99 protein-coding genes, 3 tRNA genes, 5 pseudogenes and 1 riboswitch are annotated in these 115,343 nt (G+C 46.8%); of the genes and pseudogenes, 67 read left to right on the top strand and 40 right to left on the bottom strand.

Translation table 11 applies throughout. The annotated features are described in order from the left end of the window. Positions 1-26: 26 nt before the first annotated feature. Together AC5JR3_RS07215 and AC5JR3_RS07210 are read left to right on the top strand one after the other, a co-directional pair. Positions 27-1,298, top strand: a complete 1,272-nt coding sequence (locus tag AC5JR3_RS07215) for a DUF262 domain-containing protein (protein WP_495844431.1) — start codon at positions 27-29, stop codon at positions 1,296-1,298. Next, the gene (locus AC5JR3_RS07210) at positions 1,298-1,576 is read left to right on the top strand and encodes an HNH endonuclease (RefSeq protein WP_495844430.1); all 279 of its coding nucleotides are present in this window, start codon (positions 1,298-1,300) and stop codon (positions 1,574-1,576) included. Before AC5JR3_RS07215 ends, AC5JR3_RS07210 begins: the two co-directional genes overlap by 1 nt. A 159-nt stretch (positions 1,577-1,735) precedes the next feature. Here the strand turns inward: AC5JR3_RS07210 and AC5JR3_RS07205 are convergent, their stop codons facing one another. Next, positions 1,736-2,725, bottom strand: coding sequence for a PRC-barrel domain-containing protein (locus AC5JR3_RS07205; RefSeq protein WP_495844428.1), 990 nt, complete (start codon positions 2,723-2,725; stop codon positions 1,736-1,738). Positions 2,726-2,802: 77 nt separating this feature from the next. Then, positions 2,803-6,525, bottom strand: a complete 3,723-nt coding sequence (gene smc, locus AC5JR3_RS07200; protein WP_495844426.1) for a chromosome segregation protein SMC — start codon at positions 6,523-6,525, stop codon at positions 2,803-2,805. Between the two features lie 195 nt (positions 6,526-6,720). Between smc and AC5JR3_RS07195 the strand changes: the two genes are divergently transcribed. Next, complete coding sequence (locus AC5JR3_RS07195) at positions 6,721-8,943, top strand: NACHT domain-containing protein (RefSeq protein ID WP_495844425.1); 2,223 nt, start codon at positions 6,721-6,723, stop codon at positions 8,941-8,943. Between the two features lie 67 nt (positions 8,944-9,010). On the opposite strand, the gene AC5JR3_RS07190 is transcribed toward AC5JR3_RS07195, so the two are convergent. Next, positions 9,011-9,829 (bottom strand): tetratricopeptide repeat protein, encoded by an 819-nt coding sequence (locus tag AC5JR3_RS07190; RefSeq protein ID WP_495844423.1) that lies wholly within the window; start codon positions 9,827-9,829, stop codon positions 9,011-9,013. Positions 9,830-10,048: 219 nt separating this feature from the next. Further along, complete coding sequence (ruvB, locus tag AC5JR3_RS07185; RefSeq protein ID WP_495844421.1) at positions 10,049-11,149, bottom strand: Holliday junction branch migration DNA helicase RuvB; 1,101 nt, start codon at positions 11,147-11,149, stop codon at positions 10,049-10,051. A 107-nt stretch (positions 11,150-11,256) separates the two neighbouring features. On the opposite strand from ruvB, the gene hisF reads away from it, so the two are divergent. From hisF to AC5JR3_RS07165, 4 genes are all read left to right on the top strand, one after another. Next, positions 11,257-12,027: an imidazole glycerol phosphate synthase subunit HisF gene (gene hisF, locus AC5JR3_RS07180; RefSeq protein ID WP_495844419.1), complete on the top strand. Its 771-nt coding sequence runs from the start codon at positions 11,257-11,259 to the stop codon at positions 12,025-12,027. Positions 12,028-12,144: 117 nt separating this feature from the next. After that, positions 12,145-12,339, top strand: coding sequence for a hypothetical protein (locus tag AC5JR3_RS07175; RefSeq protein ID WP_495844417.1), 195 nt, complete (start codon positions 12,145-12,147; stop codon positions 12,337-12,339). An 88-nt stretch (positions 12,340-12,427) separates the two neighbouring features. Next, a tRNA-Ala gene (locus tag AC5JR3_RS07170) sits at positions 12,428-12,500 on the top strand. Between the two features lie 50 nt (positions 12,501-12,550). Beyond that, positions 12,551-12,757 (top strand): hypothetical protein, encoded by a 207-nt coding sequence (locus tag AC5JR3_RS07165; RefSeq protein ID WP_495844415.1) that lies wholly within the window; start codon positions 12,551-12,553, stop codon positions 12,755-12,757. A 40-nt stretch (positions 12,758-12,797) separates the two neighbouring features. Here AC5JR3_RS07165 and AC5JR3_RS07160 read toward each other — a convergent pair whose 3' ends face one another. Beyond that, the gene (locus tag AC5JR3_RS07160; protein ID WP_495844413.1) at positions 12,798-13,541 is read right to left on the bottom strand and encodes a PEP-CTERM sorting domain-containing protein; all 744 of its coding nucleotides are present in this window, start codon (positions 13,539-13,541) and stop codon (positions 12,798-12,800) included. Positions 13,542-14,123: 582 nt separating this feature from the next. Between AC5JR3_RS07160 and AC5JR3_RS07155 the strand changes: the two genes are divergently transcribed. From AC5JR3_RS07155 to AC5JR3_RS07140, 4 genes are all read left to right on the top strand, one after another. Further along, positions 14,124-15,239, top strand: coding sequence for an App1 family protein phosphatidate phosphatase (locus AC5JR3_RS07155; protein ID WP_495844411.1), 1,116 nt, complete (start codon positions 14,124-14,126; stop codon positions 15,237-15,239). A 207-nt stretch (positions 15,240-15,446) separates the two neighbouring features. Beyond that, complete coding sequence (locus AC5JR3_RS07150) at positions 15,447-15,911, top strand: XisH family protein (RefSeq protein WP_495844409.1); 465 nt, start codon at positions 15,447-15,449, stop codon at positions 15,909-15,911. Next, positions 15,878-16,201 (top strand): XisI protein, encoded by a 324-nt coding sequence (locus AC5JR3_RS07145; protein WP_495844407.1) that lies wholly within the window; start codon positions 15,878-15,880, stop codon positions 16,199-16,201. Before AC5JR3_RS07150 ends, AC5JR3_RS07145 begins: the two co-directional genes overlap by 34 nt. Positions 16,202-16,410: 209 nt before the next feature. Next, complete coding sequence (locus tag AC5JR3_RS07140; RefSeq protein WP_495844405.1) at positions 16,411-18,009, top strand: GIY-YIG nuclease family protein; 1,599 nt, start codon at positions 16,411-16,413, stop codon at positions 18,007-18,009. Between the two features lie 106 nt (positions 18,010-18,115). On the opposite strand, the gene AC5JR3_RS07135 is transcribed toward AC5JR3_RS07140, so the two are convergent. Beyond that, positions 18,116-18,736, bottom strand: coding sequence for a DNA-3-methyladenine glycosylase family protein (locus AC5JR3_RS07135; protein WP_495844756.1), 621 nt, complete (start codon positions 18,734-18,736; stop codon positions 18,116-18,118). Positions 18,737-18,818: 82 nt separating this feature from the next. Between AC5JR3_RS07135 and AC5JR3_RS07130 the strand changes: the two genes are divergently transcribed. From AC5JR3_RS07130 to AC5JR3_RS07120, 3 genes are read left to right on the top strand one after another with little or no spacing between them, the layout of a single operon-like run. Then, positions 18,819-18,947 carry a hypothetical protein gene (locus AC5JR3_RS07130; RefSeq protein WP_495844403.1) on the top strand — a complete coding sequence of 43 codons (129 nt, stop codon included), beginning with the start codon at positions 18,819-18,821 and terminating at the stop codon, positions 18,945-18,947. 4 nt (positions 18,948-18,951) lie between these two features. Further along, positions 18,952-19,215, top strand: a complete 264-nt coding sequence (locus AC5JR3_RS07125; protein ID WP_495844401.1) for a DUF4258 domain-containing protein — start codon at positions 18,952-18,954, stop codon at positions 19,213-19,215. Beyond that, positions 19,202-19,399, top strand: coding sequence for a DUF2283 domain-containing protein (locus AC5JR3_RS07120; RefSeq protein ID WP_495844400.1), 198 nt, complete (start codon positions 19,202-19,204; stop codon positions 19,397-19,399). Before AC5JR3_RS07125 ends, AC5JR3_RS07120 begins: the two co-directional genes overlap by 14 nt. A gap of 122 nt (positions 19,400-19,521) precedes the next feature. On the opposite strand, the gene AC5JR3_RS07115 is transcribed toward AC5JR3_RS07120, so the two are convergent. The 4 genes from AC5JR3_RS07115 to AC5JR3_RS07100 all read right to left on the bottom strand — a co-directional run bounded on the left by AC5JR3_RS07115 (position 19,522) and on the right by AC5JR3_RS07100 (position 26,523). Further along, the gene (locus AC5JR3_RS07115; RefSeq protein WP_495844399.1) at positions 19,522-20,070 is read right to left on the bottom strand and encodes an SRPBCC family protein; all 549 of its coding nucleotides are present in this window, start codon (positions 20,068-20,070) and stop codon (positions 19,522-19,524) included. A 317-nt stretch (positions 20,071-20,387) separates the two neighbouring features. After that, complete coding sequence (locus AC5JR3_RS07110) at positions 20,388-22,037, bottom strand: ABC1 kinase family protein (protein ID WP_495844398.1); 1,650 nt, start codon at positions 22,035-22,037, stop codon at positions 20,388-20,390. 306 nt (positions 22,038-22,343) lie between these two features. After that, a complete protein-coding gene (gene leuA / locus AC5JR3_RS07105) occupies positions 22,344-24,035 on the bottom strand; it encodes a 2-isopropylmalate synthase (protein WP_495844396.1) in 1,692 nt (563 codons plus the stop codon). A gap of 640 nt (positions 24,036-24,675) precedes the next feature. After that, entirely contained in the window at positions 24,676-26,523 is a 1,848-nt protein-coding gene (locus AC5JR3_RS07100) for a CASTOR/POLLUX-related putative ion channel (RefSeq protein ID WP_495844395.1), read from the bottom strand. Positions 26,524-26,830: 307 nt separating this feature from the next. Between AC5JR3_RS07100 and AC5JR3_RS07095 the strand changes: the two genes are divergently transcribed. After that, positions 26,831-28,699, top strand: coding sequence for an RluA family pseudouridine synthase (locus tag AC5JR3_RS07095; RefSeq protein ID WP_495844393.1), 1,869 nt, complete (start codon positions 26,831-26,833; stop codon positions 28,697-28,699). A gap of 271 nt (positions 28,700-28,970) precedes the next feature. Further along, the gene (locus AC5JR3_RS07090) at positions 28,971-30,065 is read left to right on the top strand and encodes a glutathione S-transferase family protein (protein ID WP_495844391.1); all 1,095 of its coding nucleotides are present in this window, start codon (positions 28,971-28,973) and stop codon (positions 30,063-30,065) included. Between the two features lie 10 nt (positions 30,066-30,075). Here the strand turns inward: AC5JR3_RS07090 and hisC are convergent, their stop codons facing one another. After that, positions 30,076-31,125 carry a histidinol-phosphate transaminase gene (gene hisC / locus AC5JR3_RS07085; RefSeq protein WP_495844389.1) on the bottom strand — a complete coding sequence of 350 codons (1,050 nt, stop codon included), beginning with the start codon at positions 31,123-31,125 and terminating at the stop codon, positions 30,076-30,078. A 114-nt stretch (positions 31,126-31,239) separates the two neighbouring features. Here hisC and AC5JR3_RS07080 point away from each other — a divergent pair. From AC5JR3_RS07080 to AC5JR3_RS07065, 4 genes and pseudogenes are all read left to right on the top strand, one after another. Continuing rightward, positions 31,240-31,437: pseudogene (locus AC5JR3_RS07080) on the top strand (hypothetical protein); the annotation flags it as partial. 61 nt (positions 31,438-31,498) lie between these two features. After that, positions 31,499-31,702, top strand: coding sequence for a DUF2281 domain-containing protein (locus AC5JR3_RS07075; protein ID WP_495844387.1), 204 nt, complete (start codon positions 31,499-31,501; stop codon positions 31,700-31,702). Then, complete coding sequence (locus tag AC5JR3_RS07070; RefSeq protein ID WP_495844385.1) at positions 31,687-31,944, top strand: type II toxin-antitoxin system PemK/MazF family toxin; 258 nt, start codon at positions 31,687-31,689, stop codon at positions 31,942-31,944. The genes AC5JR3_RS07075 and AC5JR3_RS07070 overlap by 16 nt, the downstream gene beginning before the upstream one ends. 176 nt (positions 31,945-32,120) lie before the next feature. Beyond that, positions 32,121-32,984 carry a DUF72 domain-containing protein gene (locus AC5JR3_RS07065; protein ID WP_495844383.1) on the top strand — a complete coding sequence of 288 codons (864 nt, stop codon included), beginning with the start codon at positions 32,121-32,123 and terminating at the stop codon, positions 32,982-32,984. A gap of 106 nt (positions 32,985-33,090) precedes the next feature. Here the strand turns inward: AC5JR3_RS07065 and AC5JR3_RS07060 are convergent, their stop codons facing one another. Both AC5JR3_RS07060 and hflX read right to left on the bottom strand, forming a co-directional pair. Next, entirely contained in the window at positions 33,091-33,888 is a 798-nt protein-coding gene (locus tag AC5JR3_RS07060) for a cistern family PEP-CTERM protein (protein WP_495844381.1), read from the bottom strand. 350 nt (positions 33,889-34,238) lie between these two features. Beyond that, positions 34,239-35,969 carry a GTPase HflX gene (gene hflX, locus AC5JR3_RS07055; protein WP_495844755.1) on the bottom strand — a complete coding sequence of 577 codons (1,731 nt, stop codon included), beginning with the start codon at positions 35,967-35,969 and terminating at the stop codon, positions 34,239-34,241. Positions 35,970-36,077: 108 nt separating this feature from the next. Here hflX and AC5JR3_RS07050 point away from each other — a divergent pair, with 108 nt between their 5' ends. The 3 genes from AC5JR3_RS07050 to AC5JR3_RS07040 all read left to right on the top strand — a co-directional run bounded on the left by AC5JR3_RS07050 (position 36,078) and on the right by AC5JR3_RS07040 (position 37,745). Then, entirely contained in the window at positions 36,078-36,482 is a 405-nt protein-coding gene (locus tag AC5JR3_RS07050; RefSeq protein WP_495844380.1) for a PPC domain-containing DNA-binding protein, read from the top strand. 209 nt (positions 36,483-36,691) lie between these two features. Next, on the top strand, positions 36,692-37,063 hold the full coding sequence (locus AC5JR3_RS07045; RefSeq protein ID WP_495844378.1) for a hypothetical protein: 372 nt from the start codon (positions 36,692-36,694) through the stop codon (positions 37,061-37,063). A gap of 208 nt (positions 37,064-37,271) precedes the next feature. Then, complete coding sequence (locus AC5JR3_RS07040; RefSeq protein ID WP_495844377.1) at positions 37,272-37,745, top strand: peptidoglycan-binding domain-containing protein; 474 nt, start codon at positions 37,272-37,274, stop codon at positions 37,743-37,745. Positions 37,746-37,786: 41 nt separating this feature from the next. Here AC5JR3_RS07040 and mazG read toward each other — a convergent pair whose 3' ends face one another. Beyond that, positions 37,787-38,626 carry a nucleoside triphosphate pyrophosphohydrolase gene (mazG, locus tag AC5JR3_RS07035; RefSeq protein ID WP_495844375.1) on the bottom strand — a complete coding sequence of 280 codons (840 nt, stop codon included), beginning with the start codon at positions 38,624-38,626 and terminating at the stop codon, positions 37,787-37,789. Positions 38,627-38,694: 68 nt separating this feature from the next. Beyond that, positions 38,695-39,306, bottom strand: a complete 612-nt coding sequence (locus tag AC5JR3_RS07030) for a metal-binding protein (protein WP_495844373.1) — start codon at positions 39,304-39,306, stop codon at positions 38,695-38,697. A 43-nt stretch (positions 39,307-39,349) separates the two neighbouring features. Here AC5JR3_RS07030 and AC5JR3_RS07025 point away from each other — a divergent pair. The 5 genes from AC5JR3_RS07025 to hsdR all read left to right on the top strand — a co-directional run bounded on the left by AC5JR3_RS07025 (position 39,350) and on the right by hsdR (position 46,699). Continuing rightward, a tRNA-Val gene (locus AC5JR3_RS07025) sits at positions 39,350-39,421 on the top strand. Positions 39,422-39,970: 549 nt separating this feature from the next. Then, positions 39,971-41,536, top strand: coding sequence for a class I SAM-dependent DNA methyltransferase (locus AC5JR3_RS07020; protein WP_495844371.1), 1,566 nt, complete (start codon positions 39,971-39,973; stop codon positions 41,534-41,536). A 2-nt stretch (positions 41,537-41,538) separates the two neighbouring features. Next, positions 41,539-42,771, top strand: coding sequence for a restriction endonuclease subunit S (locus AC5JR3_RS07015; RefSeq protein WP_495844369.1), 1,233 nt, complete (start codon positions 41,539-41,541; stop codon positions 42,769-42,771). After that, on the top strand, positions 42,768-44,192 hold the full coding sequence (locus tag AC5JR3_RS07010) for an ATP-binding protein (protein WP_495844367.1): 1,425 nt from the start codon (positions 42,768-42,770) through the stop codon (positions 44,190-44,192). The genes AC5JR3_RS07015 and AC5JR3_RS07010 overlap by 4 nt, the downstream gene beginning before the upstream one ends. A 173-nt stretch (positions 44,193-44,365) precedes the next feature. Further along, entirely contained in the window at positions 44,366-46,699 is a 2,334-nt protein-coding gene (hsdR, locus tag AC5JR3_RS07005) for an EcoAI/FtnUII family type I restriction enzme subunit R (protein ID WP_495844365.1), read from the top strand. A 233-nt stretch (positions 46,700-46,932) separates the two neighbouring features. On the opposite strand, the gene smpB is transcribed toward hsdR, so the two are convergent. Further along, complete coding sequence (gene smpB / locus AC5JR3_RS07000) at positions 46,933-47,400, bottom strand: SsrA-binding protein SmpB (RefSeq protein WP_495844363.1); 468 nt, start codon at positions 47,398-47,400, stop codon at positions 46,933-46,935. A gap of 194 nt (positions 47,401-47,594) precedes the next feature. Next, positions 47,595-47,682, top strand: a riboswitch (Glutamine riboswitch). Positions 47,683-47,717: 35 nt separating this feature from the next. Between smpB and AC5JR3_RS06995 the strand changes: the two genes are divergently transcribed. Continuing rightward, a complete protein-coding gene (locus tag AC5JR3_RS06995; protein ID WP_495844362.1) occupies positions 47,718-48,026 on the top strand; it encodes a DUF4278 domain-containing protein in 309 nt (102 codons plus the stop codon). A gap of 114 nt (positions 48,027-48,140) precedes the next feature. On the opposite strand, the gene AC5JR3_RS06990 is transcribed toward AC5JR3_RS06995, so the two are convergent. Together AC5JR3_RS06990 and AC5JR3_RS06985 are read right to left on the bottom strand one after the other, a co-directional pair. Beyond that, positions 48,141-50,675, bottom strand: a complete 2,535-nt coding sequence (locus AC5JR3_RS06990; protein ID WP_495844360.1) for a CPBP family glutamic-type intramembrane protease — start codon at positions 50,673-50,675, stop codon at positions 48,141-48,143. A 174-nt stretch (positions 50,676-50,849) separates the two neighbouring features. Further along, entirely contained in the window at positions 50,850-52,901 is a 2,052-nt protein-coding gene (locus tag AC5JR3_RS06985) for a thioredoxin domain-containing protein (protein ID WP_495844358.1), read from the bottom strand. Between the two features lie 74 nt (positions 52,902-52,975). On the opposite strand from AC5JR3_RS06985, the gene AC5JR3_RS06980 reads away from it, so the two are divergent. From AC5JR3_RS06980 to AC5JR3_RS06970, 3 genes and pseudogenes are all read left to right on the top strand, one after another. Beyond that, positions 52,976-53,209, top strand: a complete 234-nt coding sequence (locus tag AC5JR3_RS06980) for a hypothetical protein (protein WP_495844356.1) — start codon at positions 52,976-52,978, stop codon at positions 53,207-53,209. Between the two features lie 121 nt (positions 53,210-53,330). Next, on the top strand, positions 53,331-53,966 hold the full coding sequence (locus AC5JR3_RS06975; RefSeq protein ID WP_495844753.1) for a Uma2 family endonuclease: 636 nt from the start codon (positions 53,331-53,333) through the stop codon (positions 53,964-53,966). Between the two features lie 35 nt (positions 53,967-54,001). After that, positions 54,002-54,127: pseudogene (locus tag AC5JR3_RS06970) on the top strand (nucleotidyltransferase family protein); the annotation flags it as partial. 188 nt (positions 54,128-54,315) lie between these two features. Here the strand turns inward: AC5JR3_RS06970 and AC5JR3_RS06965 are convergent. Both AC5JR3_RS06965 and AC5JR3_RS06960 read right to left on the bottom strand, forming a co-directional pair. After that, entirely contained in the window at positions 54,316-55,515 is a 1,200-nt protein-coding gene (locus AC5JR3_RS06965; protein WP_495844354.1) for a hypothetical protein, read from the bottom strand. A gap of 5 nt (positions 55,516-55,520) precedes the next feature. Next, positions 55,521-55,886 carry a helix-turn-helix domain-containing protein gene (locus AC5JR3_RS06960; protein WP_495844351.1) on the bottom strand — a complete coding sequence of 122 codons (366 nt, stop codon included), beginning with the start codon at positions 55,884-55,886 and terminating at the stop codon, positions 55,521-55,523. A gap of 304 nt (positions 55,887-56,190) precedes the next feature. On the opposite strand from AC5JR3_RS06960, the gene AC5JR3_RS06955 reads away from it, so the two are divergent. From AC5JR3_RS06955 to AC5JR3_RS06940, 4 genes are all read left to right on the top strand, one after another. Next, entirely contained in the window at positions 56,191-56,988 is a 798-nt protein-coding gene (locus AC5JR3_RS06955) for a pentapeptide repeat-containing protein (protein WP_495844348.1), read from the top strand. Next, positions 56,985-57,197 carry a hypothetical protein gene (locus AC5JR3_RS06950; RefSeq protein WP_495844346.1) on the top strand — a complete coding sequence of 71 codons (213 nt, stop codon included), beginning with the start codon at positions 56,985-56,987 and terminating at the stop codon, positions 57,195-57,197. The genes AC5JR3_RS06955 and AC5JR3_RS06950 overlap by 4 nt, the downstream gene beginning before the upstream one ends. Before the next feature lie 293 nt (positions 57,198-57,490). Beyond that, a complete protein-coding gene (locus AC5JR3_RS06945) occupies positions 57,491-58,294 on the top strand; it encodes an SDR family NAD(P)-dependent oxidoreductase (RefSeq protein ID WP_495844344.1) in 804 nt (267 codons plus the stop codon). Positions 58,295-58,428: 134 nt separating this feature from the next. Beyond that, positions 58,429-59,289, top strand: a complete 861-nt coding sequence (locus AC5JR3_RS06940; RefSeq protein WP_495844342.1) for an MBL fold metallo-hydrolase — start codon at positions 58,429-58,431, stop codon at positions 59,287-59,289. 152 nt (positions 59,290-59,441) lie between these two features. On the opposite strand, the pseudogene AC5JR3_RS06935 reads toward AC5JR3_RS06940, so the two are convergent. From AC5JR3_RS06935 to AC5JR3_RS06915, 5 genes and pseudogenes are all read right to left on the bottom strand, one after another. Continuing rightward, positions 59,442-59,711: pseudogene (locus AC5JR3_RS06935) on the bottom strand (type II toxin-antitoxin system HicB family antitoxin). Beyond that, complete coding sequence (locus tag AC5JR3_RS06930) at positions 59,708-60,316, bottom strand: hypothetical protein (RefSeq protein WP_495844341.1); 609 nt, start codon at positions 60,314-60,316, stop codon at positions 59,708-59,710. Before AC5JR3_RS06930 ends, AC5JR3_RS06935 begins: the two are co-directional and overlap by 4 nt. Beyond that, entirely contained in the window at positions 60,306-61,451 is a 1,146-nt protein-coding gene (locus tag AC5JR3_RS06925; protein ID WP_495844339.1) for an ImmA/IrrE family metallo-endopeptidase, read from the bottom strand. Before AC5JR3_RS06925 ends, AC5JR3_RS06930 begins: the two co-directional genes overlap by 11 nt. A 395-nt stretch (positions 61,452-61,846) precedes the next feature. Beyond that, positions 61,847-62,071, bottom strand: a complete 225-nt coding sequence (locus tag AC5JR3_RS06920; RefSeq protein WP_495844338.1) for a DUF6887 family protein — start codon at positions 62,069-62,071, stop codon at positions 61,847-61,849. Then, positions 62,068-62,244 carry a DUF6888 family protein gene (locus AC5JR3_RS06915; RefSeq protein WP_495844751.1) on the bottom strand — a complete coding sequence of 59 codons (177 nt, stop codon included), beginning with the start codon at positions 62,242-62,244 and terminating at the stop codon, positions 62,068-62,070. Before AC5JR3_RS06915 ends, AC5JR3_RS06920 begins: the two co-directional genes overlap by 4 nt. 298 nt (positions 62,245-62,542) lie before the next feature. On the opposite strand from AC5JR3_RS06915, the pseudogene AC5JR3_RS06910 reads away from it, so the two are divergent. Beyond that, a pseudogene (locus tag AC5JR3_RS06910) lies at positions 62,543-62,734 on the top strand (winged helix-turn-helix domain-containing protein); the annotation flags it as partial. 338 nt (positions 62,735-63,072) lie between these two features. Here AC5JR3_RS06910 and AC5JR3_RS06905 read toward each other — a convergent pair. Next, positions 63,073-63,288 (bottom strand): hypothetical protein, encoded by a 216-nt coding sequence (locus tag AC5JR3_RS06905; protein ID WP_495844335.1) that lies wholly within the window; start codon positions 63,286-63,288, stop codon positions 63,073-63,075. A gap of 121 nt (positions 63,289-63,409) precedes the next feature. On the opposite strand from AC5JR3_RS06905, the gene AC5JR3_RS06900 reads away from it, so the two are divergent. After that, positions 63,410-63,988 carry an HD domain-containing protein gene (locus tag AC5JR3_RS06900; protein WP_495844749.1) on the top strand — a complete coding sequence of 193 codons (579 nt, stop codon included), beginning with the start codon at positions 63,410-63,412 and terminating at the stop codon, positions 63,986-63,988. Positions 63,989-64,336: 348 nt separating this feature from the next. Here the strand turns inward: AC5JR3_RS06900 and AC5JR3_RS06895 are convergent, their stop codons facing one another. Further along, the gene (locus AC5JR3_RS06895) at positions 64,337-64,813 is read right to left on the bottom strand and encodes an orange carotenoid protein N-terminal domain-containing protein (protein ID WP_495844334.1); all 477 of its coding nucleotides are present in this window, start codon (positions 64,811-64,813) and stop codon (positions 64,337-64,339) included. 266 nt (positions 64,814-65,079) lie between these two features. Between AC5JR3_RS06895 and AC5JR3_RS06890 the strand changes: the two genes are divergently transcribed. The 6 genes from AC5JR3_RS06890 (at position 65,080) to AC5JR3_RS06865 (ending at position 69,621) form a co-directional block, all read left to right on the top strand. Continuing rightward, a complete protein-coding gene (locus AC5JR3_RS06890) occupies positions 65,080-65,955 on the top strand; it encodes an SDR family NAD(P)-dependent oxidoreductase (protein ID WP_495844332.1) in 876 nt (291 codons plus the stop codon). A 300-nt stretch (positions 65,956-66,255) separates the two neighbouring features. Next, positions 66,256-66,957 (top strand): SRPBCC family protein, encoded by a 702-nt coding sequence (locus AC5JR3_RS06885; RefSeq protein WP_495844331.1) that lies wholly within the window; start codon positions 66,256-66,258, stop codon positions 66,955-66,957. A 95-nt stretch (positions 66,958-67,052) separates the two neighbouring features. Next, positions 67,053-67,481: a hypothetical protein gene (locus AC5JR3_RS06880; RefSeq protein ID WP_495844329.1), complete on the top strand. Its 429-nt coding sequence runs from the start codon at positions 67,053-67,055 to the stop codon at positions 67,479-67,481. A gap of 82 nt (positions 67,482-67,563) precedes the next feature. Further along, a complete protein-coding gene (locus tag AC5JR3_RS06875; RefSeq protein WP_495844327.1) occupies positions 67,564-67,947 on the top strand; it encodes a hypothetical protein in 384 nt (127 codons plus the stop codon). Between the two features lie 153 nt (positions 67,948-68,100). Further along, positions 68,101-68,442 carry a cupin domain-containing protein gene (locus tag AC5JR3_RS06870; protein WP_495844325.1) on the top strand — a complete coding sequence of 114 codons (342 nt, stop codon included), beginning with the start codon at positions 68,101-68,103 and terminating at the stop codon, positions 68,440-68,442. A 318-nt stretch (positions 68,443-68,760) separates the two neighbouring features. Next, positions 68,761-69,621 carry a manganese catalase gene (locus tag AC5JR3_RS06865; RefSeq protein WP_495844323.1) on the top strand — a complete coding sequence of 287 codons (861 nt, stop codon included), beginning with the start codon at positions 68,761-68,763 and terminating at the stop codon, positions 69,619-69,621. Between the two features lie 85 nt (positions 69,622-69,706). Here AC5JR3_RS06865 and hisIE read toward each other — a convergent pair whose 3' ends face one another. Next, positions 69,707-70,357, bottom strand: a complete 651-nt coding sequence (gene hisIE, locus AC5JR3_RS06860) for a bifunctional phosphoribosyl-AMP cyclohydrolase/phosphoribosyl-ATP diphosphatase HisIE (protein ID WP_495844321.1) — start codon at positions 70,355-70,357, stop codon at positions 69,707-69,709. A gap of 493 nt (positions 70,358-70,850) precedes the next feature. Here hisIE and AC5JR3_RS06855 point away from each other — a divergent pair, with 493 nt between their 5' ends. Continuing rightward, on the top strand, positions 70,851-72,176 hold the full coding sequence (locus AC5JR3_RS06855) for a glycosyltransferase (protein ID WP_495844319.1): 1,326 nt from the start codon (positions 70,851-70,853) through the stop codon (positions 72,174-72,176). Here AC5JR3_RS06855 and AC5JR3_RS06850 read toward each other — a convergent pair. Beyond that, entirely contained in the window at positions 72,156-72,311 is a 156-nt protein-coding gene (locus tag AC5JR3_RS06850; RefSeq protein WP_495844317.1) for a hypothetical protein, read from the bottom strand. The two genes, AC5JR3_RS06855 and AC5JR3_RS06850, sit on opposite strands and share 21 nt — an antisense overlap. A 344-nt stretch (positions 72,312-72,655) precedes the next feature. Between AC5JR3_RS06850 and AC5JR3_RS06845 the strand changes: the two genes are divergently transcribed. Further along, positions 72,656-76,900 (top strand): non-ribosomal peptide synthetase, encoded by a 4,245-nt coding sequence (locus AC5JR3_RS06845; protein WP_495844316.1) that lies wholly within the window; start codon positions 72,656-72,658, stop codon positions 76,898-76,900. A 269-nt stretch (positions 76,901-77,169) separates the two neighbouring features. Here AC5JR3_RS06845 and AC5JR3_RS06840 read toward each other — a convergent pair whose 3' ends face one another. From AC5JR3_RS06840 to AC5JR3_RS06830, 3 genes and pseudogenes are all read right to left on the bottom strand, one after another. After that, positions 77,170-78,162, bottom strand: coding sequence for an O-methyltransferase (locus AC5JR3_RS06840; RefSeq protein WP_495844314.1), 993 nt, complete (start codon positions 78,160-78,162; stop codon positions 77,170-77,172). After that, positions 78,159-79,592, bottom strand: a complete 1,434-nt coding sequence (locus tag AC5JR3_RS06835; protein ID WP_495844312.1) for an ATP-binding protein — start codon at positions 79,590-79,592, stop codon at positions 78,159-78,161. The genes AC5JR3_RS06840 and AC5JR3_RS06835 overlap by 4 nt, the downstream gene beginning before the upstream one ends. A gap of 65 nt (positions 79,593-79,657) precedes the next feature. Next, positions 79,658-79,808 (bottom strand): annotated as a pseudogene (locus AC5JR3_RS06830) (type II toxin-antitoxin system HicA family toxin). Positions 79,809-80,114: 306 nt separating this feature from the next. Between AC5JR3_RS06830 and AC5JR3_RS06825 the strand changes: the two are divergent. Then, complete coding sequence (locus AC5JR3_RS06825) at positions 80,115-81,830, top strand: NAD(P)H-quinone oxidoreductase subunit 4 (protein WP_495844310.1); 1,716 nt, start codon at positions 80,115-80,117, stop codon at positions 81,828-81,830. Positions 81,831-82,068: 238 nt separating this feature from the next. Here AC5JR3_RS06825 and AC5JR3_RS06820 read toward each other — a convergent pair whose 3' ends face one another. The 4 genes from AC5JR3_RS06820 to AC5JR3_RS06805 form a co-directional block, all read right to left on the bottom strand. Further along, the gene (locus AC5JR3_RS06820; RefSeq protein ID WP_495844308.1) at positions 82,069-82,269 is read right to left on the bottom strand and encodes a hypothetical protein; all 201 of its coding nucleotides are present in this window, start codon (positions 82,267-82,269) and stop codon (positions 82,069-82,071) included. Positions 82,270-82,288: 19 nt separating this feature from the next. Beyond that, positions 82,289-82,465, bottom strand: coding sequence for a hypothetical protein (locus AC5JR3_RS06815; protein WP_495844306.1), 177 nt, complete (start codon positions 82,463-82,465; stop codon positions 82,289-82,291). After that, positions 82,462-84,099, bottom strand: coding sequence for a hypothetical protein (locus AC5JR3_RS06810; protein ID WP_495844304.1), 1,638 nt, complete (start codon positions 84,097-84,099; stop codon positions 82,462-82,464). Before AC5JR3_RS06810 ends, AC5JR3_RS06815 begins: the two co-directional genes overlap by 4 nt. Before the next feature lie 67 nt (positions 84,100-84,166). Continuing rightward, positions 84,167-84,240 (bottom strand) — tRNA-Val (locus AC5JR3_RS06805). 163 nt (positions 84,241-84,403) lie between these two features. Here AC5JR3_RS06805 and AC5JR3_RS06800 point away from each other — a divergent pair. From AC5JR3_RS06800 to AC5JR3_RS06785, 4 genes are all read left to right on the top strand, one after another. Then, complete coding sequence (locus AC5JR3_RS06800) at positions 84,404-84,907, top strand: DNA recombination-mediator protein A (protein WP_495844302.1); 504 nt, start codon at positions 84,404-84,406, stop codon at positions 84,905-84,907. Between the two features lie 165 nt (positions 84,908-85,072). Beyond that, positions 85,073-85,264 carry a hypothetical protein gene (locus tag AC5JR3_RS06795; protein WP_495844300.1) on the top strand — a complete coding sequence of 64 codons (192 nt, stop codon included), beginning with the start codon at positions 85,073-85,075 and terminating at the stop codon, positions 85,262-85,264. Positions 85,265-85,591: 327 nt separating this feature from the next. Then, positions 85,592-86,083, top strand: a complete 492-nt coding sequence (locus tag AC5JR3_RS06790) for a YajQ family cyclic di-GMP-binding protein (protein WP_495844298.1) — start codon at positions 85,592-85,594, stop codon at positions 86,081-86,083. Positions 86,084-86,109: 26 nt separating this feature from the next. After that, positions 86,110-86,622 carry a YidH family protein gene (locus AC5JR3_RS06785; protein WP_495844747.1) on the top strand — a complete coding sequence of 171 codons (513 nt, stop codon included), beginning with the start codon at positions 86,110-86,112 and terminating at the stop codon, positions 86,620-86,622. A 142-nt stretch (positions 86,623-86,764) separates the two neighbouring features. Here AC5JR3_RS06785 and hemL read toward each other — a convergent pair whose 3' ends face one another. Then, positions 86,765-88,066 carry a glutamate-1-semialdehyde 2,1-aminomutase gene (hemL, locus tag AC5JR3_RS06780; protein ID WP_495844745.1) on the bottom strand — a complete coding sequence of 434 codons (1,302 nt, stop codon included), beginning with the start codon at positions 88,064-88,066 and terminating at the stop codon, positions 86,765-86,767. 488 nt (positions 88,067-88,554) lie between these two features. On the opposite strand from hemL, the gene rpsB reads away from it, so the two are divergent. The 5 genes from rpsB to AC5JR3_RS06755 all read left to right on the top strand — a co-directional run bounded on the left by rpsB (position 88,555) and on the right by AC5JR3_RS06755 (position 94,862). Continuing rightward, on the top strand, positions 88,555-89,364 hold the full coding sequence (gene rpsB / locus AC5JR3_RS06775) for a 30S ribosomal protein S2 (protein ID WP_495844296.1): 810 nt from the start codon (positions 88,555-88,557) through the stop codon (positions 89,362-89,364). A 38-nt stretch (positions 89,365-89,402) separates the two neighbouring features. After that, positions 89,403-90,062 (top strand): translation elongation factor Ts, encoded by a 660-nt coding sequence (gene tsf, locus AC5JR3_RS06770; RefSeq protein WP_495844294.1) that lies wholly within the window; start codon positions 89,403-89,405, stop codon positions 90,060-90,062. Positions 90,063-90,560: 498 nt separating this feature from the next. Next, positions 90,561-91,565 carry a hypothetical protein gene (locus AC5JR3_RS06765; RefSeq protein WP_495844292.1) on the top strand — a complete coding sequence of 335 codons (1,005 nt, stop codon included), beginning with the start codon at positions 90,561-90,563 and terminating at the stop codon, positions 91,563-91,565. Between the two features lie 95 nt (positions 91,566-91,660). Next, entirely contained in the window at positions 91,661-94,189 is a 2,529-nt protein-coding gene (gene recG / locus AC5JR3_RS06760; protein ID WP_495844290.1) for an ATP-dependent DNA helicase RecG, read from the top strand. Between the two features lie 97 nt (positions 94,190-94,286). Beyond that, positions 94,287-94,862, top strand: coding sequence for an Imm42 family immunity protein (locus tag AC5JR3_RS06755; RefSeq protein ID WP_495844288.1), 576 nt, complete (start codon positions 94,287-94,289; stop codon positions 94,860-94,862). A 271-nt stretch (positions 94,863-95,133) separates the two neighbouring features. On the opposite strand, the gene AC5JR3_RS06750 is transcribed toward AC5JR3_RS06755, so the two are convergent. Both AC5JR3_RS06750 and AC5JR3_RS06745 read right to left on the bottom strand, forming a co-directional pair. Continuing rightward, positions 95,134-96,006 (bottom strand): carbohydrate ABC transporter permease, encoded by an 873-nt coding sequence (locus AC5JR3_RS06750; protein WP_495844287.1) that lies wholly within the window; start codon positions 96,004-96,006, stop codon positions 95,134-95,136. A gap of 305 nt (positions 96,007-96,311) precedes the next feature. Then, positions 96,312-97,481 (bottom strand): pyridoxal phosphate-dependent aminotransferase, encoded by a 1,170-nt coding sequence (locus AC5JR3_RS06745; protein ID WP_495844285.1) that lies wholly within the window; start codon positions 97,479-97,481, stop codon positions 96,312-96,314. A 508-nt stretch (positions 97,482-97,989) separates the two neighbouring features. Between AC5JR3_RS06745 and AC5JR3_RS06740 the strand changes: the two genes are divergently transcribed. Continuing rightward, positions 97,990-98,394 carry a J domain-containing protein gene (locus tag AC5JR3_RS06740; protein ID WP_495844283.1) on the top strand — a complete coding sequence of 135 codons (405 nt, stop codon included), beginning with the start codon at positions 97,990-97,992 and terminating at the stop codon, positions 98,392-98,394. 121 nt (positions 98,395-98,515) lie between these two features. After that, on the top strand, positions 98,516-99,079 hold the full coding sequence (locus AC5JR3_RS06735) for a thioredoxin domain-containing protein (RefSeq protein ID WP_495844281.1): 564 nt from the start codon (positions 98,516-98,518) through the stop codon (positions 99,077-99,079). 4 nt (positions 99,080-99,083) lie between these two features. Here the strand turns inward: AC5JR3_RS06735 and AC5JR3_RS06730 are convergent, their stop codons facing one another. Further along, positions 99,084-99,515, bottom strand: a complete 432-nt coding sequence (locus AC5JR3_RS06730; protein ID WP_495844279.1) for a QcrA and Rieske domain-containing protein — start codon at positions 99,513-99,515, stop codon at positions 99,084-99,086. 451 nt (positions 99,516-99,966) lie between these two features. Between AC5JR3_RS06730 and AC5JR3_RS06725 the strand changes: the two genes are divergently transcribed. The 9 genes from AC5JR3_RS06725 to AC5JR3_RS06685 all read left to right on the top strand — a co-directional run bounded on the left by AC5JR3_RS06725 (position 99,967) and on the right by AC5JR3_RS06685 (position 115,269). Next, positions 99,967-101,283 carry a CmpA/NrtA family ABC transporter substrate-binding protein gene (locus AC5JR3_RS06725; protein ID WP_495844277.1) on the top strand — a complete coding sequence of 439 codons (1,317 nt, stop codon included), beginning with the start codon at positions 99,967-99,969 and terminating at the stop codon, positions 101,281-101,283. 149 nt (positions 101,284-101,432) lie between these two features. Continuing rightward, positions 101,433-102,272: a nitrate ABC transporter permease gene (gene ntrB / locus AC5JR3_RS06720; RefSeq protein WP_495844275.1), complete on the top strand. Its 840-nt coding sequence runs from the start codon at positions 101,433-101,435 to the stop codon at positions 102,270-102,272. A gap of 244 nt (positions 102,273-102,516) precedes the next feature. Next, positions 102,517-104,523: an ABC transporter ATP-binding/substrate-binding protein gene (locus tag AC5JR3_RS06715; RefSeq protein ID WP_495844273.1), complete on the top strand. Its 2,007-nt coding sequence runs from the start codon at positions 102,517-102,519 to the stop codon at positions 104,521-104,523. Positions 104,524-104,620: 97 nt separating this feature from the next. Next, positions 104,621-105,475 carry an ABC transporter ATP-binding protein gene (locus AC5JR3_RS06710; RefSeq protein ID WP_495844271.1) on the top strand — a complete coding sequence of 285 codons (855 nt, stop codon included), beginning with the start codon at positions 104,621-104,623 and terminating at the stop codon, positions 105,473-105,475. Positions 105,476-105,825: 350 nt separating this feature from the next. Then, a complete protein-coding gene (locus tag AC5JR3_RS06705; protein WP_495844269.1) occupies positions 105,826-107,361 on the top strand; it encodes a ferredoxin--nitrite reductase in 1,536 nt (511 codons plus the stop codon). Positions 107,362-108,002: 641 nt separating this feature from the next. Further along, the gene (locus AC5JR3_RS06700) at positions 108,003-109,511 is read left to right on the top strand and encodes an MFS transporter (RefSeq protein WP_495844267.1); all 1,509 of its coding nucleotides are present in this window, start codon (positions 108,003-108,005) and stop codon (positions 109,509-109,511) included. A gap of 337 nt (positions 109,512-109,848) precedes the next feature. Next, the gene (locus tag AC5JR3_RS06695; protein WP_495844266.1) at positions 109,849-111,432 is read left to right on the top strand and encodes a ferredoxin--nitrite reductase; all 1,584 of its coding nucleotides are present in this window, start codon (positions 109,849-109,851) and stop codon (positions 111,430-111,432) included. 61 nt (positions 111,433-111,493) lie between these two features. Continuing rightward, on the top strand, positions 111,494-113,005 hold the full coding sequence (locus AC5JR3_RS06690; RefSeq protein ID WP_495844264.1) for an MFS transporter: 1,512 nt from the start codon (positions 111,494-111,496) through the stop codon (positions 113,003-113,005). Between the two features lie 53 nt (positions 113,006-113,058). After that, entirely contained in the window at positions 113,059-115,269 is a 2,211-nt protein-coding gene (locus tag AC5JR3_RS06685) for a molybdopterin oxidoreductase family protein (RefSeq protein ID WP_495844261.1), read from the top strand. Positions 115,270-115,343 lie beyond the last annotated feature (74 nt).

The raw sequence follows: 115,343 nt of genomic DNA, 5'->3' as shown, positions 1-115,343 counted from the left end.
CACCTATCTAGCAACGAGGCGATCGCGTGACTGATTTTTCTCCTTTGGTACACGACACAACGAAGGCTCAAAGCGAAAGCGTAGAGACAGTGTTATCAAGATTAAAAAGCGGGCGTGTCTATATTCCTGATTATCAACGTGATGCCGAGCAGTGGGGTTCCCGTAAAAAATCACTCTTTATTGAATCAATTCTCAACAATCTGACAATTCCAGCATTTTTCTTCTGTGAAGATGAAAATCGCAATTATGAAGTTGTTGACGGACAGCAAAGACTCTCAACAATCTGGGATTTCTTTGAGAATAAACTTACAGTAAGTGATGACCCAAAAATCGACTATATAGCGCCTGCGTCAGCCTTGTATGCGGGGAAAAAGCATAATCAACTCATTCCGACACTGAAAAATATATTCAGTGATTATCCACTTACCATAATCTACCTGCCAAAAAATCTAGAGTTACAAACAAAACTGGAAATTTTCCGGCGTATCAACGAAGGTGGGACTCCTCTTTCAGGACAAGATATTCGTTTGTCCTTTTACATTCAATCTAAGAGTGTAACTTTCATACGCTTAGTTGGGATTTACAGTAGTTCCACGGAAGCTGCGATAAATGACTTAGAGACTGATGAAGAACCTGAAGTCATCAAAAAACCATTTCAACGAATGCTGGAACTAGCCGAGAAAAAAGGAATTTATAACCCTTGGGATAGCCTCCCATCAAGCAGAGACCTTTGGTATGAATGGTGGCAAGGTAAGGATAAGGCAAAAGGACAAACACCTTCCCTGATGTTTCTTTGGTATTTAGTTTGCCTAGAACGTGAGAAACTAGACGGGCTTGTTAAAAGACCAAAACATTTACCTGTTAACTTTGGAGGTTTAACTGAGACTGCTCTAGATATTTACTGCGCTCAACTTCAATATCAAGAGCTAGGTAAAGGTGTAGATGACAAAAATATATTATCTCCTTTTAAAGTTATACATGGGGATTACTTTGAGCAATTTGCAATTTGGATGCAGTTCATATTATCTAGAGGACTTCCGGGGATTAGTGTTGACAAATACAAACAGTTAGCTTTGTTCATAGCTGGAGCCGTTGAATTAAATATATCGCCCCAAAAGCTTACTGAAAAACAGTGGAAAAAAGCTGGGGAATTCATTCGCAATCCTCGAAAAACAGGTAAGGATGTTCTGAATGATGAGGACGGATATCCAGAACCCAAGGGACGTTGGGGAGGTGCAAAGGGACAAAAGCAGCAGTGCGAAAAAACAGTAGAGATTGTCAAAATCTTATTAAAATAATGGCTGTAGCAGATAGCTTAGGGGATTTACAGCCGTGTAATTCTAGAGCAAGAATCTTCCCCTTATCCTGGAAAGAAGCTTACTTTCGGCTCAATTTCAACTCTGAATTGAATGGGTATGTTTGCCCTATTTGCGGCAGAGTTTTTCGAGGTACAAAAGGCTTCAAAGAACTGAAAGCTGATCATCGTCACCCCTATAGCAAAGGGGGATTAACTGTATGGAATAACCTCCAGCTTCTCTGCTTACAGTGTAATGCTACGAAAAGCGATCGCACCTAATAGGGGCATGACAGTGCCATGTCCTCACGGTGCGCCGATAAACCAAGAATCCCCCTTCATTCATCGCCATAAGTGTCAAGGCTGAGCAAGCTGCCCTCTAAAAAAACAGAAGCGATCTAGGTGATAGATCGCTTCTGATAAGATTGACGAGCTTATGGCTTAGTAGCCTGCTTCTTCTTCGTATTCTGGCTCTTTGGTTTTTTTAGGGATATTGACTCGTGGTGGGTTGTAGGGTTCCGACTGCATGTCATCCTCCCAGGCATCACCCGAAAGTTCGTAATCTTCGTACTCGTCTACATAGTCTCGGTTGTCATAGGGTTCTGGTTCGACGTAGACAGGCTCTTCGTACTTAGCCATACGTCGTGGTGCTTCTAGCCGCTCGTCATTCCAATTATCTTCTTCGAGTTCCTCTTCATAGATAATTGATTCCTGCTGACGCTGACGCAGGGGCAGAGGTTGGGGTTCTTGCCAATCCTCATCCCACGCAGGCTCTTCCACAGGCATTGCGGTTTGGATGGGAGTGCGTACAGGAATCCCTGTCCCCAGTTGATTTTCGGGTCGCACGGCTGGGGTGTAGTAGGCTTCTTCTTCCTCTCGTTCCCAGGGGGGTCTGCCAATGCCAAATCGTTCTAATAGACCAACAGTCAGCTGAACAAGTCGCTCTTCTGCACCTTCAAAGACAATCAAGCGGTTGGGCCCACTACTAACAATTTCATCAATGGGCAGTTCGTAGGTACTGATAAATTGATCGGGGATTTGGGGCAAACCCAGCGAAGCGACATACAAACACGAAACTTTACCGTCTTCGACGTTAAACTTGAAGCCCCGGACTCGCCCCAGCGGCTCGCCTGTTTCGGTAATGACTTCGCTGTTAATCAGGCTGCTGTATGCATCCGCGTCAATATCCTCTACTACGTCTTCGTCATCGACCAGGATGGCATCGCCAAACTGTCGAACGCTGCTCAGGAGAATGTAGCGTGGCATCCCAGCGACGGAGAGTAAATTGTCTCGCAAACCCAGCGCAACGACCTCGCGCCGGTCGATATCTACCAATAGCTCCTTAATGACCCCCAGGCGTTTGGCATTATCCATCGTAATAACCTGGGTATTAAGTAGATCGGAGCGTTGTCGAGTTTGTTCAGTGGCCATTATGTCCTGCAATCGAAGATCTCGAATCGGTACTTTAAAATTAACGATAATTGACGTTACTATAAATGATATTTACCCTACCGGATAGCACTACGAGGCTGTAACTTTAGCCCTAAGACTTGAGTATATGCACCTCTGGCTTGGGTAACGCCGATTGCTCGTTCGGAAGATTCAATCATGGGTCGGCGTAAACTTACAACAATAAATTGGGCAAGTGTTGCCTGTTGTTTGATCATTCTAGCTAATCGCTCGACATTTGCCCCATCAAGAAACATATCTACTTCATCAAAAGCGTAGAAGGGAGATGGGCGAAAGCGTTGCAGGGCAAAGATAAAGCTTAAAGCGGTAAGGGATTTTTCACCCCCCGACATGGAAGCAAGACGTTGGACAGGTTTACCTTTGGGGTGAGCGACGAGATTTAATCCTCCAGAAAAAGGATCTTCAGGGTCATCCAGTTGCAAGTAGCCGTCGCCATCAGACAGTTCAGCAAATATTTTTTGAAAATTTTCATTAATTGCATCAAAGGCTTCTTTAAAGGCACGGAAGCGGAGTGTGGTGAAGTTTTCCACGCGTAATAGGATTTCTGTGCGTTCGGCTTCCAGGGTGGCGAGTTTGTCGGAAAGTTCTTGCAGGCGTTCTTGGGTGCGGTCGTATTCTGTCAGTGCCAGCATGTTGACGGGTTCCATGGCTTGCAGGCGTTTGGTCAGCGATCGCGTTTCTTTTTGCAGTTGCTCTAGATGCAGTTGCTCTGGTACGGCGGGTAAGGGTTCTGGCAGTTCCACTTTTGCCGCTTCCAACTGACTTTGCAACGCCACTAATGCCTCGCGTCGCTCCTGAGTAGTTTCCTGAAGTTTTTGCAGTTCCCAGGTTTGCTGCTGATGAGAAAGCTGACGTTCTCGGAGTTGCTGTTCTGCCGTGTCACGCTCCTGCTTCGCTTCTCCTAAGTGCTGTTCGAGTTGGGAGAGTTGGGTTTGCGTCTGCACAAGCTGTTGGTTGATAGCGGCTAGCTGTTCCCTAACTCCCGCCTCAGAAGCAATGACACCAGACTTTTGTTGCTGGTATTCTGACAATTGCCGCTGAGACTCGACGGTTTTTTCTTGCAGGCGTTGCTGCTGATTCTCTAAGTCTTGCAGTTGCTTTTCCGCCTCGCGCAGTGCTTGTTCCCGCTCATTGAGCTGGTTGGTAAGTCCTTTAATCGTGGCTTGGATTTGTTGCCATTCGCTGTGGGTTTGGGACTGCTCCAATTCCGCGAGTTGTTGCCGCCATTGTTGCAACTGCGCTTCTTGAGCGGGTAACTCAATATCGAGGGTTTGCAGTCGGCTTTGAGCTGTTGTGAGTTCTTGGGTGTACTGAGCCAGAAGCGATCGCGTTTGCTCCTGTTGCCTCATCAACCCGCCTATGTCCTTCTGCAATTGCTCAAAGCGCAGTTCCTGCTCTCGTCGCTGGGTTTTTGCCTCTGTTAACTCCCCAGAGAGTTGTTTCACCGCCGCAGAGGCTTGGTAAATTGAGGCATCGCAGCGTTCTAAAATCCGCTCTATTTCCTGGAGGCGGTTTCTCAACGCGGCTAATTCTGCTGACTCCCCAGCCTCCGCCGTGCCAAACGATAGAGCAGAACGCTGGTTGCTGCTCCCGCCAGTCATTGCGCCACTGGCTTCTAAAATTTCTCCGTCTAAGGTAACGATGCGATATTTGCCCAAGTAGCTACGCGCCGAGTTGAGGGAGTCGAAGACTACGGTATTACCAAATACGTAGGCGAAAACGTTCTTGTAGCGGGGTTCGCTGTCGATAAGGTTAATCGCGTAGTCAATGAAGCCGTTGGCATAGCGTAGTGCTGTGGTGTCGGAGAATCGGGGGGACTGAAGTTTATTTAGCGGTAAAAACGTTGCACGTCCAGCGCGTTTTTGTTTCAGCAGTTCGATTCCTATTGCTGCAACGCTGTCATCTTCCACAACGATATTCCCCAAGCGCCCCCCGGCGGCAGTTGAGAGCGCTAGTTGATACTGAGGTTCCACACGCCCCAACTGAACGACTAAACCACAAACCCCCGGTACACCTGTATTTAAAATGACTTTGGTGGCATAGGTGCCTTGGGCTTCCTGTTGGGCTTGGGCGGTGGCTTCGAGTTTGTCGAGTTGGCGTTGTTTGTCTCGCTGTTCGGAAAGCAGGCGGGTTTGGGTTTGTTGCTGGATTAGTCGTTCTTGTTCGGCGTTGGCGAGGGATTGGGCGAGGGATTGGATTGTTTGGGTGGAAGCGGCGAGTTTGCCTTCTAAATCGGTGGATTGGGTTTGTTTGGTGGCGATTTCTGGCTCTAGGCTTTGTAAGAGTTCGGTTTGCTCGGTTAGTTGCCGACTAACTTGATTGCTGCGTTCTCGCAGTCGGGCTTGTTCGGTACGTTGCGGATCGATGGTTTGCAGTAAGGTTTCGATTTGGCGGGTGAGGGCGGTTTGTTGCTGTACCCAGACATCGGAGGCGTCAGCGATCGCGCTGGCTTGTTCTCGGCTTTGCTCTAAGGCGGCTTGGGCTTCGTCCGTTCGGTGTTGTCGGGTAGCGATGAGTTGAACGAGGGCGGGTTGTTGTTCGGCGCTCAGTTGTGCCAGGGTGTGGCGGTATTGCTGAATTTTTTCTTCTGTCTGTTTAATGTTCGCTTCGGTTTGGCGGGTGGCGTCTTGTAGTTCTTGCTGTCGCCGTTGCAGTTGTCGCTGTTCGGCTTGTTGGGTGGCGAGGTTGGAGGCAATTGATAGAGATTCTTCTTCCCCCAAGGCTTTGACGCGGACGTTGAGCTGTTCGAGGTGGGTAGTGGCTTGGTTAATTTCCTGGCTGAGGTGGGTGAGGTATTCATTCAGTTGTCTGACCTTTTCGCCCCCGGCGGCGAGTTGTTCAGAGAGGTTCCACTCTTGTTTTTGGAGCGATCGCCACACTAAAACCGCTTCCCACTGCTGATAAGTTTGCAGTTCGAGGCGGAGTTTTTGGTATTTTTCGGCTTTGATGCGGTCTTGAGAGAGGCGATCGCGCTGCAAGAGTAATTCTCGCTCTATAATCCGACAGCTATCTTCCCGTTCTTTAACCGCCTCTAATGTCCCCTTTGCCTGCACAATTTTGCGGTCAAAGGCTGCCACGCCTGCTAGTTCATCAATAATCTCCCGCCGTTCCCGCGAGTTCATTGAGATGATGCTCGTGACATCCCCTTGCAGCACAACGTTGTAGCCTTCTGGGTAAACCCGCAACTCATTGAGGCGTTCGTGCAGTTCTGTCTGCGTGCAGGGTTCGCCATTGATGTAGTAGTTCGAGGTGTAGTTACCTTGCTTCGTCACCCGCAGTCGGCGGGTAACACTCCATTCCGTGTCTGTGTTCCGGTTTCCGTTAGTTAAAGCGACTTCGTCGTCGGGTGAGAATTCGGCATGATGTCCGTTATTGGTGACGAGGTCTTCATTGAACTCCTTACCCAAGCCATCGGCACCTCCCTCTATCCCCAAAGAGGTTGTCAAGATGCTGGCAAGCGTTTGATTCTCGCTACCTGCTGACGCCAAATCACTGACATCTGACAAGTCAAATGTCACCGTGACGCTTGTCTCAACGGTTCCGCGATGCTCTTTGTTGTGGTTGACTAAATCCGGCAACCGTTCTGCCCGCATTCCTTTGGAACTGGCAAGCCCCAAGCAAAACAGCAGGGCGTCAAGAATATTCGACTTCCCAGAACCATTCGGCCCAGAAACAACTGTAAATCCGGACAGTAAGGGAATTGCTGTCGTGCCACCAAAAGATTTGAAGTTGGTCAGTTCCACCCGCTTGATATGAACCATAGGCGCAGGGATTTAGAAAGTACAGGCGTATCAGGACAATAATTCTCAACAGGTTAGCACGGGCGTTGTAGGGAGAGAAGATTATTGAACCGCAAAGATGCAAAGTGTAGCAGAAAAGCGATTTGCTGGTTATATTCGCAGTCAAGCCTTAACCCACCCAGCCATTATCCCTAGATGCAACGAGCGATACCTTTTTTGAAACTATCCGCTTCAGTAGGGCTAACTCTCGCTTTAGGTTTGCTGATTAACTATCTGTCGAGCAAACCAGCCCCTGTCTTTGTTGATGATGCTGCCTTGCCCTGGTTAATTGTTGGTTGTGGAGTGTTACTGGCGATCGTAAATCTCAACTGGTCTGCTAACGAAGGTCGGTTTCCGCTTTGGATTTGGTTTGTTATTTTACCGCCTTTAATCGGCAGTGGAATTCTTTATTTTGAACTTAGAAATGGTCACATCCCAGCGCAGTTTGTCACTCCTGTGGGTTATATCGCCCTAGTACTGTTTCTCATCGGTGCCTTGTCGCCGATGGGGGTGATGCTGTGGCGACAGCGACTTCTCGATAGGGAAACATCTAGTCACGCTGAAACTACACCATCACCGCCAATGCAAGATAAATGGCGGCAGGAACTGTTAAAGGTCGTGGAGACTGAGGTCAACGTGCGGCTAGAAGACTCCCTGCACGATCGCGAGTTGATTTCACAATTGAGGGAAAATCAACGGGAATATAGACGATCTGCCAAAGCAACGCCCAACCCTAACCCAAACTTCCTCAATCAATTGCTGCAACCAAAGCGACTGCTAGAAGTCTTTGGAGTTGCAACATCTCCGTTTAACCGGGACGAGAAGATTATTGATGTTTTTGAACGCAATGATTTTGCGGGAAGATTATTAATTTTGGGTGTGCCTGGTTCTGGGAAAACAACGGCATTGCTGGAGTTAGCAAAAGATTTGCTCTGCCGTGCCAAACAGCAGCCAGAACAACCGATTCCGGTAATCTTTGAACTGTCTGACTGGAAAGATGACAAACAATCTATTACTGGCTGGTTAGCGGCTACGCTCAATTTCCGCTACAACGTTCCCGAAGCAACTACTCGCGAGTGGATTGAAAAAGGACAGTTGTTGCCACTCTTAGATGGTTTGGATGAGTTGGGAGATCGTCAGGCAAAGTGCGTTGAAAAGATTAATGACTTTCTGCAAGCCAATTCTGGTGGTTTATCGCTTGTTATTTGCTGCCGTCAGAAAGACTACATCAAAGGGAGAGCAACTCTAAACAAACTTCGAGGATCTGTTAATCTGCAATCGCTGACGGATAGGCAGATTGAGGATTATCTCAAGCGATTGAATTGCGGGCATCTATGGCAACCGATTAAAGATGACCCGGAGGGATTGCTGATGCTGGCAAGGATGCCGTTGCTCTTGCATTTGATGCCAGTGGCGTATCCGCAAGGGTTGGTGAACCCAAGACAACGCTTCGCTTCTCAAGAGGAACACTGTCAGTATCAGGACAAGTGCCGCGAAGAGTTGTTTGCGGCATACATTCAACGCAAACTGGAAGAACCCCATGACAACGAGGGGTATGAACCAGAGGAGGTAAAACACTGGCTGAAGTGGTTGGCGCAACAGTTGAAAGAGCGGAATCAGACAGAATTTTTGATTGAAAAGATGCAGCCTGACTTACTAAAAAACAATCAAAGATTACTTTACAAACTAATTTGGGGGCTATCTGTAGGGCTATTTTTGGGACTAGTTGCGGGGATATTTTTTGGGCTATTTGTAGGGCTATTTTTGGGGCTATATTTTGGGCTACTTGAAGGGCTAGTTTGTGGGCTATTTTTGGATATATATGCTTTTGGAATAAAGCCTGTTGAAACTCTCTCTTGGTCTAGTAAAAAGTTCAAAAGGGAATTGATTTTGGGGCTATTTTTTGGGTTAGTTGTGGGGCTAGTTGTGGGGCTAGTTAATGGGCTAGTTGTGGGGCTAGTTAATGGGCTAATTGTGGGGCTAATTGTGGGTGTGGGGCTAATTGTGGGGCTAATTAGCGATGAAATTAGAACTAGAAGCAAGCCCAATCAAGAAATAATTGAATCAGCAAAAAATATGATTATTATTAGTTTAATTACCTATCCAGCTTTTATTTTGCTTTGTTCAGCACTGGAGCTGGCTAGAGGGCAGGCTGTTGATTGGAGCAGTATGATACTTCGGGGAGTATCTATATCATTAGTTTCTGGCATTTTTTTTGCTGGCGTACCTGTCATTCAGCACTACACCCTGCGCTTCCTGCTGTGGCGGAGTGGGGCAATTCCCTTCAACTATGTCAAGTTCCTGAGTTATGCCCATAAGCGTAAGTTGATTAAGCAAGTGGGCGGACGCTATCGGTTTTTTCATGACTTGCTCAGAGAGCATTTTGCTCAGATGCCGTAGCGATCTTATGCACTTCAGCTTTCTGATGCCATGCGGGTAGAGAAAATTTGAAATCAGCGATCGCGTCCTACTTCAACGCCAGAAACTTCTGCAATGCCATTACCATATCCGGGGGCCAACGGCGGACATTTTCTACCCAATCCAAATCCTTGTAACGTCCATCTAAACCTACAGTGGCGACCCAGTTACTTTCCGCTTCACCGTATTTTCCTTTTTCCCAGAGGGCGGCGGTGAGGGCAGCACGGGCATCGGGAAATTGGGGGTATTTGCGGATAATGTTACGCAGTGTGTGGATTGCGGCTTCTCGTTGCCCTGATTGATAAAGGGCGAGGGCGTAATTGATCCGCGCAAAGGCAAAATTGGGGGCTAATTCGGTAGCTTTTTGGTAATCTGCGATCGCTGCCACCCAATCCCCTTTTCCCGCCTCCGCATTTCCCCGATTGTTGTACGCCATAGCATCGTTGGGGTCAAATTCCAGCACCTGGTTATAGTCAGCGATCGCTTCATCCCAACGAGCCTGACCTTCATAGGCTGTACCGCGATTTAGGTAAGGGTCAGGTGCATCAGGCGCTAGTTCAATCGATTTATTAAAGTCAGCGATCGCTTCTTCTAACTTATTTTGACTAACTCTAGAATTCCCCCGGTTACTCCAGCCCACCGGATTATCAGGCAACAGCTCGATTAACTGTGTCCAGTACCCTTCTGCCTCGATAAAACTTCCTAAATTGGTTGCACTAAAGGCTTTTTGCCGCAAATCATTCAGTTGCTGTACCTGCTGCTCGTTTAACTCCGGCATCTGCACCTGCGCGATCGCGGGGGACGCCATGAGCAACCCAGCCAATGCAACAATCAACGCACTCAATACCCTCAACAACCCGCGAATCATCAGAATGCCTTGTCCTACTATCTTTAGCGATTATCCCCCAGATTCGTTGCAGGTTGAGCGGTAGAAAGATGGAAGCCCAAAAGTTGAAGCCCCAATCAGTAAACTACACCCATTTCATCCTTCACCCTTCATCCTTCATCCTTCATCCTTCACCCTTCATCCTTCATCCTTCACCCTTCACCCTTCATACTTCATACTTCACCCTTCATCCTTCCCCCTTCACTCATAGCCTAAATGCTGCCGCGCCGCTGGAGTCGCTACGCGTCCGCGAGGCGTCCGGTGCAGGTAACCGATTTGCAGCAAGTAGGGTTCGTAAACTTCCTCAATCGTCTGGGAATCTTCCCCAGTTGCCGAGGCGATCGCTTCTAATCCTACAGGCCCACCATTGAATTGTTCGATCATCACACTTAGCACCAGGCGGTCTGTCCAGTCTAAACCGCTGGGGTCTACATTAAACACTTCCAGTGCCTCTGCTGCCACTTCTGGGGTAATCGGTTCCAGTTTCTTCACCTGAGCATAGTCCCGCACCCGCTTCAGGAGGCGGTTGGCAATCCGGGGAGTCCCACGGGAACGACGGGCAATTTCTGCTGCCCCCTCTGGAGTCACGGGAGCTTGCAATAGGTTTGCTGTCCTTTGCACAATCAAAGTCAGTTCATCAACCTCGTAGAAGCGCAAGCGTTGAATTAAACCGAAGCGATCGCGCAACGGCGAACTCAAAGAACCTACCCGCGTTGTTGCCCCCACCAGCGTAAACTTTGGCAACGGGATACTGCGGGTTTTCGCACTTTGACCTTTGCCAATCGTGATATCCAAACGATAATCTTCCATCGCTGGATACAGCAACTCTTCACTGAGGCGATTGAGGCGATGAATTTCATCGACAAATAAGATATCCCCAGGCTTCAGCTTCACCAAAATTCCAGCAATATCGCGGGGACGTTCCAAAGCCGGGGCGGAGGTAATGATACAGTTCACCTCCATTTCGCTTGCCAGAATCAGAGACATCGTGGTTTTTCCCAATCCTGGCGGGCCATAGAGCAGCAGGTGATCCATTGCCTCTTTTCTGCCTTTGGCGGCTTGAATGGCAATTTCTAAAACTCCTTTGAGTTCTTTTTGCCCAATGTAATCCGCTAGGCGATGGGGGCGGATGCCTTCTTCCTGGTTGTCAGTTTCCTCTGCCGTAGCGGTAGCGAGTAGGAGGTCAGTTTCTAGATCGTCTGGCTGTGGTGAGTGAAAGTTACGGCTACCTTTTCCTTTTTTGCTCGAACGCGGCTGCCGATCCGGGTCTTGAGACTGTTGTTTGAAAGAAGTTATCGCCATGTTGAAAAATAGTTTTGTGTTTGCACTAAAACACTGAGGCAGAAAATAGTTAGATTGAAGCTGGCGCTCAGTATGATGACATCACAAGAGCTTTAGGGCACACAGCAATGCTAGCTAAACGAATTTTACCTTGCCTGGATGTGAAAGCTGGGCGAGTTGTCAAAGGAGTCAACTTTGTTAATCTCCAGGATGCCGGAGACCCGGTGGAACTGGCGCAGGCGTATAATGACGCGGGGGCAGACGAGCTGGTGTTTCTAGACATCACCGCTACCCATGAAGACCGAGGTATTATTTATGATGTGGTCTACCGTACCGCCGAACAAGTTTTTATTCCCCTTACCGTTGGGGGTGGCATCCAAAGCTTAGAAAATATTAAATCATTGTTAAGGGCGGGAGCCGACAAAATCAGCATAAATTCCGCAGCGGTACGCAACCCTGACTTTATTAACCAAGCAAGTGCCCGCTTTGGTAACCAGTGTATTGTTGTTGCCATTGATGCCCGTCGCCGTAAAGATCCTAGCAATCCGGGATGGGATGTTTATGTGCGGGGCGGACGGGAAAATACGGGCATTGACGCTCTGAGCTGGGCAAAGGAAGTGGCACAACGGGGAGCTGGGGAGCTGTTAGTGACCAGCATGGATGCAGATGGTACGAAGGCAGGTTATGACCTGGATTTGACGCGGGCGATCGCCGAACAAGTCCAAATTCCGGTGATTGCATCAGGGGGTGCCGGAAGCTGCGATCACATTTATGATGCCCTGACTGAGGGGAAAGCCGAAGCGGCGCTTCTGGCTTCCCTACTGCATTACGGGGAATTGACGGTGTCCCAAATCAAGACTCATCTGGCGGAACGTGAGGTTCCTGTGCGACCTGTCTAGTTTTCTGGTCGAGGGGGAGAAGGCGATCGCTACTTTTAATCCGGCATCCGCCGCCTCGGTTCCAGCATAAAACTGAGGCGGCTGCTAAAATGGATAGACCGTTACATTTCGTAAAATATGTTAATTGCTATTCTCATGTTGGATGTTGCCCTCGTGGCTTGGTCGCTACATCTGATGCAGGAAGCTTTTGACTCCCAAGAGTTTTCGTTGATGCTGGCAGGAACCTTAGTCGCTATGTCAGCTGCTGCCATGCTAGTCGTGTATTTCCTCATGGGTAGTTATATTGGCTACTTGACAACCATTGCTCACTAACAGTGGCATCCCTGCGAGTTCCCACTGCTTTCAAAAAAAGTACTTGACGAAATCGTAACAGCTAAGGCAGTATAGAAAAGCACGTTTCGGGGCTATAGCTCAGTTGGTAGAGCACCTCAATGGCATTGAGGGGGTCAGCGGTTCGAATCCGCTTAGCTCCATAAAATTAATCAAATATAGTTTTACCGCTCAATCCTCGGTTTAGATAGGGATGGTGAGTGATGAGGCGATCAGCTTTGCTGCTGCTCTTAGGCGATCGCACCCATCTCCACAGGCACCCAAAACTAGGCCAGCGATCGCTCTTGTGTTCATTCATGCTGGCGCTCAGGCGGATAACCGCTATGACATAGCACGCGATCGCCGTCTCAAGATTCAATCGCTTAAAAAAAAGTGGGCATTGCCCACTCTATCTCTATAAAATTAGCGCTCTAAGAAGCGAAAGCGCGATCGCAATTGCCCTAAGCGTTGACGCGACGACGGCGTAAGAATGCCAACCCGCCAAGGCTCAGAAGTCCCAATGTGGCGGCAGGTTCGGGGACAGATTCAGGAACAGCCTGAATCTCACCCGCTGCAACTGGTAGCGTGGCAAGGTAGCCGCCCGATCCGTTTACTTCACCGTCAGTTCCTTCACCGATTCCTGCTGGTACAGTCATTCCATGCAGAACAATCTCACGCTTCATTAACGGGAAGAGGTCTTCTGAGGTGAAATCAATTCCGGCAATCGGATCGAAGAACAGGGAGTCGTTCGACAGATCGTAAGTCTCGGTGAAGCTAATCGTCCCATTTGGAGCAGTCGGGAATACTTGTTCGCTAGCAGATTCAGCAGGTGGCGATGATAGCGGTAAGATAATTGGGCCATAGAAAGGCAAACCTTCAAGCACCTCAATAAAACCGTCGCCATCGGTGTCTGCTGAGGGAGGTGGCGTAACTGAATTGATCGGCTGGCCTTCAAAATTAGATCCAGAGTTGGCAAATCGCCCGTGAATGTGCTGCGGATGCAACATATTTGGCTCTAATCCGGTGGCATTAATGGTGACTCTCAAAAGATTTTGAGCTTCGAGTACCTCTAGCAAAGCCGTCCCGTTGACACCAGAATTATTTAACGGTTTTAAGTCTGCCTTGAATGTCGCCGCGTCAACAGCGATCGCAGGCGCTAAGGCGATCGCCGTGCTTAGTAATGCCGCTTTCCCAAATTGCTTCATTGTGTTGTTCTGAATAGCTTCAAGTAATTTTTTCGCCGCAATCAAAAAGTATTTTCCTATCTAAATCGGTTGCTTCAATTTAGGAGTTTGCTTTTATTTTGAATTGCTCTAAAACTTTTAACCGACGCTGAGTTGTTCTAAATCTAAATATTTGAGATAAACGAACGGCGGTTAAATCAGGTCTTAAGTAATAAACTTACTGGAGTTATATATCAAAAAAATCTACTTAAAGTTGATACTTTGTTTCTATCAATAGGTAGTAGCAAATATAAGTAATAGATGTATCTATCAGATAAATATGTAATTTATTTTGCTTCATCAAAACTTTACCTAATATTTTACCTAATCTTTAATTAAAAGCAAAGAACAATATCGCTATTGTCGATCCCCTGCGACTTGCAAGCATTAATAGGACTGTTTGGTAAATTAAAGGATATCTCTAAGAGGCTGGCTAGTAGAGCGATCGCTCTACTCGCATAGCAGTCCTAAATGACCTTAGGGAAAATTCCTTCTAGAAGGGGTTTTGCAATGAGGAAGAGCTTTCCTAACATAGTTGCGTGACGCTGTTAATTAAAAAGAATAATGTCGGGTTGGACGCAGATAATTTCAGATGTAATGAGTCGGATCAATACCTTTTGGGATGCAACGAAAAAGCGCATCACAGAAGGGTTAGGCATTCAAGATCCAATTCGCATCATGCCCTATCGGGGTTACGGTACACCAGAAAAGCTTTACCTCAAAGGTCGCGTATTACAGGATGAAGAGATTAAGCTGCGGGAGGAAAACGCTTCCGTTTGGAAAAATCTCCGGAATATGTTCCGTCGCTTTGAATCGGATGAGATACCCAAGGCACGGTTGCAGGTAAACTTTAAAGACTTGCAGCAGGAAGTCATTGCTGATGAGGAGGGATTTTTTGAAGTTGAAATTCAGCCGCAAACAAAACTAAATGGCGATCGCTTATGGCAAAACGTACATCTAGAACTGCTCGAATCTCACCCTGAAACTCCACAATCCATTCAGGCTGAAGGCGAGGTTATTGTTGTTTCAGAGGGTGCAAAGTTTGGTGTCATCAGCGATATTGACGACACGATTATGCACACGGGTGCTACAGATTTGCTGAAGATGATCCGCATCGCCTACCTGGGTAACGAACGCACCCGCCGTCCTTTTGCTGGCGTTCCCGCGTTTTACCAAGCCCTTCAGCAAGGGCAAAGCGGGAGTGAAAGCAATCCGATTTTCTACGTTTCCAGCAGTGCGTGGAATATGTACGACTTGTTCGTCAAGTTTATGGACTTTAATGATATTCCCCACGGCCCCCTTCTACTTCGGGATATAGAACTCTCTCCCGCTAATCTGCTGAGCTTTGAGCATAAGAGCCACAAGATAGAGCAAATCGCGCCAATCTTAGAGCGCTTTTCGCATCTGCCGTTCATTCTAATCGGCGACAGTGGTCAAAAGGACGCGGAAATTTACAGGCAAATTGTACGCGACTATCCCGAACGCATCCAAGGAATTTACATCCACGACGTGACGCCAAACGACAGCAAGCGCAAGCAGGAACTCTCAGCCATTGCTGAAGAAGTGCAAGAAACAGGCTGCGAATACGTGGTGTTTTCCGAAATGCTGGCGGCGGCTAACCATGCAGCAGAACAGGGTTGGATTGCGAAAGAGGCGTTGCAGGAGATTGAACGCGATTAGGCGCTAAGGCGATCACTCACGGACAACTGGCGAACCTGCTCTTGGAGTTCTTGCAAGGACATGGGACTACTCCAACCTATGCTGGTGTTTGAATTCTAGTATGAGCGATCGCTCTTTGGATTCTCACTTACGCTCGGCTAGCTGGTGCTCTTATGCGATCGCGTAGCATACTATAGGCTAGTTATTCGGCTTATGACCCACTAAGTCATGCCTCAGCGAGACGCGATTCATAACATCATCAGGCAAGCTCTCATCAAGGAGGGTTGGGAAATCACGGACGATCCCTACGTCATATCCTATGGTGAGCGATTTCTCTTTATCGACTTGGCAGCAAGATTAGATGTCCTCAACGGTATTGCAGGACGCTTTATCGGTGCTAGACGCGGTAGTAGTCGAATCGCCGTTGAAATCAAGGAGTTTCGAGGCAACTCGGCAATTGCTGATTTGGAGCAAGCGATTGGTCAATATGTTCTTTATAGGCTACTCCTCGAACAGGTCGATCCAGAGCGTGAGTTGTATCTCGCTGTGGCAGACAAAACCTTTGACGGGATTTTCAGCGAACCGATTGGTGAGTTGGTGATGCGGGAGTTACCGATGAAATTACTTATTGTAGATGTAGAGGCGCAAGAGGTGAAGCGATGGATACCACCACGAGAGAGCGGGACATTGTAAAGCAAGTAATTCAACGATACGCCCAGTTTAAGCCTTCTCACGGCGATATTCGACTCGATACGGTATTTGACGACACGCAAAACCGCTATGCACTAATGCAAGTGGGTTGGGATAGAGGACGACGGGTGAGGGGAAATTTGATTTATGTGACGTTGAGTGAGGGTAAGGTTTGGGTGGAATATGACGGGATGGAACAGGGAATCACTAAAGATTTAATCGCCGCAGGTATCCCAAGAGAGCAAATTGTTCTTACATTTCTCCCTGAAGAGCAAAGTGCTGCAACTGCGTAAACTCAAACTATGACGATAGATTGCACCAGTGCCTACATACAGCCAAAACCAACACGAGCGATCGCTCCTATTTATGCCGTGCCGTTGCCAATCCGTTACATCTACACGTAAAAGAAATTGGTTTGAGCATCTGCAATCTGAACAAACCCTCCATCTGTGGGCAAAGACACCTTATTTCTACAGATTCAGTCATAGAAATAGTCACGACAATGGGAATACTGAAATCAGAAGTATGTAAAACAATACTGGAGGTACGCCATTTGATTGCTGATGCAGTAATTTTGCAACTGCCAAAAATTACTTTACACGCGAAACAGCTACTCCCTGAATATTCAGGAATCTACTACGTTCTGGATGAAAGTAATAATGTTTGGTACATAGGGCAGGCAAAAAATATCCGTAAACGCTGGCAAGGTAAATCTCATCATCGCATCTACCAACTGGAAGTTCAGAAAAAGAAACATTTCACTATTTACTATGAGCAAGTTAGCGAATCTCAACTAGGCAGCCTAGAGAAGCAACGCATTGAGAAATACCATCCGCATTTAAACTCTAGTCCGGTAAAGACGAAAAAGGTACGCCCAGTAGAAACACTATTAAGGGAAACCATAACTGCGATCGCTGATTTTGCATTCTTATTAGGAGTAGAGCCACCTAGAAAAGAAATTGAGTCTGAAATTAGCATTAACTGGCTAGCACAGAAGAAGGTATTAGGATTAAGTGTCATTCATATTTGTCTAGACTTAACTGCTCTCAAGGAAATATTTAAGCCAGAGTCAATAGAAGAGCAAGAAGCACTTATTAAAACAGCATTTAGCACTCGCAAGGCTTATGCTAGTAAATGGGATAACTTTTATTCTTTTATATATCGGCTCTCGATAAATGGCTATGTAGTTGAAGTTAATTACTGGAACCGTTTCTTTCCTAAAGAAGAACCCAAGGGGCTTCGAGAATATACGCAGACTACTTTAGCTCAGGAGACTATTAGGGCAATAACCCCTGAGTCACTTGCTAAAATTCAAAATCAGGCTGATCGAGAGGAGCAATCTGCTTTCTACCTAAAGAGACTCAATCCTTATAGCTCAGACCTTATAAAACCACTTTTCAATGAACTAGTGGATAGTGAGACTGCTAAGAAAATCATGGTAAATATTAGTGAGGAATACAAAGCAGGAATGCGCGGAATAGGTAGTCGCTCACGACATATTAAGTCCAAACTTATTAGCTCAGAATTTATTACTATTGAAGAGCTACTGATCGAGCGAGGAATTGACACCCAGAAATATAGTAGAGGTGGAGTAATCAACTTTTCTGGAGGCAGAGATCGAATGGGTCTATATATTAAATGTTTTAGTGTTGACCTAAAGCTTCCTGGTAAATATGAAACAGATGCTAATAACCAGAAGTATCCTGTTTATTATAATCTAGCCTACGGAATACTAAATAACAAAAAAGCAAATGCTGCACCTTGTCAATTTGATAACGTGTATCTTGTAGCTAGTGTTGATAAGAAGGGATGGCTCTTGGTTGAAGAGTATCTGAAAGATTTTGCTAGCCCTGCTGCTACTAACTTAAGTAATGGGGTAGGCTATATAGAGAAGTTCTATATATCTGCGCGTAAGTATATAGTGCCTGCTAAGGTCAATATAAAACTGGAGAGTATTGGATATAGTGCTTGGATTCCTTTTGGACTAACCGAGGAGTTTCCTACCTTTGTATCTGTTAAAGAAGAGATTCGTAAGCGGTTAGAAAGTTGTAGTTTACCAGGACTCAAATTAGCATTTAAACAGGAAACTATCGAAAAATAGTTTATGGATTGCAAGGCGCAAGCGCTTCTGCTAAACCGATCGTACGCTCTGGATGTAGAGAATAAACGGTAGGAGCGATCGCATTTTCCCCCTTTTGCCGCAGTCCTCAAACTGGCTTTAGCTCCAAACTGCGCCACAAATACCACGAAGCAATACTGCAATAAGGCTTCCACTTTTGCCCAAAACTTTCCGTAGTCTTGCGGTCAGGAAGTGCTTCAAGATCGTAGAGTTTCCGAATACCTGCACGTACACCCAAGTCATCCACAGGCAAAACATCCCAACGATTGAGACGGAAAATCAGCAACATCTGCACAGTCCATCGTCCAACACCTTTCACCCGCGTCAGAGTCTTGATAATCGCCTCATCGTCCATGGCTTCCAACTCCTCAATCGTCGGCAATCCCTCGATTGCATGATGCGCCAAGTCCTTGAGATAAGAGATTTTGGGGCGTGAGATACCCACCCCTCGCAAGGCTTCATCTGGCGTGTTCAGAACATCTTGTGCGGAAGGAAACTGAGTGTCAGGGTAAAGCTGGAGAAACCGAGTGTGGATGACTTTCGCCACCTTAGTAGAAAGTTGTTGGTGGAGAATTGACCGAGACAGGCAAAAAAACAAGTCTCCCTCCAACTCTTGCTGATTCAGTTGACATGCACCAATTCGGTCAATAAGTTGTCCCAGAATAGGATCGGAATCCTTAAGAAAGTCCATGGCGATCGAGTAATTCATCAACGCTGTCAATAGAAACGCAGAAGCTGTCGTGACCAACACATCAAGTAATTATAAGTAACGTTTAATCCGTCGTTAGCGCTTGGCTATCGCTCTGTTGCTAAAAATTGCTAAAACAGGAGTGGAACGGGCAATTGAGACAAATGAAGCCACTGCAATTGCCTGGATGAATCAACAACTTGAAGCCTTGGGAGTTGAGTTATCGGGTTAGAGTTATGTCAAAGGAAATCCGGTTCAGTGACCATGCCCTATTAAAAATCGACCTCTTAAGTGAACGGGGAATTACTATTGCTCAGGATTTTGTGGTTGAAACCATTCAATCTCCAGATACACGAGAACCGGGAGAAGGAGAAAAAATCACAGCACAGAAACAGTTGAATGAGAACCTAGTGCTACGGGTTGTCTACCGAGAATACGAGGCATTCATTTTAGTTATTACACTCTATCCAGGCAGGAGGAGCCGTTATGAAAAAAATTAGATATAGCAAAGATGTTGATGCACTTTTGATTGAGCTATCAGATGACGCGATCGCCTATGCAGAAGATGAAGGACGAGTAATCCTTCACTACTCAAACAATGAAAAATTAGTGCTGATTGAGATTTTAGATTTTAAGCAGTTTATGTCTGACGATATTATGGCTGAACTGATTTCAACGTCTTGATTTTTGCCAATTGCGATCGCACAAGCGCTGCTGCTAAGTGTAATCGCACGCTCTGGATATAGAGAATGAATAGATGCGATCGCCTCTAGTACCCTTTTTCCAGCCAGGAATGAACGATTACTTTAAGCTGCACACAGAACTTGCCGCATATTCCGCATATTCCCTGGCAATTCCATATGCATCGCCTGTTGAATGAAAACTGTCGGTACCGGAAGATTAGGCGTTGCTTGCACGGAGTAGGTGAGCAAGGTACCATCACCGAAATCTTGCAAGGTCAGGTCTGCCGTAAAATCGGTAAAGGTGCCTTTTTCTAGCCGGAATTGAATATGCTGTTCTGGCACCTCAAAGACATTCAGGTAAATTTCAACTTGAGCGGTGAGGAATACAAAGGCTTTTTGGGCAACTTGATACAGACGTTTGACCTGACCTTGATGCAAGACTTCGCTTTTGGTGACATCGGGGAAGTATTGCACCCAGCGAGGATAATCGGTTAGTTGTTGCCAAGCAGATGAGCGGGCTATTGGTAAGTACATTTGTGCAGTAACAGCACCACCCCAGGCTGAGTGCGCTCGCGTTTCCACCAAAATCTCTCCTTGCAAAAGCGCCTTTTGCTGGCTCCATGAGCGGTTTGGAACTGTATTATTCAAGTCTTTGATAGAAAGCACCATCATGATCGTTTAGCCACTCCTCAGCCTTTAAGAATACAGCTTAAATTGAGCAACATCAACTTTTATTGCCTAAGATAACCTTTCTAACAACTTATACAAAACTCTTCAAAGAATGTATAAAGCTGCTGTAAAACTTTCGATAAATTTACTACACATTGTTTATAAAAAATTCAGGCTCGTTGCTTCTATCACCAACTAGTCAAAAAAACTATTAATAACTCCCTCCAAAGAAGGAACCCTTAATAGAGCAACAGGCAAATCACAAGCAACTAAATTCTTTCGCTAATTGCTTTATATTACGCTAATACTAAAAGTGATAATTACTTCACTCGTCCGCTTCTAATCATACTGAAAATTAACCACAAGCCGATGACACTCGCCACCACAAACAAAGTCCCACTCACCCAAAAGAAAACTGGATTATCCGGGGCTTGGGAAAAAATCATCGCCGCACCAATCAAGATAGCGGCTGTCACAATACCAAAAGTTATTTGATTACCCACACTATGAAGACTGCGGCGAAAGGGTTCAAGCCCTCGCAGCGCTATGTTCCACTGCAATGTTTCCGAAGTCACCCGATCTAGTAACGTCTCCAATTGGCGAGGAGCCTCTAGGGATAAGCTTTTAATATCCAGGGCTGCTCTTAAAAGGTCTTGCAGGGGAGCTTGTCCAATTAACCGTTGCCGGAATAAATCTGCCATTAGGGGTTTAACTTGTTCGATCAAATGGAAATCAGGGTCGAGTTTGCGAGCTACCCCTTCTAGATTGGCAAGAGTTTTGGCATACAAGCCCATGTTGCTAGGAACACGAATTGCGTGTTTCCGAGCAATTTGCAACACTTGATAAGTTAACTGACTAAAGTTAATTTCCGATATGTTTAGGTTGTAGTAGCGTCGCAGCAATCGGTCAAAATCATTTTCTAAGTGAGCCAGATTCACAGGGATAGTAGACTCTGCTAGTTCCAAGGTTAATTGGCTACACCGCTTGCTATCTAAATTGGCGATCGCTAAAATTAGTTCGATCAAAATCTGTTGAGTGCGCGGGTCTAAACGACCCATCAAACCAAAATCAATCAGAGCAATGCGCCCATCGGGAAGATAAAACAAATTTCCGGGATGAGGGTCAGCATGAAATATGCCATCGATATAAAACTGCTGAAAATAAGCTGTGATCAGTAAATCGGCAAGGGCGCGGCTTTCGGCTTTAGCCTCGTCCACTGTCCCCCCCATCTCAGCCAGTAACAGGGGAACTCCATTCAGCCACTCCATGACGAGTAACTTTTCACTAGTCAAGTCCCAGTAAATTTCTGGAATAACCAGTTTTTGAGGATTGAACCAGTAACTTTTGGAGAGATTGCGCCGTAGTGTATCCGTGTAACTGGCTTCTTGGGTAAAATTTAGCTCCGCCCGCAGCGCACTAGCGAATTCCTCAACGACAGAGATGAGATTGTAATACCGTCCCACAGACGTGCGATTCACTAACCTTGCCAAGCCGCGAAGCAACCGGATATCCTGCTCAACAACTCTATCGATGCCGGGTCGTTGAATTTTTAAAGCCACCTCACGCCCATCTATCAGCGTGGCGTGATGGGTTTGGGCAATCGATCCGGCTGCAACAGGCTGCTGATCAATGACGGCGAAGATTGTTTCTATCGGGTGTAGAAGCTGTTTGCGAATAACCGCTTCTACCGCCTCCCAAGGGACTGGCGGAACCTCAGCTTGCAGGGAGGTTAAGGCTTCAATATAGGACGGCGATAACAGATCGGGGCGCGTACTGAGCAGTTGTCCAAGCTTAACGTAGACAGGGCCAAGATCTACCAAAATATTGCACAGCACTCTAGGGGGTGGTAGTGAAGGTTCTTCAGCTTTCCCTCCCAGGAGAAGCCCTCGCATATAACCCCAACCGTGTCGGAGAACTACTTGGACAATTTTTCTTTGACGAGAACTGGTTTTGGGACGACCTGAAAACACGCGCACCTTTACCTAAATGGGATTTTATCGGAATGAACGGGTGAAAGATATCCTATTGGCTCCGACGAGAGCAAGACAACTCACAACTCTAACTTTAAAGCTCCTAAGAGCGATCGCGCCTCAGCATTGAGATATGAGTACTTTCTCCAAGACTCAAAAACAGACACAGCACCATCAGTTTAGATAAACGCACTATTTGCGATCGCGCCACTGTATATATGCGTTAAAGCCAGCCTAGGCGATCGCTCCCATGATTCTCTACATCAATGAGTGCGATCGCCTTACGCTCAATAATTGAGTTTGAACCTACTCAAAGCCTTGTAATATCAGTACTTGAGTTTCTGCATCAACTCCTGGGACGCGATTCACCGCACTGAGAACGGCTAGCAATGAGGCAGTCACAATATTAGAGTGGATGCCAACACCGTATCGGGAACTGGGGAAACGATCGCCAGCAATTTCAACATAAGCGATCGCAGACGCATCGCTACCCTGACTCAGCGAGTGTTCCTCATAGTGGTGAATGCAAATTCCCAGATTGAGCGCATTCAAAAACGCATCAATCGGGCCATTGCCCCGCCCAGTAAGCCTTACAGGTTGTCCGTTCACCTCTAGTGTTGTGGCGATCGCCTGTTCTCCACTTTCCGTTTCCGACAAGTGATGAGAGAGATAATTAAACGGCGAAACAGCTTGCAAATACTCCCGCTCAAACAGTTGCCAAAGATCAGCGGCAGACATTTCCTCACCGCGAGCATCCATTGCTTGTTGCGCCACCTGACTGAACTCGATCTGCAATCGTCGAGGCAACACCAGATCGTAATCGCGTTCTAGCAAGAAAGCAATGCCACCCTTACCGGACTGACTGTTAACTCGAATCACCGACTCATAGGTGCGTCCCACATCTGTTGGATCGAGTGGCAGATAGGGAACTTCCCAAATTGCCTCCGATTTCTGCACCGCCAGACCTTTCTTGATTGCATCTTGGTGGGAACCAGAGAAAGCGGTAAAGACCAAATCTCCCACATAAGGATGGCGGGGATGAATGGGTAGTTGCGTACAATCCTCTACCGTTCTCGCCACTATATTGATGTCAGAAAAATCCAAACCGGGGTGGATGCCTTGGGTGTAGAGGTTCAGCGCCAGCGTCACCAAATCCACATTTCCGGTGCGTTCGCCATTGCCAAACAGACAACCTTCCACTCGATCCGCACCTGCCATTTGCGCCAGTTCTGCTGCTGCAACACCGCAACCGCGATCGTTATGCGGATGTACGCACAAAATTACGCTATCCCGTCGCGCCAGGTGACGATGCATCCACTCGACTTGATCGGCGAATACATTCGGCGTTGCAACTTCCACGGTTGCTGGCAGGTTGATAATTGCTTTGTGCTGCGGTGTGGGTTGCCAGACATCCAGTACCGCATCGCAAATATCTTTAGCAAAGTCTAGTTCAGTCGTCGTAAAGTTTTCCGGAGAATATTGGAAATACCAATCAGTATCCGGTTGTTCTGCGGCAAGTTCCTTCATCAGTTGCGCTGAGGATGTTGCCATCTCGATAGTGCCGAGGCGATCTAGATTAAAGACAGTGCGACGGAAGACTGGAGAGGTGGAGTTGTAAAGATGCATGATCGCTCGTTTTGCACCTTGCAAAGATTCAAAGCTACGGCGAATCAGATGTTCGCGAGCAGGTGTCAAAACTTGAATCGTGACGTTATCTGGAATTAATTGCTGCTCAATCAGTTGGCGAACGAAATCAAAATCGGTTTGCGAAGCGGAGGGAAATGCAACTTCAATTTCTTGAAACCCAATCTCGACCAAAAGCTTGAACAGACGTAACTTGCGTTGAACGTGCATCGGCTCAATTAATGCTTGGTTGCCATCGCGTAAATCGGTACTGAGCCAGATGGGAGCATGAGTAATAGTTTTGGAAAACCAAGTGCGGTCGGGTAAGTTAATGGGCGCAAATGGATGATACTTGGTTGCAGGACTTTTCAACACGATCGATGTCTCCTATATTTTTGGTGTTTGTGAGATGTTGTGGCGATCGCAATCGAGTTAAACCAAGAGTTGTCAGGTTGCCACGCAGACCCACTCTGACAACCCACTAACAGTCGCAGTAACATCTCAAATGCTGTATGAAGTCGCATAAGAATCTCCAAAAAAATTACTAATGAATGGAATGTGCAATCAAATGAACCTGATGACAGCGAGTCACAGGTACAAAGATAAAGTCTGGTTGCAATACTTCTCGTTAACCTCTCCCCAACCCCTTTCCTGGTAGCTGAGGGAGGTTAGGGGCGTTAGGTCTGCCTTAACTGACCTACACAAACAGGCTTTAGCTTAGAAATCGAAAAATTGGGTTGAAGTGGTAAAAAATTATTTGCGCCCAAGGCGCAGCAGCAGCCCTAGCCCTAGTAGCTGGCTAGCGAACAGATGTAGAGATTGCTGCTGTGAAACCATGAGATGACGACGATGAACTACGGATATATTAGCCCTAGAGAATGTAGGGGTCAATATTCAAATTGAAATACTTGCCCCTATACCGTCAATCCGCTGGCGATCACACCCTAGTAGCTTTTAGCTGACCTGATTTTAGTGTCGCCCTACAAAACTGTGTCGATTGAACCCACCCCAGAATTTAGTTTTCGGCTAAAAGAATTATCCTATCTTGAGGTGCAAAGCTAATGAGCTGATCTTTTTTGGGATTGATCGTAATACCATAAGCTCTTGCTGTATTGTTAGCATCAGCTTTGCAACGATAGCCAATGGCCGATTCACCGCGTTGCTTGGCGGCTTCAACAACCGTGTAAAAATTGACGGGATGATCGAGGGCAATATAATCGCTGACAGGCTTGAGATAAATTTCCGAGCCTTCTGGACTAAATAGATCGGCAAACACAGCATTAAGACTTTTTTGTTCGGTAACTTGAGCCAGCAGGCGGCTGACAATTTGTTCGCTAATCACAAAATCATCGGGGCGAGTAACTTGCGCCAGCGCTTGATTTCGCACATCCAAAATTTCGGTGACAACCTGAAAATTGCAATTGTTGCGATCGGCAATATTCCGGAGATAAAGCAATGTAACTAAGGTTTGAGCATCAGCTCTCTCTGGCTCTAAGTCAGAATTGCACAGCACGAGAACATGATCGTATTTAGTTAAGTCGAGGTTTTCCAGCACCTGACGCTCAGTGGGATCTCCCTGACGATACTGCACAATTTGTTGTTGTAAGTTGAGAGATTCAGTTGATAGATCGACCTCGGCGGCGGGAAACTCTGCAACAACAGTGACGCTAGAGCCGAGTACAACATAGCGATCGAGTAGCTGAATAATGCTAATAACGCGATCGTTCCAACCCAAAATTAATGTGTTTTCTGGTGCTCCGATAGGATTTTTATCCTTAACTTGAATCGCTTGACGAGCGATTGGGGGGTCAGACAGTGGCGATAGATGAATGGTATTGTCATCTTCACTAATCAAGACGAGTTGTTCGTTAGGTTGTAGCGGCGTGTTGATGGGTGGGTTAAGCTGGATAGTTCCGTCAGAGTACCGAATCCCCAGCACAGCAGAATCGTTGTAGGCTAATAGCGCATCACCGTAGGTCTTGCCTTGTAAAGTTGGTTCTGCTTTGAGATAAATTTCATTCCCGCTAAAGTCAAGCAGTTCCATATAAACCATTGATAAACCCGATTGCCGACAAGTTTGCACAACGATCCGCGAAATTAGATCGTTGGTGAGTAAAACCTCTATGTCATTCCGTCCGATCAGGTTAACAACGTCGAAACTCTTGGAGTCTTGAACTTGAGCAACGATGTGATAGGGTTGGGCGATCGCCCTAGGAATACTGGTAATTGCCAACAGGGTTTTGACGAGTTGAATATCGGCATATTCCTTAGTCGCGTTCAGTAGCACCACCGCTCGTGCACTTTGAATGCTGACCATACCCAAGTCAACGATATTGCTGGGGCTACCCGTGCGACAAACTACGCGAATTTTGGGACGTTTACCCAGGACAGTGGAGAGGGCATCTTCCATCTGCACTTTGTCTTCTTCGCTGAGGATGACAATACAAGTACCGGGTCGATTGGCGTTGGCAAGGGCGAGTTCTGAAATGAGGGTAAATACTTGCAGCGACCAACCTAAAATTACGATGTGCTCGGTTTCAATAACGCGGGAACGTCCTTTGCGAAGGTCTTCTAGCTTCGTGTCGATGCCACTGCTGAGAACGCCAATCAGGGTACTGATGATGAAGATGCCCCCAAAGGTGACGAAAAGCATGGCAAAACGAAATAACCAACCTGTATCGCCGCCCATCGTACCTGCGTCTAGGGTACGCATGAGCACGCCCCAAATCGCCTCTAGAGGGTTCAGGCGATCGCTACTTTCAGGAGCAATCCCTGTTAGGCTGACCAAGAATCCCATTAAAAGGATAAACGCTAAAGAGGTTAAAGCTAAACCACCAATCAGGGCAGCCGTACCTCTAGACATGAAGCTGTCGAACCCGTAATGTATGCGATCTGAAAAGCTAATCTTACTCATCTTGCTGGAAGTCTCCTTGGTGCTGGGAAAATAGTTTTAGGTTTACCATTGAAACCACTCATTTTGAATGGATTTTTGAATCCCTAATATCTTGAGGTGATGTATAAAAGTATTCCCATATTTCCCGGCATTAGTTGTACGGTTTGAAAGTTTGTCATCTTAGTTTTAGGGAATTGAGAAATATTGACTTCTGTGTTGCTTAGAGTAGTAGTAATCTCAGGCATAGAGGTAAGCCAGATTTTAGTTTGAGCCTTGTATGATAGTTCTTTATCCGCTTTCAGATTTCCTTGATGGCAATTGTGCTATTAGCGACTTGGCTCCTAGCTATTTCTATGAGGGGCGTTGTCCTCAAAGTGGCGATCGCCTAAGACTTCCTCGCACTGCTTTGGCAGAAGCGATCGCTGATGGTTTAATGCAATACCTTGCCAAGGATGACCGTTATTCCTCTGAGGGCAAGATGTATGGAGTATTGCTGGTGGAACTGCCTACTGGTGAACAACGAGTACTCAAAGCCTTTTCCGGTCTGCTTTTTGGTCAAAGTGTTGTTGAGGGTTGGGTGCCGCCAATTCCGGGACGAGACGAAGTTGCCTTAGAAGAAGCCCGCACCTTAGCTGAGTTGGAGGCGATTAAGCAGGAGTTGATTGCCCTGAAGCAACTGAGCGAACGGCAGCAGTATGAAACGCGTCAGAACGAGTTTGATCCTCTATTGCAAACAATGAGCGATCGCCATCGACATGACAAACAGCAACGATACGAAAGGCGTCAGAGACTCTGCCAAACCCTCACAGGAGAAGCGCTGAGTGTTGCCCTCGAACAACTCGACGAAGAAAGTCGTCGCCAGGGAATCGAGCGACGAATACTCAAACGCCAGCAGCAGATGGTATTGCAACCGCTCAAAACTAAGATTGAAGCAGCGGATGCGCGGATGTGCCAACTCAAACAACAGCGTAAAAATTTGTCTCGCCAATTGCAGGAGCAATTGCACGCGGCTTATAGCCTGACTAATTTTTCCGGACAGTCTCTATCGTTGCAGCAATTGATGCCCAGAGGCTCAATGCCCACGGGAACCGGAGACTGTTGCGCCCCAAAGCTGCTGCACTATGCGGCAACGCAGAGACTAAAACCCCTGGCAATGGCGGAGTTTTGGTGGGGGTCATCCGTTCGGGATAAAGTACAGGGAAAATTTTATGGAGCTTGTACAGAGCGTTGCCAGCCATTGATGGGGTTTCTGCTTTCGGGATTGTCTCAGTGGACTAGGGCGTGCGTTCCAACTTCCCCGCCAGATCCAGCTCCCCCTAAATCCCCCTTGGAGATCCCCCCCTCACCCCCTTGGGGTGTACACACAAGTCGGGTGAGAGGGCTTTCCACCGTTCGATCCCTCCTAGCCAGGGTTAAAAAGGAGGGAACAGAAATCTTAGTCCCTCTTTTTAAGGGGGATTTAGGGGAATCAGACAACCTTTTACATCCTGGTAAGAGATATGTAGCCCCTTGCAGGGGAGGGGTTCCTATTATTTATGAAGATGAATGGCTGATTGCTGTCAACAAACCCCCCCAGTTACTATCAGTACCTGGTCGTTATCACCACACCTTTGATAGCGTCCTCAGCCGATTGCGCCATCTGTTGCCCGATGGCATGGCGCTGATGGCAGTGCATCGCCTGGATCAAGAAACATCTGGTATCCTCTTGCTGGCACGCGATCGCTCCTCCCATCGCCAACTCAGTCAGCAGTTTCAGCAACGGCAAGTACACAAAATTTACGAAGCTGTACTTTCCGGTTCTGTGACAGTTGAGCAAGGTGCGATCGCATTACCCTTGTGGGCAGATCCAGAGAATCGCCCCTATCAGAAAGTCGATGAACGGGGTAAACCCAGCTTGACTCACTTCCAGGTGATCGCGAGGAAAGGAGACTGCACTCGTGTAGAGTTTATGCCGCAAACAGGACGCACCCATCAGTTGAGGGTTCACTCTGCCGATCCCAGAGGACTGGGAGTGCCGATTTTAGGCGATCGCCTCTATGGATGTCGGGCTGTAAACAGTCGATTGCATCTGCACGCCAGAGAACTGCACCTTCAGCATCCGCAATCTGGACAAACTCTCCATCTCCAAGCAAAGACACCGTTTTAAGGAGCGTTGATTTTGATCGCCAGGGGGAGTAACTGACACCAAAGCCGGGGAAGCAAATGCAGGAAGCGATCGCCTAATACCAATTCTCCAAATGCTTGCTACAGATACTTTTCTTACTCCTTTTTTTAAGCCCTGTTGGGGGGATCTCTGTGTAGCCCTTTAAAAGGGAAACGGTATAACTCTCTACTTCGCCAACACCATTCCGCCATGAATTGATTAAGTTAAAGATAGAAGCCGACGCTCAATTTCAGCCCTAGGACGATCCAGTGTTATGCCACAGCCTACCCTTTCCCCAAAAGAAGACGAAAAACTCACAAACTTGAAAACCGAGGCTCCGAAGACTAAGAAGAAGAAAGGGAAGTCACTTCCTCCCAAACTGATCATCAGGCTGGGAAAGTTTGTCTGGACAACCATTTGGCACCTGATGATGTCGAAGCTGGCACCGCGCAATCAGTCAGGCGAGTACGTGCGTCCCAGCAGCCAGTTTCGGAACTTCGTCGGGACGGAGGAAGGAAATGCGTATCCACCAGCAGTAGGGCGCTACACACTCTATGTGGGGATGAGTTGCCCTTGGGCACATCGAACTTTGGTAGTACGAGCGCTCAAAGGGATTGAGGATGCCGTATCGGTATCTATTGTGTCTCCTTCACCACTAGAAGGCGGCTGGGTACTCAACCAAGAGGAAGAAGGCTGCCGTAGGCTAGCCGATTTGTATGAGCTAGCAGAACCGGATTATGGTGGGCGCTCTACCGTTCCTGTACTGTGGGACAACCAGACGAAAACCATCGTCAACAACGAGAGTGCAGAAATTATTGTGATGCTGAACTCGGAGTTTAACGAGTTCGCCAAACATCCCACTCTAGACCTCTACCCGCAGGAACTGAGGGAGAAGATTGACGGGTGGAACGAGAAGATCTATGACTCGGTGAATAATGGCGTGTATCGCTGCGGCTTTGCTCAAACTCAAGAGGCGTACAACCAAGCCTGCGATGAACTATTCGCCAGCCTGGATGAGATTGACGCTGTGCTAGAGAAGAGTCGATACCTTTGTGGAGACAGGGTGACGCTGGCAGATGTTCGTCTCTTCACAACATTGTTTCGCTTCGATCTTGCCTACTACGGGCTATTTAAGTGCAATCGCCGCAGAATTCAGGACTATCAAAATCTAGGGGCATACCTGCGCGACTTGTATCAGCTTCCCGGAGTTGCTGCTACCTGCAACCAGGAGAGTGTAAAGCAGGACTACTATGGCAACCTGTTCCCCTTAAATCCGGGCAGCATCGTCCCTTCTGGCCCTGATATGACGAGCCTCCTGGAACCGCATGGTCGAGAGAGCATCGGCAAGGAAACCATTAAGCAAAATTGAACGCCAGATTTTATTGATAAAGTTCAATCAGCGTGGAGATTAGGACTTCATTTTGTTCCGGGGTGCCGACGGTGATGCGAAGCTTGTCTTCTAGTCGGGGCTGCTTAAAATAGCGGACGAGGATGCCTCGACGCTTAAGGTTTTGGTAGAACGATTCCGCCTCTATGTGCTGCGGTTGAACGAGTAAAAAATTAGCTTGAGACGGCAAAACCTTAAATCCTAACGACTCTAAATCCTGGGCAACTTTAGCTCGCGATCGCTTAACCTTATCGGCATTAGCAATTTTATAAGCTTGGTCAGCGATCGCCGCCGCTCCTACCCTACAGGCGATCGCGTCTACGTTGTAGCTGTCTTTGACTTTAATTAATCCCTTTAGTAGGGTGGGATTGGCGATCGCAAACCCCACCCTCAATCCAGCCAGGGAATAGCCCTTAGAAAGGGTACGTAGAACGATTACATTGTCGTACTTCTGCACTAAATCTAAGGCATTTTCTTCGGCAAAATCTACATAAGCTTCGTCGATTACCAGTACCCCCGATAGTTGCATCGCTAGCTGATCCAACATTTCTCCTGGCACAGCCGTACCCGATGGACTATTGGGAGAGGCGATGAACGTCACGGCTCCCTTGGCTGCAATCAGCTCATCAAGCGGTAACTGATAATCTTCTAGATAGGGAATCTCTCTGGGTTCAGCATCCTGAATCTGAGCCAAAGTCCGATACAGCACATAGGTTGGCGTCGGATACACCACCGCACGCCCCGGTTCCGCACAAGCACGAACAATCATCGTCAGTAGGTCATCGCTGCCATTTCCGACTAAAATCCAGTCTTGGGGTATGCCTAGAGCCTGACTCGCCGCTTGCCGAAAAGGTTCAGCCATCGAATCTGGATAGCGACGCAACCATTCCCCATTCATTTCCTGCATCACTTTCAAGGCTTGAGGAGAAGGAGGATAGGGATTTTCGTTCGTATTCAGTTTAATGACGTTGGCTTCTGAATCCGGCTGTTCCCCCGGCTCATAGCCAGACATCTCTTCAATAGTGCGGCGAAAGTAGGTCATAACGTTGAGGCATCTCGCTACTGGCTTGACAAGATTAATAATAGTAAAGGGAGTTTGGCATTGAAGGCAATGTGCCTGTGCGCTCCCATCATGGCAATATCTCAATAACACTGCGGGTATCAAGTCATCAAAAAATGGTTGAGCTATCGAGAGCAGAAATTGTTGGGGCGATCGCTCAAACAAGAAGAAGTCATGGAAGTGACCAATATGGCACGACGCATTGCAGCAATTTTGTTGCTAGAACCTGAATTAGATGCAAAATATGAAGCGGTGAAACAGGCAACCTACCCTTGGTCAGCCCAAAAGCAATAGATAAGGGAGGAAGCGTTAATGTCTGAAGTTACTTTGAACACTGAACAAAGGAGAAATCAGCATGAATATTAGTGTCAAAGATCAATTGCTAAAAGAGATAGAAAAAACATCCGATTCTACGCTTAAAGAAGTGCTAGATTTCTTGCTGTTTGTCAAATTTAGAGAACTTCAACAAGAGCAATTAGAAATCAGCCTATTGAGTGAATCCAGTTTAGCGGAAGATTGGTTAACCCCTGAAGAGGATGAAGCATGGCAACATTTGTAAAAGGCGATATCGTAGTTGTACCTTTTCCCTTCTCAGATTTAACCAACGCTAAAAGACGGCCTGCATTGGTGCTTGCCGGATTAACCAAAAATGATTTGATTCTTTGTTTGATTACCAGCCAAGCGGCAAATGACAACTATACAACGCTAATTGAAAATAACGATTTTGAAACTGGAAGCCTCAGTAAAACCAGTTACCAGAAGAACTTTGAGCGGGATGGAAGCAATGAATATGATTTGTAAAGGACAAGTCAAAGATATAGAGCGAGGCGATGTTGTGGCTCAGGCAGCATTCGGGTGTCAAATTTTGGGAGTAGTGGCATAGCCTGGTTCTCCACAGAAGAGCTGTTTGTCTTCACGTATTTACGACACAACCCAAGATTTGTAGTTCAAGTTCAATCGTATTCAGATTAGCAACAATGAATTTTTTTCTCGGCTGTGCTGTTTGGGGGTACAAAGGGTGGGTTGGCGAACTATTTCCCCCCAAAACTTCAGCAGCAGATTTTTTACACCTCTACAGCCAGCGCTTGACAGCAGTTGAAGGCAATACAACCTTTTATGCCGTACCTGACCAAGCAACTATCGCGCGTTGGGCAGCACAGACAACAGAAGGCTTTAAGTTTTGCCCCAAACTGCCTCGCCAACTCACTCACGGTAATCTGCTGGAACCTTCCATCCCCGGTGCTTTGAAGTTTTTAGAGCAGATGCAGGGGCTACAAAGCCGCCTCGGCCCCCTCTTTGCTCAACTTCCCCCCAGCTATGGGCCTAGTTTGCTCAACGACCTGACGGCATTTCTCAAAGCATGGTCTTCCCAAGATGCTCCCCTCGCCTTGGAAGTGCGCCATCATGACTGGTTTAAGCCACCTCATGCTGACAACTTGAACGCCCTTTTGGAACAACTGGGTATTGGACGGGTGCTGCTCGATACCCGCCCTGCCTATAGCGGTTCAGCAAATTACCGCGTCTCCGCCGACCCGCGAAAACCCAAGGTGCCACTGCAACCTGTCGTCACCGCCCCCTTCACCTTGATTCGCTTCATCAGTCACCCTGAACGGCAGTACAATCAAGGGTTTTTAGCCGAGTGGGTAACGCTAGTTGACCAATGGTTGCGCCAGGGTACGCAGGTATATTTCTTCGTCCACTGCCCGATTGAAGTCCATTCCCCCGCAACTGCTCGTTACTTCCAGCAGTTACTTGAGTCACAGGGCGCACCCGTACCGCCTCTCCCCTGGAACGCCATTGACTCATCGCCAACTCAGTTGAGTTTGTTCCCACTGGAATAAAAAGAAGCAGGCAGCAATCTTTACTACTACCTGCTTCTATTAATGTCTAACCGTTGAGAAGAATGAATCTGCTACCAAATGAATGAATGGGTCTAGTTAACAATAACTAAGCGCCTACTTGATGCTCTTGCTTGTCCTTCTTTCCTTTGCTCAAGCGCAGACCACCTAGCCCAAACAGCAGTAAGGAAGCAACCGTACCTGGTTCTGGAATGTCCTGAGGATCGCGAGGCTTTTTGGGGGGTTTGGGTGTTCCTACTCCTGTGCCGCTAGCACCGTTGAAGCCATTGCCGTCAATACTTTGGTAGCGGACGCCAAAGTTACTGAGAGCCAGTTTTTTCACATCACCGCTATAGGCAAGGGTCGCTGTGAACTTGCCAGGAGCATCAGCAGTTTTAACACCACCATTACTACCTCCCTGACAGGTGTTCCCGTTGGTGAAACAGACATCAACAGCACCAAACTGGTTGGGGAAGGAGCCGCTTCTATCATTGGTGAAAATCCCTGAGGAGCGTGTATTGCCGCTACCGGACTGACTTCCAACTCCTAGTAGAGGTAGATCGACATCAAAACCTAAGGCAGAAGTTCTGGAGTTGATGCCATTACTAGAGGTGTTGTCTAAGGTGATTTCAAACGCCGCCTCAGTTTTAGCTGTATTCCCAGTTCCAATGAGTGTAAACCCTAGGAATTTAAAGATGGCACTAGAAGAAAGTCCGGTAACGTTGTTTTCATTCACGTTGCCACCAAAGTCAACTGTGAAGTTTTGACCGATATCCCCAAGACCAACTTCAACGGTACCGCCACTAAAAATGAAGGCTGAAGCCGAAGGTGCGATGACGAGCGAACCCATCGCTACTGTCGATAAGACTGATAAACCTAACGCTACTTTTGAAAAAGTTTTTGTCATTTCCTTTAACTTTTATTGGCTCACTGCCGCCAGATAGGTAGAGTTGTAAACGACGCTACTTTTTCAAGGCGTCTGTAGTCAGCATAACCACCAGTTTTTTGAACTGTCTATACAAAGCTTTGAATCTTCTTGATAGCTTTATACGCTATTGAAATCATTAACTTTATATGAAGAATGGCAGTAAAACTACGTAAATTGATTCCTAGAGGAGTTTTTAATGGTGCTTACTTCGTAAAAAAAACTCCAACAATTACTAGTTGGAGTCTTAAAACTCATGAACCCATCGATTTTGCTACCGCGAAATTACGGAATTCCCAAGATTTTAACTAAACAATTAATCAACCTGAGCATTAGGATTCGACATATTGAACGAGCTGCGATAGGTTTTGACGCAAGGTTTCCAGCCCCAAGCATTTGCTGGCGGAGATAAATACCGCTTGGGGAAATTCATCTTGGGCTAGGGCTAAGGTGTCGCTATCAACCGAGTCAATCTTATTGAAAGCGACCAAAATGGGGCCGGGTGTTACAGGCATGTCTGATAGAAGGGACATCACGGAACGAATATGACTTTGCCACGCTGGATGGGACAAATCCACAACATGCAGTAGGGCGTCAGCTTCCGTGACTTCTTCTAATGTGGCCCGAAAAGAATCCATCAAAGGTGGCGGTAGTTCGTGAATAAATCCTACCGTATCAGTTAGCAGTATCTCTCGCAGGTTTCCGGTGACAGCGTCAGCAATTGGGAGGCGTCGTGTCGTGGGGTCAAGGGTAGCAAAGAGCTGGTCAGCGGTATAAACTTCCGCATTAGTTAAGCTATTGAGCAGCGTAGACTTGCCAGCGTTGGTGTATCCCACAACAGCGACTGTTGGCACTTCATGTTGCTGACGTCGTTGCCGCAGTCGTGAGCGGTGAGCTTGTAACTGGTTGACTTCCTTTTGCAGTCGGGCAATGCGACGCTGAATAGCACGGCGTTCGGTTTCTAGCTTGGTTTCACCAGGCCCACGGGTACCAATCCCACCCCCCAGTCGTGACATCGCTTGTCCCCGACCTGTAAGGCGAGGCAGCATGTACTCTAACTGGGCAAGTTCGACTTGTAATTTCCCGGCGCGGGATTGGGCGCGTTGGGCGAAGATATCCAGAATTACTTCTGTACGGTCTACCACCCGAACACCAGTTTGTAATTCTAGGTTGCGGACTTGTGCGGGGGAGAGGTCGCGGTCAAATACGACTAGACTTGCTCCTAGGGTTTGCACAGTCAGGGCAATTTCTTGTACTTTACCTGCACCAACAACCGTTTGGGGATGAGGACGCGATCGCTTTTGTTGCATCGTTTGTACAACTTCCCCTCCTGCTGTATCTACCAACCGCTCGATTTCCGCTAGACCATCTTCAAAGCGGTCTGGTGTCACATCATTGGTCATTACCCCCACCAGTAGTACCCGCTCGTGGTCTGTGTCTACCTGCTGGGCAACAAATTCCCGACGAAACTCGGCTTCGAGTCCTTCAACTATGGCAAGGAAGTCTTGCTGGCTCAGAACATCCAGATCCATCGGTGTCGAGATACTCCAATTTGCCCCAACGCCATCCGACGATTGCCCATTTTCAGGGCTTTGACTCATTAGCGGAGAGTGGGGAATCAGATGAGCCAGATAGATTTCTTTGACATAACCTGTTGCACCGCCGCCTCGCCGTTCAAATCCTGAGCTGGTAACGTTCAAAACAACTAGCGCATCAAGCCGCTGAATTGCCATTGCCGTCAACGCGGATTCTCCAGGAATCTCCGACTTAAGCTGGGTAGAAAGGCAACGAATGCCACACAATCGTTCTGCACCGTAACGGGGTAATTCCAGAGGTGGAATCTTGGTCTGAGAAGGCGTACCAACCCCAACTCGCAGCACTTGACCCCGGCGATTGACATAGGCACACAACGGTTGCTTGATGTCAGCACTAATTGCTGCCAGTCGTTGGGCAAATTCTGGCGTTGTGAAGCGATCGCCTGGTAATCGCTGGTGATACAGTCGCTGTAGTTGCTTCAGTTGGCTGGATTTTAGACCCTGAAGGTTTCCGTAGATGGTTTCGATAGGCTTACAACCTCAACAAATCCTTGTAGTTTTATTTTACTAAAACGAATCCTGTGAGATGATGCGGATCTTTCACCAAATAACACTAATCCGTTCTTGATTTAGAACATGAAGGTTTTTGCCCTCCGACTGCAGCCAAATCAAGATTTAAAAGTTAGCTTGCAAGACTTTGCCATTGAGAATCATCTGCAAGCGGGGTTTGTCTTAACTGCAATTGGTAGCCTCAAGCAAGGGTTGATTCGCTTTGCCAATCGAGACACGGCAACGATTTTGCCAGAGAAGTTAGAAATTTTGTCTCTCAATGGCACGCTGTCAGAATCTGGAATTCATTTGCACATCGCTGTAGCAGACGGAACGGGTAAGACTAGGGGCGGACATCTCGTAGAAGGATGCGTAATCTACACAACGGCTGAAATTGTCATTGGAGAAGCAGAAGGCTTGACGTTCTTGAGGACGGTTGATCAGCAAACTGGCTTTCGAGAGTTGCAAATTGTGCCGAAAGATTTAGCTTAAATTCGCCAACAAACAGAGTTTCAAAAGCCAAATAGTTTTTCAGTTTCTGCAAGTGCTAACTTCCGAACTTACACGACAGTACAAGACCATTTGATTTTGCTAAAATAGCATATAGAGAGCAATTTTAAAAGTAGCAAAGTTTGCAGCTTTAGCCCTTCACAAAGTTTCTCTAAGTTTTCTCTATATTGTTACATTTCAGCAAAATATCCATGATTATTTCTAGCCAGAGCCATTTGCATTCAGGGACAAGTGCAAACCTTTTAGAGCGTCCTGATTTTTTGGAAGATGAACAGTTTAATAGTCACAAAACTGAGGAATTAGTTCTTCAGCATAGCCTGCATCATCAGTTAGTTGAAATTGAGCATTGCTGCACTACCGAACGAGCCGCTAATCTCTTAGATGTATCTCACGAGACTCTTAACCGCGCCAAACGAGAAAAACGAGATTTTTATGAGCGGGGAAGCTGGATTGCCTATCCAGTCGTGGAAGTAGAGAGGGGATCTCGGCTGAATGTGCGGAGAAGACCTAATTTTTGGCGAGTTTTCTTCCGAGTTTTACCCGACGAATTGGTAAATAACTAGTTTCTGAATTTAATCGTCCCTAGGAGGCAGCGATCGCTGTCTATTTTTTATTATTTCTTTAGGATCTAGGAATAAACCTTTCCCCATCTAATTAGTCACAAACTGGGTTTTAAATCACCCGACTGGAGTACACAAGTGGGTGATGTGGATCGAAGAGCAACCCGCGTACCTTAGGAAGTGTCAAAGAAAAACTTCACGAGGCAAAAAGATGCAAACTTCTGATTTCCAAACCAACGCTACTGCTCAACTCAATAAGCCAGTACTTCAGCAAGGTTCCAGAGGAGAAGCTGTTAAAGAACTCCAAACTCTTCTAACAAAATGGAATACCTATACAGGTGACATTGATGGAATTTTTGACTTAGTAGTAAAACAAGCTGTTATTGCTTACCAACGCCGCGTATTTTTAGTTGAAGATGGCATCGTTGGTAACTTAACTTGGCAGGCATTATACAAGGGTGCCCCAGTTAATATGCCAGTGCTGAAGCAAGGTAGCAAGGGCAAGCAAGTTCTGCTCGTTCAGCAACAGCTGAAGTCTACCGGGGAGTATCGCGGTACGCTCGACAGTGACTTTGGCCCGGTTACCAAAGCGGCGGTGATTGCCTTCCAAAAGCGTTCTAATTTAGTGGCTGATGGAATTGTCGGCGATCGCACTTGGCACGCCCTGAGCAAAATACCTCGCTAATTCCCTGCTTGTCGGCTGCGATCTGTGTGATTTCCTGGCAACTAAAGCTCTTTAGCAATCTGGGCTTTAGCTTGCTGCCAAAGTGTTTCCAACTCAGCTAGAGTGTAATCTGAAAGGGGGCGGTCTGCGACTGCCTCCATTTTTTTTAACCGCTGAATAAAACGCTGGTTTGTTCCTTGCAGCCCTTCTGTGGGATCGAGGTCATGCCAACGGGCAATGTTGATCAATGTAAAGAGTAAGTCTCCCAACTCAGCTTGCTGTTCGGCTTTGCTTTCTTGCTTTAGTGCTTGTTCAAACTCTGCTAATTCTTCGTGGTACTTCTCCCAAACGCCTTCGATGTTCTCCCACTCAAACCCGGCGGCGGCGGCTTTTTGCGAAATCTTCATTCCAGCCATTAGGGGTGGGAGTTGGCGGGCGTAGCGACTGAGTTTGCGACTGAGTAGCTGCGTCTGGGCTATTGTTTCTCCCTTCTCCGCCGCTTTGATTTGCTCCCAGTTTTGGTGAACCTGCTCGACACTTTCCACCGCCACATCCCCAAAGACATGGGGGTGACGGCGAATCAGCTTTTCGGTAATGCCTCGCGCTACTTCTGTCAGGGTAAATTGCTTGCTCTCGCTGGCGATTTGGGCTTGCAGCACGACTTGCAAGAGTAAGTCGCCTAATTCTTCCGCGATCGCGTTTTGATCTCCACTTTTGATCGCATCCACTACTTCATAGGCTTCTTCAATCACATAAGGAGTCAGCGATTGCGGTGTCTGCGCCAAATCCCAGGGACAGCCACCATCGGGCGATCGCAACTGAGCCACCACCGCTATCAACTCCTGAATCGCTGCCAAAGCATCAGCCTGAGACGTTTTCTGCAAGTCCTGGGAACTAGACATAAAGGAAATTTTAAGACCACTTAACTATTCTTAACGCGATTGCGGTTGGCTGCCAAAAATTTCATCCTTCAGCCTTTATCCTTCTTTGTTTTTGGCGTGCGCTTCTTCACAGCAGGCTGACTAGATTTGCGAGTAGTGCGGCGCGATCGCTTCTTTCTCAATATCCCCTGCCATCCCTGGCGTTTAAAGCGCTTGTAGCCAGAACCCAGCTGATCGCTCAGGGTATGGCTCATCGCCCCCAACTCTAACCCCACAAATAGCGCTAGCCACTGGGCTTGGTACTGAAGGATCGATCGCTCTGCATCTTGCCCAAACTCCTGCCAGTTCCACCTCACCTCTCGGAATACCTGCACCACCGCCAACCCCAACACCCCTAACCCAATAATCCACACCGCCAGATAAAGCACCCGCAGTGTCGTACCGATAATCAGTCCGTGGGAAAACAGCGAGCGATGGCGCATTACTTTCTGGTAGGGAATCCATATCCACCGCAACCAACCCCAGCGCTTAAAGGGGCGCGAGTACAGGTCTAAATCTGGACTCAGCATTAACCCGCTAAAGAGAAACCCACTAGAGACAATCAACGTTAGATCGCTACTACGGGTTACTCCTAAGCTGATGCCAGTTACTAGCGGCAAAGTCCATAAGGTAATGCGATCGTGTGTTTGTCCAGAAGGCATCAGTTTTTTCGCAACTCATGTTAATCTAAGTAAGTATCTTACCGGGCGGTTAGCTCAGTGGTAGAGCGCCTGCCTTACAAGCAGGACGTCACTGGTTCGAATCCAGTACTGCCCATTTACTCGGTTAATTTACAGTGACTAATTATGTGTCGTCGTGACAAATCAATGTCGCCGAACTGCCAGTGACAAATTAATGTCATATTTCTAATTCTAAGAAACTAAAATGTCCGCAGTTGGTAGAGTTTGACAGGGGTTTGGCGATGGCGACGATTGAGGGGGGGTCGCCTGTTGTGGCTTTTTGGAGCGATCGCATTCGCCAACGCTTGGCTTAAGAACTGGCTCTAAGGCGCGATCGCTTAAACTTGTGGAGTTTGAGTTGGAAGAGGCGATCTGCGCTTGGCAGTAGCGCTTCAGATGCAGAACTCCAAAAAATCCCCCAACGGCTGAACCAAAGGGCGAAGCGTAGGCTCAATCTCCCCTAATATCAACTCTTCTCATTCACGAGCGGCTGATGACAGAATAGGATGGTCTTCGGTCTTGAGGTATAGGATGATCTTGAACAAAAATGGCTTCTATATTCCAAGAGATTCAGCCGTTTACTAGATGGCGGCGTAATTTAGCTCAATTTTTAACTACCCTGACTGAAGTTCTCATAAAAGATTAGATGTTTGAGCAAACCTTCAAAAATATTGATGACGTTCTCTGGAAGGAGGCGGGCTGCACCACAGAGCTAGATTATACGGAGCAAACGTCCTGGCTGCTGTTTCTCAAGTATCTGGATGACTTGGAGCATGAAAAGGCGCTAGAGGCGGAACTGGTTGGGAAACCTTATGAATTTATTATTGATGAGGCGCATCGCTGGTCAGTGTGGGCAGCCCCCAAAAAAGCTGATGGGACGTTGGATCATGATAATGTGCTGATTGGTGACGATCTGATTGATTATGTCAACCGTCAGCTATTCCCCTATTTACAGGGATTCAAGCAGAGGGCTACTAGTCCAGACACAATCGAATACAAGATTGGGGAAATTTTTAGCGAGATTAAGAATAGGTTTCAAAGCGGCTACAGCTTGCGGGATGCACTGGAATATGTCGATGAGCTACGGTTTCGATCGCAACAGGAGAAACACGAGCTATCCCATCTCTATGAAGCCAAAATCAAAAATATGGGTAATGCGGGGCGCAATGGTGGGGAATATTACACACCGCGTCCGTTGATTCGAGCGATGATTCAGGTGGTGAAGCCGAAGATTGGCGATCGCATTTATGATGGGGCTTGCGGTTCGGCGGGGTTTTTGTGCGAGAGTTATGAATATTTACGTCGGGGCTTCGACTTCGCTCAACCGAACGGTAAGCTGACGACAAAAGAGCTAGAGACACTTCAGACTAATACCTTTACGGGTAAGGAAAAGAAGAGTTTGGCGTATGTGATTGCCATCATGAATATGATTTTGCATGGCATTGATGCACCAAATATTATCCACACCAACACCCTGACGGAAAATCTCAGTGACATTCAGGACAAGAATCGTTTTGATATCATCTTGGCAAATCCGCCATTTGGGGGGAAGGAACGCAAGGAGGTACAGCAGAATTTTCCGATAAAGACTGGGGAGACGGCATTTCTGTTTTTGCAGCACTTCATCAAAATGCTGAGGATGGGCGGTAGTGCGGCAGTGGTTATCAAAAATACGTTCCTCTCCAATTCGGATAACGCTTCGCGGGCGTTGCGTCAAGAGCTTTTGACTAGTTGCAATCTGCACACGATTTTGGATTGTCCGAGTGGGACTTTTATCGGGGCGGGGGTGAAAACGGTGGTGCTGTTTTTTGAGAAAGGAAAGTCCTTTGACGCTGTTCCCTTCGACTTCGCTCAGGGAACGGGGATGCCTTTATTTTCTCAAGGAAAACCGTTAAGTGAGGGAATGGCAACTCAGAAAATTTGGTATTACCAACTCGATCCGGGGCGTAGTTTGGGTAAAACTAATGCGCTGAATGATGACGACTTGCGGGAGTTTGTGGAGTTACAGGCTACGTTCGCAGAGTCGGAAAAGTCTTGGCTGGTGGATATTGCTGATATAGATCGGGTGACGTTCGATCTGTCGGTGAAGAATCCGAATAAGGCTGAGGAATCGCTGTTACGAGAACCGCAGGAAATTTTAGATGAAATTGCTGCGTTAGATGTAGAAAGTGCGGAGATTCTGGCAGGAATTGGAGGGATGGTATGTCGTTGAAGATGAATACTAAGCAGTTGCCAGAGAGATGGACTGAGAAGAAATTTGGTGAAATTGCCCTCTTAAACCGTGGTCATAATCCACCCAAAAGCCAATTTATTCATAAACCAAGAGAAGGTTACGTTAGATTTTACCAAATTCGAGACGGCAACAACGACGACTATGAAGTGTATGTTCCGGATACGCCTAAGCTGCATAAAGTAGAACCTGATGACATTTTAATGGTAGCTTACCGACATATTGGTAGAGTTTTTAGAGGTGCTAAGGGAGCATTTAACGTAGCTCTCTGCAAAATCACCAACAAAGACCGTTCCATTATTGACAATGATTATCTTTTTTACATAATTCCAACTGAATTTGTTCGCGGTGAATTAATGAAGCAAGCTGAACGCTCGTTAATTCCATCCATGTCGGTTAAGCACCTGGCAGAGATAAAAATTCCAGTTCCACCACTTCCTGAACAAAAGCGGATTGTGGCAATTTTAGATGAGGCGTTTGAGGGGATTGATAGAGCGATCGCAAACACCAAAAAGAACCTCGCCAACTCCCGCGAACTATTTGAAAGTTATCTAAACGCCATCTTTACCCAGAAAGGCGACGGATGGGTAGACGCAGCGATTGAAGATCGTATCAAGTTTATTGATTATCGTGGTCGTACACCCAATAAGACAGAAGGCGGAATGCGGCTTATTACGGCTAAAAACGTAAAAATGGGATTTTTACAACTAGAACCACAAGAATTCGTCAATCCAGATATTTATGATGATTGGATGACTAGAGGAATTCCCCAAAAAGGTGATGTTTTATTCACGACTGAAGCACCACTAGGCAATGTGGCTCAACTAGATACAGATGAAAAAGTAGTTTTTGCCCAAAGAGTCATCATTATGCAGCCAGATGAGAAATTCATTAACAAAACTTTTTTGAAATTCCTGCTTCTATCAAACATAATTCAGCAGCGCATACAGAACAAAGGTACTGGAGCAACAGCACAAGGTATTAAAGCTAGTTTACTCAAAAAAATTCCGATTTCATTTCCTTCTGATCTTCTTATTCAAGAAGCTATAGTTTTAAAACTTGAAACTCTTGAAGCCGATACTAAGCGACTCGAAACCATCTACCGCCAAAAACTCGCCGCCCTCAACGAACTCAAACAATCCATCCTGCAAAAAGCCTTCACTGGCGAACTCACCGCAGACACCCCAAAAGCTGCTAAAGAGGCAATTGCAGCATGATTACCCTAGAAACCCTTGAAAAATGGCTGAATGCACCTGCTGAAACCGAAAAACTTGAATTTAAACAAGCCAAGCAGCAATTTAATAAAGTTGACTTACTCAAGTATTGTGTAGCATTAGCCAATGAGGGAGGTGGATATCTAGTTTTCGGCGTAACCAATAAGCCACCACGTCAAATTGTAGGTTCCCAAGCTTTTCCATCACAGACTTCCCTGAATGAAATTAAATCCCGTATTGTAGAAAAACTCGGATTCCGCGTAGACGTAACAGAATTAGCCCATCCCAATGGTCGAGTGTTAGTCTTTGAAATACCACCTCGTCCTGTAGGACAAGCTTATACCTTTGATGGTGCATACTTGATGCGATCTGGTGAAGATTTACGCCCAATGACACCAGATGTACTCAAGAAAATTTTTGCAGAAGACCAACAAGATTGGTTTTGCCAATCTGCTCGATCAGAAGCCAGCCCTGATGATGTAATCAACCTTTTAGATACTCAATCATACTTTGAACTACTAAAAATTTCCTACCCTACTACCCGCGATGCCGTCCTAGAAAGATTGCAGAACCAACATTTAATTAAACAAACAGCACAGGGCTGGACAATCACTAACTTAGCTGCCATCCTGTTAGCAAAAAAACCAGATGCCTTTTCCCCTACATTAGCTCGTAAAGCACCCCGTGTAGTTATTTACGAAGGTATAGATAAGCTGAAAACTCGTAATGAAATAACAGGTGTTAAAGGTTATGCAGTTGGCTTTGACGGATTAGTGGATTTTGTCCACTCAGCAGCACCGCAAAATCGCTTCATCGAGGAAGTTGTGCGGGAAGAAGTAAAGATGTTCCCAAAACAGGCTTTACGAGAACTGATTGCTAATGCTTTGGTGCATCAAGATTTTCTAGCAACAGGTACTTCAGTGATGATCGAGATGTATAGCGATCGCGTTGAGATATCTAATCCCGGCATTCCGCCTATTCAGGTAGAGCGATTTATTGATGAATATCGCTCCCGTAACGAACAACTTGCCGACCTAATGCGACGTTTCGGTATATGTGAAGAAAAAGGCAGTGGCATTGACAAAGTTGTAAGCGCAGCAGAGGACTTTCAACTACCCGCACCAGATTTTCGAGTGGGTGAGACCCGCACCACAGCAGTACTGTTTGCCCATCAAGATTTTGCCGATATGAGCAAATCAGACCGAATTCGAGCCTGTTACCAGCATTGCTGCTTGCTATTCGTCAACAATCAACGAATGTCTAACCAAACCCTACGAGAGCGGTTTCGTTTAAGTGAGTCAAAGGCAAAGGCTGTCATCGTTTCTCAGATTATAGGAGCTACTAAGGAAGAAGGCTGGATCAAGACTGATGAATCTGAATCAAGCTCTACCCGTTATGCTCGCTATCTTCCCTTTTGGGCTTAGAAGCAAAAAAGTGATTAATTGCAAATCGATATCAGCCCCTCTCAAAACCTGAAACCCTTACAGAACAAACAAAAAAGTGATTAATTGCAAATCGATATCAGCCCCTCTTAAAACCTGAAACCCTTACAGAACAAACAAAAAAGTGATTAATTGCAAATCCAGATGAGCGAAATATGAACGAAGCCGAAACCCGCGCCGAACTCATTGACCCTGCACTCAAAGCCGCAGGATGGGGAGTTATCGAAGGAAGTCGCATCCGTCGCGAAGTTATCGCCCCTGGTCGCTTAGTTGGCAACGGTAAACGCGCTCAATCAGACATCGCCGATTATATGCTGGTTTATCGGGGTGAAAAACTCGCCGTCATCGAAGCCAAAAAACGCGACCTACCCGACACCGAAGGTTTAGGACAAGCCAAAAAATACGCCGAAAAATTGGAGACTCGATTCGCCTACTCCACAAATGGCATCGGTATCTACCAAGTCGATATGCTCACAGGTGCAGAAGGCTACATCAACCAATATCCCACCCCCGATCAACTGTGGGAAGCCACTTTTAGCCAAGATAACCAGTGGCGCGATTTATTTGCAGCCATCCCCTTTGAAGACAGAAGCGGTACATGGGAAGCCCGTTATTATCAACACAATGCCATTAAGCACGTCCTAGAAGCGATCTGCCAAGGAAGAGAGCGAATTCTATTAACGATGGCAACTGGTACAGGCAAAACCTTCATTGCTTTCCAACTCGCCTGGAAACTCTTTCAAAGTCGTTGGAACATCAGCCGAAAACCCACCCGTCGCCCTCGAATTTTGTTTCTAGCCGATCGCAATATCCTAGCCAACCAAGCCTATAACTCCTTCTCTGCCTTCCCCGACGATGCCCTTGTCCGCATTGACCCTAAAGCCATCAAAAAACGGGGTCGAGTCCCCAAGAATGGCAGTATCTTTTTTACCATTTTCCAAACATTCATGACTGGAAGGGATGAAGAAGGTAATCCTACCCCTAAATTCAGTGACTATCCCCCCGACTTTTTCGACTTCATCATCATTGATGAATGTCACCGAGGCGGAGCCAGTGACGAAAGCACTTGGCGCGGCATTTTAGAATACTTCTCCCCAGCCGTACAACTGGGACTAACTGCCACCCCCAAACGTGCCAACAACGCCGACACTTACGCCTACTTCGGCGAGCCAGTCTATACTTATGCCCTCAAAGACGGCATCAACGACGGGTTTCTTACTCCCTTTAAAGTCAGACAGATCGAAACTAACCTCGATGAATATATTTACAGCCCCGACGATGAATTAATCGAAGGTGAAGTAGACGAAGCGAGAACCTACACCGAAGCCGACTTCAACCGCATTATTGAAATTAGCGATCGCGAACGTTACCGAGTGCAACTGTTCATGGAAGAAATTGACCAGAATCAAAAAACTCTGGTGTTTTGCGCCAACCAAGACCACGCTCTAGCGGTGCGAGATTTAATCAATCAAATGAAGATTAGCACTAACCCCAATTACTGTGTTCGCGTCACCGCCAATGATGGGAAACTGGGAGAACAGCACCTCAGCACTTTTCAAGACAACGAGAAAAATATCCCCACGATTCTCACCACGTCCCAAAAGCTATCCACTGGGGTTGATGCCCGAAACGTTCGTAACATCGTGCTGATGCGTCCCATCAATTCGATGATTGAATTCAAGCAGATTATCGGTAGAGGGACTCGCCTATTTGAGGGGAAAGACTACTTCACTATTTATGATTTTGTTAAAGCCTACGAACACTTCAACGATCCTGAATGGGATGGCGAACCCCAAGAACCTGTAGTAGTCAAAAAGCCTGAAGGTGCAGATACAACCAAAGGTTTCATAAAAGACACTAACAAAGGTAGCGTGGAAACTCCAGAAGAACGCCGCCCTCAAAAAATCAAAATCAAGCTAGCTGATGGGAAAGAACGCACCCTCCAGCACCAGAGTTTTACTACTTTCTGGAGTCCAGACGGTAAACCCATGACCGCCGCAGAATTTGTAGAACGTCTGTTTGGCGAAATTCCTGAACTATTCAGAGATGAAGACGCATTAAGAGAACTCTGGAGCCGCCCTGATACCCGTAAAGCCCTATTAGAAGGACTTGCAGAGAGGGGCTACGGGGAGGAACAACTCACGGAAATTAGCCGCCTGATTGATGCTAAAGAAAGCGATTTATATGATGTGCTGGCTTATATCGCCTATGCCTCTACACCCATAAGCCGCCGAGAGCGCGTCCTCGCTCACAAGTCGTTAATCTTCTCGCGGTATATCGGCAAACAGCAAGAATTTCTCGACTTTGTACTGGAACAATACATCAAAGCAGGGGTAGGGGAACTCGATCGCACTAAATTACCTCAACTGTTAGAGCTGAAATATCATACCGTTGGTGATGCGGTTACAGCATTAGGAAACGTTGCAAATATTAGGGAAGTATTTATCGGGTTTCAGCAGTATTTGTATTCCCAGGAAGGAGCAGCGTGATTCAGAACACTCTGGCTAGTACAAACCTTTAGGCATACCAAAATGCAAGCTGAGCGATCGCCTCAGCTTCTCAGGCTGACGAGATACTCGCTTCAAGTCGAGTATTCTTAATTAGGCGATCGCTCATTCATTCCCTCCCAAGTTTTCCAGCAACACTTGCTACGCCTCAATCTGAGAAGTGTAACTAATGGATGCGATCGCTGATTGAAGGCGATCGCTTTTTAAGCATCCTACTAATAGTGCTTCATCACCCGTGCCATTTCTCGCTCATCCTGACGCTTCTTCAGGCTTTCGCGCTTGTCGTGGAGTTTCTTTCCTCTCGCCAGCCCCAGAGTCACCTTTACCAAACCGCGCTTCAGGTACATTTTTAATGGCACTAGGGTTAAACCCTCTTGTTCTACCTTGCCAATTAGTTTGTTAATTTCCTTGCGGTGCAATAGCAATTTGCGTGTCCGACGCGGGTCATGATTGAAATAATCGCTGCTGCTTTGGTAGGGAGAGATATGCACGTTCAGCAACCACGCTTCTCTGTTGCGAATCAAGCCATAGCCATCGCGCAGGTTAACCTTACCCGCTCGGATTGATTTGACTTCCGTTCCCTTCAACTCAATCCCTGCTTCAAAAGTCTCCAGGATTTCGTATAGAAATCGAGCTTGCCGATTGTCACTAACAATTTTATAACCGTCGTTTTTTTCACTCATATCAACAAAATTAACGTCTGATGCCAGGAATTGTGATCATAAAAGTAATTCCTGACGTTGTGCTTTCTGTGTTACAACCTGTCACACCAAGGCGTCCACATCTACAGGTCGTCTTTTGAGGGCAATATTTTGTAAAGAAACGTTAAAGACTTGACATTTACCTCCAAATTAGTAACAATAGATACAGAAAGTAAATCGTTCATCTCTCAGCGTTCTAAAGACAAAGTAACTGGAAACGGTATCGAGAGACGGAAGTACGGAGTTATCCCGAAGGAACGCGCCTCATCTCACCACAGTTCATTACAGAGGCGAAAACCATGAAACTCTCTTATCGCGGTATTAGCTACGATTACAATCCCCCTAAGGTTGAAGCTACTGAAAGCAAAACCGTAGGCAAGTATCGGGGCTTAGACTGGAGATTCCGGAATCTGAAAAAGCCATTCGTACAACAGGCAACTGTTGATCTAAAATACCGTGGCGCAGCCTACCAAGCAGCGATCAACCCGGAAGTTGCAACAACTTTGTCAACTCAAGACAAAGCTCGCTATCAGATGCTCAATCAAGAACGTGCGGCACTGAACCGTCAGCGGGCAATGTTGAATCGTGCAACCGCTGAACTTGCCTAAGTAGCTAATAATTTCAGCATAATCTAATAAAAGAACCCCCAGCTAAAACTAATGACTGGGGGTTCTTTATTTTGGGCTTTTTAGGCGATGTGGCGCTTTGCAGAAGATAATTTGTTATTTTTTTTCGTGTTTTGGCAATAACTGCTGGGAGACATTGCGATTCAACATTTGCTGTCCTCCTAATCCCAATAGCCAAACAACCACTACTACCCAATGGATGAGAGCGATCGCCCAAACAGACCCCGTCAGAGCGTAGACTACGGTACAAACTAACCCCAAAAGCCCTGTCAACAGGAGAAAAAGGGGATTGAGAAATGTAGGATATCCAGGTGGATAGACAGTCAGCGCACTCAACGGATGATAAAGGATAAATAACAGCAGACTCAACGCCGCCCAAAAGCACCAAGTCTGCACATCAACTCCTTCTGTGGGATGGGGTATCAGCAATACTCTAAACACCAACTCCTCCAGCAAGGCGGGAGATATCAGGCTAGTGAAGGCGAAGCGAAAGGTTTGCCCAGGGGTCATTTCCTTTAGGGTAAGGAAGTTTGCCTTTAAAAAGCCTTGCTGCCAGCCCAAGGGTAGTGCAATGAGTCCATAAGCGAGGAGCATTCCGGCGGATAACAACCAACCTTGAGGATGGGGGACGCAGCTAACCGCTTCAATCACGCGGGAGAAGGCGTTGGGAATTATATAAAACTGTCCAAACAGTTCTGTCGGTGCGAGGGGGCTAATATCAGGGTTCCATCCGCCAACTTGGTTGGTGCGAAGAAACCAAAGTGTCGCGCCATGACGGAGGAACAGGCTGATTATTTCATCGTGTGCCACTCGTGGTAAGACTGTTCGCCAACTGAGAAGTTGGGTGAGCCAACTGTTGTCCCGAATAAAGCGATCGCCTGCGGGAATTCCTGCTATTTCAGTATTTTTTTGCCAGTCTGAGCGCACAATCCCTAAGGGAATTAGCTCTTTTCCCAGGTCTTTACCCAGTTTTACAAGCTGCTGAAAGCGCAAGGTTTGAGGGTGATCTGGATGTGATTGCAGCCATGATTGAATCGCGGGGGTGGTACTGACTTGCTGTTCAATGCGTTTGATCGTTCGATACATCGCCTGACTAGAATCTTGAACGCAAGAGAGGGCAGGAGTTACCATGGCTGCGCCCGTCCCGTCTCCCGTGCGGTAACGCGCCATCATGATATTGAGTTGCTGTTGCAGTTCCCGTAGGGGTGAGAGGGAAACAGTACCAAAGTTGTAGTCTTGGGCGATCGCATCTAGTTTGACTAAGACATCCGCAACTGGTCGATTACCCAGCCAACCTCGCTGCAAGTTGCCCATATAATCTGCCCAGCTAACCGTCCCCGCAATGATGGCGTTGGGATTGTGGGCGTAGACTTGTTGATACTGAATGTCAAACCGTAACTCATTGGTGAAAGGATCGCGCACCACCTCCGCTAATCCGTAGGCAAAGTGACCTGTAACCGTACCACCGAAGTTTGGCTCTGCCTTCTTGCCACCAATGCCGCCAAAGAGGTGAACCACGAGGGCGCGATCGCCTTCTTGCCATTGGGCGATCGCCTGTTGCGGTTGAGGCTTGCTAGGGTCAACCAGAACCTTGGTAATTGTCCCTTTCTTCGCCTGCTGCCAGTTTTGGTGATTAATGTAATTTAGCCCGGCGGCTTTGCCCAACAGCACCCGATCCGGTTGGAGTTGAAACAGCGATCGCGGCGCAATTCCCTGCACCACAAACACCCCTTCTGCATTCTTGGCTCCATAGATGTACCACCCACTTTTTCCGGCGGCGGAGTGTTCCAATTGCTGCGGGGTTGATTGATAGCGACCATCAGGGCTGGGTAACACCTGGGGAATGCGAACGACCTCTTCGGCTCCATCAAACTGCTGGGAGGCGGGGTTGTAGTGGCGCACCCGGAAGAATTCCTGAGATAGGGAAGGTGAGGGTTTCCCCAAATCTTCGCCACCCCTCCTATTAGATACAGGCTTTAGCACCTTGACTAAGCCATAGAAGCGACCCGTCACTTGAACAGGTTCCTCTGCAATCCTCAGTACAGTTGACTCTTGACTCGTTGAAGTTACCGTCACTTGCTTGAGGGCAACAATGACATCATCTTCAGGTCTTGCACCAGCGAGGGATTGTAACGGGCCGACTTGCGGACGGTGGTTCAACCGGGTGGGATGGACGTTTCCACTGCGCTGACTCTTTTGGGCATCTGGCGTAAAGTTGACATCTTGCGTCACCATTTGCACATACGCCTGTACATCTGGTGATTGGCTCCACTCTAGGCGCACCACTTGCCCCACCAAGTTTTGAGCTTCTGGGGGAGCATTATAGACTTCAAACTCAACCCAATCGGATGCCTTCTGCGTTGGCGGTTGGGTTGGCAGGATGAGGCGTCCTAACCAGGGGGCAAGGGGGCGGTAAAGCTGAGAGTCAAGGCTTTGTTGGAGGGGATAATAGTCCGGGTGATTAAACGGCGACTGACGAGCGATCGCATATTTCGATTCTGCTGTCTGATTGTTGTCCCCAAGGCGAGTCAACCCCCCGATACTGACAATCAGCACCACCAGAACCACAAAAATCAGCCACAGTTGTTTTTGCCTCTGCCCAAGGCTCCGCCTTATCCGTTGTTGAACCACGATCGAGCCAAATTAAATAGATAGCTATAATTTAGCTCGATCGATAAGGCGATTAATTCCTCTGCTTATAGCAGCCGCCCCATAGGTTAAGACATTCCTGATTCTCTAAAACCAAGTGCTGGTTGAATCTTAAACGCACCGACTCACCGACTCAGGACTTTGCTCTAAAGCCGCTTATTCCCTGGTTTGACTGTGCTGGATTTGCTGCAATAGTTGCTCCTCGCTGAGGGCGGGTTCTAGACAGGAGAGTCCTTGACAGACTAAACCTACAGCATTGGCAGGAAGTTCGGAGGTTGGGGCTAAAACACTGGCGGGTAAGTAGTGGGCAGTCAAATCAGCCAAGCGATCGGAAGTGGTGCGAACCAAAGTACAGTAGCGATACCAATCGAGAGCCGTAAACAGGCTAGGGCAAGCTTGGGCAGCCTGATTCATGATGCTACCAAAAGATTGTAAAGTTTGCTCAGCGCGATCGAGGTATTGCAAGTCTTCAGTGGCTAAGGCAAGGCGGACTAAGTTAGCCACGGCTACACCATTAGCGGCGGGTGTAGCGTTGTCCATATAACTACGTTCCCGCACCAGTAAGTCTCCGCTAGCGTCCACGGCTGCATTGTAGTAACCTCCCAGTTCTACACTCCAGAGAAATTCGTCAAACTCTTCTTGGACTGAGAGTGCCTTTTCTATCCAGCCGCTTTGTTCGGGAGTACAAGCCTGTAAATCTAGTAAGGCTTTGATGAACAACCCATAGTCTTCCGACTGGGCTAAGACGGCGGCGTGTCCGTCGTAGTTGAGGCGATGGAAGCGTCCATTTACCCACTGGTTATTCAAAATGAAGTTGGCAGCATTGGTTGCCAGTTCCAGGTACTCCGGCTTTTTAAAGACACCGTAGGCCCTAGCTAGTCCTGAAATCATCAAGCTATTCCAGGCGACAATCATCTTCGTATCAGTGACAGCAGGAATGCGCCCCGACCAGTTTCCGGTTTTAGCTTCTTGGTTGTTGCGGGCAGGGGGAAAGGTGTCTAAACTCTCTGCTGTTGCGCCATAACGAGCTTGGAAAAGTTTATCTAAGGCGGTTTCTACGGTATCACTGAGGCGATCGCTATTCCATCGCTGTAAAACAATGTTGCCTTCAAAATTTCCCTTCGGCGTAATCATAAACTGCTGTTTCAGTTCCGCCAACTCTGCTTCTGTCAGCAGTTGTTCCAGTTCGGCGTAACTCCAGATGTAAAACGCCCCTTCCTCCGGTTCGACTTCATGAGGATTAGTAAAACTATCCGCATCCTGCGCGGCATAGAAGTAACCCTCCGGTGCGGTCATTTCTCGCTTTAGCCATTGCACCGTTCCCGCGATTCCTCGTTCAAAGGCAGGTTCCTGAATGCCTGCACTCCATAAATTTGCTAAATACTCGACGATTTGTCCATTGTCATAGAGCATCTTTTCAAAATGGGGCACCGTCCAGGAGGGGTCAACAGTATAGCGGTGGAACCCTCCAGCAACCTGGTCATAAATTCCGCCTTTAGCTAAATCGAGTCCCCGTTGTGTTGCAGCTTGCCTAGGGTCATACTGCGACTCAAAATTAAACCGGGTGCTGCGTAGTACCAGATCCGCATAGGGAATCATCGGGAAGCTGGGGCCTCCGACACTACTGCCGCTAATGACGCTGGTATTTTTCTCTAATCCTTGCTGGAACAACTCTGCACTCAACTCTTGAGAGCCAGGACGTAGTGTTGCCTGTTGCAGGTTTTCTAAAATTTCGGCTTTGAAGCTTTGCAGCTTAGTGGTTTCAACATCGTAGAAGCGGCGAATCGATTGCAACACCTGTAAAAATCCCGGTCGTCCGTAGCGCGGCTCAACGGGAAAGTAGGTACCACCATAAAAGGGTACCCGGTCGTCAGGGGTGAGAAAGACATTTAACGGCCAACCCCCTTGTCCGGTCATCATCTGCAAGGCTTGCATATAGATGCTGTCAATGTCGGGGCGTTCTTCCCGGTCTACTTTGATCGGCACGAAATTCTCATTCATGTAGTCGGCGATCGCTACATCGGAAAACGCTTCCCCTTCCATCACTGTGCACCAGTGGCAGCTAGAATAGCCAATTGACAAAAAAATGGGCTTATTCTCAGTTTTTGCCTTTAAAAGCGCCTCATCAGACCAAGACCACCAATCAATCGGGTTTTCGGCATGTTTGCGGAGGTAAAGGCTTTGAGATTCGGCAAGGCGATTAGTCATGGGAACAGATGATGGTAAGGGTAAGGGATAGATGCACTGCAAGATCGTGGCTTAAGGCTGAGGGAGGCTTGAGAATGCCTAGGTTTGCAACCCCGCCCAATATTGCCAGCAGATTTGGCGGATGTTTGGCGTCAGCCCCTTTGTTGTCAGTCTATCGTCAGGAACAAATCCATCATCTGAAGATCGGTAGAGATAGTAAGTCAGGGATCTCAACCGAAACGCGATCGCGTGAACTCCACAAAAGTAACCTCAACCACATAACAGCCATACTTCCTTGGAAAGACGCGATCGCACAGATGTCTTCCTAGGACTGTAAAAGTTGCGATCGCTGGCGAGGCAATGACTGTCAGTTAGTCATCAATGATAATTGTGGGTGAATGGCGAGTTACGGTTGAAGAAACCGCCCCAGCAATCGACGGAGGAACACCAATGACCGTTACCATTCCCATTCGTGCCATTGAACTCACTCCCGGTAGCACGATTAGCCTTCATAACCTTTCCTGGCAAGACTTTGAAGAGATTCTTATCGAACTGGGAGAAAAGCGCAGCACCCGCATAGCATACTACCGAGGAACGCTTGAAATCATGTCTCCTTTGGCACTGCACGAACGCCCCCATCGCATTATTGCTGATATTGTCAAAGCTATCTTAGATGCTCAAGGAAAGGACTGGGAAGATTTTGGATCAACGACTCTGAAACAACCAGAAATTGCGGGAGTGGAACCTGATACCTGCTTCTACATCCAGAATGCCAGTCGTGTTCGAGGTTGCACCAATATGGATCTACAGGTTTACCCACCCCCCGATCTCGCCATTGAGTCTGATGTCACTTCAAAGACGACTTTGAATGCTTATAAAGCCTTGCGCGTTCCAGAAGTATGGATCTATCGGAATTGCCAACTGACGATTTATCTTCTCCAGAACGGGGACTACGCCGAATCATCCATCAGTTCTATCTTTCCCGATCTTCCCATCACCGAAATGATTCCCCAACTGGTACAAAAAGCCATTGATGAGGGAACCAGTCGGATGCTGCGCGAACTGAAAATACAAATAAGTCAATAACTGGAAGGACTGGAACCAAACTAGATAAGCAAAATATGGATAGTGCCACTCGCCTCCAGGAGATTTTAGTTGATTCGCCAATTGGTGTTGTGTTACCTGCGATCGCGCTTTTGAATCTCCCCGACTGGTGGTTAGCTGGCGATGCAGTACGAAATACGGTTTAGCGATCGCTATTTGTCAATGATTGTTAGTTATTAATGACTTCGATATCTTTTCAGAGCATAGGGAAAGCTTGATGTGGGGGTTTTTAGAACCGAGAGAAAATAACAAATTTTTGGCAAACCTTTTCTGCCTGTTAAGGTTAAAAGGCTCTAACAAGAGTATGGAAATATGAACTCAAGGTCAAAACCTAATACAATTCTGCGAAAAGAGTTAGCTGTTGTACCTTTGTTTCTTTTTTTTCTCTCTGCTTGTTTTTACAAGGTTTAGTTGGTTTTGCAATTAATCCGTTTTCCCGCTTTTCCAATAATCCTGAAAAGAAAAGCCATCCGAGCATTCTACTTGTGTAATCCCCTGCTGACTTAATTTTAACGCCCTTTTCGCTAGAAAAAGCCTCAACTATTATATTCCGCAAATTCTCTCTAGTCATAGTTTTACTTTTGTTAGCTCTCAAGTGCTGATAAATTACTTTTGTTACAGCATAATTCTTTAGTATTTCTGCTATGTGACCAGCGATTTCCATTTCCTCTGATTTTGCTAAGTAGGGTTGAACTATTACTTTATATCCTTGAACAGATACCATTTGTAAGTTTTGCAAATCTAAGATAATATTATCTGTTTTACTTTCCGAAAAATTAGTTTTCTTCTCTAACTCTCGTCGAACTATACCTTTAGAACCTTCTTTTTTTATAAGTTTAAATACTTTCAGTGCTGTATTAATAGAATTTCGTATTCTATAGCCAAATGCACGTTCAATATCTAAGAAATGGAATAAGCTTAACTGTTCACCGGATTGGAATAAGCTTAACTGTACTCCTGAAAATCTATCGTAAAAAGTCCTATTTAGCTTATTTGCAATTTTCGAGATATCATAATACTTTCTCTCTCCTATTACTCCTGTATTTTCTTGATAGAAGCTGTAATTTAGTTTCTCTACAACCTTTAATAAGCTTTTAGGCTGTTTTTTGAAACTCGCTTCTAAATTTTGATGTATCAGCTCATCTAATGACCAAATGGGAAATTTAGTATTATCAAAATTTTCAGGAATTTGAGTAACAATCGCATCAAGTTCCATATAACTTGCATAAGCAAGCTCTATTGCAGACTCTGAATTTCTAAGCTTGGATGTTTGCAGATTCCTTATAAGGCTATGATTAACAGGACAAACTTCCACTACTTTTTTTATTCCAGAAATCTCTTTTTCGGCATCGTTCTCACCTACCAAGTCAATGAGTAAGAGGTAGATGAGATCTAAGCCTCTTGGTGTTATGTACCCTTGAATTTGCTTGAAACGCATCAACTCCCAGAGATGATCGGCATCCTCAACAAATCCAACTCGATTGAGTAGCAACTCTTGAATAAGGAGGTAAGAAACCAAAACTCGTCGCATTACTCTTACTGCTCCTGATACTCAAGGGGAGTTTTGGGATTGGAGGCTTTTGGATACTTGTCAGTACCTATTCGCTTGCGTATATCTGACGGTGAAAGCCCTTCCTGTTTGACGTGTTTACCCTGTTGGCTAGATTGGTATTGAGTTTCAATGGTTTCCTGTTCAGGTTCCCATCGCATCAGATCTCCCGGTTGGCAGTTAAGAGCAGCACAAAGCTTTTCGAGGGTCGTGCGTTCCAACCGTTCTGGCACATCCTGAGAATTTTTCAACTTGGAGATTGTGACAGGATGCATACCAGTTGCCTCTGTCAAATCCTTATTTTTCATGTGCCGCTCAGCCATTAGCACATTTAAGCGCCATTTGATAACCATAGTTCTTCCTTAACGAGAGTGGCTCTGTTGTAGCCAGCGCCAACCTGCTTGCGCTACCCACAGAGCCAATTCCTCTTGAGTTCTAGCTTTATTAACTACAGCTTATCATTTTTTAGCAACAGAGTAGACAATATTAGCCACAGCGACTAATATTATTTTTATTAGCTGCTGTGGCTAATATATAAGCGGCTAAGACTAAGAAAAAGCGAGTTCAGTCTAGGGGAACACTGCTCCTCATCAAACTACCTGGCTTCAAGTGCTAATTCGAGCAATCCCAAGTTCGACACTTGCTGTCTGAATTTGGATGGCTCCCAAGCTAGCTTTCTGGTTAAACAGCGTTAACAACTTAAAAATCATGCCTAGCCTTAAACTGTCCCCAAACAATGATTTTTCTCAAAAGGACTTGAGTGCTTTGGATCTAAGCCACCGCGACCTTAGTCACTCTAACTTGTCATGTTCAAAGTTCAACGGAAGCGATTTGAGTCATTCCCGGCTAAATGGCGCTAAATTACAGGAGGCTCAACTTTATGGAGCCAATTTGACAAAGGCAAAGCTTTGTGGCGCTCAGTTACCTGATGCTAAGTTAAATGGTGCTGATTTAACTGGCGCTGATTTAACTGGCGCTGACTTTACTGGTGCTGACTTGCAAAGAGCGAATTTGAAAAACGCTAACCTAAGCAGTACAGACTTGAGCGGCACGAACGTTCAAGGTACTCAATTTGGAGGCAGCACTGGACTAACTGAAGATGCGAAGCGCGACTTGAAAAACCGAGGTGCAATTTTTAAGGATGCAGCGCCTGGAGTCCAAGATATCAAATGGTGGATGCAGTACGTTTTAGTACCGCTCATAGTTGCTGGCATAGGTGGGAGCGGTATCGTGGGTATTATCAATGCCCTAAATAGTGAATCTTCTTCATCACCAACGCCTACACCTACAACCCAATCTACAACTCAAGGTATTTTATCACTCCAACAAACTGTGAAAATCCCAGTATTAGAATTCCTCCGAAATGAGGCAGAGTGGACAACCTCCTACTTAGATAAAGAAATCAGGGTAGGACGAGGTGCAACAGGCAATCTGTTTGTGTTTCGTCGTGAGTGAGTTGGGCGTTTTGGGCGATCGCGTTCTATCAACTCTGCAATTATGGAGAATGCGATCGCTCACAAGTAAAATCCGCTCGTTCAAGTCATCTGAAGCCCCATATCGAAGGTTCCCACATAGCCTTGTGCATCTTGGGTAAGCTGGAGCATCAGTTGCGTGTCTATGTTTTGATTAAGCCCAACCAAAATTACAGCTTGCCCTTCATCTAAATTACAGTTTGGTAGTTCGAGCTAGTGACAGCCAGAGACATCTCTAAAATGTCGGGGATCTAAACCGCAGGCGATCGCCTGAACTCCACAAAAGTAACCTCAAATACACAAAGCGCCATACTTCCTTGGAAAGACGCGATCGCACAGATGTCTTCCTAGGATTGTAAGAGTGGCGCTCCCGTTCGGGCAGCGATCGCGCTATCGCACAGTTTGCACAGACTGTCTATAGCGAGAAAGAAGCACAATCCACAGCTTTTCTAGCGTGGAACAGTTCTATAGGAGTTTGAATGGTTATGAACAGTTCACCGAACCGACCTCTAGCTGTCGTGACAGGTGCCACCAAAGGCATCGGTTACGAGCTTGCCAAACAGTTTGCCCAAAACGGCTTTGATCTCCTCGTCACAGCCACCGGACCGAGTATCAATGAAGCCGCTCAAACCTTTGAGGGACTGGGTGCCAAGGTCGAGACGGTGCAGGCTGATCTTGCTACTTATGACGGTGTTGAGAAACTCTACAACCAAATTAAGGCGACTGGCAGATCGGTAGAGGCGATCGCCATTAACGCAGGAATTGGTGTCGGCGGTGATTTCGCCCGCGAGACTGACCTGAAAGACGAGCTGAATCTCATCAACCTGAACGTCGTTTCATCTGTGCATCTCGCCAAACGGGTAGTGAAAGATATGGTCGAGCGCGGCAAGGGTCGAATCCTCTTTTCTTCGTCAATTGCTGCCATCATGCCGGGGCCGTATGAAGCAGTCTACGCGGCTTCCAAGGCATTTGTACACTCCTTCTCGGAAGGGCTACGCAACGAGTTAAAGGATACAGGTGTCACCGTCACTTCGCTCATGCCTGGGCCAACTAGTACCAACTTCTTCCATGGCGCGGGAATGGACGACACCACGGTGGGTGAAACACAGAAGGATGACCCGGCTGAAGTCGCTAAACAGGGTTTCGATGCTCTGATGGCAGGCAAGGATCACATCATTGCCGGTTCGCTCCTGACGAAGATTGAGGGCAATATAAGCAAGGTTTTGCCTGATACCGTCAAGGCTGAACTGCATGGCCTACTGACTAAGCCTGAGTCGGCTAACAAGTAACCCACGCAACGCTTTTGTGATGTATGTAAAGGCGTTTTGGCGGATATTCTCTACCGACCGGAGCAAATGCAAGCATCGAGTGAGGTGCAGACATCAATACCCGTAGACAAAAAGTAGTTTAAAGCAGAACATTTATGCATATTCATCATCTTAATTGTGGCTGCATGTGCCCGGTCGGTGGGGCGCTCTTCGATGGCTTTAGTCGTGGTCTAACGGCTCGCCTCGTCTGCCACTGCTTGCTTATCGAGACAAACCAGGGACTTGTTCTGATTGATACTGGCTTCGGTCTACAGGATGTCCAGTCGCCTTACTCGCGGCTCAGCCCTTTCTTTATTCATTTCAACGGTATCCAGTTCGATCGCAAGTACACAGCGATCGATCAGCTTGAGCGGCTGGGATTTTCTGCACGGGATGTGCGCCATATCGTGCTGACCCACCTCGATTTCGATCATGCGGGTGGGCTGGAGGATTTCCCGGAAGCAACTGTACATGTAATGCAGACTGAAATTGACGCCGCGCAGGATCGGCACGGTTTCATTGCCAGAAGGCGCTATCGTCCAGAGCAGTGGGACGAGGTAAAACGCTGGAAGTTCTATTCACCGGGGGGCGAACCCTGGTTCGGCTTCGAGGCTGTCCGCGATCTTGAGGGACTACCGCCGGAGATTCTCCTAATTCCGCTTGCTGGTCATACACGGGGTCATGCTGGCATTGCCATCCAGACACCAGAGGGTTGGCTGCTGAATGCAGGCGATGCCTACTTTTACCGACACGAGATGGACTCCGACCAGCGACGCTGCACGCCAGGAATGCGTTTCTACCAAACGATGATGGAGGTGGATCGTGAGGCGAGGCTCCACAATCAAGATCGGCTACGTGCATTATCGCGCGATCGCAGTAACGACGTGCGCCTCTTTTGCAGTCACGATGCGATCGAGTTCAAAGCGTTCGCCGACCAGTCCAGCGACTCCGAGAACTTGAGAATTCATCATTCATGAGGTCTGGGTCGGTCAGATTGATTGAAGAAGCAGAAGTAGAGCGATCGCGCCGAACAACAGAAGATTATGCTCAGTTAGTCTATTATTTTGATGTTTGAGGTCAAGGCTAAAACTGACTCCTGGTTCAAGGTGCGTCAGAAGATTAATAATAATTAGGCAATTTGCAGCGTACTGGGTTCAGGAATGGATTCACCTTCTGCTTGCCAAGCTTCCAAGTACATATCAATTACTTCTTCACCGTTACGAATTGCTTCCTCACGAGTTTTGCCATGAGTGCAAGGCATAACAACGCGATCTGCGCTAGCTCTTTCAGAGCCGCTCCGCTAACGCAGCAGCGCTTCGCTATCGCTAAACTCTGGAATCGTGACTAGGAAAAGCTGATCTTCATCAGACCATTGAACAATCATGCTGTATCGACTCATGAATCTTCATCCTTTTCAATCTCAAAATATTGCTTAGATCTAAAATCTAAAGCTCTGTGGTACATCACTATAAAATATTCCTCTAATTTTCTGTTGTACTGTTTATGCTGTTCAATAATTAGACTCAAGTCACCATCAATCAAAAAACGCTCAAAGAATAACCAACCTAATAAATGGGCTGTAGTTTGCACTCTAGGGTGAGTTAAGACTTCTTCCGCAAGATTTCTTGCATTTTTATCATCAGTTAAACAAGCCTGATAAGTCTTTTTTGCAAAAGCAATGGATGCCAGTTCTCCTTTACCAAGATTCTTGCGCTTCTGTAACACCTCGATTTCTTGTAAGTCTTCAATATCTAAGTGATAATTCTTAAACTTCCCATTCTGTATTTCTTGTCTTAATAGATTTTGCAGTGCAATATCTTCAGGTTTAACTTCTGTTCGAGGTTTGTATAGGCACTCATAATAAACGAAGTCAGTGCAGCAAAAAGAGCAGCCTACAGAATATGCTGTTGTACGAAGGAGTTGGGATGAAATTATATTCCAAATCGCGCAAGTATCAACGACATTAAACTTGTGAAATTTAGATGGGTCACGCTCAGTTGCCATACTTTAAACCTCTCCCATAGAGAGCTGCCATTGCATCTAGCTCACGCTCACTCACTAAGAGCATCTCTGCCAATCTACCTGCTGATATGACATCTTGTTCATATGCATCAAGGCAAAGACTGACGTAAAAAGTGGACAATCCTCTTTTCAATGATTGTTCTCGACGCTGACGAGAGCCTGGAGATAAATTTGCTGGCAACTCTGGATCGATTTTTCTATCTCCTGGCACTCTGACAGATTTAATTTGTGTTTCGATAGATTGTGATATGAGATTTGCATTTCTTAATGCAATTGCTAAAGCTTCGGTACTCACTTTCAGTCTGTTTGCCCAATCAATTGCTTTATCAGGAGTCCAGTTACTTGAGTCTGGAATATTATTTAGGAAATCTGGTGGCATGAGATAATGAGATGCAAATGTATTTGCTCTGACTTCCACAAGATTACTTTTATCCCCTGTAAAAGAAACAATAAAATCTTCTTCTTCATCTAAAATTGCATGAGCTGATTCATGAGCAGCCGTAAACCTTTGTCTGTATACATCTTCACTATAGTTAATCAAGATACATTTTCCAGCCGTAGGGTGTTTAATATATAAGCCAGAAATGTTTGAATTACCTAATTGGCGACGAAATATATGAAATCCTAAAGTGCGAAAATCCTCATAGATATCACTCCCTACTTGAATAAAAGAATAACCAAGGTGTTTTCTGAGCCTTGCGGCGGCTTTCTCACCATGACCTTTAAAGTAACTTCCAATTTTAGAAAAGCTAAAAGGTTTGTAGTCTCTTCTAGGAAGAGAGTTAAGCAAGAATTCCTCACATTCACATAAGAATAAAAACTCTTGTACAGCCCGACGATCTTCTTTGGAAAAATAATCGCCATGTCTTCTGTATAACGTCTCAGTTTGTTCAAAGGGAGCTACTTTTTCATTGGAAATGAAGAATTGGTAATCACATTGATAGTAGTCCGCTAGGATTAGAACCTCATCTCCTGTAGGTCGTCTTTCTGCACTTTCTAAAGCGGCTAGAGCTTGAGTTGATATACCTGTTACTGCTGAAACTTCGTCAAGAGAAGTTTTGAGTTGCTCACGATATTTCTTCAGTTTTGAACTAAATAAACTCAGATCAAATGTCATAGAGTAAAATCCTGGGAGGATTCTTGAGCTAAGATAACTCTACAAGGAGAGATGCGGTTGCTGCACAAATGAGGTCTGTTCTAGTGCTGCCAACCCTAAGGGAGCAACACAGCGATCGCTCACCCCATATTTCCAGTCAATAGGTCAGTCACTGCCAACCACAAGCCTGGAAACACTTGGCTTTGAATCACCCCGTTCTCATCAGCTGACAATGGAACAGACTCAGATGTAGAGAATTTGATTTTCCATTTCATCATCTGTGAAGACTTGTGCTAAAGCTAGGTGTGGTAAATTTCATACACTACACAGAAGCAATCTAACGACTGCGTTCAGCGGTGGTAAATAACCTTGAACTGCACATTAAAGGCTTGATTTTGTCTGCTGCAACGTGATTGTTAGATGGCATTGTCTCCCGACTGCGAACTACTGCGAACACGCTCAACAAATTCAGGATAGTTTTCCAAGTCCTCTAAAGACTGTAACGGTGGCATTTCAACCCAATTCGCCTCTGCATGTAACTTGTCTACGTAAGCATAAAACGCTTCTTGGTCATCCCGATGAGCCAAAACGTAGGCATGTAAATCTTTCTGACTCATTGCCTGAAAGTTAGGTTTGCTCATTGCACATACCTCCATCTGCCGTTGGGATATATCTCAATGATATTCTCCTCACCTGCCAAGAAGAAGACATTTCCTGTGCGCTCGTCCACACGAACAATATTTACAGGTAAGTAAAGTTTCGTAAACCAGCAGCACAAAACAAAGCACTGGGTTTTTTGTTCTGACGTAGGAATAATCTCTGCTCCTCATTACCTATCACCCCGCAGAATATTATCATCTTGTGTAAACTACTTCTTCAGAAGCATCGGATGGTTAATCTTGGAAGTTGGGGAGCTTATCTGTCATTTTTACTGGAGATTATTCCGAATACCAGAGTTATCCATCACCAAAGATATTATGTCGCACTCAGATGTCTAACTCTTTCATTTGGCTCTTTGTTAGTAAGTAGCAATTAAACAGACTCAAATTTCGTAATACTAGCGAATAAGGCAGCATAACACCGCTCTTGAAGAGAGTTTTACCGCATAAGAGCGATCGCCTGGACGAGTCTTCACCCGCACGCAAATCCTGGAACACATCTGGGGCTACGATTTCAATCCCAATACCAACGTTGTGGATGTGTGCGTTCAACGTATTCGTAAAAAAATTGACTCCATCGGTGGCGCGGGTTGGATCGAAAGCATTCGCGGCGTTGGCTATCGATTTCGCCAATCAGAGTCTTAGAGGCTGCTTCTAAAGTAATGTTAACTAGCTAGGTTGCCTAACGATTGGATAGATCCCCCCTAGCCAGGGTTAAAAAGGGGGGAACAAAATCTCTTGAAAGTCCCCCGTGATATCAAAGGCGAAGCAACATCTAGCTTCCCCCTTTTTAAGGGGGACGGGAGGGGGATCTCCAGGAATTTACAATTCTTTAGAGACAGCCTCTTACCAATTGGGGTGTAACAAGTGCGGCGTATAACTCAATACCAAGGCAAAGCAAGGGAGAATTCACGGAGCTGGTGAAGTGAGATTGTTTAGATAAGGTGTTGAGCTGAATCTCCCCTACTCCCTCTGCGTCTCATCTAAGACTGCAACAAATTTGCCCTAGCTTGATCGTAGGCTGCTCTTTGTTGCGGAGTAGCCGAACGCAAACATTCAGCATGGATGCGTTCCAAACTTTCCATATATTCCTGATTTTTGCCCAAAGTTGGATTGGTGCGTGTAGCGGCAACAAAAGCAAGTTGAGCGCGTAAGGGCAACTGATGGAATACTTCTAGGCGAACTTCCAGATTAGACATAGTTTTTTCCTCAATAACTCTGTTTTAAGAGTAGAAAATAGATGAAGAACTGTAAATGACTTAAGTTTACTGGATACCCCTGTCCGATGCTTTCTAACTTTTTGAGTAATTATTTAAAATGCTGCTTTCAGAACGCTTTACCGAGGCTCTGACCTTTGCCACCCAATTACATGCCGAGCAAATCCGTAAAGGAAGCGGAGTACCTTATGTTGCTCATCTGCTGGGAGTTGCCAGCATTGCCTTAGAGTATGGGGCCAATGAAGATGAAGCGATCGCCGCCCTTCTCCACGACGCCATTGAAGATCAAGGGGGTGACGCCACGAGAACAGAAATTCGCCGCCGTTTTGGAGACACCGTCACTGCCATTGTTGATGGCTGCACCGACGCCGACACTGACCCTAAACCCCCTTGGCGGCAATGCAAAGAAGACTATATCGCCCACATACCCACCGCTTCTGTATCCGTGCGGCTCGTTTCGGCTGCCGATAAACTGCACAATTCCCGCTCTATTCTCAAAGATTACCGGGTTTTAGGTGACGCCCTCTGGGAACGATTCAAAGGTGGTAAAGACGGCACTCTTTGGTATTACCGCTCTTTAGTTACCACGTTTTCTGGGGTTGAAGTTACGCCATTAATCGAGGAGTTAAGCCGAGTCGTTTCCGAACTCGAACAGCTAGTTGCAAGTTGTGATGCAGAGTGATGGGATGAATTGGCAACAGGCTGATCGATCTCTGATTGCCTAGCTAGTGAGCCGATTAATTTCAGTCGGAACTCCTTCGACGGATCTGCTCTTTGCTGATTTGAAAACCACTTTCTTTATTGACGGAGGTTATTTATTCAATTCAGGAAAGACGGCGAATTTGTTAAAGACGTACAAGCTGTTGCTCAACTTAACAATTCCCGCGAAGAAGCCGAACGTGCTATCCGATCCATATTTGAAGTACTGGAAAGGCACAATACTAGTAATTTCTTAGGAGCGAAGACGACATCTTTGCTCCTAAGAAACCTGTATTAGCTAATATCTAGGCAGTGTTTGCCCGGAAATAGTCTAAATTTCTGAACCACCGTGAGGGCTGGCACCGGAGGAGGTAACGCTATTGCGGAGGAAGGTTATTTGCTGCTCGAACTCGGCACCTTTTAGCGCTTCTAGCAGTTCTTTGGCTTTACCTTGCAGTTGGTAGTCGGGGGGCATGGGGACAATCGTGGTGGATTCCATGCCTTGTGCCAAGCGGTACCAGAACAGCAGCTTGGTGTTGTCGCTTAAAGAGCCGTATTCGCGGGAAATAGTATTGTCAGCGTTGTTGAGGAAGTCACGCTGAAGTTGGAGCTGCTCCTCGTGAGACTTTTCCTTCACTTGGTTGAACAGTCCTTCGGCAATTTCATCTCCGGCAGCTCCAGGAGCGGCGGGGGTGATGGATTTGCCCATTTCGGTGTAAACGAACCAAAGTAGAGCGAGTTGGTCGTCAACGTTCAGGTTTTTGAATTCTTGTAAGGCTTGGTCAGGGTTGTCTTTTAGATATGTCATAAATGCATACTCCTATGGATTTCAAGGGTTCAGAAACTTTTTTTATTGGCGGTGAAATTAAAACACGTTTGATTAATCCACTTAGTTCGTCGATATTCAGGTTCCGAACCAATGTCCATGGTGAACAAAATATTGAAGCTGTACCCCTGCAAGAAGGCATAAAGATTAAAAAACATGAAGAAAATTAAACCCTGCTAAAGATAGAGGTGAGTAACGGCAATTGCATAAGAGTTGTTAGGAGGAGTTAATTTAAAAGGAATTTTGACATGAGTAGACGTTTAGAAGGGAAAGTGGCGATTGTAACGGGTGCTGGAGCTGGCATTGGTGAAGCGATCGCGCACAAATTTGCCAAGGAAGGCGCGAAGGTTGTTGTCAGTGGACTTCCTGACGATCCAGTCGCAGACGTAGCCGCCGCGATCAAAGAATATGGCTCAGAAGCGATCGCCTATGCAGGTGATGTCTCAGAAGCCGCTCATGCTGAAGCTTGCGTCCAAGCCGCGATTACGGAATACGGCAAGCTAGACATTTTGATCAACAACGCCGGAGTCTTCCTCGCCACGGCAGAAACTCAGGACTACCCCCTGGAAGTCTTCGATCAAACCCTCCGCATGAATCTGCGTTCAGCATTTTTGATGACCAAGTATGCTCTCCCCCACTTACAAAAAACTAGGGGTAACGTCGTCTCGGCGGGTTCAGAAGCTGGCTTCAACGGTTTAGCGCAAAACACCCCCTACGGCGGAACCAAAGCCTGGATGCACTCCTTTATGAAAGGAGTTGCTGTCGAGCAAGCCAAGTATGGCGTCCGTGCTAACTGCGTCTGTCCCGGTGCAATCGACACCGCTTGGACGCACAAAGAAGACGGTCCCATGGACGCGCAGATGGAAGAAATGCTGATTAACGCCACCCCTATGGCGCGACGAGGTACTCCTGAAGAAATGGCAAATGTTTATGCCTTCATTGCGTCTGATGAAGCGAGTTATGTCACCGGGGCTTTATGGCTAGCCGATGGCGGTGTCACCGTAGCCAAAGGTGCAGTCGGACAACAAACCCCCGATGAATTCCGCAAAGCACCCCAGGGCGAACTCCGTCTGGATCATTCCAAAGAAGGATTGGAAAACAAAAACCTGCAAACCATTAAATAAGTGGCGTTTCAACTTCGCACCTGCAACCACTGACGATCAAGCCAGATTCCTATTTCATCCTTTAGGAGAGCCAGAGTAAAACACTACTGACTCTAAAGAGGGAAGAAAAGAACCTAGGGGATATCCATACTAAGGAGTCCTGTTCTCCTTGGGTGCTTGTCCCCTAATAAAGATGGGGAAGGAAGAACAATAACGATTCCCCTAGCCCCTTTTTCCAAAAGGGGGAGCGAAGTATTCTTGGCAACTGAACTCTAAGCGGTGACGAAGTGAAAAGTAAATGCTGATTTAAGGAAATAACTAATGACATCAAGAGAAGAAAACTTAAGCGATCGCGCCAATCGTCAAGAAACGTCAGGAGTCAGTGATACCGAACGTTGGGCATCATTGATTAGTGGCGGTGCGTTGGTACTAACCGGACTCCAACAGCGTTCCTTACGGGGGATACTCACTGCCGTAGCTGGTGGAGGCTTAGTCTATCACGGTGCGGCTGGGCAAAAAAGTATCCCAGATGCCGTCGGGCTGAACAAGAGCATCAAAGTTGAAAAGACGGTGACGATTAACAGATCCCCCGCAGAGCTTTATAGCTTCTGGCACAACTTTGAGAATTTACCCAGCTTCATGAAGCATCTCAAGTCAGTGACGGTAATCGATGCAAAGCGATCGCACTGGATTGCCAATGCACCTCTGGGTGCCAGTGTGGAATGGGATGCGGAAATTATCCGGGAGCAAGAAAACCATTTAATTGCCTGGGCATCTGTAGAGGATGGGGATGTTGATAACTCTGGTTTTGTGCGCTTTCAGCCGGCAACAGGGGGACGAGGCACCGAGATGAAAGTGGTGATGGAATACAACCTACCAGGAGGTGCTGTGACGGCAGCTCTTTCTACTCTCTTTGGCGAAAATCCGGAACAACAACTAGGAGACGAGTTAAGCCGTTTCAAGATGTTGATGGAAGCAGGAGAGATAGCGACGATCGAAGGTCAACCTTCTGGAAGACGTTAAAACTAACTATTTTCTGGTAAAAGAATTGAAGGAGAAAAAGACAACATAGAAACTGTTGTCTGCAAACTTCAAAAACAATCAATGAGGATTAAAGAATGAGTGGAATTATTTCTATTTTAAGAGGCATTCGCCTACACAAAATTTTCGCTGTTTTATTAGCAGTTAGCGCCTTTCTAGTAGTTCCTGCGTTTAGTGCCAGCCCATCCCTATATGCACGGGCGGATCAAAGCGCGTACACAGGTGGCGATCGCTACGCAGGTAGTGACTATGTAGATAAGGGCACTATAAAAAGAGTCCAACAAAGAGCCGAAGACCTGGGTGATAGTGAAGAGCGACCCATTGGTGATACAGGCTTAAAGAACCTTAAAAAACTGGGCGAAAATATTCCTGAGACTATAGGATTGAATGCTCGTCAGGGTTTCTTTGGTGGCGATCCCGACAACTTAGATAAAGATAATGTTGTGGACAACGCTAAAAGAGCCGTAGAAGGAACCAAGCGAGCTGTGCAAGACGCCGTTGATTAATTTTTAGTACGAGCTGCAATTGCAATCAGGGCAACGTTAGGCGTTGTCCTGAGATTTCAAAATTAGACATTAAAGGTGGTTTATGAACACAATAATTCTCTTTCTGCGCCAAGTCAGTTTATCAATGGCTAAAGTGGTTCACTTACGTCAGATTTTGACTGTTTTTTTAGCCGGAGTTACTTTCTTTGTGGGTGCGGCTTTTAGCAGCAACCTGCAAGCACAAGCGGCATCAATGACGCCAGAAGCTACCCAATACCAGGTAGATAACTCGGCGGCGGGTGCAAGCAATCAGTATCAGGCAAAACCAAAGTCTGACTTGGGAGATGCCTTGGACAATGTTCGCGAAAAGCTAAATCTTGACGAACCTGTCTATGAAGGGACAAAAGTGTTTGGCGAGCAAGTTAAAGAAAAGGTTAGAGAAACACTTGACGGGACAAAGCGGACTGTAGAAGACGCCACGTCTTAGATCAATATTTGACGTTTGATAATTCCCCATCCGTGCATCTTAATGTTTTAAAGGGTTTAGCTGCTAGGGGAGCGGTTAGTAGTATCTATGCCTCTGCTGACAAGATACGGATGGGGGCATTATCAAATTTTTTAGACAACAAGAGGAAAATATATGAATGATACAACTGTCAAAAAAGTGAGTGCCGAAGTTTCACCTCATGGTGAGATGGGACAAAAGTACCTTGTCTCTGGCAAAACTGTTTCCATGCGCCTGTGGGAAAATCAGGAACCTAATGAAGGGAAAGAAGCGGCAACACGGGATTATGAAACTGTTGGCTATGTAATTAGTGGTCGCGCCGAGTTGCACCTAGAAGGACAAATGATTTTGCTGGAATCTGGAGATTCTTGGCTAGTCCCAAAGGGCGCTTCTCACAGCTACAAAATCCTAGAATCGTTCACAGCGGTTGAAGCAACCAGTCCTCCGGCTGAAGTCCACGGACGAGACAACGGTTAAGCTAATTTAAAAGTTAATTTAGGTTGACATCACGCTTTTAGGGCGAAGCATTCATTGGTTAAATTATTGAGCCAATGACGAATGCTTCGTTTTTTATTTTTAGGTATATTTCTATACATAACTAAAGTGTAAACTTTTTATTTCTCAACATATTTTAACTTTTATACCACTAAAGATTGAGGCACGAAAAACATCGGACTCGATACCTTGGAAACCAATTGACACAATAATTTAAGTGTCAAGATGTAGTCGGTTTTAGAAAAGGCATTTATTACCTTATAAACCGATAAATTTACAGAATTCAGGAAACTTTTTCAAATGTTTTATCACAAAAAAAGGATGCAGTATTTCACTGCTCCAGAACAGCCGAATGCGGTCTATGCCAAAAAGCTTCAAGAGCTGATTGGTGGCCCCTATGGCGAGATGACCGTCATGATGCAGTATCTATTTCAAGGCTGGAACTGTCGGGGCCCCGCAAAGTACAAAGACATGATGCTGGACATCGGGACTGAGGAAATCGGGCACATCGAAATCCTGGGGACGCTGATTGCCCACCTTCTGGAAAAGGCACCTGTATCAGAACAAGAAGCAGCGGCTAAAGATCCAATCGTTGAAGGGATCATGGGCGGCATGAAAGCCGAACATGTAATTATGGAGACCATGAACCCACAGCACGCCATTGTCTCCGCTGGGGGAGCGTTGCCCGCTGACAGTGCCGGATATCCCTGGAATGGTCGCTATGTCACCGCTAGCGGTAACTTGATGGCTGACTTCCTCTCCAATGTCCAAGCTGAGGCACAAGGACGATTGCAGGCAGTACGGCTGTATGAGATGTCAGATGATCCGGGAGTAAAAGATACTCTGAGTTACTTGATCGCCCGCGATACGATGCACCAAAACCAGTGGCTGGCAGCAATTGAGGAACTGAAGAGCGACGGGCTGGAGGATTTACCTGTTCCTAGTTCTTTCCCGCAGTCCCAGGAGAAGCAAGAAGCGAGCTACCAGTTCTGGAACTTGTCGGAAGGTACAGAAAGCTCGGAAGGACGTTGGGCAAAAGGGTCAAGCCCGGATGGTAAGGGGCAATTTGAGTATGTAGAGAATCCTGAACCGCAGGGAACGGAACCCAATCTCCCTCAACCGAATCCGATACTGCACGCGACACCCAAACATCGTGGCTAAGGCTTTTGGGTAGAAGACTAGCATTTTTGCAGTGAGGCGATCGCTATTAAGAGTTAACTGCTCTCAAAAGGCGATCGCCTTTTGTTTAACGACGACGTGCTTGTAGTTTGCGGTAGACATCACGAATATCAACGTTGTGGTGAGCTAGAGCCACTAGGCTGTGATAGAGCAAGTCTGCAACTTCTCCAGCGATCGCGTCTTTGTCATCATCCTTACAAGCCATCACGACTTCTGCTGACTCTTCCCCAATCTTTTTAAGAATCTTGTTGTCCCCCCCAGCCAATAGTTTGCAGGTGTAGGAGGTGTCAGTGGGGTTGTCCCGGCGATCGCAAATTACCTCGAACACCTGAGACAGGGTATCAGCCGGGGGTGGTGCCTTGGTGCCATCGACTTGGTGAAAACAGCTCCGTTCTCCTGTGTGGCAAGCAATATCACCGATTTGTTCAATGCCGATCAGTAAGGCATCGCTGTCACAGTCATAACGTAGCGATTGCACTTTCTGAATATGACCGGAGGTTGCGCCTTTATGCCACAATTCACCGCGCGAGCGACTCCAATACCAAACTTCCCCGGTAGTGAGAGTCTTTTGCAGGGATTCTTGATTCATCCAAGCCATCATCAAGACGGTGCCATCAAGATAGTCTTGCGCGATCGCAGGCACCAATCCTTGCTCGTTGTAGCGAATGTCATCAAGGGGAATGGCTTGGCTAAGGGAAGGAGTTTCAGCAAGTGACATTAGGTTTACAACGCGTTGCACAGAGTTGGGGCAGTTACCAATTTGTATGGTAAAGCACTATTGACCATCCGCACTAATTCATTTCGCTCTCCCACCTAGGAGAAGGACGAACCCAGAACGTTGTAACTGTTGTGAGGGTGGGGCTTCAAGGCGATCGCGTTTGATTTTATTAGCAAACCTTAAGCATTCTTTAACTGAATCGCTCGTAAAGATTAACCTTTACTTATGTCATTTTTGCTAAATACTTCTTTTGCCTTGACTCCTTGTAATTTTTATCAATTCGTTTAAATTTAATTCAGATTAACTCCAAGCTTCGCCTGTGTCCGTACCCCTATTTGTAGATATAGTAATTCTATCTTGTGACAGATACACCCCGCTAATTATTTAATCAATATAGTTAGCCAGGACATCTTAATATTTCTTTGCTTGCCTCGTTATCAGGTTAAATCTGCTGCTCAAAACCAGCAACATTACCACACTATTCTTATATCTCATGAATAATTCCACGAAAAAGATAGGCTATCTACTGCTTGGCTATCCTAAACTTTCAGAAACGTTTATTCTCAATGAGATTTTAGAACTAGAAAATCAAGGATTATCTTTACAGATATTTTCTCTACGCCATTCCATTGACAAAAAGATTCATCTCGACGTTAAAAAAGTAAAAGCAAAGGTTACTTACATCCCTTCATTACACCCAAAGTTTATATTTAAAGACGCGGCTCGTTTACTATGGGCACATCTGAAACTCTTTTTGCAAAATCCCAAGCGCTATATTAATACTTTCCGGTTTCACCGATCTCGATCAGAAATCAAAAGTATCCACGCCAATGACTTTTTACAAGCTGGATATCTTGCACTAGACCTAAAAAAAGCAGGAATATCCCACCTCCACGCTCACTTTGCGGATATACCTGCTTCTTTAGCAGAAGTTGCCTATCGTTTTTGTGAGATTCCTTATAGCTTCACTGCCCACGCAAAAGACATCTATCTCTCTCCACCAGAGACTCTCGCACGGCGTATTAATGAAGCAAAATTTGTCTTGACTTGTACAAAATATAACCAGAAATATTTACAAGACATCTCCGGAAATAGTTCCTCAGTACATCTAGCTTATCATGGTTTAAATTTGAACCGTTTTCAACCAAGTCTAATGACAGAACCGGTAAAAAATGAAATGCCTTTAATTCTTAGCATTGGGAGATTTTGTGAGAAAAAAGGATTTCCCGATTTACTTAAAGCCTGTCATTTGCTAAAACAAAACGGTCATCAATTTCAGTGCGAAATTGTAGGCTATGGTTCTTTGCAAGACCAAATTGAACAGCTTATTACAAAATTTGGCTTAGATGATGTGGTGACGCTGGTGGGACAATTAACTCAGGATGAGTTAGTTGAGCTGTATCGCCAAGCGGATATTTTTGTGCTTGCCTGTCGAGTGGCGGAAGATGGCGATCGCGATGGCATTCCTAATGTTTTGATAGAAGCGATGGCAATGAAAACACCTGTCATTTCTACAAATATCTCCGCCATTGCTGAACTGATCGATCACCGCGTGACGGGTATTTTGGTACCGCAGAAAAATCCTCAGGCTTTAGCCAAAGAACTCGAAACCTTAATTACCCAGCCAGAATTGTTGCAGCAACTCCAGCAGGCAGGACGAGCTAAGGTCAGACAAATGTTTTCGACAACGAGAAATGTTAAGCAAGTGAAAGATCTGCTTCTAGAAGCCTTAGATGAATCAGCGCCAGCAAAAGTCGGAACTCCTCCACAAGAAGTGTCCGCCACCGCAACGAGACGCTCAAAGCCCATCAGCCGCTAAAGTCATTACCATCATTGGTTTCAGGGTGCATCTAATTGTGGTGTGTGCGATCGCTGGCACCAATCCTTGCTCGTTGTAGCGAATGTCATCAAGGGGAATGGCTTGGGTAAGGGAATGAGATTCAGCAAATGACATTTTGATTAGATTTAGGGAATTACATACCAACCCGAAGTCCGTTTCACCACTTGGGCTAGTTTGGCTACAAACCTACTTCTTTCTTCTCAATACCTGTTGCAACAGCAGTAGGTATAAGCCAGGTTTAGCATCGGTTCATTGTACCTTCTTTTAAAGAGACTTCTAATTGGTGACGTGTAAACGCTGACAGTGACTAGGGTTCAGCGATACCATGTCCTCATCGTCAACGCTTAAATGATTCAATCTCTGCAACCAAATTTGAGTGCAACCCAAGCTGCTATACAATCTTGCTGGATCGTCTATGGGTTCTGCCAAGCATGGACGAGGTATCCAGGGGGAAAAAGATGAAAACTGAGGGATCAGAGGTTTTTGTTTTTCCGGCATCGTTTGCCCAGCAGCGGCTATGGTTTCTCGACCAGTTGTTTCCAGGCAATACTTTCTACAATGTGTCCGCCGCCCTTCGCCTGACAGGTGTGCTCAACGCGGCGGCGCTGGAGGAGACGTTCAACGAAATTGTGCGTCGCCATGAAGCTTTGCGTACCACGTTTAGGATGCTTGAGGGGGAACCTGTCCAAGTCATCGCCCCGACTTTAACCCTACCCCTGTCAGTGGTAGATTTGCGGAGTGCCTCAGCAATTGAACAGGAAGCTGAAACTCGACGGCTGGCTATCGAGGAGCGATCGCGTCCTTTCGATTTGTCTCAGGAACCGTTACTACGAGTGATGCTGCTACAGCTAGCCGCTTCAGAACAGGTAATCTTGCTGAATCTGCACCACATTGTCTGCGATGGTTGGTCTATTGGCGTACTCATTCAGGAACTAGGAGCGCTGTACACCGCCTTTGCCAATAATAAGCGATCGCCTTTAGCGGAACTACCTATCCAATATGCCGACTTTGCCCACTGGCAACGCCAATGGCTACAGGGTGAGGTTTTAGAGGATCACTTAGGGTACTGGAAGCAGCAACTAGAAAATCTCCCCCGGCTGGATTTACCCACTGACCGACCTCACCCAGCGACTCCCACCTACCGAGGGACGACGCAATTTCTAGAGTTGCCGAAAAGCCTAAGCCAGCGACTAGAAGCACTCTCGCAGCGCCAAGGGGTGACTCTGTTCATGACCCTCCTAGCGGCATTCCAAACATTACTCTACCGCTACACACAGCAGACAGATATTGTCGTGGGTTTACCCATTGCCAATCGCAACCGCCGGGAAATAGAGGGGTTAATTGGCTTTTTTGTCAATAGCCTGGTGCTGCGTACCAACTTATCAGGCAATCCCCCATTTCTGGAACTGCTGGGCAGAGTCCGGGAGGTAGCGCTAGAAGCTTATGCCCATCAGGACTTACCCTTTGAGAAGCTGGTAGAGGAACTGCATCCAGAACGCACTCTCAGCCACCACCCCTTATTCCAGGTGGCGTTCAGCCTCCAAAACACGCCAATTGAGGCACTAAAATTGCCTGGGCTTACCCTGTCGCAGATGGACGTTGACAACCCTAGTGCCAAGCTTGATCTAGAGTTCCACTTGTGGGAATCGCCGGAAGGTCTTAGAGGACAGGTAGTATACAGCAGCGATTTATTTGATGAGGCTACCATTACCCGGATGCTGGGACATTACAACACCCTGCTGCAAGGTATTGTCACTAGTCCAGAGCAGTGCATCGGTGAATTGCCGCTGTTAACAGTAAGGGAACAGCATCAACTACTAGTGGAGTGGAATCACACCCGCCGAGATTACCCCCAGGAGCAGTGCTTTCATCAGTTGTTTGCAGCCCAGGTAGAGCAGACACCTGAGGCGATCGCTTTAGTCTTTGAAGACAAACAACTCACCTATTCCCAACTGAATATCCGAGCCAACCAACTCGCTCATTACTTGCAAAAACTTGGGGTAGTTCCCGAAGTTCTCGTCGGTATCTGCCTAGATCGTTCTGTGGAAATGATTGTAGGACTGTTGGGCATCCTCAAAGCGGGTGGAGGATATTTGCCCTTAGATCCTACCTATCCCCAAGAACGCCTTAACTTTATGTTGGAGGACGCTCAAGTATCCATCTTGCTAACTGATTCCCTGAATGCTGCACTTTTTCAAGGTTGGGGAGATCTCCAACAGGGAGGGACTATAGTTTGCTTGGACAAAGACGCGGAGATGATCGGTTCTACTCTTCGAGAACCCTTTTTGCGGGGCATAACTGCGATCGCTCAACCCAATCAGCAGAACCCCACCAGCCGCGTCACCGCCGATAACCTAGCCTATGTCATCTACACCTCTGGCTCCACAGGAAAACCGAAAGGCGTTCAGATTCAGCATCGAGGGTTGTGCAACTTAGCAAAAGCCCAAATTGAAATCTTCAACCTCAGCCCTGGTAAGCGCGTTCTGCAATTCGCCTCCTTAAGTTTTGATGCCTCAATCTTCGAGATCGTCATGGCACTTTTGACAGGAGCAACACTCTATTTAGCCAAAAAAGCATCCCTTCTGCCCGGACAATCCCTGATCGAGCTGTTGCGGGACAAGGCAATTACCCATGTGACGCTCCCGCCTGCTGTACTCACAGTTTTACCAACAGCCGAACTTCCTGCACTACAGACCATTATCGCCGCCGGAGAATCCTGTTCCCCAGACATAGTAAGGCGTTGGGCAGCTAATCGTCAGTTTTTCAACGCCTACGGGCCAACTGAAGCAACTATCTGGTCAATGGTTGCAGAAATCCCAGAGAACAGCACTAAGCCAGTCATTGGTCACCCTATTGCTAACACGCAAGTCTATATATTAGATGCCCAGCTACAGCCTGTACCGATTGGAATTAGGGGCGAATTGTACATTGGCGGCGATGGACTAGCGCGAGGTTATCTCAACCGCCCGGAGTTAACGGCTGAACGCTTTATTCCTAATCCTTTGAGAAAGGCAGAAGTCAAAGGTCAACCGGATGAAGCAGAAAATTTACTTCAGACTTCCTGGAATACGCCCCCCTGGGAGCTAAGACTTGATTCTGCAAACCGTCTTTATAAGACGGGTGACTTGGCTCGTTATCGACCAGATGGCAATATCGAGTTTTTAGGTCGCATGGACGATCAAGTCAAGATTCGCGGCTTCCGCATTGAGTTGGGAGAGATTGAAGCAGTGCTGAGTCAGCATTTGGCAGTGCGGGAGACGGCGATCGTTGCTAGAGAAGACGTACCTGGTACTCAGCGCTTAGTGGCTTATGTGGTTCCCTCCCAGGAGACATCATTAATGCTAGGAACGCCAGGATTTGCCCCTGCACTGCGACAATTTTTAAAAGAGAAGCTCCCTGAGTACATGGTGCCCTCAGCTTTTGTGGTATTGGAGTCGCTACCGCTAACCCCTAATGGCAAAGTAGACCGTCGTGCTTTACCTGCACCTGACTGGCTTCAGCAACCGAGGGAAAAAGTTTTTATTGCTCCTCGGACTCCCACACAGTTAACATTGGCAAAAATTTGGGCGGAAGTCCTTCACCTAGAGCGGGTGGGGATTGATGACAACTTCTTCGACTTGGGAGGAGATTCACTGCTGGCTGTACGCTTGGTGGAGCAAATACACCAGCAGTTTCAGCAGGAGTTGCCACTGTCTACGCTGTTCTTGAATCCCACGGTTGCAGCCTTAGCTAGCACTCTCAGCTCAGAAACCGATCTGCCTTGGTCGCCATTAGTTCCTATTCAGCCTGCTGGTTCAAATCTACCTTTTTTCTGCGTCCATCCCATCTTTGGGGTTGTCTTTCCCTATTATGAATTGGCGGCTCATTTGGGGGCAGACCAACCTTTTTACGGGTTGCAACCCCTCGGCATTGATGGAAAACACCCTCCCTTAAACCGTGTCGAGGATATGGCGGCTTACTACATTAAGGCATTGCGGGCAGTGCAGCCGGAGGGGCCCTACTCTCTTGGGGGGTGGTCTTTTGGGGGTTTGGTTGCTTTTGAGATGGCGCAACAATTGCAAAGGCAAGGGCAGCAAGTGGCTCTACTAGCTGTGCTTGATACTCTGGCACCCGTCTCTGGGAATAAACCTTCTTTGTGGGCGGGTTGCAAGTTTTTGATCACTACAGTGGGGCAGTCTATATGGCCTTTTGTCCTAGATTATTTTTATCTATTGACTACTCCTAATCAGCCTCAAAGCGATGCGGCTCAAGGGGATCGGTTTGGCTGGCGCAATGCCTTTGGTTTTCCCCTATTCCGGCGCGTTTTTCAACGGATGGGAATTAATCGCTCATGGCAGTCCCTCTGGGGACGGGCGGCTTTATCTAGCCTCATTCCTCAATCACAAAAACGGCAGATATTACGCGAACGTTCCATTCGCCCGCTGTTTCCTGTTTTTCAGGCTAATAGCCAAGCAACTCTCAGCTATGTGCCGCAAATTTATCAGGGCAAAATTACTCTCCTGAGGGCAACCACTCAGGTGAGCGGGACTGATGGCGACCCAACTCTGGGATGGAGTCAGCTAACGATGAAGGAGGTAGACGTTCATCTGGTTGCTGGTAATCACCTGACTATTTTGAAGAAACCCCATGTTCAGGTGCTTGGCGAACAGTTGAGGCGATGTCTGGAGAAGGGAACTAATACTAGGGCAAACACATCTTATTGAGCCAAAACCTTAGCGAGATAGGCATTGTTCCAACTTGCCTTCGACGTGCGACCAATATGTGTAAGTTTAGAGATATTCTCTAAATAATAACCTGGAAGCGAGTCAACGTTTGCCGCACTTTCACTGTTAGAGGTAGCAAGAACGATACGCTTAGGTTGCAAGAAAGATTTATGGTTTCAGTTTTGTGGATAAAGAGAGACTGTCAACGATGTTTTACAAGCTTTGCAGATATAGTGAAATTTTAGGTATGTGTTTATTTCTTTAGTTTATTAAACAAGTATTCTTGAAAAATATGGTGATTGACGATAAAACAAAATATAAGTTTCCAACATTTCAAGCGATATATTTTCCTTGGAATTAAATAAAAAACCTAACTCATCTTGAATTTCCTTTGCTTTAGAGTTTGGCAAACGCGAATCAATGTGCAATCGTTCCTTAATTGTTAAATCCGGTACGTTGATTCGTCGCGGCTCTTTCCAATCTATATTACTAAGTTCCCATTTATCTATATTTGTTTGATTAAGAAATTCTTGATTTTTAGCGCTCTCAAGTAGGATGCCTGTCACTGTAAGCATTTGTTGTCCATCTGCATATGAAAAAGCACTTAGAGGTTGAAAATAAATATCAGATTTTCCTACCATTGCTAAGTTAGCCGCATACTTTAGAACAAGACAAAGTGCCTCTGGAAACCTCTTTTCTGTCATCATGTTTGCTGTTACATCAGCCAAAGGAAAAATATCTCCTAACATTGTGTTCAATTTATTGATTCTCGAAGCTTGCAGCTCAAAGGAATTCATTCCTTTATGAGATGCAACATAAGAGGCTGGATGAGAATTGACAGTTATTTTAATAATATCGAGTGGCTCTAGCTTGTTAATAGTAGCCTGGAATTCCTCAATCTGCTTTCGTAGGTCAGATGGTCTAACGTAATCTAGCCAAATGATAGTTGGATCTGTTCTTTGAAATTCGTTTATAAAGTCGTCGCTAGATTGCTGAATACAATCAATACAGTTGTGAGGCTGGTTAAATTTCTGCCTATTGTAGACTTCTGTATCTTCTTCTATAGAGATCATATTGCCTATTCCAAATCGAGAATGAATATATTTGAAGTCCTCCAAAGAATGCCCACCAAAGCCTATATATTTGTAATGAAAAACATCACAATCTGAATACTTATCTATTTTTGATAGTAACTCCAAAAATGCATACCTATCAATTGCTTTGTTAGGTCGTAAATGATAAGGAATTGATGCCCCACTCATTGTCTAGCCTCTCTCAAGATTTTTTCAAAGCATTCATTACCAACCTCTGAAGGTTCACGCTCAGAGTCTTCAAATAAGTACTCAGCAACTATTGCGATCTCTTTTTCATGTCTGGAAAATTTTATACTTTTTGTATTGGATTTACTATTTTGGATTTGTGGCATAGGTAGAGAAGGAACATACTTTCTTTCATGACTTCTATGTCTAACTTTTATCCACTCTTGACTTGGAATCTCTTGAAAAAGTTTATTGGGGTCAACAAGCTGGGCTTTCTCTACTCTTGCCTTTTCTTCAACAATATTTGTTTTCCACTTGTTAGTATACGACGTAAATAATTTAAGCCCTTCTCGCATAAAGTCCTTGACATACAAATAGATATCAGAGGATGAATCTATACCTCTTTTAGTAGTCGTAATTGGCAATTTTCTCGCCTCTTTACTGCGAAAGTATACAACCCCTGAAATTGCAATAAATTGAGGATGATAACTAGGAACTTTCTCCTCTCCCCAGCCAGTCAAACGAGTTTTATCGCAATAGAGTACGACACGATCATTGCAGACAATAGTCCAACCTGCTGCTTCACTACTTCTCCTATTACCTACCATCTCATCATTCACTTCCTCTTCACTAGCCGTAGCTCTATAAAAACCAATTGCCAGTTTAATTTCAACTCCATCTTTATCTAATTCATAAAGGTAGGGAGCAATAGTACTTGATTTGTCCATCTGCTCAACACCATCCCAGAGAAGATCTAAAGGCTTGGGAGTAACTTTTACTTCATTGATCCAGACTGTGAAACCTTTGTGAAGGATATAACTGTAATGATGAGAAATTTTATGTACGAGAGAATTACTTAGCGTAGATTGCTGTGAAGAAAATGCCTTAATAATACTAGGATGTAAATCAGATATTTTGATTAACGTCCCATTGTGATTTAAAGTAGATTCAATTAGTTTAAATGGCAAGTTCCAATCCTTATCATTAGTTAACCATTCAGGATGAATAGTAACTTTAAAAGAATCAGTGTTTGTTTGCGATGTTACTTCGCTTGAGCCTCCCATTTTGAAGATTGCTCTTTTCATTCCAATGCCATAAGTCCCGATCGTATAAACGTCATTATCGACATTATTATTAGGTCTTCCCATCCTAAAAGCATAGCTTCTAGCCACCTCTAGTGGTATACCACCGCAATTATCCTCAATTATGAAACTTTCGTTTGAGAAGGTTAGTTTTGCCCAAAAATTTTTATACGGCTTCTCGGAAGGATGATTATCTTTAATAGTTCGTTGTATTCCATCAATACAATTATCTAAAAGATCAAGAATTGCATCTTCAAGTTCAATGTCGCGAGTAAGCATCTCTACAAAAAAGCTTTTTGTAGGTGATGCGTTTAGTTCATCTGGTCGCTTTCGCTCGTTAGGTAACGTCATGTCTAATCCTTCACTGATTTTTATTCAGTAATTGAAAAACTACCTCAATTCCACTAGAGACGAGATCAGCTCTTCCAATCGAACTCAGAGGGTTTACTTACGATTGTGATTAAACCGGACTTGGTTGGATGCTTGAACTGGCGATGACTGCCCCTAGTTCTTGCCAGATTATCAGCCATCCTGTTCTATTAGCTTAATCACGTCCCTAACTTTCATGCTGAGCCTCTAGCACCATTGCACCCTTTTATCCTGCCAAAATGTGATCGCGTCCCTAACGTACTTGACAAAAGCAGCAATTTGTGAGATTAGGATGGAGTGCAGGCGATCGCATCTTCCAAGTTAGACTCCACGAGAAAAGAGCGATCGCCTTGAATCTGCTGCCGCCGTTTACCATACGCTTAAGGTTCTTAACCTATACCTATAGATCCGTTTATAGTGATCTACAAGAAATATTTATGAATAAATGTTTACAAAGTTTAATAAGATAATCACATAGACAAATAAGTATTTTTTCCTAATGCCATGATAGCGGCTCAATTTCCCTGGCTTAGCGCGATTGTCCTGCTCCCACTCGTTGCTGCACTGCTGATCCCTTTTCTGCCGGACAAAGACGGCAAGCGCGTGCGCTGGTATGCACTCGGCGTGGGGGTCGCAGACTTTGTATTGATGTGCTACGTCTTTTGGAAGCATTACGATCCAACGAGCGCTACTTTTCAACTTGTAGAGAAATATACCTGGCTGCCTCAGTTAGGCTTGAACTGGGCAGTTTCCCTCGATGGAGTTTCAGCCCCGCTTGTGCTTCTGGCAGGATTAGTGACAACACTCTCCATGTTTGCGGCGTGGCAAGTCAATCTCAAACCCCACCTGTTCTATTTCCTGATGCTGGTGCTGTATTCCGCACAGGTAGGGGTATTCGTCGCCCAAGACGTGCTGCTGCTGTTCATTATGTGGGAAGTAGAACTAATTCCCGTCTACCTACTCGTTTCGATTTGGGGTGGACAGAAGCGTCAGTACGCCGCGATGAAGTTCTTACTATATACCGCCGCCGCTTCTATTTTTATTTTGGTCGCTGGTCTGGGAATGGCATTCTACGGCGACAATCTGACCTTCGATATGGTCGAACTCGGCTTAAAGGATTACCCCCTTACTTTAGAACTGCTGCTTTATGCAGGATTGCTAATTGCCTTTGGTGTCAAACTAGCGGTTTTCCCCTTGCACACCTGGCTACCGGATGCACACGGCGAGGCATCTTCTCCCGTATCGATGGTATTGGCAGGTGTACTGCTGAAGATGGGCGGATACGGGTTGATTCGCCTCAATTTAGGACTTCTTTCTGATGCACACGTTTACTTTGCACCTGTATTAGCGATTCTAGGCGTTGTCAATATTATCTACGGTGCGTTTAACTCTTTTGCCCAGACGAATATGAAGCGTCGCCTCGCCTATTCCTCGGTTTCTCACATGGGATTTGTCCTATTGGGGATTGCGTCCTTTACCGACTTGGGAGTCAACGGCGCAATGCTGCAAATGATTTCTCACGGTTTGATTGCCTCATTACTATTCTTTTTAGCTGGAGTGACTTACGACCGCACTCACACGATGTCCATGAAAGAAATGGGCGGAATTGCTCAGGCAATGCCGACTGTGTTTGCCCTGTTTACAATGGGTGTGATGGCATCGTTGGCGCTGCCGGGAATGAGTGGCTTTGCTAGCGAACTGTCGGTTTTCATCGGTGTAACGACAAGCGATATCTACAGCTCAACTTTCCGCACCGTGACCGTCTTTCTAGCCGCCGTGGGTGTCATTCTGACCCCGATTTATCTACTTTCGATGCTGCGACAGGTATTTTACAATTCTGGTGAAGTCCCTACCTGCGACATTGCACCTACCTGCGATATTACGGATACAGATTTGCAGAATCAGGGAAATCAGGAGCCGGTTTGCTTTGGTACAAACTGTAGCTTGCCGATAGATGCAGCATTTGTCGATGCCAGACCTCGTGAAGTGTTTATTGCCGCTTGCTTTCTGGTGTTGATTATCGGTCTTGGCGTATACCCGAATATGGGTATGCAAATGTACGATGCAAAAACTGTTGCAGTCAATGCTCAGGTTCGCCAATCTTATACCCAAATCGCAGCCATGAATCCCCAGATTTATGCGGGAGGATTCTCAGTTCCTAAGGTTGCTGAGTCGGAAGTAACGCCCGTTTTGGGAATGGTAGAGCCTTATTCCAGGTAAGCGCCGCATGAGTAATCAATCCTTTGGTAGCCGGCTGTAGAGGCATTTTGCTCCTACCGAGAGGGTTATCAGCTACCAAAGTGATTTTTTGGCTGCGCTTATCGGCTCAATTGCGATCGCCTTTACCTCTGTAGTTCGTTAAACGCTGATTCTCTCAGGGGCTTAATTGGCAGCCCAATTTTTACTTATACCTTCACTAATTTGTTATCAGTAACTATTGTCAGTGACAAATAATTAGTTAATGTACAGCAGTTTGTCGCCGTACAGTAGTAGTAATCTCTGTGTCTAAAATCGGTGGAAGGCGATCGCATCCAACAATTACAGCAGCAGATTCAGACATGGCAAGCGATGCGGTCAAAGTTGGGAGGGAATGAATGAGCGATCGCTTCTCCTTCTGCCGAGTTGCCCTGTCATCGGATGGAGTTGCAATTTCAGTCAATGGTAGGGTGTGAAAAGCCTCAATTGAGGTTGCTGTCGAAGTGTCCCAGGATTGGGGCGAGGTTTAAGATCCCGAAAGCTTTTTGAGTAAGGTGTTTTTCTTGATAACGGCTAAAATCAGCGGCGGCAGATAACCTTTGCCGTAACACCGATCCTCGAACCAGCCGTCCGTTGTATTGTGTTGTTAGGTAGCTCATACAGTTGATTGCTGCTCAATATCACTCGACAACTTCTCCAAAAACTTAGCAGATTGCTCAAGCAAGTCGCAGAAGACTCTTTGTAGCTCTTTTTCCGATAGCTGAAGCCTCTTGACCAGTTTTGAATAATTACTACCTTTTAGGTGAGCAACACCAGACGAACGAATATTTTGAATATCTCGAAGCAGAGCTAATCCCTCCTGGCAATCAACAAAATTCTTCTCCTCAAGGAAAACAGCAAATTTTGCTATACCTCTTGGAGGATCAGGAATAGATGAAATATTTTTTCCAATTTCGTTCTCATTCAAAGCATCTATGAGAACTTTAGCTAGTGTGAGAATTTGCAAGTCGAATTCTGATTGACTATTATTCAGTGGAACCCGAAGATTTTGGAAGAAATGAGAATCTTCAGATGAGAGTTCGCGAAATAAAGACCAACCATACTTAGCTTTCCATTTTTGATTTAATTGCTTATATCTTTGCTTAAAATTTAAATCTTTCCCTTGAGGATCAAAAGGTACACCAAGAAAATCTCGCATATACTTTGTCGTACTTAGTGACCCTTTTGGAGTGATATTAAAAACTTTCCAGTATGCTCGCTCTTTAGCGGGAAGATCGCGACCTAAATCGCCTAGATAGACTATAACCACATTTTCATGGTTGTTATCCATGCGAAGTCCCCAGCTCACACCACATCTTAGATACGAATCTTCCACTGAAAAACGCTCAGGGTCGTTATAGTATTTTTGAAGCACATCACGCTTGAAATAAACTGGTGTGAGATAGTGGGGTGCATCAGGATTCGCGCCAAAATTATTAGCTAATTTATTCCCATTGCAGGTGAAAGTAATAGGATCACCATCAGGAGTTTCACCTATCTGGAATTCCTCATATATTTCCGTTTCATCTTCACTATAAGGCCAAACTCCACTTTTCGACTTAGGGTATGGAAGAAGCAACTTCTTGCCATGAAGATACGATACAGTGCTGTAGTTACTATAACTAGATGTTTCAGTTACTCCAAATTGATAAATTGTCTGCTCATCGTTATATTCACCTCTTCGTTGGTCTTCTGGCACAGTAGAAATATCTAGGTTAGAGTAACGAATATAATCAAAAAGTAATGCAAGATGTGCATTTTTAATGGCAATAAATTGCCGAATTTGCTTTAGACGAATCAAGATTGTCTCGTTTTGAAAGCGAATAATAGTTTCTTCTTCTCCAGATTCATCAAATTTCAAAAACTCATTTTTCCTTGGCTCATGGTAAAGGTTATGAAAAAATCGAAATTCTTCAGATATTTCAGGATGGCTTTCCCTAAACCCAACATAATCTCGAATAAATACTAGGGGTTCTGCATCTGCAATACCAAACCTACTGTACTCAACGGTACCATTTCCAAATCTGACACAACCTGGAAATCCGCTGCTGATATCTACTTCCCAATTTGTAGTTTGTAGGGCTTCAGGAACACATTCGTTAGGAATTAATCCGGAGTAAAAAAATTTAGTATCTTGTACATTTTGAGAGTAATGATAAACTTTTATCCAGGTCTCATCGCCAAGACGATCCTTAATGTATTCACGTTCCTGAGCAAATAGCGCGTGTGATAGCTCTCTTGATTCTTCTGTCATTCAGATATAGCTCAATCGGCTTTTCCTGCGTCCTTAGAGTTCCTTAAGTGACTGTAATTTTGAAAAATGGACACAACTGGACTCGAACCAGTGACCCCCACGATGTCAACGTGGTGCTCTAACCAACTGAGCTATGCGTCCGTAACGGTCTACAAATATAACAGGTTTCTTGCTAAAAGTGCAAGCTTTAAAGCGCGATCGCTTTTTCTCTCATTTCTGCCCCAGCAAAAAAAGGCCATCGGCATTTTAGAGGTAACTGTGTCTGCTAAAATATCGGGGTTGTTCAGCTTGATGATAAGCGTCTTTGAGTCAATCAGTAGACATCTCCAATATCGACGTATTGGCGCAAGAACTCGCCACAATTCAGCAAACGAGTTCTAAGCGAATTGCCCTTTTGGGATCGCGCCATGTTCCGATTACTCATCAGCATCTGATCGAGATGATGAGCTATGCCTTAGTTTTAGGTGGTAATCGTCTTCTTACATCTGGTGCAACTGGCACCAATTCTGCCGCCATCCGGGGAGCCATGCGGGCAGATCCTAGCTTGCTGACGGTGATTTTGCCCCAGAGTCTGGAACGCCAGCCTAGAGAATCGCGAGAGCAATTACAGCAGGTGATACATCTGGTGGAAAAGCCGGAAAACGACAATCTCTCCTTAGCAGAAGCAAGTGCTCTGTGCAACCAAGAGATTGTATCTCGCTGCCAACAATTAATTTGTTTTGCGTTTCACGACAGCCATACACTGCTCAAAAGCTGCGAGGACGCAGAAGACCAACGCAAGGTGGTGACACTGTTCTACTTCGACTAGGCGAGAAATTTGTCAGCGATCGCAATTTTGCTTAACTCTATTGCTATTGCTGTCTCGCTTTATCTGCCCTTCCTCGTCGTGGGCTAAGTCTCTATGAGTGTGGGTGAGGAGTTGGGTAGGTAAAACTTATTTAAAGCGTCTACGACCTTTGTAGTAGCAGCATTGATGGCGTCGATGACGAATCCCGATGCTGCACTAGCCACCGAAGTGGCGATCGCTTTGCCTTGTCTGCTGATACTGCTATATTTTCCCCATTTCCCTGAGGCGATCGCTCAAGTTTGGCATCAGTTCTTGGGGTCGCGCGATCGCAATTTTCTACAGTCTAATAATCACAACATTACCCTGGAGTCGCTTTAGCACTGTCTTGAACTATTGCCCCACAGATGGTAATAAATTGTCATGCGTTCTAGTGTAGTCCGTTGGCGATGATGACTTAAAACGAAGGTCACTGACTTGAGTGGACAATGGTTGTTTTTGAGAAAAACCCAGCTTGGGGGGCTTCCCCCCAATCCCCCCACTGGGGGATGAGTGCCTCCCCCAGACCCCCTGCACAAGGTTTGATCGGTTGTGATGAATGTTTTTGAGTTAGTACTATTCGACTTAAAATGAGCGGCACGCAATTGATCAAATCGGCTATTTATCGAGTAATACTAAGCACTGTCCTTTAAAATTCCTAAATTAATTATGGCTTCAACATACTCCTTTGATGTCGTTAGCGACTTCGATCACCAAGAGCTAGTTAACACTGTCGATCAAGTTGTACGGGAAATCAAAAGCCGCTATGACCTCAAAGATACTCAGACCACTCTAGAGTTGGGGGAAGACACGATTACCCTCAACACAGATAGCGAGTTCACTTTAGAGTCAGTTCACGACATCCTTCGCACCAAAGCCGCCAAGCGCAACCTCTCCCTGAAAATTTTTGACTACGGCAAAATCGAATCGGCTAGCGGTAATCGGGTTCGCCAGGAAATTAAGCTGGTTAAAGGCATTAGTCAAGAACTGGGCAAAAAACTTTCTAAGTTGATTCGCGATGAATTTAAGAAAGTACAAGCCTCCATTCAAGGAGATACTGTCCGGGTTTCCAGCAAATCCAGAGATGATTTACAACTAATCATCTCTCGACTAAAGCAGGAAGATTTGCCCGTTGATTTGCAGTTTACAAACTATCGCTAATGGGTTGCTAAGTGGACTCCCCAGAAATAAAGAAGATTGACCGCCAGCGAGAGCATCAAGCTAACGAGCGTACCTTTTTAGCCTGGTTGCGTACCTCAATTGCCTTGATTGGTTTCGGATTTGCGATCGCCCGCTTTGGTCTATTTCTACGGGAATTGCAATCCACCGTTACCGCCAATCCAGGTACTGTAACAACCCCTGCTTCCTTCCTGCGTTCTCAGACGGTGGGGATTGGTCTGGTTGTTGTCGGCATTACGATCATTATCTTTGCCGTGTGGCGCTATAACCAAGTCTTTTGGCAAATTGAACGCGCCGCCTACCGTCCTTCACGGCTGCTTGTGTGGGTAACGGCGGGAGTTGTTTTAGTTTTGGGGGTTCTTAGCATTCCTCTGGTGCTGTGGCGACCCTTGCCTCCTGCGGCTCCGTCCTCCTCAACGAGCCGCCGAATGAATACCGTTTCCCCTCCTTCTTCATTGCCCCTCGTCCGCAGCTTCTTGGAGTTAGCTGTTAAACATAGCGATCGCAACCAACTGAATTAAAGATGGCGTTATTGGTATGCAGTTTAGCGATCGCCTTGACATCTTTTAGACCTACAGGGCTTGTGCAGATAGTCGCAGCACACACCAATTCTCTAGTAGGGGCATGGGCATAGTCCATGCCCTTATAGTTTACCGACTGAAATTAGAGACTCGACATCACTTCCCGTGCCGCTTCTAATGTGCGGTCAATATCCTCATCAGTATGCGCCAACGACGTAAAGCCAGCCTCAAACTGCGAAGGTGCTAGATAAACTCCCCGCTCCAACATGCCGCGATGGAATTGACTAAACTTCGCTAAATCTGACTTCTTGGCATCCTCATAGTTGTGAACAGGTTCTCCGGTAAAGAACAAGCCAAACATGGCGCTAATTTGACCGCCATAAGCCGCGTGACCTGTTTCCTGGGCAATTTGCAGCAAGCCATCAGCAAGCTTTTTGGTAATCCGATTTAGTTGATCGTAAGTGCCAGGTTTTTGCAGCAATTCCAGGGTTTTAATTCCTGCGGTCATCGCTAGAGGATTACCTGAAAGTGTACCCGCCTGATACATCGGCCCGGCGGGAGCAACCATAGACATAATGTCTTTACGTCCGCCATAAGCACCAACTGGCAAGCCGCCACCGATGACTTTACCTAGGGTTGTCAAGTCCGGGGTGACACCAAATTTTTCTTGAGCGCCACCGTAGGCAATCCGGAACCCTGTCATCACTTCATCAAACACGAGTAACGCCCGATGCTCTTGAGTCAGCATCCGCAACCCTTCCAGGAAGCCCGCATCTGGAGGAATAAACCCAGCATTGCCGACAACTGGCTCTAAAATCACCCCAGCAATTTGATTGGGGTTATTAGCAAACAGCGCTTTAACGGCTTCTAGGTCGTTGTAGGGAGCTGTTAAGGTGTTGTTGGTTGTTGTCTTGGGGACACCAGGAGAGTCAGGTAGCCCCAGCGTCGCCACTCCTGAACCTGCTTTGACCAGGAACATGTCGGCATGACCGTGGTAGCAGCCCTCAAATTTAATAATCTTGTCGCGTCCGGTAAAGGCACGCATCAAACGCAGGACGGACATGCAAGCTTCTGTACCAGAGTTGACAAAGCGCACCATTTCAACGCTAGGAACGCCATCAATCACCATTTCTGCCAGCACATTTTCCAACACGGAGGGAGCGCCAAAGCTGGTACCTTTTTCTAAGGCGTCGTGCAATGCTGCAATGACTTCAGGATGGGCATGACCGCAAATCGCTGGCCCCCAGGAGCCGACGTAATCAATGTATTGGTTGCCATCGACATCCCAGACATAGGCTCCTTTGACACGGTCAAAGACAATCGGTTGCCCTCCTACTGATTTAAACGCTCGGACTGGGGAGCTGACTCCTCCAGGCATCAGCTTCTGAGCAGCCGCGAAAATTTCTTCTGATTGGGTTGTTTTAAAAGAGGCGGTGGAAATCAATACGTTCTCCTTGATTGAATATTTAACGGCAAGCAAGTGGTGAAAGAAATCACCGCGTCCGAAAGTCTTCACAGTACTTGCTTCGACTTCCATGCTAAATGTCAGCCGTGACTAAAGGCGAATGCGCCATCAATTATCCTATCTCTAGCGATCGCGAATCGAGATTGTACACAAAAAATTCAGATTGAACCTATTGACAGTTTGACACTCAGCGCTATAAAGACGCTGATGCTTGGATCATAGATCCATCGGGTTGCCTGTGCCTGCTGCTATTTTTTAGCCGCGTCGAACTGGCGATCGCTAGAGAAAAGTTCTTCCTACAGATCAGGAGATGAGGATAACCGCCAACCTCACCCAACCTTCAATACTTCAACTGTGTTAACTTAAAAAAGTTGTCTAAAATTCGCACATCCAGGGTTTCGGGTGTTTCCTCATTACTGATGGAAATCCGCCTGGGTGGAGGATAAACCCGAATCAGGAGTTAAATCATGGCAGTCATTTCTTTGGCTCAAATGCTGGAGTCAGGGGTTCACTTTGGTCATCAGACCCGTCGCTGGAACCCCAAGATGGACACGTATATTTATACCGCTCGTAATGGCGTGCATATCATTGACTTGGTGCAAACTGCCCAGTTGATGGAAGATGCCTACAACTACATGCGGACAGCATCAGAGCAAGGCAAAAAGGTACTTTTTGTGGGCACAAAGCGGCAAGCCGCCGGAATCATTGCTCAAGAAGCTGCCCGTTGTGGGTCGTACTACGTTAACCAGCGCTGGTTGGGCGGAATGCTCACCAACTGGGAAACCATCAAAACGCGGGTAGAACGCCTCAAAGATCTAGAGCGTCGCGAAACCAGTGGAGCCCTCGATCTCTTGCCGAAAAAAGAAGCGGCGATGCTACGTCGGGAGTTGAGCAAGCTTCAGAAGTACTTAGGCGGCATCAAACTGATGCGTAAAATCCCCGACATTGTGGTGATCGTAGACCAACGGCGGGAATACAACGCCATTCTTGAGTGCGAGAAACTCGCGATCCCCATCGTGTCAATGTTGGATACCAACTGTGATCCAGATGTAGTTGATATTCCCATCCCAGCTAATGACGATGCAATCCGGTCGATTAAGCTGATAGTGGGTAAATTGGCAGATGCCATCTATGAAGGGCGTCACGGTCAGCTCGAATCTGAAGACGAGGATTACGAGGACTTTGAGGGCGCAATGGACTACATGGATGAAGACTACGTCGATGAAGCTGATGAAGCGCCTGAAGCTAATAAATCTGACGAGGATAGCGCGGAATAATAAAAGGGTAAGTACGTTTATACAGGGATAAAAGCACAATGGCGGAAATTTCAGCAAAACTCGTCAAAGAACTGCGCGATAAAACTGGCGCAGGGATGATGGATTGCAAAAAAGCGTTGAAAGAAAACAACGCTGATATCAATAAAGCCACGGAATGGTTGCGGCAAAAAGGGATCACCTCGGCTGAGAAGAAATCTGGTCGTGTGGCAGCAGAAGGAATCGTAGATAGCTACATCCACACTGGCGGTCGAGTTGGTGTGTTGGTGGAAGTCAACTGTGAAACCGACTTTGTTGCTCGTCGCGAGGAGTTCAAAGCTCTAGCACGGAACATTGCTATGCAAATCGCCGCTTGCCCTAATGTTGAATATGTCAGTCTTGATGACATTCCCTCTGAACTTTCCGAGAAAGAAAAGGAAATTGAGATGGGACGGGATGACTTAGGCAAAAAGCCCCAGGAGATCAAAGAGAAGATTGTTCAAGGGCGAATTGAAAAACGCCTTAAAGAGCTGTCTTTGCTCGATCAGCCTTACATCCGCGACCAAAGCATTACGGTAGAAGAGTTGGTGAAGCAAAGCATTTCCCAACTTGGCGAAAACATTCAAGTACGCCGCTTCGCTCGTTTTGTGCTCGGTGAAGGGATTGAGAAAGAAGAAAGCAACTTTGCTGAAGAAGTCGCTGCACAAATGGGCGGCAAGTAAGTCAGGTAAACGCTAAAAAGCGAAGGACAAAAGGCAAGAGTTAGAAAAACAATTTCTTTCTTTTGCCTTTTTAGTTGAGGACTTATACCATTTCCCTTTTAAGAGGCTACGCATAGATCCCCCTCAACCTCCCTTAAGAAAGCTACGGTGTACACACATTTGTTACCAGGATGCAAAGGGTTGTCTGATCCCCCTAAATCCCCCTTAAAAAGGGGGACTAAGATTTCTGTTCCTCCTTCTAAATCCCCCTTAAAAAGGGGGACTAAGATTTCTGTTCCTCCTTTAAAAAGGGGCTAGGGGGGAGCAAACGGTGGAAAGCCATCTCGCCCGACTTATGTGTACACCGTAGTCTTAAAAAAGGGGGAGCAAGAAAAGTATCTGTAGCAAGCAAAATTTATGGAGACGGGACAGGGGCGCTGTGTCTTGCCCCGACGACAGAATCAGCGTTTTCATAGATGATCTGCGTCAGAGACCGTTTATTGGACTTGATAGAGTGTTATGGCAAAACCAATTGAGCAAATTGAGCGAGACATTGCCGCCTTAGAAGAGGCGATCGCTAATCTGCGTTTAGAAGTCCATGAGGCTTACTCCCACTATCTCAACTTATTAGGTCAAGCGGTGCGGCAGCAGCTAATTATGGTGAGCTACCATATCTGCACCCAAGGCTATCCCAAATCCTTTGTCAGTTTGCCGTTTGCTCAACGACACAAGCTCCAGCAAGCGCTCAAGCAGCTATGCTCTGAGGCACAGGAACAGTTACGTTTAGCTTTAGACGCACCGGAAACAAAGACTGAATCAGAAGAAAATCCGGAGGCAATTTTCCCACTCCCCAGGCAATTCCCTGAGGATTCAAACTCACCCATTGCTCCAACGCTGGGAGACTTAACGCTGAACTTAGACTCTCCCTCAGATAGCGAGCTATCTTTTGACTTAGACTCCTCCTTGACGCCGGATACCAGTGACTATTCTTTCGAGTTGGAACTTCCGGCATTAAATCAGGATTCATTTCTTTTATCTCCTGAAACCAGCGAAACGGAGGAAGAGGCTCCGCCCTTATCTAGTGCTGAACAGCTTGTGCAGTGGCAAGGGCAAATCGAACAGGCGATCGCGAAGATTCTGAAAACCGCCTCCCGTGATGCTAATCGCCTGCTGCAGCAAAATAATATTCTTCCCCAGCAACTTCCAGAAGCCGTTCTCGAAGCCGCCATGCGCGCCAAGGGAGCGATGGAGGTCACACCAGGGCCGCCGAATCTTCTAAACTTGTTGGTGGAACGGCAAACTGAGGACAAATTAGAAGACTCGACAATCACACCCCTACTGGCGATTAATTTGCGATTATCAGAAATTGAGTTTGCTGACCCTACCTTAACGGCTAAACGCAGTCAACTCCGCCACCTGTCTAGCAAAGCGATGCAGCTGCGGCGGCAGGATCGAAAACAACAGCGAGAGTTAGCGAGCGCTCAGGCAGAATCCGCTTGGCGATCGAGTTGGTTTGATGAATAGGGACTCAGAAGGCAAAATAAGGTAAAAAGCATTACTTTTTACTGGTTGCTCTCCTGATCTCCTTAGCCTTGAAATTGACCAAAAGGAGGCGAAGATTGGAAACGGAATTGCCAGATTGGGTGAGGCTACAAAAAGCCCTAGCCGTGGAAGCACAGAAGGGTTTTACAGACTTGATGGGCAAGCAGTACCGCTTCAGTGAGTTTCTTTGCCTGAGTTTGGGGAAAAAATCTTACCATCTGCGGGAAGAAGAGCAGCGCCAGTGGCGATCGCTTGCCACGGAGTTTGCCCGTTATCCTCAAATGGATATTGAAGCGCGGCAACACCTAATCGCCCAGACACGGCAGTTTCTCCATCAGCTTCAGCACAACCCAAACCTCCGCCCAGCCTCACCGTTATCTCCACCGGATCAAAGTCTGGAAACGGGCAAGTCACAATCTCACTCCGTAAAAGCCAAACTTCCCCGCACAACACCCGTCGTTCAGTCCCACACCAGCGATCCCTACGGATTGTCTCCCCGCACCCCTACCTTGGAGCAGCCGTTAGAAAAGCTAGACAATATTGGCCCCAGAAAAGGTGGATATTTATCTCGCCTGGGGTTACATACAGTGCGGGACATCCTGTACTACTATCCCCGCGACCATATTGACTACGCCCGTCAGGTGACAATCTCAAAGTTAGTAGTTGGCGAAACGGTGACGCTAATGGGAACGGTGAAGCGTTGTAACTGCTTTACTAGCCCCCGCAATAAAAAACTGACAATTTTCGAGTTACTGATCAAAGACCATACAGGTCAACTCAAAATCAGCCGCTTTTTTGCTGGCAATCGCTATAGTAGCCGGGGTTGGCAGGAGCAGCAAAAGCGCCGTTTTCCTCCAGATTCGGTGGTAGCGGCGTCTGGATTGGTGAAAAAAAATAAGTACGGTATTACCCTAGAAGACCCGGAACTGGAGGTTTTAGATGGCCCCGGCGGCAGCATTGACTCGATCAAAATTGGTCGTGTTGTGCCTGTTTATCCCCTGACGGAAGGGGTACCCGCAGATTTGGTGAGAAAAGCAGTCATTGCGGCTTTGCCTGCTGCTTTGCAGATCAAAGACCCCTTACCTGCGGGATTGCGGAACCAGTATGGGCTGATGAAATTAAAAGAGGCGATCGCTAATATCCATTTTCCCCAAGATAGCGACACCTTAGCCGCCGCCCGCCGCCGCTTGGTTTTTGATGAGTTTTTCTACCTACAGCTCGGCTTCCTCCAACGCCGTCAAACCCAGCGAAAAGCCCAAAACAGCGCCATTCTCGCTCCCACAGGTCAGCTCATAGAGCGCTTCTATCAGCTCCTTCCCTTTAAACTCACCGGGGCACAAACAAGAGTCGTCAACGACATCCTCAACGACTTACAATCCACCAACCCCATGAATCGTCTGGTGCAGGGGGATGTGGGTTCTGGGAAAACCGTCGTTGCCGTTATTGCCATCCTCGCCGCCGTTCAATCAGGCTATCAAGCTGCTCTGATGGCTCCCACTGAGGTTTTAGCCGAACAGCACTACCGCAAGCTCGTTAGCTGGTTTAACCTCCTCCACCTACCCGTCGAACTGCTCACAGGTTCTACCAAAGCCGCCAAACGCAGGCAGATTCACGCCCAGCTCGAAACCGGAGAACTCCCCCTGTTGGTGGGGACTCATGCCCTAATCCAAGACCCCGTAAACTTCAATCGCTTGGGTTTAGTCGTAATCGACGAACAGCACCGCTTTGGCGTGCAGCAACGGGCAAAATTACAGCAAAAAGGGCAGTCGCCTCACGTCCTCACCATGACCGCTACCCCCATTCCCCGCACGCTAGCACTAACATTGCACGGCGACTTGGATGTTAGCCAGATTGATGAGATGCCGCCCGGACGCCAGCAAATTCAAACCACTGTCCTCACGGCAAAAGAACGCACCCACACCTATGACCTCATCCGCCGTGAAATTGCCCAAGGATTTCAGGCTTACATCGTTTTGCCCCTAATTGAAGAATCAGAAAAACTCGATGTCCGTTCCGCCGTTGAGGAGCATCAGCGACTTTCGGAAAGTATCTTTCCAGAATTTCAGGTGGGGTTACTCCACGGACGGATGTCTTCTGCTGAGAAAGATGAAGCGCTCAACGCCTTTCGGGACAACCAAACCAAAATTATTGTCTCAACTACTGTGATTGAAGTCGGTGTTGATGTCCCCAATGCGACAGTGATGCTGATTGAAAATGCTGAGCGTTTTGGTTTATCCCAACTGCATCAGTTACGCGGTCGAGTTGGTCGCGGCTCTGAGCGCTCTTATTGCTTGCTGATGAGCGGTTCTAAGACTGATAACGCCCGTCAACGCCTAAGCGTTTTGGAACAGTCCCAGGATGGTTTTTTCATCTCCGAAATGGATATGCGCTTTCGAGGGCCAGGGGAGGTATTGGGTATGCGTCAGTCAGGGTTGCCAGATTTTGCACTCTCCAGTTTAGTGGAAGATCAAGATGTGTTGAACTTAGCGCGAGATGCCGCCGAAAAGGCAATGCTGCGGGATGAAACCCTGGAGCAATATCCTTTACTGAAGGCTGAGTTGGAGTATCGCTACTCCCGCTTACTGGGTGGGACAATTTTGACTTAGTTGAGCGGGCTTGGAATGATAGGATGCGATCGCGGCTGACTAAATCAATGACAAACGCCAGCTCTAAGTAAATGCGGTCAAAGGGCAGAAGTAGTTATTGAGCGATCGCACTCCAGCGGACAACTTAAATTATAAAAAACGACGGCGTCCTTGGGAAAGCTTTAAATTGAGAAGTGACAATAAATTAATTGGAGAACCTCAAACATTTGCTATTGAATATTCAGTAGTAAAATTCCTTGGATACATTCCTTACGGAGGATGTAGACTTTGGTTTGATGGTAAATTTTTAGGTGATATAGAGGATTTTACTCTGCTTACAGCTGTTGAAGCTTTTCTTTCACCAATTATTGAAAAGAAAGATTCTTTTCGTCTGGACGCTTCTTTTTTGAATTTCTCGGAATTCGATATATTTGAACGAATGAAGAATGGAGAAATAAACGGGCATTCTTACTTGCCAATAGAAGGCTTTGACGCTTTTTATAATTACGTTTATTATCAGAAAGATTTTTTTTACTTTCTCTGGATGCTCGATCCAGACATGAAAGATTGGGAAGAGTATAAAAATTTTCCGACTGATTTTTTCTCGGCAAAAGTGTCCATATATACATATGAACATGTTGTTCTTGAATTTAGAAAGAATCTGGGAAAAATGTGTCCACAGATTCTTTTTTAAGCAGCCGCGCTCAGCTTTAGTCTTCAGAAATTAAGGTCTTCGAGAATATGTGTAACCCCAAAATAAAAATATCCTTTTTCTGTAAGATCGGTCTGAAACAACGTAAATTCGTGAAAATCTAGCAAAGTGACAAAAGAGGGGTATTGCTCCCAGCGTTCCCCTGAAATGCCTACTCTGGTGTAGGGTCTGCGGCAGTTTGAGGCTATCTTCCTTGGGGGGACAGGAAATGATATTAGTTGTGGGGCGATCGCACTCCAACGGACAACTTAAATCACAAAAAACGACGGCGTCCTTGAGAAAGCTTTAAATTGAGAAGTGACAATCCAAAAATTACTAAAAATAGCACTAAGCCAATCGTGCAGGCATAGCTAATTTCCAAATTAGAAAACGCTTGTTCATATAAATAGTAAACAACTGTCTTAGAACTATTAAGTGGCCCTCCCTGAGTCATGATGTAGACTTCTTCAAATACCTTTGTGGCGGAAATTGCTGAAATAACCGCGACCAACACTAGATAAGGTCGCATTAAAGGTACAGTAATATCCCAGTGCTTGATGTAGCCATCTGAACCATCCAAAGCAGCCGCTTCATAAAGTTCAGGCGGGATAGATTGCAAACCCGCCAAATAAATCACCATGTAGTAACCCAACCCCTTCCAAATCGTCACCGCCATCACGCTAAAAATTGCCCACTGAGGGCTAGTAAGCCAAGGAATTCCTTCACTAAAACCGAGTTGATTGAGGAGTTGATTGAGCAAACCATTTTCTGCATACAGCCATCTCCAGGCAATCCCCGCCACTACCATTGAGATGACCACAGGTGTATAAAAAGAAGCGCGGAACCAACTAATTCCCCGGAGTTTTTGGTTGACTAAAATTGCCATTCCTAAAGGAAAAATCACTAAAATGGGTACGACTCCTACTAGATAGATAAGAGTATTTCCTAGGGTTTTCCAAAACACTGCATCTGTCCACAAGCGTTGGAAGTTTTCTAACCCAATCCACAAGGGTCTTGCTGTGAGGTCGTATTCATAACGAGTAAAACTCAGAAAAAAGGCTTGCAATGCTGGCCAAAATACACTTAACCCCAAAATAAATAGGGCAGGTAAGAGGAATAGGTAGGGAGTAAGACGTTTATTAGTCATTAGTTGGTGGGGATTGGTTAGCCGTGAGGAAGCTGTTGCACAAGATAACTTTGCAGCTTTTCTCGATCCCCCCTAGCCCCCCTTGAAAAAGGGGGGAACCGGAGTCAAAGTCCCCTGTGATATCAAAGGCGAAGCATCTTCTGGCTTCCCCCTTTTGAAGGGGGACGGGAGGGGGATCTCCAAGGGGAATTTAGGGGGATCAAACACATTTTGTATCCTGGTAAGAGATGTGTATACACAGTAGGTGTGAACGCAAAGGGGAGTAGTAGCCAAATTTGATCGCATTCAGCACGTCAGCAGTTCTTTCACGCTAGAGTCTGGCGTACAAACTTCTCCAAGCGATCCATACCTTTCTCAATTGAGGTCATATCGGTGGCGTAGGAGAGACGAATGCAATCATCGTCACCAAAGGCAATGCCAGGAATTGTTGCGACTTGTTGAGATTCTAGAAGGGCGTTGCAAAAGTCTAGGGATTTTAGACCGCATTTACTGATATTGGGGAACAAGTAGAACGCTCCTTCTGGTACAGGACAAGTTAGTCCAGGAATAGCTTGGAGACGCTCTAACATTACCTGTCGTCGTTTGGCAAAGGCGAGGCGCATCTCTTCGACGCCATCTTGGGAACCTTCCAAAGCCGCGATCGCCCCATACTGAGCAAAGGTACAGACATTTGATGTACTGTGACCTTGAATGGTGGTCATTGCCTTAATTAGTTCGACGGAACCAGCTAGGTAGCCCAAACGCCAACCCGTCATCGAGAACGCTTTGGCAAACCCACTACTAACGACGCTGCGCTCAAATATGTCTGCTCCGAGCGAGCCAATACTTACGTGTTCTGTGCCGTTGTAGAGGATTTTTTCGTAAATCTCATCAGAAACTACCTGGATATTTGTCTCAACGACTACCTCTGCTAGGGCTTTGATCTCTGCTGGAGTGTAAACCATCCCCGTTGGATTAGAGGGAGAATTGAGGACAAATAGCTGAGTGCGAGGAGTAATCGCAGCGCGTAGCTGTTCGGGGGTGATTTTGTAGTTTGTCGAGGTATCGGTGGGAACAATGACGGGGGTTCCTCCGGCAAGTTTTACCATTTCTGGATAAGACAGCCAGTAGGGAGCGGGAATAATCACTTCATCCCCAACATCAATCATCGCTAGCATCAGGTTGAAGAGAGAATGCTTACCGCCATTGGTGACGATGACATTTTCGGCACGGTAATCGAGATTATTTTCTACTTTGAGCTTATGCGCGATCGCTTCTCTTAACTGCTGTTCCCCAGCCGCAGGGCCATACTTGGTTTTACCTTCATCCAGGGCTTTTTTAGCAGCGGCTTTGATCGGCGCTGGGGTGTCAAAATCAGGTTCCCCGGCACTGAAGCTACAGACATCTATTCCGTCTGCCTTCATCGCTTTGGCTTTGGCGGAAATTGCCAGGGTTAGGGAGGGTGGAACTTGACTAACTCGTGCTGCCAGCTTCATGCTTGTGTCCAATCCGGTTAATGATATTGATCGCGCTCAGGCTAATAGTAAGGAGCAGTTAGCCGGAGCTTGAGGTGTAGATGATTTCAAGTAAATGGAATCAGGAATTTTAGGCTTATGTAGTTACAAGCACACTTCCTCTAGTTTTCCAGAGTAGCTTGCGATCGCCATGGAAATTGGCACTTTTTTTACTTTTTCACCTTGGCAACTCGGTTGTTGCTCCTTTGCAATAACTGTAAATAACCTCGATCAGAAGGTGATGTAGAAAAAGCAGCCAAATTGAAGAAATGTTACGGAATGGATACTTACTTTAACTGATATATTGTTTGGCTCGATACCTCCGCACTACCTATGGAGTTGAATTAGTATTCTCGACACGAGTGTACTGAGGCAACAATGATTGACCAGCTAAGTCTTCCCGCACCGGGCACTCTACTAGCGGCTGGTTAAACAAAAAAGTGTCCTGTCCACCTGCACTCTTATCCCTGTCGCTATAGGGTGTTTGTAGATGTTAGATGTTGACTGCTACGGAATCCTAGAGCTGGAGCCGAGAGTTTCCCAGGAAGAGCTTCACCAAAGTTACAAAGATTTAGCCTTTGTGTGGCACCCAGACCGTTTTATGGGAAATGCTCGGCTACAACGAAAAGCTCACGAAAAACTACAGCAGATTAATGCTGCCTATGCTCAGTTGCGTTCCCTCAGAAGAGCGGCACAAGCAACGGTTTCCCCGCCGCCCGTCTCAAAGCCATCCTCTCGTCCTCAGCCTGCAGCTAATCCCCAGAATTTCCACGAACCAAGAGTTAACTCCAGAGACTACAGGTACGAATCAAGAGTTAACTCCAGAGACTACAGGAAAGCTCCTCAGCCGCCTGTGTATGTTAGCCGCTTTGATGATTGTGCGTGGATAGATTAACACTCAAGAGTGTTGAGTCCTGAGTCCTGAGTAGGGGAGAAAGTATGAAGTATGAAGGGTGAAGTATGAAGTATGAAGGGTGAAGGGTGAAGTATGAAGGGTGAAGGGTGAAGGGTGAAGTATGAAAGGTAAGAGGTTCTCCCCTGCTCCCCTGCTCCTCATCTCAGGGAGGACTTTTTTGGTGCGATCGCGTTTACTGGAAGTAGTCAGTCTTCGGCAAAACTGTATGAATAGCTTCCCCTCCAAACTTCGCACCGTCCTCCTAATTTTGTTGGCTTGCAGTACGTTATTCTGCTCTTCCCTGACGCCCCCAGCCGCTGCTAGTCCGGCTCCGGGAGCGGGTTTAACGACCCTTAGAGCCATGGCAGCCGAGTCGGTTCCCTATGAGGAGGCGTTGAATAATTCTTTGCCTACACTGGTGGAGTTCTACGCTGACTGGTGTACTAGTTGCCAAGCGATCGCACCGACTTTGGAGAAATTGCACGATCGCTATGGTTCGCAACTCAACTTCGTCATGCTTAACGTTGACAACCCCCAGTGGCGACCCTTGCTCAAACAGTATCGCGTACAGGGCGTGCCGCAATTTTTCTTTCTTAATTCCGAACGGGTTGTGGTTAAGACGTTAGTCGGTGTAGTCCCAGAACCCGTTCTTGAGCGATTGTTTGAGCAGTTAGTCACTCAATAAGTTTTTAGCCCGCGTTCACCACCACTGAATCACCCTCAACTTTGGCTTGATAGGCTGTCAGAGGCTCGTTAGCTGGGCCTTCTAGTACTTTGCCATCCGGTGCAAACTTAGAACCGTGACAGGGGCAAGCGAAGGCTTTTTGGTCAGGATTCCAATTCACCTCGCAGCCTGCATGGGTGCAGGTGGGATTAACGGCGAGTAGAGAGTCCGGTGCAGTGGGGTTGCGGATGACGAGTAGGGGAGTGCCAGCCAACTTTTTATTAATTTGACCATTTTGCTCTAACTCAGCCACCGTACCAACGGATTGAAATTTATTAGTGGGACTACTCTGACTGACGGGAGTTTCTGTCTCCGGAGAGCAAGCGGCGATCGCCACAGGTAAAAAACTCGCTAGCCCACCAACTCCCACCCAACTTAAAAATGTCCGACGATTCATAAAAACCTCAAGATTTTTGCCTGTTTAAGGTTTAACAGACAGACGCCAACGAATCAGGATGGTACAGCATCAACCTTAAGGATGAAGTATTCCGGCTTCAGAGGCAAGTTATGCAAAAAATGCATAGAAATCATGCCTTTTATTAAGAATTTGCAACATTTTGTAATTAGAGATACAAATTTCTCTTTGGCGTTTGCATACCTTTAATCAACAAGCAGAGCGATCGCATCCACCCCACCCTCTGAATAACGTTTTAAATATTTGAACAAGCTCACAATCGGCAGTGCCTAGCCAGGAATAAGCCTCAATAAATCCTACCGCCCTAAGCAGTCGTAGTCTTTTCAAGCATTCACAAACACTGTCTTTCTACCCAACCGCAGCGCAGCGATTGGGCAACCTTAACTGTACTTAATACCCCCCCCACCATCCCTTACCCCACTCGACCACCAGCATGACGAAGTTTACTAGACGGAAATTCATCCTCACAGCCAGCGCTGCTACCGCTGCCTCTTTCTTAGTCCACGGCTGTAGTTCCGGTAACAACGCAACAACAGAGGTTGACAGTGCAACTGCCGTCAATCTCAGTCCCGCCGATACTCCAGAAGTCACCACTGCCAAGCTAGGATTCATTGCCCTAACAGATGCTGCTCCCCTAATTATTGCGCTGGAAAAAGGGTTCTATAAAAAGTACGGCATGACGGATGTAAAGGTAGAAAAGCAAGCGTCTTGGCCTGTCACCCGCGACAATTTGGAACTCGGTTCAGGGGGTGGTGGTATTGATGGAGCGCATATCTTAACCCCCATGCCTTACCTGATGTCCTTAGGTAAGATTACTCAGCAGCCCGTACCCATGTATCTCCTGGCACGGTTAAATGTCAACGGTCAGGCAATTTCAGTGGCTAATACCTACAAGGCGCTAAAAGTAGGTCTAGACAGTACTCCCATCAAACAAGCCTTTGCTCAAGCTAAAGCTGGCGGTAAAGGAGACCTCAAGGCTGCCATGACCTTTCCCGGTGGTACCCATGACCTGTGGATGCGTTACTGGTTAGCCGCAGGGGGTATTAATCCAGATGCAGATGTTTCCGTCGTTCCCATCCCACCAGCGCAGATGGTTGCCAACATGAAAGTGAACGCCATGGAAACTTTTTGTGTGGGTGAACCGTGGAACGCGCAGCTAGTCAACCAGAATGCCGGATATACCGCCTTAGTTACAGGCGAACTCTGGAAAGACCATCCCGAAAAAGCCTTTGCCATGCGAGCAGATTGGGTCGATAAACACCCCAAAGCCGCTAAGGCAATGTTAATGGCAATCCAAGAAGCCCAGCGATGGTGTGACAAAGCCGAAAACAAAGAAGAGATGTGTGAAATTGTCTCGCAGCGCCGATGGTTCAACGTTCCAGCCAAAGACATCGTCGAGCGCTCCAAAGGCAACATTGATTATGGCAATGGACGCACAGAACAAAACTCCCCATATCTGATGAAATTCTGGGCAGATAATGCCTCCTATCCTTATAGAAGTCACGACCTGTGGTTCCTCACAGAAGACATTCGTTGGGGTTATCTACCTGCTGATACCGACACGCAGGCAATTATTGACAAAGTTAACCGGGAAGACTTGTGGAGAGAAGCGGCTCAAGCAATAGGTGTTCCCGCAGCAGAAATTCCCACTAGCACCTCTCGCGGCGTTGAAACCTTCTTCGATGGCGTCAAATTTGACCCAGAAAATCCAGAGGCTTATTTGAAGAGCCTCAAAATCAAGAAAGTTTAATTAGGATTAGCCCTTAGCTGTTAACAGATTGCCGGGTGATGAACACATTACCAATGAGAGTGATGGTGCTAAGCGCAGTACCAAAAGCGATCGCTAAGGGCTAATTATGAATTTCTGAATACGCATCATTACCCACAGCTAGAAAACCCATGGCAACCAATCTCGATACTCGTCCTCAACGCCGCAGTAGATCAAGAACCAATATCGCCTTGAGGAAGCCGTTTCAAAAAATTATCCGTCCACTGATTGCCATCATCATTTTTCTGGTGATCTGGCAAATTCTTACCTCAAGCCCTGACTCAAATTTGCCCAGTCCTCTGAAAGTGTGGCAAGACACCTGGAACCCTCTGATTATCAATCCTTTTTTTGATAATGGTGGGATCGATAAAGGCTTAGGGATACAAATTGCGGCTAGTTTGGGACGGGTGGCAGTTGGCTTCTTTCTGGCGACCTTTGTGGGGATTGCCTTGGGGATTTTAATTGGCAGCAGTTCCTTTATGTATGATGCGCTAGACCCACTTTTTCAAGTTTTACGCACCATTCCTCCTCTTGCTTGGTTGCCTATTTCTTTAGCTGCCTTTCGCGATAGTCAACCTTCAGCGATTTTTGTAATTTTCATTACAGCAGTTTGGCCGATTATTATTAACACTACGGTAGGCGTCCAACAAATACCTCAAGATTACAAAAACGTTGCCCGTGTGTTGCGACTCTCTCGCCAAAAATATTTCTTTAAAGTTCTATTTCCCTCCGCCGTACCCTACATTTTTACGGGTTTGCGAATTGGCATCGGGTTATCCTGGTTAGCGATTATTGCGGCTGAAATGTTAGTCGGTGGTGTGGGAATCGGCTTCTTTATTTGGGACTCTTACAATAGTTCGCGACTCAGTGATATTATCCTAGCGCTGGTTTATGTCGGTTTAGTGGGTTTGTTGCTAGACCGGATGGTTGTATTTATCGCCTCAAAGGTTGTTCCTGAAGACCAAAAATAAGTAGGAAGTGTGCGATTGTTGGGGGCGTAGTTCAGGATAAAGGATGAAACTTCAAGTCCCTTTTGACACTTCACCCCAATTTGATTAAATGTTGCTACACATCGCCCACAAAGCATAAAAATGCTTCCTGACATTAAGGGGAGAAAAAGGGATGGAAGGAGCAATAAAAGCGTCTGTAGTAAGCATTGAGAAAATTGGAATCACACTTTAATTGCAATTCGTTCAACTTTCACTTTTTTAAGCCATGTCTGTCTTTGTTGAAATCGATCGCGTTGACCGAGTATTTCCCCTCCCGAATGGTGGCAAGTATATTGCCCTCAAAAATATCGACCTGAAAATTCGACAAGGGGAGTTTATTTCCTTAATCGGACATTCAGGTTGCGGCAAATCCACCTTATTAAATATCATTGCGGGTCTGGATCAACCCACTCAGGGTGGAGTGATTTTGGAAGGACGGCAAGTGACTCAACCCGGCCCCGATCGCATGGTAGTGTTCCAAAACTACTCCCTGCTTCCTTGGCTTAGTGTTAGGGAAAACATCGCTTTGGGTGTAGACGAAGTGATGGCACATCGTTCTAAGGATGAGCGTAAAGGGATTGTGGAACACCATATCGATCTGGTGGGTCTGCGACAGGCGGCTTCTAAGCGACCGGGTGAGCTTTCGGGGGGAATGAAACAGCGTGTGGCGATCGCTCGTGCTCTGGCGATTCGTCCGAAGTTGCTGTTATTAGACGAACCCTTTGGGGCGTTAGATGCTTTGACTCGTGGCGGCTTGCAAGAGCAGTTGATGAAAATCTGCCAGGAGAGTAAAGTCACCTGCATTATGGTGACTCACGATGTGGATGAAGCCCTGTTGCTATCCGACCGGATTGTGATGCTCACGAACGGGCCAGAGTCCCACATCGGACAAATTATTGATGTGGAAATAGCGCGACCACGCCAACGCCTAGAGGTGGTGAATCATCCCAGCTACTACCAATTGCGGAATGAGATGCTTTACTTCCTCAATCAGCAGAAAAAAGCGAAGCATCGGCAATCCAAGCTGCCCCAAATTGTTGCCCGCAATGGTTTAGAAAAAGTCAATCTGGAGATTGGCTTTATTCCGCTGACGGATTGTGCGCCTCTGGTGGTTGCCAAAGAAAAAGGCTTTTTCGCTAAATATGGCTTAGAAGAAGTCACTTTGAACCGCGAACCGAGTTGGAAAGCGATCGCCCAAGGAATCGTCACCGGACGCTTGGACGCCGCCCAAATGGTGGCTGGGATGCCCCTATCCCTGACGCTTGGGGCAGGCAATAAGCCCAAAATGCCCGTGGTTTGTGCATTAACGCTATCCCGCAACGGCAATGCGATTACCCTCAGCAAGCAGTTGTACAACCAGGGCGTCCGCACCTTAGCCGATTTCAAATCCGCCCTGCAAGCGACGCCGGACAAAGTTCACACCTTGGGGATGGTGTATCCTTCCTCCATGCACAACCTGATGCTGCGTTACTGGTTGGCATCAGGGGGAATCGATCCCGATGGCGATGTCAATTTGACGGTAATTCCACCACCGCAGATGGTGTCCAACTTGAAGGCGGGGAATATTGACGGCTACTGCGTCGGCGAACCCTGGAACTCTCGCGCCGTCTACGAAGACTTGGGCTTTGTCATTGCTACAGACCTAGACCTTTGGGCGGGACATCCAGAGAAAGTGCTAGGGGTGCGCGAAGAATGGGTCAACAAGTATCCTCAAACCCACATTGCTTTAGTGAAGGCACTTCTGGAAGCCTGCGAATACTGCGATGATTTGCGTAACCGGGAGGAAATTCTCGCCCTACTAACGCGCGAACAGTATGTGGGTTCCGCGCCAGAGTACACTCGCCCTGGCTTTATCGACCCCTATGATCGCGGTATGGGAGAAGCCCCTCAGCAATTGCCTCGCTTCAACCAGTTCTACGTCGATAGAACGAACTACCCCGATCAGGTAGAGGGCTTGTGGTTGATGACACAACTGGCTCGTTGGGGGATTATTCCCTTCCCGAAAAACTGGGTGAGCATTTTAGAACGAGTGCGGCGAATCGATTTGTTTGGTGCTGCTGTACGGGAATTGGGTATGCCAGATGTCGGACGCGATCGCGATTCCATCCGCATGTTTGACGGTACCGTATTCAATCCAGACAACCCCATCGACTACCTCAACAATCTAGAAATCAAGCGCCAAATCCGTGTTGAAGAGATTGATATTGATGATTTAGTTACCCCAGTAGCCTAAAGCTAACGTTGCAGGTTGGATCTGTGCAAATTTTCACCTGCTAACCTTCAACTCTCAACTTGCAGAACGTCCCCCTTCAACCTTCTTCCTATACCTCATGGCAGCAATCAACACTGGCAACCTTCTCAACACCCCATCCCATCCCCCAACTCCCAAGACTGGAGATCCCTTGCTTGTTATTGAGGATGTTTCAAAGGTTTATCCTACGCCCACAGGTTCCTACACTGTACTGACAGGCGTCAACCTCACTGTTCATGCAGGCGACTTTATTTGCTTGATTGGTCACTCTGGCTGTGGGAAGTCAACATTACTAAATATGGTGGCGGGTTTCTCGTCACCTACCCATGGCGAAGTGCGGCTGAAAAAACAGCTAATTACCGAACCGGGGCCCGACCGGATGATGGTGTTCCAGAATTACGCTCTGCTGCCTTGGTTGAGCGCCTTTGACAATGTTTATTTAGGCGTGGATTCAGTTTATCCCCACAAAACCCAGGCTCAAAAGCGGGCAATTGTGCGGGAGTATCTGGAAATGGTGGGACTGACAGACTCCGTTGATAAACGACCTTCACAGCTTTCCGGGGGGATGAAGCAACGGGTAGCGATCGCCCGTGCTTTATCGATTCGTCCAGAAATCTTGATTCTCGACGAACCCTTCGGGGCATTAGATGCAATTACGAAAGAAGAACTGCAAGAAGAACTCTTAAAGATTTGGCGCGAAAGCAAAGTCACAGTCTTGATGATTACTCACGACATCGATGAGGCATTATTCCTAGCCGACCGGATCGTGATGATGACTAATGGGCCCGCCGCTCATATTGGGGAAATCATAGACATTCCCTTCTCTCGCCCCAGAAACCGCGCCCAGATTATGGAAAATCCTCAATATTACGAACTCCGCAACTACGCCTTAGACTTCCTCTATCGGCGCTACGCTCATGATGATGCGGAATAGTCGTTAGTCGTAGGGTGGGTGATGTCTGCCCTACTACTTTGACGCACCCATCTAGAGAAGCCCAATTGTTAGGGCTTTAGTACAGAGATCGAACTAAGTTTTAGCGCCTACTCCTAGAAGTAGGCGCTATCTTTTTAGGGTTCAAAGATCAGCTATTCCACAAATAATCCTGCACTTTATGTAAAAGACGCATAACCAATATGTGATTTCTTCATATAAAGATACATTCTGTAACTTTATATACAAATCTCCCCTTGGCGTTTGAATAACGTGGTTTGCAAAGAGTAATGGCACCAAAGCGCTCTTGATGAACGTTCGCACATCAGAACGCCACGTACTAGGAGAAACCCATGATCAGCGCCGCCAAGCCAGAGACAAGCCTGAACAAGTTTGAAAAATTTAAAGCCGAAAAAGACGGGCTTGCCATCAAAGAACAGCTTGAGCATTTTGCTCAAATCGGCTGGGAAGCGATGGACAAAACTGACTTGGAACATCGCCTCAAATGGATGGGTGTATTTTATCGCCCCGTTACTCCCGGCAAATTTATGCTGCGGCTGCGGATGCCGAGTGGAATTTTAACCAGCACTCAAATGCGGGTACTTGCCGAAGTCTTGCAACGCCACGGTGAAGATGGCAGTGGCGACATCACCACCCGCCAAAATATCCAGTTACGCGGTATCCGCTTAGAAGACGTACCCGATATTTTCCAGAGATTTCAGAAAGTCGGCTTAACCAGCGTTCAGTCCGGGATGGACAACGTCCGCAACATCACAGGCTCCCCTGTAACGGGAATTGACGCCGATGAGCTAATCGACACTCGCGAACTGGTGCAGCAGGTGCAGGATATGATCACCAACAGTGGTGAGGGTAATCCAGAATTCACCAACCTGCCTCGCAAATTCAACATTGCCATTGAGGGCGGTCGCGATAACTCTATCCACGCCGAAATTAACGATATTGCTTTTGTTCCTGCCTACAAAGAAGGGCAAATCGGGTTTAATGTCGTGGTTGGTGGCTTCTTCTCCGCCAAACGCTGCGAAGCGGCAATTCCTTTAAATGCCTGGGTGACTCCTGACGATGTAGTTGACCTGTGCCGTGTCATTTTGGAGGTCTACCGCGACAACGGACTGCGGGCAAATCGCCAAAAAGCCCGGTTGATGTGGCTAATTGATGAGTGGGGCGTGGAAAAGTTTCGCGCCGTGGTGCAAGAACAACTCGGACGTACCTTGCAATCCGCCGCAGAGAAGGACGAAATCGACTGGGAAAAGCGAGATCACATCGGTGTGCATCGTCAAAAGCAGTCAGGATTAAATTTTGTCGGGTTGCACATTCCCACAGGTCGCTTCTATGCCCAGGATATGTTTGATCTGGCGCGGGTGGCAGAAGTTTATGGGAATGGTGAAATTCGCCTGACGGTTGAGCAAAATGTCATTATTCCTCACATCCCGGATTCTCGCTTAGAGGCATTTTTAGCAGAACCACTGTTGGAACGTTTTTCCATCGAGCCGCAACCCTTGGAGCGATCGCTAGTATCTTGTACCGGGGCACAGTTTTGCAACTTTGCCTTGATTGAAACTAAAAATCGCGCCATTGACTTGGTTAAAGAACTCGATGAATCCCTCACTATTACTCAACCTGTGCGGATTCACTGGACAGGTTGCCCTAACTCCTGCGGACAGCCGCAAGTTGCCGATATCGGCTTAATGGGAACCAAAGTCCGCAAAGATGGTAAAACCGTTGAAGGTGTAGACCTCTACATGGGTGGCAAAGTCGGTAAAGATGCCCACCTCGGCACCTGCGTACAAAAAGGCATTGCTTGTGAGGATTTGAAGCCTGTGTTACAGCAGTTGCTAATCGAGAATTTTGGTGCAAAACTTCGCCCATGAAGGTAAGAGTTTAAGTGATATAGCAATCCTAAATGGGTTGTAACAGTCTCTGTTCTATTCCTCTAATTTCTCCGCATCTGGTGTGGTGCGTTGTTCCGCAAATTGAAGCGTTTCTGAAATATTAGTAGAGTCCTTAATCGTAAGGCTAGGGACTCTATTTTTTTCTTGACTTACTTTGTTGAAAAGTACGGCAATTTGCTTTTTGTTGCTCAACTCAATGTTTATTTGTCTAGTTTGTGCGATCGCCGCTTCGTTTTAGATTGATGCAAGAAAAGAATGGTTGCTGTGCAAAATCTTCATATTTATTAGTATTTTGTAACAAAGTATACCATTTCATGTCTTGAAGAATGTGATGCTTAATGAAGCAAATAAAGAATTAAACTTACTGGGATTAGTGATGACAAAATAATTAATTCTTATTTAAGAGATTAATAACTTTCGTCAAATCATCTCTTTACTTCTAAGCCGAAAACTGGGATCAAAAACAACACTCGGTTTTCCAAAATAAGTTTAGTGAAAGGAAGACTTTTACTTCGATCAGCCTCAATATTTCAAGCTACAAATTCAGCAATGGCTGATATTCTTTTCACCAATCTGCTCCCTATAATTAAGCCGCAGTTTCTACTTAAAGAAGGTAATTAATGCTCAAAGAAATCTGGTCATTTCACGGCAGGTACCGCATCTTACACATGACGTGGTTTGCCTTCTTTCTCTCGTTTGTGGTGTGGTTTAACTTCGCTCCCTTTGCCACAACAGTTCAAGAATCCCTAGGTCTAAGCACTACCCAGGTACGAACTCTTGCCATTTGTAATGTGGCTTTAACTGTTCCCGCCCGCATCATCATTGGTATGTTGCTGGACAAGTTTGGCCCCCGCGTTACCTACTCGGCGCTACTCGTTTTCGCAGCAATTCCCTGTACCATGTTTGCGCTGGCGCAGGACTTCAACACCCTGGTGGTGAGTCGTTTGCTGTTGAGTATCGTCGGTGCGGGGTTTGTGATTGGAATTCGGATGGTTGCAGAGTGGTTTCCCCCCAGAGAGATTGGACTTGCCGAAGGAATTTATGGCGGTTGGGGTAACTTTGGCTCGGCGGCGGCGGCGTTCGCTCTTCCTTCTGTGGCGCTGGGATTAGGAGTTCTATCTGGAGGACAAGCCAACTGGCGTTTAGCGATCGCGCTTACCGGAATTGCGGCGGCGGTTTACGGTGTCATCTACTTTTTCAGTGTCCAAGATACGCCCACAGGTAAGGTTTACCAACGTCCTGCCCGTCACGGTGGCATAGAAGTCACCAGCAAGCGGGACTTCTGGTTCCTGCTCGCCATGAATATCCCCCTCACAGGCGTTCTCGCATTACTCGCTTGGCGCTTAACTCAGGTGGGTTTCCTCAATTCAGTGGGACTAATTATTAGCTGGCTATTCCTGCTCGGTTTGTATCTCTTCCAAGCTTACAAATGCTGGGATGTGAACAAAGAACTGATGATCGGCAAGAAGCACTACCCCGCTGAAGACCGCTACAAGTTCAATCAAGTTGCCCTGCTCGAACTGACTTATTTTGTGAACTTTGGCTCAGAACTGGCAGTTGTGTCCATACTTCCTGCTTTTTTTGAACTGACCTTTAGCTTGAACAAAACTCAAGCCGGAATGATTGCCGCCAGTTATGCCTTTATGAACTTAGCCGCCCGTCCTGGTGGTGGTTTAATTTCTGATACGTTGGGTAGCCGGAAATGGACAATGACGATCCTCACAGGCTGCATGGGCATCGGCTATTTCCTAATGAGTACTCAAAATAGCAACTGGTGGCTCCCGGCGACAATTGTGATTACTATGGCTTGCTCCTTCTTTGTACAAGCTGGAGAAGGCTCCACCTTTGCCATTGTCCCCCTAATTAAGCGTCGAGTCACAGGTCAAATTGCTGGAAATGTTGGGGCTTACGGTAACGTTGGGGCGGTCTGTTACTTAACCCTCTACAGCCTTTTACCAGAAGGCGCTTTAGGAAATCAAATTTTCTTCCAAACCTTAGGAATTTCTTCTGTGGTTGTGGGGTTCCTCTGCTGGTTCTTCTTAAAAGAACCCAAGGGTTCGTTTGCCGAGCATCATGAAAATGAAGAATTAATTATCTCGCCAATAGACGTCAAGCAAGTAAATCGTTGATTAACTCAAAGGAGCGAGGTAAAAGCGCCATCAGGAAATGGGGCAATCCTCAAAAAATTGCCCCGATTGCTCTGGTAATGAATCAAGTAGTCCCTAATAATCAGCAAGGGTTCTATATTTTTTTTATACCCAAAGGTAGAGATTTATCAAAAATATTCTCTCGGTAAAAAGTGTCTTTTGTGGCAATTGGGTCAACTTGTAACATTTCCTACGAACTCCACTGAAGAAGTCGATTAACCTAACACGAGTAAAGTCTTTTCGATGGCTCCCAGAGCAAGTTAGGGGCAAATCTTCCGGTTTCTCAAAGGAGCAGGACGCCATAATCCGAGGTTCTTTTATGACCAGCACTGATAAAAAGCTAAAACTTAACAAAATTGAGCAATCTAAAGCCAAAAAACATCCTTTGTTGCTAAAGCAGGAGCTGGAACAATTCGCTCAAATAGGCTGGGAAGCCGTAGATGACTTCGATCGCGAGTATGGACTTAAATGGCTAGGTTTTTTCCATCGCACGGTTACTCCGGGCAAGTTTATGCTGCGGATGCGGATTCCTAATGGCATTTTGACCAGCACTCAGATGTGCGTGCTAGCAGAGATTGTGCAACGCTACTGCCAAGGCTCAGGGTTTCAAGACCGGGGTAACGCTGACATTACCACGCGGCAAAATCTCCAACTGCGGGGAATGCGAATCGAGGACATCCCAGATATTTTTGATCGATTACTCAAAGCCGGGTTAACCAGCGTTCAGTCCGGTATGGACAACGTCCGAAACATTACAGGTTCTCCAGTTGCAGGCATTGATGCGGATGAATTGATTGATACTCGTGGGTTAGTCCGCAACCTCCAAGACATGATTACGGGGAACAGCCAAGGCAATCTTGCACTGAGTAACCTGCCCCGGAAGTTCAACATTGCCGTCGCTGGGGGGCGCGACAACTCCGTCCATGCAGAAATTAACGACCTAGGCTATCTTCCGGCTTACAAAGAGGGCAAGTTAGGGTTTAACCTGCTCGTCGGCGGTTACTTTGCTCCTAATAATTATGTAGCAGCGATTCCCCTCAATGCTTGGATACCTCCGGAAGAGGTCGTTCCCCTGGCAGAGGCAATGCTAATTGTCTACAACGAAAACGGTTCAAGGGCGAAGCGGCAAAAGTGCCGGATGATGCATCTGATTGAAGATTGGGGTTTAGAAAAATTTCGGACGGAACTAGAAAATCAACTGGGACATCCCTTAGAACCCGCCGCCGAGAAAGACGAAATCGACTGGGAAAAGCGCGACCATATTGGCGTCCACAAGCAAAAGCAACCGGGGCTGAACTACGTCGGCTTGCACGTCCCCATCGGTCGCCTGTATGCCGATGAAATGTTTGAGCTGGCACGGCTGGCGGAAGTTTACGGTGGGGGTGAAGTTCGTCTCACTGTTGAGCAGAATTTGATTATTCCCGATGTTCCCGATACCCGTTTAGAGACGTTCCTAAACGAGCCGCTTGTAAAAGAGCGTTTCACTACCGCCCCAGAACAACTCAACCGGGCATTGGTTTCCTGCACGGGGAGTGAATTTTGCAGTTACGCCATGATTGAAACCAAAAACCGCGCCCTAAAGCTGATTCAGGAACTAGAAAGCGAGCTAAACCTGCCCCGCCCGATACGGATTCACTGGACGGGTTGCCCGAACTCCTGCGGTCAACCGCAAGTAGCGGATATTGGCTTAATTGGCACCAAGGCCCGTAAAGATGGTGAAACTGTGGAAGCGGCTGATATCTGGATGGGCGGAAAGGTGGGGAAGGATGCCCATTTAGGGGAAGAAATTATGAAAAAGGTTCCCTGCGATGAACTCAAAGACGTGCTGCGGGGGCTACTGATTGAACATTTCGAGGCACAACCGAACCGAGAAGCCGTGCGAGAGAAAACCACCGTCGGTTAGCGAGTCGCTACCTTTCTCCTCGTTGCTGTTAATGCTATTTCGCTTATAGGAAGGTTTGGTAATGCTCAAAGAGGTTTGGTCATTTAGCGGTCGATATCGCATCTTACACCTGAGCTGGTTTGCGTTTTTTCTATCCTTTGTTGTTTGGTTTAACTTTGCGCCCTTTGCAACAGCGGTGCAAGCTGATTTAGGTTTATCTGAAGCTCAAATACGGACGCTGGGGATCTGTAACGTTGCTCTTACGGTTCCGGCACGGATTATTATCGGCATGTTGCTGGATAAGTTTGGCCCGCGTCTGACTTATTCGGCGCTATTGATTTATGCGGCGGTTCCGGCAATTGCCTTTGCCTTAGCACAAAACTTTAGCCAACTCGTGATTAGCCGCTTGGCACTCAGTATTGTGGGAGCGGGATTTGTCATTGGTATCCGCTTGGTAGCCGAGTGGTTCCCCCCGAAAGAGATTGGACTCGCCGAAGGCATCTATGGCGGCTGGGGCAACTTTGGTTCGGCGGGGGCAGCCTTTACCCTGCCTTCAATTGCGGCGGCGACGGCTTTTTTAGGAGCAGGACAAGTCAACTGGCGCTTTGCGATCGCCCTTACCGGAATTGCTGCTGCTATTTATGGCGTTATCTATTACTTCAACGTCGAGGATACTCCCCCCGGCAAAGTTTACAAGAAACCTGAACGTCACGGCGGGCTAGAAGTAACCAGTAAGCGGGACTTCTGGTTCTTAATGCTGATGAATATTCCCTTAGTGGGCGTCTTGGCGTTACTCGCTTGGCGCTTAAGCAATGTCGGTTTCCTGACTCCAACCGGATTAATCATCACCTGGTTGCTACTTTTGGCTCTTTACGCGTTTCAGACCTACAAGTGCTGGGATGCCAATCAGGAATTGATGACGGGTAAAAAGCGCTATTCGCCTGAAGAGCGTTATGCCTTTAATCAAGTTGCCGTTTTAGAGGTGACCTACTTTGTCAACTTTGGTTCAGAGTTAGCGGTTGTTTCCATGCTCCCGACATTTTTTGAACGCACCTTTGGGTTAACCCCAGTACTCGCTGGTGCGATCGCCGCCTCCTATGCCTTTATGAACTTGGTATCTCGTCCCGGTGGCGGCTTAATCTCCGATAGTATGGGAAGCCGGAAATGGACGATGACCGTGCTGACGGCGTGCATGGGAATCAGCTATCTACTCATGGGTACTCTCAACTCAAATTGGTGGCTGCCTTTGGCGGTGCTGCTGACGATGACTTGCTCCTTCTTTGTGCAGGCGGGAGAAGGCTCCACCTTTGCAATTGTCCCCCTGATTAAGCGCCGAGTCACAGGTCAGATTGCGGGTAATGTCGGCGCTTATGGCAACGTGGGCGCAGTGTGCTTTTTAACTCTCTATAGCCTCTTACCCCAAGGGACGGCGGGAAATCATATTTTCTTCCAGACTATAGGAATCTCCTCGCTGATTGTGTCGTTTTTGTGTTGGTTCTTCCTGAAAGAACCGAAAGGCTCCTTTGCAGAACACCATGAGGGTGAGGAACTGGTAATGCCAGGAATTACGCATCAAGAATCCTTTAAAAGCTAATTGCCACCCCTTTTAGCATCTAATCATTAAGCGCGATCGCCTTTATAACAGCTATGACTGACTCCACTAAAACCCTTTGTCCCTACTGCGGCGTTGGCTGTGGTCTGGATGTAACGCCACCCGCGCAACGCGGTCAGGCAACTAATCGTGACAGCGAAGGGAGACCGATTTGGAAAGTACGAGGCGATCGCGCCCATCCTTCGAGTCATGGGATGGTGTGCGTTAAAGGCGCAACAATCAGCGAGTCTTTAGACAAAGACCGCTTGAAGTATCCGATGATGCGGGATTCTTTAGATGAACCGTTTCGACAGGTGAGTTGGGAAGACGCCCTAGAGGCAATTACCAATCGGATGCGTAAGCTGTTAGTCACCAAAGGTGCAGACGCCATCTGCATGTACGGCTCCGGTCAGTTTCAAACCGAAGACTACTACATCGCCCAAAAACTGCTCAAAGGCTGCTTGGGTACGAATAACTTCGACGCCAACTCCCGGCTGTGCATGTCCTCCGCTGTATCGGGCTACATTCAAAGCTTCGGGTCTGATGGCCCCCCTTGCTGCTACGAAGACTTGGAACTCACCGACTGCGCCTTCTTAATTGGCACCAATACGGCAGAATGTCACCCGATCATCTTTAACCGCCTACGGAAGCACCACAAAAAAAATAAAAAAGTCAAAATGATTGTGGTTGACCCCCGCCGCACGGAAACCGCCGAAGCAGCGGACTTGCATCTGGCGATTCGACCCGGCACCGACATTGACTTACTCAATGGCATTGCTTACCTCCTGATGCAATGGGGACACTACGACTCGGTGTTTATTGACGAATGCACAGCGGGATTTCCGGAATTTTCCGAAGTCCTTCAGCACTACCCACCGGAAACCGTCGCGCAACGCTGCGGCATTTCCATTGCAGATTTGGAAACCGCCGCTCGGTACTGGGGCGAGTCGGAGCGGGTGTTGTCGTTGTGGTCGATGGGGGTGAATCAGTCCTCAGAAGGCACAGCCAAGGTGCGGCATATTATCAACCTGCACTTGATGACGGGAAATATTGGCAAACCGGGGGCGGGGCCTTTTTCTCTCACCGGACAGCCAAATGCGATGGGCGGACGGGAAGCTGGCGGTCTTTCCCACATTTTGCCGGGATACCGCTTGGTGAAAAATCCCCAGCATCGTCAGGAAGTTGAACAGCTCTGGGGGCTACCTGCGGGGCAAATTTCTCCCTATCCCGGTCGCACGGCTTGGGATATGATTACGGGTTTGGAAACCGGGGAAGTGGGTTTGTTGTGGGTAGCGGCGACGAATCCCGCTGTGAGTATGCCCGATCTTGAACGGACAAAGGCAGCATTGAAGCGATCGCCTTTTACGGTTTACCAAGACGCCTACTACCCTACAGAAACCGCCACCTACGCTCACGTCCTCCTTCCGGCTGCCCAGTGGAGCGAAAAAACTGGGGTGATGACCAACTCCGAACGAGTGGTGACTCTTTGCCCGCAGTTTCGCAATCCTCCCGGAGAAGCAAGAGCCGACTGGGAAATCTTTGCTGAAGTCGGTCGTCGCCTGGGGTTTGTGGAGCAATTTTCCTTTAAAAATTCCCAGGAAGTCTATGCCGAATTTACCCAACTGACGCGGAGGCGGCTGTGCGAATCAACAGGCATTAGCCACGAACGCCTGCAAGCCCACGGCCCAATCCAATGGCCCTGTCAGGAAGGGGAAGAGATTTTCACGGCCGAAGCCAAGCGCCTCTATACCGAGTTCCGCTTCCCAACTCCTGACGGACGAGCGCGGTTTTCCGCCTATCACTCACGGGGATTAGCAGAACCACCCGATCCCAATTATCCGTTGGTCTTAACGACAGGACGCCTTTACGGACATTGGCACACCCAAACCCGTACCGGACGCATCCCGAAAATTCAACAGATGCACCCCAATCCTTTTATTGAGATTCATCCCCGCGATGCCAAGCCGTTAGGGATTGAAGAAGATGCCTGGGTAGAAGTGCGATCGCGTCGTGGGTTCGCTCGTTTCCCAGCCAAAATTACCAAAGCGATCGCTCCTGGTACGGTCTTTGTCCCCATGCACTGGGGCGCACTTTGGGCAGACAACGCTGAAGCCAACGCCCTCACCCACCCCCAAGCCTGTCCCGACTCTCTCCAGCCGGAACTCAAAGCCTGCGCTGTAAAGCTTGTCCCCGTTGCCACGATTACCGAAGGCGAGCAATTCCAGCCCGCTGTCGATCAAATGTTCTCATCCCCATTGTCTGTCTGAGGAGCAGGGGAGCAGGGGTGCGCTCACAGGTGTAGGTTTTTTACAAAAGAGAGAAGGGCAAAAGTGGAGGAGGG

The organism is Kastovskya adunca (genome assembly GCF_059505785.1).
This window is presented reverse-complemented; position numbering and strand designations above follow the sequence as displayed.

Excerpts from the sequence above, each read along its gene's own strand:
- AC5JR3_RS07210 (WP_495844430.1), top strand. The coding sequence starts at position 1,298 with ATGGCTGTAGCAGATAGCTTAGGGGATTTACAGCCGTGTAATTCTAGA.
- AC5JR3_RS07205 (WP_495844428.1), bottom strand. The coding sequence starts at position 2,725 with ATGGCCACTGAACAAACTCGACAACGCTCCGATCTACTTAATACCCAG.
- smc (WP_495844426.1), bottom strand. The coding sequence starts at position 6,525 with ATGGTTCATATCAAGCGGGTGGAACTGACCAACTTCAAATCTTTTGGT.
- AC5JR3_RS07190 (WP_495844423.1), bottom strand. The coding sequence starts at position 9,829 with ATGATTCGCGGGTTGTTGAGGGTATTGAGTGCGTTGATTGTTGCATTG.
- ruvB (WP_495844421.1), bottom strand. The coding sequence starts at position 11,149 with ATGGCGATAACTTCTTTCAAACAACAGTCTCAAGACCCGGATCGGCAG.
- hisF (WP_495844419.1), top strand. The coding sequence starts at position 11,257 with ATGCTAGCTAAACGAATTTTACCTTGCCTGGATGTGAAAGCTGGGCGA.
- AC5JR3_RS07175 (WP_495844417.1), top strand. The coding sequence starts at position 12,145 with ATGTTAATTGCTATTCTCATGTTGGATGTTGCCCTCGTGGCTTGGTCG.
- AC5JR3_RS07165 (WP_495844415.1), top strand. The coding sequence starts at position 12,551 with ATGGTGAGTGATGAGGCGATCAGCTTTGCTGCTGCTCTTAGGCGATCG.
- AC5JR3_RS07160 (WP_495844413.1), bottom strand. The coding sequence starts at position 13,541 with ATGAAGCAATTTGGGAAAGCGGCATTACTAAGCACGGCGATCGCCTTA.
- AC5JR3_RS07155 (WP_495844411.1), top strand. The coding sequence starts at position 14,124 with ATGTCGGGTTGGACGCAGATAATTTCAGATGTAATGAGTCGGATCAAT.
- AC5JR3_RS07150 (WP_495844409.1), top strand. The coding sequence starts at position 15,447 with ATGCCTCAGCGAGACGCGATTCATAACATCATCAGGCAAGCTCTCATC.
- AC5JR3_RS07145 (WP_495844407.1), top strand. The coding sequence starts at position 15,878 with ATGGATACCACCACGAGAGAGCGGGACATTGTAAAGCAAGTAATTCAA.
- AC5JR3_RS07140 (WP_495844405.1), top strand. The coding sequence starts at position 16,411 with ATGGGAATACTGAAATCAGAAGTATGTAAAACAATACTGGAGGTACGC.
- AC5JR3_RS07135 (WP_495844756.1), bottom strand. The coding sequence starts at position 18,736 with ATGAATTACTCGATCGCCATGGACTTTCTTAAGGATTCCGATCCTATT.
- AC5JR3_RS07125 (WP_495844401.1), top strand. The coding sequence starts at position 18,952 with ATGTCAAAGGAAATCCGGTTCAGTGACCATGCCCTATTAAAAATCGAC.
- AC5JR3_RS07120 (WP_495844400.1), top strand. The coding sequence starts at position 19,202 with ATGAAAAAAATTAGATATAGCAAAGATGTTGATGCACTTTTGATTGAG.
- AC5JR3_RS07115 (WP_495844399.1), bottom strand. The coding sequence starts at position 20,070 with ATGATGGTGCTTTCTATCAAAGACTTGAATAATACAGTTCCAAACCGC.
- AC5JR3_RS07100 (WP_495844395.1), bottom strand. The coding sequence starts at position 26,523 with ATGTCTAGAGGTACGGCTGCCCTGATTGGTGGTTTAGCTTTAACCTCT.
- AC5JR3_RS07095 (WP_495844393.1), top strand. The coding sequence starts at position 26,831 with ATGATAGTTCTTTATCCGCTTTCAGATTTCCTTGATGGCAATTGTGCT.
- AC5JR3_RS07090 (WP_495844391.1), top strand. The coding sequence starts at position 28,971 with ATGCCACAGCCTACCCTTTCCCCAAAAGAAGACGAAAAACTCACAAAC.
- hisC (WP_495844389.1), bottom strand. The coding sequence starts at position 31,125 with ATGACCTACTTTCGCCGCACTATTGAAGAGATGTCTGGCTATGAGCCG.
- AC5JR3_RS07075 (WP_495844387.1), top strand. The coding sequence starts at position 31,499 with ATGAATATTAGTGTCAAAGATCAATTGCTAAAAGAGATAGAAAAAACA.
- AC5JR3_RS07070 (WP_495844385.1), top strand. The coding sequence starts at position 31,687 with ATGGCAACATTTGTAAAAGGCGATATCGTAGTTGTACCTTTTCCCTTC.
- AC5JR3_RS07065 (WP_495844383.1), top strand. The coding sequence starts at position 32,121 with ATGAATTTTTTTCTCGGCTGTGCTGTTTGGGGGTACAAAGGGTGGGTT.
- AC5JR3_RS07060 (WP_495844381.1), bottom strand. The coding sequence starts at position 33,888 with ATGACAAAAACTTTTTCAAAAGTAGCGTTAGGTTTATCAGTCTTATCG.
- AC5JR3_RS07050 (WP_495844380.1), top strand. The coding sequence starts at position 36,078 with ATGAAGGTTTTTGCCCTCCGACTGCAGCCAAATCAAGATTTAAAAGTT.
- AC5JR3_RS07045 (WP_495844378.1), top strand. The coding sequence starts at position 36,692 with ATGATTATTTCTAGCCAGAGCCATTTGCATTCAGGGACAAGTGCAAAC.
- AC5JR3_RS07040 (WP_495844377.1), top strand. The coding sequence starts at position 37,272 with ATGCAAACTTCTGATTTCCAAACCAACGCTACTGCTCAACTCAATAAG.
- mazG (WP_495844375.1), bottom strand. The coding sequence starts at position 38,626 with ATGTCTAGTTCCCAGGACTTGCAGAAAACGTCTCAGGCTGATGCTTTG.
- AC5JR3_RS07030 (WP_495844373.1), bottom strand. The coding sequence starts at position 39,306 with ATGCCTTCTGGACAAACACACGATCGCATTACCTTATGGACTTTGCCG.
- AC5JR3_RS07020 (WP_495844371.1), top strand. The coding sequence starts at position 39,971 with ATGTTTGAGCAAACCTTCAAAAATATTGATGACGTTCTCTGGAAGGAG.
- AC5JR3_RS07015 (WP_495844369.1), top strand. The coding sequence starts at position 41,539 with ATGAATACTAAGCAGTTGCCAGAGAGATGGACTGAGAAGAAATTTGGT.
- AC5JR3_RS07010 (WP_495844367.1), top strand. The coding sequence starts at position 42,768 with ATGATTACCCTAGAAACCCTTGAAAAATGGCTGAATGCACCTGCTGAA.
- hsdR (WP_495844365.1), top strand. The coding sequence starts at position 44,366 with ATGAACGAAGCCGAAACCCGCGCCGAACTCATTGACCCTGCACTCAAA.
- smpB (WP_495844363.1), bottom strand. The coding sequence starts at position 47,400 with ATGAGTGAAAAAAACGACGGTTATAAAATTGTTAGTGACAATCGGCAA.
- AC5JR3_RS06995 (WP_495844362.1), top strand. The coding sequence starts at position 47,718 with ATGAAACTCTCTTATCGCGGTATTAGCTACGATTACAATCCCCCTAAG.
- AC5JR3_RS06985 (WP_495844358.1), bottom strand. The coding sequence starts at position 52,901 with ATGACTAATCGCCTTGCCGAATCTCAAAGCCTTTACCTCCGCAAACAT.
- AC5JR3_RS06980 (WP_495844356.1), top strand. The coding sequence starts at position 52,976 with ATGCCTAGGTTTGCAACCCCGCCCAATATTGCCAGCAGATTTGGCGGA.
- AC5JR3_RS06975 (WP_495844753.1), top strand. The coding sequence starts at position 53,331 with ATGACCGTTACCATTCCCATTCGTGCCATTGAACTCACTCCCGGTAGC.
- AC5JR3_RS06965 (WP_495844354.1), bottom strand. The coding sequence starts at position 55,515 with ATGCGACGAGTTTTGGTTTCTTACCTCCTTATTCAAGAGTTGCTACTC.
- AC5JR3_RS06960 (WP_495844351.1), bottom strand. The coding sequence starts at position 55,886 with ATGGTTATCAAATGGCGCTTAAATGTGCTAATGGCTGAGCGGCACATG.
- AC5JR3_RS06955 (WP_495844348.1), top strand. The coding sequence starts at position 56,191 with ATGGCTCCCAAGCTAGCTTTCTGGTTAAACAGCGTTAACAACTTAAAA.
- AC5JR3_RS06945 (WP_495844344.1), top strand. The coding sequence starts at position 57,491 with ATGAACAGTTCACCGAACCGACCTCTAGCTGTCGTGACAGGTGCCACC.
- AC5JR3_RS06940 (WP_495844342.1), top strand. The coding sequence starts at position 58,429 with ATGCATATTCATCATCTTAATTGTGGCTGCATGTGCCCGGTCGGTGGG.
- AC5JR3_RS06930 (WP_495844341.1), bottom strand. The coding sequence starts at position 60,316 with ATGGCAACTGAGCGTGACCCATCTAAATTTCACAAGTTTAATGTCGTT.
- AC5JR3_RS06925 (WP_495844339.1), bottom strand. The coding sequence starts at position 61,451 with ATGACATTTGATCTGAGTTTATTTAGTTCAAAACTGAAGAAATATCGT.
- AC5JR3_RS06920 (WP_495844338.1), bottom strand. The coding sequence starts at position 62,071 with ATGAGCAAACCTAACTTTCAGGCAATGAGTCAGAAAGATTTACATGCC.
- AC5JR3_RS06905 (WP_495844335.1), bottom strand. The coding sequence starts at position 63,288 with ATGTCTAATCTGGAAGTTCGCCTAGAAGTATTCCATCAGTTGCCCTTA.
- AC5JR3_RS06895 (WP_495844334.1), bottom strand. The coding sequence starts at position 64,813 with ATGACATATCTAAAAGACAACCCTGACCAAGCCTTACAAGAATTCAAA.
- AC5JR3_RS06890 (WP_495844332.1), top strand. The coding sequence starts at position 65,080 with ATGAGTAGACGTTTAGAAGGGAAAGTGGCGATTGTAACGGGTGCTGGA.
- AC5JR3_RS06885 (WP_495844331.1), top strand. The coding sequence starts at position 66,256 with ATGACATCAAGAGAAGAAAACTTAAGCGATCGCGCCAATCGTCAAGAA.
- AC5JR3_RS06880 (WP_495844329.1), top strand. The coding sequence starts at position 67,053 with ATGAGTGGAATTATTTCTATTTTAAGAGGCATTCGCCTACACAAAATT.
- AC5JR3_RS06875 (WP_495844327.1), top strand. The coding sequence starts at position 67,564 with ATGAACACAATAATTCTCTTTCTGCGCCAAGTCAGTTTATCAATGGCT.
- AC5JR3_RS06870 (WP_495844325.1), top strand. The coding sequence starts at position 68,101 with ATGAATGATACAACTGTCAAAAAAGTGAGTGCCGAAGTTTCACCTCAT.
- AC5JR3_RS06865 (WP_495844323.1), top strand. The coding sequence starts at position 68,761 with ATGTTTTATCACAAAAAAAGGATGCAGTATTTCACTGCTCCAGAACAG.
- hisIE (WP_495844321.1), bottom strand. The coding sequence starts at position 70,357 with ATGTCACTTGCTGAAACTCCTTCCCTTAGCCAAGCCATTCCCCTTGAT.
- AC5JR3_RS06855 (WP_495844319.1), top strand. The coding sequence starts at position 70,851 with ATGAATAATTCCACGAAAAAGATAGGCTATCTACTGCTTGGCTATCCT.
- AC5JR3_RS06850 (WP_495844317.1), bottom strand. The coding sequence starts at position 72,311 with ATGTCATTTGCTGAATCTCATTCCCTTACCCAAGCCATTCCCCTTGAT.
- AC5JR3_RS06845 (WP_495844316.1), top strand. The coding sequence starts at position 72,656 with ATGAAAACTGAGGGATCAGAGGTTTTTGTTTTTCCGGCATCGTTTGCC.
- AC5JR3_RS06840 (WP_495844314.1), bottom strand. The coding sequence starts at position 78,162 with ATGAGTGGGGCATCAATTCCTTATCATTTACGACCTAACAAAGCAATT.
- AC5JR3_RS06835 (WP_495844312.1), bottom strand. The coding sequence starts at position 79,592 with ATGACGTTACCTAACGAGCGAAAGCGACCAGATGAACTAAACGCATCA.
- AC5JR3_RS06825 (WP_495844310.1), top strand. The coding sequence starts at position 80,115 with ATGATAGCGGCTCAATTTCCCTGGCTTAGCGCGATTGTCCTGCTCCCA.
- AC5JR3_RS06815 (WP_495844306.1), bottom strand. The coding sequence starts at position 82,465 with ATGAGCTACCTAACAACACAATACAACGGACGGCTGGTTCGAGGATCG.
- AC5JR3_RS06810 (WP_495844304.1), bottom strand. The coding sequence starts at position 84,099 with ATGACAGAAGAATCAAGAGAGCTATCACACGCGCTATTTGCTCAGGAA.
- AC5JR3_RS06795 (WP_495844300.1), top strand. The coding sequence starts at position 85,073 with ATGGCGTCGATGACGAATCCCGATGCTGCACTAGCCACCGAAGTGGCG.
- AC5JR3_RS06790 (WP_495844298.1), top strand. The coding sequence starts at position 85,592 with ATGGCTTCAACATACTCCTTTGATGTCGTTAGCGACTTCGATCACCAA.
- rpsB (WP_495844296.1), top strand. The coding sequence starts at position 88,555 with ATGGCAGTCATTTCTTTGGCTCAAATGCTGGAGTCAGGGGTTCACTTT.
- tsf (WP_495844294.1), top strand. The coding sequence starts at position 89,403 with ATGGCGGAAATTTCAGCAAAACTCGTCAAAGAACTGCGCGATAAAACT.
- AC5JR3_RS06765 (WP_495844292.1), top strand. The coding sequence starts at position 90,561 with ATGGCAAAACCAATTGAGCAAATTGAGCGAGACATTGCCGCCTTAGAA.
- AC5JR3_RS06750 (WP_495844287.1), bottom strand. The coding sequence starts at position 96,006 with ATGACTAATAAACGTCTTACTCCCTACCTATTCCTCTTACCTGCCCTA.
- AC5JR3_RS06745 (WP_495844285.1), bottom strand. The coding sequence starts at position 97,481 with ATGAAGCTGGCAGCACGAGTTAGTCAAGTTCCACCCTCCCTAACCCTG.
- AC5JR3_RS06740 (WP_495844283.1), top strand. The coding sequence starts at position 97,990 with ATGTTAGATGTTGACTGCTACGGAATCCTAGAGCTGGAGCCGAGAGTT.
- AC5JR3_RS06735 (WP_495844281.1), top strand. The coding sequence starts at position 98,516 with ATGAAAGGTAAGAGGTTCTCCCCTGCTCCCCTGCTCCTCATCTCAGGG.
- AC5JR3_RS06730 (WP_495844279.1), bottom strand. The coding sequence starts at position 99,515 with ATGAATCGTCGGACATTTTTAAGTTGGGTGGGAGTTGGTGGGCTAGCG.
- AC5JR3_RS06725 (WP_495844277.1), top strand. The coding sequence starts at position 99,967 with ATGACGAAGTTTACTAGACGGAAATTCATCCTCACAGCCAGCGCTGCT.
- ntrB (WP_495844275.1), top strand. The coding sequence starts at position 101,433 with ATGGCAACCAATCTCGATACTCGTCCTCAACGCCGCAGTAGATCAAGA.
- AC5JR3_RS06715 (WP_495844273.1), top strand. The coding sequence starts at position 102,517 with ATGTCTGTCTTTGTTGAAATCGATCGCGTTGACCGAGTATTTCCCCTC.
- AC5JR3_RS06710 (WP_495844271.1), top strand. The coding sequence starts at position 104,621 with ATGGCAGCAATCAACACTGGCAACCTTCTCAACACCCCATCCCATCCC.
- AC5JR3_RS06705 (WP_495844269.1), top strand. The coding sequence starts at position 105,826 with ATGATCAGCGCCGCCAAGCCAGAGACAAGCCTGAACAAGTTTGAAAAA.
- AC5JR3_RS06700 (WP_495844267.1), top strand. The coding sequence starts at position 108,003 with ATGCTCAAAGAAATCTGGTCATTTCACGGCAGGTACCGCATCTTACAC.
- AC5JR3_RS06695 (WP_495844266.1), top strand. The coding sequence starts at position 109,849 with ATGACCAGCACTGATAAAAAGCTAAAACTTAACAAAATTGAGCAATCT.
- AC5JR3_RS06690 (WP_495844264.1), top strand. The coding sequence starts at position 111,494 with ATGCTCAAAGAGGTTTGGTCATTTAGCGGTCGATATCGCATCTTACAC.
- AC5JR3_RS06685 (WP_495844261.1), top strand. The coding sequence starts at position 113,059 with ATGACTGACTCCACTAAAACCCTTTGTCCCTACTGCGGCGTTGGCTGT.